Annotated in this window: 62 protein-coding genes and 5 pseudogenes (2 of these 67 cut by a window edge); 55 read left to right on the top strand and 12 right to left on the bottom strand. The window is 44.9% G+C overall.

What is annotated here, in order from left to right:
- The 9 genes and pseudogenes from E0496_RS18585 to E0496_RS18545 all read left to right on the top strand — a co-directional run.
- Window positions 1-1,544 carry the 3' portion of a coiled-coil domain-containing protein gene (locus tag E0496_RS18585; protein ID WP_141503242.1) on the top strand. It extends 2,890 nt beyond the left edge of the window, so the window shows 1,544 of its 4,434 coding nt (coding positions 2,891-4,434); its start codon lies off the left edge, out of view; it ends in the stop codon at window positions 1,542-1,544.
- A 104-nt stretch (window positions 1,545-1,648) separates the two neighbouring features.
- A pseudogene (locus tag E0496_RS18580) lies at window positions 1,649-2,043 on the top strand (sigma factor); the annotation flags it as partial.
- Between the two features lie 269 nt (window positions 2,044-2,312).
- Window positions 2,313-2,951: a glycoside hydrolase family 11 protein gene (locus tag E0496_RS18575; RefSeq protein ID WP_141503240.1), complete on the top strand. Its 639-nt coding sequence runs from the start codon at window positions 2,313-2,315 to the stop codon at window positions 2,949-2,951.
- Between the two features lie 195 nt (window positions 2,952-3,146).
- Complete coding sequence (locus E0496_RS18570; protein ID WP_141503238.1) at window positions 3,147-3,995, top strand: formylglycine-generating enzyme family protein; 849 nt, start codon at window positions 3,147-3,149, stop codon at window positions 3,993-3,995.
- A gap of 354 nt (window positions 3,996-4,349) precedes the next feature.
- Entirely contained in the window at window positions 4,350-5,249 is a 900-nt protein-coding gene (locus E0496_RS18565; protein WP_141503237.1) for an ABC transporter permease, read from the top strand.
- 15 nt (window positions 5,250-5,264) lie between these two features.
- Window positions 5,265-6,170 (top strand): carbohydrate ABC transporter permease, encoded by a 906-nt coding sequence (locus tag E0496_RS18560; RefSeq protein ID WP_141503370.1) that lies wholly within the window; start codon window positions 5,265-5,267, stop codon window positions 6,168-6,170.
- Window positions 6,171-6,261: 91 nt separating this feature from the next.
- Complete coding sequence (locus E0496_RS18555; protein WP_241674878.1) at window positions 6,262-7,812, top strand: extracellular solute-binding protein; 1,551 nt, start codon at window positions 6,262-6,264, stop codon at window positions 7,810-7,812.
- A gap of 127 nt (window positions 7,813-7,939) precedes the next feature.
- Window positions 7,940-15,751, top strand: coding sequence for an Ig-like domain-containing protein (locus E0496_RS18550; RefSeq protein WP_141503235.1), 7,812 nt, complete (start codon window positions 7,940-7,942; stop codon window positions 15,749-15,751).
- A gap of 105 nt (window positions 15,752-15,856) precedes the next feature.
- A complete protein-coding gene (locus E0496_RS18545) occupies window positions 15,857-16,909 on the top strand; it encodes a zinc-dependent alcohol dehydrogenase (RefSeq protein ID WP_141503234.1) in 1,053 nt (350 codons plus the stop codon).
- A gap of 164 nt (window positions 16,910-17,073) precedes the next feature.
- Here the strand turns inward: E0496_RS18545 and E0496_RS18540 are convergent, their stop codons facing one another.
- Window positions 17,074-18,660 carry a glycoside hydrolase family 3 protein gene (locus E0496_RS18540; RefSeq protein WP_141503233.1) on the bottom strand — a complete coding sequence of 529 codons (1,587 nt, stop codon included), beginning with the start codon at window positions 18,658-18,660 and terminating at the stop codon, window positions 17,074-17,076.
- 61 nt (window positions 18,661-18,721) lie between these two features.
- Entirely contained in the window at window positions 18,722-21,094 is a 2,373-nt protein-coding gene (locus E0496_RS18535) for a helix-turn-helix domain-containing protein (protein ID WP_161601475.1), read from the bottom strand.
- A gap of 289 nt (window positions 21,095-21,383) precedes the next feature.
- Here E0496_RS18535 and E0496_RS18530 point away from each other — a divergent pair, with 289 nt between their 5' ends.
- The 11 genes from E0496_RS18530 (at window position 21,384) to E0496_RS18480 (ending at window position 35,653) form a co-directional block, all read left to right on the top strand.
- Window positions 21,384-22,481 carry an SGNH/GDSL hydrolase family protein gene (locus E0496_RS18530; RefSeq protein ID WP_141503231.1) on the top strand — a complete coding sequence of 366 codons (1,098 nt, stop codon included), beginning with the start codon at window positions 21,384-21,386 and terminating at the stop codon, window positions 22,479-22,481.
- Window positions 22,482-22,542: 61 nt separating this feature from the next.
- Window positions 22,543-23,985, top strand: a complete 1,443-nt coding sequence (locus E0496_RS18525) for an L-fucose/L-arabinose isomerase family protein (RefSeq protein WP_141503230.1) — start codon at window positions 22,543-22,545, stop codon at window positions 23,983-23,985.
- Window positions 23,982-26,462, top strand: a complete 2,481-nt coding sequence (locus E0496_RS18520; RefSeq protein WP_141503229.1) for a hypothetical protein — start codon at window positions 23,982-23,984, stop codon at window positions 26,460-26,462. Before E0496_RS18525 ends, E0496_RS18520 begins: the two co-directional genes overlap by 4 nt.
- Window positions 26,463-26,513: 51 nt before the next feature.
- The gene (locus tag E0496_RS18515; RefSeq protein WP_141503228.1) at window positions 26,514-27,620 is read left to right on the top strand and encodes an SGNH/GDSL hydrolase family protein; all 1,107 of its coding nucleotides are present in this window, start codon (window positions 26,514-26,516) and stop codon (window positions 27,618-27,620) included.
- A 271-nt stretch (window positions 27,621-27,891) separates the two neighbouring features.
- The gene (locus E0496_RS18510; RefSeq protein WP_206669806.1) at window positions 27,892-28,113 is read left to right on the top strand and encodes a hypothetical protein; all 222 of its coding nucleotides are present in this window, start codon (window positions 27,892-27,894) and stop codon (window positions 28,111-28,113) included.
- A gap of 295 nt (window positions 28,114-28,408) precedes the next feature.
- Window positions 28,409-29,149: an S-layer homology domain-containing protein gene (locus E0496_RS18505; protein ID WP_141503226.1), complete on the top strand. Its 741-nt coding sequence runs from the start codon at window positions 28,409-28,411 to the stop codon at window positions 29,147-29,149.
- Window positions 29,150-29,575: 426 nt separating this feature from the next.
- Window positions 29,576-30,499, top strand: a complete 924-nt coding sequence (locus E0496_RS18500) for an ABC transporter permease (RefSeq protein ID WP_241674863.1) — start codon at window positions 29,576-29,578, stop codon at window positions 30,497-30,499.
- Between the two features lie 31 nt (window positions 30,500-30,530).
- Entirely contained in the window at window positions 30,531-31,412 is an 882-nt protein-coding gene (locus E0496_RS18495) for a carbohydrate ABC transporter permease (RefSeq protein ID WP_141503225.1), read from the top strand.
- Between the two features lie 76 nt (window positions 31,413-31,488).
- Window positions 31,489-33,060: an extracellular solute-binding protein gene (locus tag E0496_RS18490; protein ID WP_161601474.1), complete on the top strand. Its 1,572-nt coding sequence runs from the start codon at window positions 31,489-31,491 to the stop codon at window positions 33,058-33,060.
- Window positions 33,061-33,162: 102 nt separating this feature from the next.
- Window positions 33,163-34,926 carry a sensor histidine kinase gene (locus tag E0496_RS18485; RefSeq protein ID WP_141503223.1) on the top strand — a complete coding sequence of 588 codons (1,764 nt, stop codon included), beginning with the start codon at window positions 33,163-33,165 and terminating at the stop codon, window positions 34,924-34,926.
- Window positions 34,901-35,653, top strand: a complete 753-nt coding sequence (locus E0496_RS18480) for a response regulator transcription factor (protein WP_141503222.1) — start codon at window positions 34,901-34,903, stop codon at window positions 35,651-35,653. The genes E0496_RS18485 and E0496_RS18480 overlap by 26 nt, the downstream gene beginning before the upstream one ends.
- Here E0496_RS18480 and E0496_RS18475 read toward each other — a convergent pair.
- Window positions 35,647-36,459 (bottom strand): helix-turn-helix transcriptional regulator, encoded by an 813-nt coding sequence (locus E0496_RS18475; RefSeq protein ID WP_141503221.1) that lies wholly within the window; start codon window positions 36,457-36,459, stop codon window positions 35,647-35,649. The two genes, E0496_RS18480 and E0496_RS18475, sit on opposite strands and share 7 nt — an antisense overlap.
- Before the next feature lie 169 nt (window positions 36,460-36,628).
- Here E0496_RS18475 and E0496_RS18470 point away from each other — a divergent pair, with 169 nt between their 5' ends.
- Window positions 36,629-40,318: a glycosyl hydrolase gene (locus E0496_RS18470; protein WP_161601473.1), complete on the top strand. Its 3,690-nt coding sequence runs from the start codon at window positions 36,629-36,631 to the stop codon at window positions 40,316-40,318.
- A gap of 29 nt (window positions 40,319-40,347) precedes the next feature.
- On the opposite strand, the gene E0496_RS18465 is transcribed toward E0496_RS18470, so the two are convergent.
- Window positions 40,348-41,235 carry an AraC family transcriptional regulator gene (locus E0496_RS18465; RefSeq protein WP_141503219.1) on the bottom strand — a complete coding sequence of 296 codons (888 nt, stop codon included), beginning with the start codon at window positions 41,233-41,235 and terminating at the stop codon, window positions 40,348-40,350.
- 133 nt (window positions 41,236-41,368) lie between these two features.
- Between E0496_RS18465 and E0496_RS18460 the strand changes: the two genes are divergently transcribed.
- Window positions 41,369-44,071: a glycosyl hydrolase family 95 catalytic domain-containing protein gene (locus tag E0496_RS18460; RefSeq protein WP_141503218.1), complete on the top strand. Its 2,703-nt coding sequence runs from the start codon at window positions 41,369-41,371 to the stop codon at window positions 44,069-44,071.
- A 129-nt stretch (window positions 44,072-44,200) separates the two neighbouring features.
- On the opposite strand, the gene E0496_RS18455 is transcribed toward E0496_RS18460, so the two are convergent.
- On the bottom strand, window positions 44,201-45,025 hold the full coding sequence (locus tag E0496_RS18455; RefSeq protein WP_241674862.1) for a helix-turn-helix domain-containing protein: 825 nt from the start codon (window positions 45,023-45,025) through the stop codon (window positions 44,201-44,203).
- 227 nt (window positions 45,026-45,252) lie between these two features.
- Between E0496_RS18455 and E0496_RS18450 the strand changes: the two genes are divergently transcribed.
- From E0496_RS18450 to E0496_RS18405, 10 genes are all read left to right on the top strand, one after another.
- Window positions 45,253-48,309: a glycoside hydrolase family 2 TIM barrel-domain containing protein gene (locus tag E0496_RS18450; protein ID WP_141503216.1), complete on the top strand. Its 3,057-nt coding sequence runs from the start codon at window positions 45,253-45,255 to the stop codon at window positions 48,307-48,309.
- 43 nt (window positions 48,310-48,352) lie between these two features.
- Entirely contained in the window at window positions 48,353-50,242 is a 1,890-nt protein-coding gene (locus tag E0496_RS18445) for a glycoside hydrolase family 43 protein (protein ID WP_161601472.1), read from the top strand.
- 588 nt (window positions 50,243-50,830) lie between these two features.
- A complete protein-coding gene (locus E0496_RS18440) occupies window positions 50,831-51,841 on the top strand; it encodes an S-layer homology domain-containing protein (protein WP_141503214.1) in 1,011 nt (336 codons plus the stop codon).
- Between the two features lie 72 nt (window positions 51,842-51,913).
- Window positions 51,914-57,667, top strand: coding sequence for a DNRLRE domain-containing protein (locus E0496_RS18435; RefSeq protein WP_141503213.1), 5,754 nt, complete (start codon window positions 51,914-51,916; stop codon window positions 57,665-57,667).
- A gap of 202 nt (window positions 57,668-57,869) precedes the next feature.
- Window positions 57,870-58,862, top strand: a complete 993-nt coding sequence (locus E0496_RS18430; RefSeq protein WP_241674861.1) for an ABC transporter permease subunit — start codon at window positions 57,870-57,872, stop codon at window positions 58,860-58,862.
- An 18-nt stretch (window positions 58,863-58,880) separates the two neighbouring features.
- Window positions 58,881-59,783 carry a carbohydrate ABC transporter permease gene (locus tag E0496_RS18425; RefSeq protein ID WP_141503364.1) on the top strand — a complete coding sequence of 301 codons (903 nt, stop codon included), beginning with the start codon at window positions 58,881-58,883 and terminating at the stop codon, window positions 59,781-59,783.
- Window positions 59,784-59,853: 70 nt separating this feature from the next.
- Window positions 59,854-61,494 carry an extracellular solute-binding protein gene (locus tag E0496_RS18420; RefSeq protein WP_141503212.1) on the top strand — a complete coding sequence of 547 codons (1,641 nt, stop codon included), beginning with the start codon at window positions 59,854-59,856 and terminating at the stop codon, window positions 61,492-61,494.
- Between the two features lie 87 nt (window positions 61,495-61,581).
- Entirely contained in the window at window positions 61,582-63,357 is a 1,776-nt protein-coding gene (locus tag E0496_RS18415) for a cache domain-containing sensor histidine kinase (protein ID WP_141503211.1), read from the top strand.
- A gap of 2 nt (window positions 63,358-63,359) precedes the next feature.
- Entirely contained in the window at window positions 63,360-64,937 is a 1,578-nt protein-coding gene (locus tag E0496_RS18410; protein WP_141503210.1) for a response regulator, read from the top strand.
- A 22-nt stretch (window positions 64,938-64,959) separates the two neighbouring features.
- Window positions 64,960-66,300: an ABC transporter substrate-binding protein gene (locus E0496_RS18405; protein WP_141503209.1), complete on the top strand. Its 1,341-nt coding sequence runs from the start codon at window positions 64,960-64,962 to the stop codon at window positions 66,298-66,300.
- Between the two features lie 179 nt (window positions 66,301-66,479).
- Here E0496_RS18405 and E0496_RS18400 read toward each other — a convergent pair whose 3' ends face one another.
- Together E0496_RS18400 and E0496_RS18395 are read right to left on the bottom strand one after the other, a co-directional pair.
- Complete coding sequence (locus E0496_RS18400; RefSeq protein WP_161601471.1) at window positions 66,480-67,376, bottom strand: helix-turn-helix transcriptional regulator; 897 nt, start codon at window positions 67,374-67,376, stop codon at window positions 66,480-66,482.
- Between the two features lie 27 nt (window positions 67,377-67,403).
- Complete coding sequence (locus tag E0496_RS18395) at window positions 67,404-68,264, bottom strand: helix-turn-helix domain-containing protein (protein WP_141503207.1); 861 nt, start codon at window positions 68,262-68,264, stop codon at window positions 67,404-67,406.
- A 142-nt stretch (window positions 68,265-68,406) separates the two neighbouring features.
- Here E0496_RS18395 and E0496_RS18390 point away from each other — a divergent pair, with 142 nt between their 5' ends.
- From E0496_RS18390 to E0496_RS18355, 8 genes are all read left to right on the top strand, one after another.
- On the top strand, window positions 68,407-70,158 hold the full coding sequence (locus E0496_RS18390; RefSeq protein WP_141503206.1) for a DUF4091 domain-containing protein: 1,752 nt from the start codon (window positions 68,407-68,409) through the stop codon (window positions 70,156-70,158).
- A 166-nt stretch (window positions 70,159-70,324) separates the two neighbouring features.
- On the top strand, window positions 70,325-71,170 hold the full coding sequence (locus tag E0496_RS18385) for a sugar phosphate isomerase/epimerase family protein (protein WP_161601470.1): 846 nt from the start codon (window positions 70,325-70,327) through the stop codon (window positions 71,168-71,170).
- Window positions 71,171-71,180: 10 nt separating this feature from the next.
- Window positions 71,181-72,182 carry a hydroxyacid dehydrogenase gene (locus tag E0496_RS18380; RefSeq protein ID WP_141503204.1) on the top strand — a complete coding sequence of 334 codons (1,002 nt, stop codon included), beginning with the start codon at window positions 71,181-71,183 and terminating at the stop codon, window positions 72,180-72,182.
- 416 nt (window positions 72,183-72,598) lie between these two features.
- Window positions 72,599-73,570, top strand: coding sequence for an ABC transporter permease (locus E0496_RS18375; protein WP_141503203.1), 972 nt, complete (start codon window positions 72,599-72,601; stop codon window positions 73,568-73,570).
- Window positions 73,571-73,616: 46 nt separating this feature from the next.
- Entirely contained in the window at window positions 73,617-74,504 is an 888-nt protein-coding gene (locus E0496_RS18370; protein ID WP_141503202.1) for a carbohydrate ABC transporter permease, read from the top strand.
- Between the two features lie 69 nt (window positions 74,505-74,573).
- Window positions 74,574-76,151, top strand: a complete 1,578-nt coding sequence (locus E0496_RS18365) for an extracellular solute-binding protein (RefSeq protein WP_141503201.1) — start codon at window positions 74,574-74,576, stop codon at window positions 76,149-76,151.
- Window positions 76,152-76,415: 264 nt separating this feature from the next.
- Window positions 76,416-81,128, top strand: coding sequence for a heparin/heparin-sulfate lyase HepB (gene hepB / locus E0496_RS18360; protein ID WP_141503200.1), 4,713 nt, complete (start codon window positions 76,416-76,418; stop codon window positions 81,126-81,128).
- Between the two features lie 102 nt (window positions 81,129-81,230).
- Window positions 81,231-82,541 (top strand): carbon-nitrogen hydrolase family protein, encoded by a 1,311-nt coding sequence (locus E0496_RS18355; protein ID WP_141503199.1) that lies wholly within the window; start codon window positions 81,231-81,233, stop codon window positions 82,539-82,541.
- Window positions 82,542-82,650: 109 nt separating this feature from the next.
- Here E0496_RS18355 and E0496_RS18350 read toward each other — a convergent pair whose 3' ends face one another.
- The 4 genes and pseudogenes from E0496_RS18350 to E0496_RS18335 form a co-directional block, all read right to left on the bottom strand.
- Window positions 82,651-84,654 carry a helix-turn-helix domain-containing protein gene (locus E0496_RS18350; RefSeq protein ID WP_206669805.1) on the bottom strand — a complete coding sequence of 668 codons (2,004 nt, stop codon included), beginning with the start codon at window positions 84,652-84,654 and terminating at the stop codon, window positions 82,651-82,653.
- Between the two features lie 1,541 nt (window positions 84,655-86,195).
- A pseudogene (locus E0496_RS37215) lies at window positions 86,196-86,408 on the bottom strand (transposase); the annotation flags it as partial.
- Between the two features lie 18 nt (window positions 86,409-86,426).
- Window positions 86,427-86,642 (bottom strand): hypothetical protein, encoded by a 216-nt coding sequence (locus tag E0496_RS18340; RefSeq protein WP_141503196.1) that lies wholly within the window; start codon window positions 86,640-86,642, stop codon window positions 86,427-86,429.
- Window positions 86,643-87,342: 700 nt separating this feature from the next.
- The gene (locus E0496_RS18335) at window positions 87,343-88,686 is read right to left on the bottom strand and encodes an ADP-ribosylglycohydrolase family protein (RefSeq protein ID WP_241674860.1); all 1,344 of its coding nucleotides are present in this window, start codon (window positions 88,684-88,686) and stop codon (window positions 87,343-87,345) included.
- Between the two features lie 414 nt (window positions 88,687-89,100).
- On the opposite strand from E0496_RS18335, the pseudogene E0496_RS36560 reads away from it, so the two are divergent.
- The 6 genes and pseudogenes from E0496_RS36560 to E0496_RS18300 all read left to right on the top strand — a co-directional run bounded on the left by E0496_RS36560 (window position 89,101) and on the right by E0496_RS18300 (window position 94,408).
- Window positions 89,101-89,874, top strand: a pseudogene (locus E0496_RS36560) (spore germination protein).
- A 22-nt stretch (window positions 89,875-89,896) separates the two neighbouring features.
- A pseudogene (locus E0496_RS37210) lies at window positions 89,897-90,052 on the top strand (spore germination protein); the annotation flags it as partial.
- Window positions 90,036-90,383: a spore germination protein gene (locus E0496_RS37205; RefSeq protein WP_141503192.1), complete on the top strand. Its 348-nt coding sequence runs from the start codon at window positions 90,036-90,038 to the stop codon at window positions 90,381-90,383. The pseudogene E0496_RS37210 and the gene E0496_RS37205, both read left to right, overlap by 17 nt.
- Window positions 90,384-90,511: 128 nt before the next feature.
- A complete protein-coding gene (locus E0496_RS18310; RefSeq protein ID WP_141503191.1) occupies window positions 90,512-90,724 on the top strand; it encodes a hypothetical protein in 213 nt (70 codons plus the stop codon).
- A gap of 312 nt (window positions 90,725-91,036) precedes the next feature.
- Window positions 91,037-91,625, top strand: a pseudogene (locus E0496_RS18305) (alpha/beta fold hydrolase); the annotation flags it as partial.
- Between the two features lie 308 nt (window positions 91,626-91,933).
- Window positions 91,934-94,408 (top strand): hypothetical protein, encoded by a 2,475-nt coding sequence (locus E0496_RS18300; RefSeq protein WP_241674859.1) that lies wholly within the window; start codon window positions 91,934-91,936, stop codon window positions 94,406-94,408.
- Window positions 94,409-94,580: 172 nt separating this feature from the next.
- On the opposite strand, the gene E0496_RS18295 is transcribed toward E0496_RS18300, so the two are convergent.
- Window positions 94,581-95,471 (bottom strand): AraC family transcriptional regulator, encoded by an 891-nt coding sequence (locus E0496_RS18295; RefSeq protein ID WP_141503189.1) that lies wholly within the window; start codon window positions 95,469-95,471, stop codon window positions 94,581-94,583.
- A gap of 620 nt (window positions 95,472-96,091) precedes the next feature.
- Between E0496_RS18295 and E0496_RS18290 the strand changes: the two genes are divergently transcribed.
- From E0496_RS18290 to E0496_RS18250, 9 genes are all read left to right on the top strand, one after another.
- A complete protein-coding gene (locus tag E0496_RS18290) occupies window positions 96,092-97,495 on the top strand; it encodes an ABC transporter substrate-binding protein (RefSeq protein WP_141503188.1) in 1,404 nt (467 codons plus the stop codon).
- Window positions 97,496-97,567: 72 nt separating this feature from the next.
- Window positions 97,568-98,491, top strand: coding sequence for a carbohydrate ABC transporter permease (locus E0496_RS18285; RefSeq protein ID WP_141503187.1), 924 nt, complete (start codon window positions 97,568-97,570; stop codon window positions 98,489-98,491).
- Window positions 98,488-99,357 carry a carbohydrate ABC transporter permease gene (locus E0496_RS18280; RefSeq protein ID WP_141503186.1) on the top strand — a complete coding sequence of 290 codons (870 nt, stop codon included), beginning with the start codon at window positions 98,488-98,490 and terminating at the stop codon, window positions 99,355-99,357. The genes E0496_RS18285 and E0496_RS18280 overlap by 4 nt, the downstream gene beginning before the upstream one ends.
- A 36-nt stretch (window positions 99,358-99,393) precedes the next feature.
- The gene (locus E0496_RS18275; protein ID WP_141503185.1) at window positions 99,394-106,680 is read left to right on the top strand and encodes a DUF5695 domain-containing protein; all 7,287 of its coding nucleotides are present in this window, start codon (window positions 99,394-99,396) and stop codon (window positions 106,678-106,680) included.
- A 1,049-nt stretch (window positions 106,681-107,729) separates the two neighbouring features.
- Window positions 107,730-109,814, top strand: coding sequence for a helix-turn-helix domain-containing protein (locus tag E0496_RS18270; protein WP_241674858.1), 2,085 nt, complete (start codon window positions 107,730-107,732; stop codon window positions 109,812-109,814).
- A 238-nt stretch (window positions 109,815-110,052) separates the two neighbouring features.
- Entirely contained in the window at window positions 110,053-110,994 is a 942-nt protein-coding gene (locus E0496_RS18265; protein WP_141503184.1) for an ABC transporter permease, read from the top strand.
- Window positions 110,995-111,006: 12 nt separating this feature from the next.
- Window positions 111,007-111,897, top strand: a complete 891-nt coding sequence (locus tag E0496_RS18260; RefSeq protein WP_141503183.1) for a carbohydrate ABC transporter permease — start codon at window positions 111,007-111,009, stop codon at window positions 111,895-111,897.
- Window positions 111,898-111,937: 40 nt separating this feature from the next.
- Window positions 111,938-113,542, top strand: a complete 1,605-nt coding sequence (locus E0496_RS18255) for an extracellular solute-binding protein (RefSeq protein WP_141503358.1) — start codon at window positions 111,938-111,940, stop codon at window positions 113,540-113,542.
- 186 nt (window positions 113,543-113,728) lie between these two features.
- A protein-coding gene (locus E0496_RS18250) for a fibronectin type III domain-containing protein (protein ID WP_161601468.1) crosses the window boundary here: on the top strand, window positions 113,729-115,343 show its start. The gene runs 4,601 nt beyond the window's last position; 1,615 of the gene's 6,216 nt are visible here — the first part of the coding sequence; it begins with the start codon at window positions 113,729-113,731; its stop codon lies off the right edge, out of view.

The raw sequence follows: 115,343 nt of genomic DNA, 5'->3' as shown, positions 1-115,343 counted from the left end.
CAAAAAGCGGCATGCAGCAGCTGCTTCGAGAGCATCCGGAGCTGGATATTAGGGCGAATCTACCGATTGATTTGGAGACGCATAAGCAGGAAGAGTGGAGCCGAATTGAACAGTATAATGAGCAAGTGCAATTTGTTGCTGAGAGGCTGAACCGGAAGCGAGACAAACTGAAAAAGATAGAAGTGAAAACGGAGTTTCTGATGCAACAATTTAATGAAAGTTTTTCTGGAGAACAGCCCACTCCGTTCGAGACTGCATTACTGGATGTGAAGAGCGGTTTAGAGCAAACGGTAGAGAAGCTTAAACTTGAGAAGAAGGAACTTCAACAGCGAAACGATTATGTAGAGGGTCAACTTCGTGAACTAGATAGCGTCATGCAGCTTTGGGAGAAATATATGTTGTTGCATAGGCTGGATGATGACCGCCTGCAACCAATTCAAATGGAAGAGAATAAAATGATAGATTTTCTTTATAAACGAATGAGTATCAGTGAGCGCTCCATTAAGATGCTACAATCTAATTATGAAGCGGTAGAAAAAGAGAGCAGTCGGGTTCGCAAAGGCATGTATCATTTTAAGGATTATTGTATTTCACATGTTAGAGATATTAAACTGCGACAAATGGCGATTCAGGGAGTTGAAGTGAAGGAAACGTATTCAGAGGTGACCGAATTTCATCGGACGATGGAGACGAGAATTCGTAAAGCAATTCAATTTATGATGGAAACGATTCAAACGCATGATCGTGATTTGCAAGAATTCATTCAACGCATCCATATGCATCTGAAGCAAATTGTACAAGAGCTTAGGGAATTGCCTAAGAAGACTCGCATTCGGACAGCGGATGGCTGGCGTGAGATATATAGCTTTACGATACCAGAATGGGATGACAGAGAAGGGAAAGACCGGGTTCGCGAGCATATTGAATGGATTCTTAATCAACTGGAGAGAGGTCAATTTTTTGACGAGCAGGGGAAAGAGCTGCAGAATGATGTCCGTAAAAGTCTGGAAAAATGGCTTGATTCGAAACAATTACTGCAGGTTGTCCTAAATAGTGAGACGATGAAGGTTATGTGCCGCAAGGTAACGAATGATCATCAAGTGACGAAGGCAGCCTATTCATGGGAGCAATCCAATCGTTGGTCTGGTGGCGAGAAATGGAGTAAAAATATGACGCTGTTCCTTGGGCTACTCAATTATGTAGCTGAAAGAAAGCAGTACATTAAAGCCAGTATGAAGCTCCATAGGACCGTCATACTAGACAATCCATTTGGTAAAGCATCAAGCGACCATGTTCTTAGTCCGGTATTCTTTATTGCGGAACAACTTGGTTTTCAGATTATTGCACTGACTGCTCATGCGGAAGGAAAGTTTCTGCAGGATTATTTCCCAATCGTTTATAGTTGTCGTCTCCGCATAGCTTCGGATGCCTCTAAGCAAATTGTAGAGTCATCGAAACGAGTTCAACATGCATATTTAAGGGACAATTCCCCTGATACATTGGAGAGAATTGATGCGAGAATGGGGCAAATTACACTATTTTAACAACATCGTTAATGGCAAAAACTTGCTGCATTATCCGTGTTGTGAATAGATCATGCTGAATGATCCAATCTTTGTGACAGTACAAAGATTGGATTATTTTAATTATGATTGAAAAGACATCGTTTTGTGTTCACAACGTCAAAAAATTCGACAATACCGGGACGGATCTCGAGGACTTGATCTCGATCATGACGATTGGACTGATCATAGCCATCGAGAGCTTCTAAACGGGGAAAGGCACGAAGCTCGCGGCTCGTTGTATCGAGAACGAAATATTTATGCTTCTGCGGTCTTTGAAGAAGACGCGCAATGACGTTACTTTGCATGACCCGATTGGCTCGGATAAGGAAGGAAATGAGATTACGTTGATCGATATCCTTGGTACTGAGGTGGACGATATTGTAGAGCGGGATCAGATTAAGATTGAGCTAAGAATCTGAATATATTCGATGACCGCGAGAAGGAAGCAATGATTGCTTGGTTTGGTTTAGAGCATGGCAGAAGTATTTTTCATATTATCATTAGAAATATTAGTTAATATGTGGGGGTAAAACTATAATTTGTTAAGTTGTTTTGTATGCGCTTACATTCTATAATTTAGCTATTCAAGACCTTAGTGGTCTTGGAATGATACTTGAAAGAAAAAAATTTGAAGATAGGAGGGACGGATTTCACGTTATAAAACAGGGCAAGTTACGTAATCAAAGGCAATATTCAAGTCGCATGTAGGCAAGCAGTAACCACTACAAAAATTTTAGGAGGTAATTTATGTTTAAGCTAAAAAAGAAAGTCGTTACGCTAGTGATTGCAGCCTCAATGGGTATTTCCAGCTTGTTTGCAGTATCCGCAAGTGCAGCTACAGACTACTGGCAAAATTGGACCGATGGTGGCGGGACAGTAAATGCTACGAATGGATCTGGCGGGAATTACAGTGTTAGCTGGTCAAACACCGGAAATTTTGTTGTGGGTAAAGGCTGGAATACCGGATCGCCAACTAGAACAATTAACTATAATGCCGGCGTCTGGGCGCCGTCTGGCAATGGGTATTTGACTCTTTATGGATGGACAAGAAACTCACTCATAGAATATTACGTTGTTGATAGCTGGGGCACTTATAGACCTACAGGAACATTTAAAGGAACGGTCTCCAGTGACGGAGGAACCTATGATATTTATACGACTCAACGAGTCAACGCGCCGTCCATTGACGGAACAAAAACGTTCACCCAGTTCTGGAGTGTCCGCCAATCTAAGAGAGCGACAGGCAGTAACGTCGCTATTACTTTTAGCAACCACGTAAGTGCATGGCAGAGTAAAGGCATGAACCTGGGAAGCAGTTGGTCCTACCAGGTGTTAGCGACAGAAGGATATCAAAGCAGTGGCAGCTCTAATGTTACAGTGTGGTAGCAGGTCATCTGCAAGCAGGGCAACGGATGGGCGCCCGATGAATCTAGTGTGTGGAGAAAGTGTTTAACCGTTTGACATCGTTGGGCACATGGAGGACCGTTTCCCGAAAGGTGAACGGTTCTCCATGTTGCCAGAGGCGAATTGTAGTCCATCATGGCCTATCGTTTTGCCTTAAAGTTTAAAGGAGATATCACAATGAGAAAACTCATCGTTTTTTTTATCCTAGCAATCATGGTTGTTGTCAGCGCTTGTTCGGAGGAAAAGGACAATAAAACTTTGGATGATAAGCCTGATAACTTTGTCTTGGTCAAGGGCGGACCGTTTATGAACAAGAAGTCCAACTACTATGGGGAGAAAGTAGCCTTATCGAACTTCTATATTAGCAAATATGAAGTAACTCAAAAAGAGTGGATGGAGATCATGGGGAGTAACCCTTCACAATTTAAAGGCGACCATTTGCCAGTAGAAATGGTGAGTTGGTATGACGTTGTGGAGTACTGTAACCATAGAAGTATAAAAGAAGGCTTAACACCGTATTACACTATAGACAAGAATAAAAAGGATCCGAAAAATACAAGTGAAAACGATCATTTAAAATGGACGGTGACGATCAATACAGGAGCTAATGGTTATCGATTGCCGACAGAAGCAGAGTGGCAATATGCAGCAGGTGGAGGTCAGAAGAGCAAGAGTTACATTTACAGCGGAAGCAATCATGCAGATGATGTAGCATGGTATTGGAAAAACGCTGGAGATAAAATGTTATCAGGAGAATGGAACTGGCCTTTGGTAGAAAACAACCATAACCAAACAAAATCTATCGGTGCCAAGAAGCCCAACGAGTTAGGGCTTTACGACATGTCAGGAAATGTAAGGGAATGGTGCTGGAATGGTTATGGAGACTCGGAAAGCAATAGTAACTCTACCCGAGTTGTGAAGGGCGGAGGCTGGTTAGGCGATGTTGGCGAGTTATCTTATCTGAGCAATTTTGAGGCGAATGGCATGGGACCCGATCAAGGCTTTCGTGTGAGTCGCGACGAATAAAGGATAACATCCCGAAATTAGTTTTGAGTCTACGTTGCTTAACAGAGCAATATAGATGAAGAATTCCAACGAATAAACTCATAAATGGATTCGAGAATCCATGCATGTCTAAAGAGTTCAGATGACTGCTATGCAGCCATTTGAGCTCTTTTTGTCTTCACTAACTCCAATCAGACCAGCGATTGTGCAATTTTCGAATACAACGGCAGGAATCGCAGCCCATTCCCCCGGCAAGAAAGTCATTTTTCCAAGGTAAAGACAGTTTTCATAATATACATTCAGGGCTCGATTATCTACAGTAAGGGTATCGCAAACGCAATCATCACAGTCACTCCAACAAGAAGGGGCAGGTACATGAGAACATTTAAAAAGAATTTCAGTTTAACCTTATTAGCTTTACCGGGTATCGCGCTTTTGTTTATTTTTGACTATGTACCACTTTACGGGTTATTGCTTCCCTTCAAAGATTATAAATATGATCTTGGGATTTGGAATAGCCCGTGGGTAGGATTTGACAATTTTCAGTTTCTATTTAAGGGCGATGTCATACAACGCGTGCTGAGAAACACACTGCTCTATAACTTGGCGTTCATTGCGTTAGGTACGATGATTTCAGTCACATTTGCACTGATGCTTCGGGAGATCAGCAAGCGATTTGTGAAGGTTTACCAGACCGTGTTGTTCATTCCTTATTTTATTTCATGGGTAGTAGCAGGGTTTGCCTTCCGCGCACTCCTCGATATGGAATATGGCGTTCTGAATAAGGGATTGGAGATGTTTGGAATTGCGCCGGTTATGTGGTATAACGAGCCGAAATATTGGCCTTTTATTCTCATCATCGGAGCGGTATGGAAAGGACTTGGGTACGGAGCAGTCATCTATTATGCGGCGCTGATGGGCGTGGACTCGGAGTATTATGAAGCGGCCAGAATAGACGGGGCAGGCAAGCTGCGGCAGGCGATTTCCATCTCGATTCCGATCATTAAACCGATTATTATTATGATGGTTATTTTACAGATCGGTAAAATTTTCTATAGCGATTTCGGATTATTTTATAATGTAACCCTGAATTCGTCTTCTCTGTATTCAACGACGGATGTAATTGACACCTTCGTTTATCGATCTTTAGTCGATATGGGCGATATTGGCATGGCTGGAGCAGCTGGCTTCTTCCAATCTACGGTCGGTTTCACCTTGGTCATATTGACGAATTATATCGTGAGAAAAATTAATCGTGAAAATTCATTATTTTAAGGAGAATGTCTCATGATGACACCTCGGTTATCTAACACCCGCTCACCCTCTAAGCTCAGTACATGGATTATTCATGGTATTTTTATCGTTGTATGTATCGCTTGTTTGTATCCCTTTCTAGTTATTATAGGAACCTCCTTTCAGAATGAAACGGATATCCTCTTGTCAGGGTATTCGATTCTGCCGAAGCAGTTCGATTTGACGGCATATCAAGTTATTCTTCATAATCCTGGTGTCTTGCTCAATGCGTATGTGGTGACGATATTCACAACGCTAGTGGGGACTGTGGCAGGGCTGTGGATTACAACAAGCTTCGCCTTCACCATTTCGAGGAAAGATTATGCCTACCGCAAACAGCTTTCATTTTTTGTGTTCTTTACGATGCTGTTTCAAGGCGGTTTGGTTCCTTCCTATATTTTGATGGTCAGCTGGCTTGATTTGAAAAATAACCTCTTGGCCCTCATTCTGCCTTTCCTTATCACAGGCTGGCATGTGTTGTTAATGAGGGGCTTCTTGCAAACGCTTCCTGATGCTCTATTTGAATCAGCCAAAATAGATGGAGCAACCGAGTTTACCATTTTCACACGCATTGTGCTTCCCCTTAGTAAACCAGCATTGGCGACACTCGGCTTATTCCTGGTTTTGCAGTATTGGAATGACTGGTGGCTGACTCTGTTGTACATTGATCATGAGGATAAGATGAAGCTGCAATATTTACTCATTCGTGTGCTGCGCAACATGGAGTTCTTGAATAGTGCGGAAGCGATACAATACGGTCTGGTTAAGCCAGGACAGCAAGTGCCGAGTTTAAGCGCGCGGATGGCGATGTGTATTCTTGCCGCAGGACCGATGCTGGTCATCTTTCCTTTCTTTCAGCGTTATTTCGTGCAAGGCCTGACGGTCGGATCGGTAAAAGGATAGTGAAAAAAGGGTTTTCCAGCGCATGGATCTTCCTCATGTGTCTGTTATATATAAAAAAACATCATATTTTAAGGGAGGCATGTTTGTGAGTATGGGAAATAAAAAGACAAAGAAACTGGTAAGCAGCATGATTATGATGGGGATGGTGGGTACAGTGGTTCTTAGCGGGTGCAGCTCGGGTAACAATGATGCGCCTAATGCCACGAATGCAGCTACTGCAGAACCGAAGACGACTGAAACAGCCGAGAAAGCGAAAGAGCTAGTCAATGTTAGTTGGTATATGCGGAAACCGATTGATACGATGAAGGATCAAGAAGCGATTGAAGCGGAAGCGAATAAAACGATTAATAAAGCTGTAAACGCAAATCTGAACTTTACCTTTATTGATGCAGCAAGCTGGGAAGACAAAATGAAATTGATGTCTGCCTCTGGTGAAGTATACGATCTTGTATTTACTGCAAACTGGACGAATCCAATCGATTCGAACGTGCAGAAAGGTGCATTCCTGCCACTGGATGATCTCTTGAAGCAATATGGACAGGATATCCTCGCTAAAGTGGATGAGCGTGCTTGGAAAGCCGTCACGTATAATGGCAAGATTATGGCGGTTCCATCGCAGTCACCTTTTACCACGCCGCAGGGCATTGTATTTAAGAAAGATTTGGTAGAGAAGTACAATGTGGATTATAAGCAAATCAAAAATTTGCAGGATCTTGAGCCGTATTTAGAAACGATCAAGAAGAATGAGCCTACGATAACGCCATTGCTTGTCACGAAAACCGTTTCAGCAGCGGGTGACTTTATTAGTGATCATACCATTGTAACCAAAGGGATTCGGTATGATGAACTAGCAAACAAGCTCGTATTTGAAATTGATATTCCCCAATACGTCAACAATTATCGGACTATGCATGACTATTATCAGAAAGGGTATGTAGCCAAGGATGCCGGAGTTAAAACGGACTTCACGGCTGAAGCTAAGTCTGGGAAATATGCGGTCATGCGTGATTCAGGCGGTTATTCGGAGGATGGTTCGAAATCGACAGCCCTTTTTGGTTTCCCGACGGTGGAATCGCTTGTCTATTATCCAATCATATCCACAAGTAATATGGTGGGAGCTGCAACGGCCATCAGCAAGACGTCAAAAAATCCAGAAAAAGCAATGGAGCTGCTCAATCTCGTCTGGAAAGATAAAGAGCTATCCAACACGCTTGCTTTTGGGCTAGAAGGAAAGAACTATACGGTTAAATCTGGTGCCGGCACGGATGATATCTCCGTAGATGCGAAGAGCGGAGCGGAACAAACTTGGGCGATTTGGCATAACTGGCTCGGACCTCTCTGGGATCAGTGGGATTCCAGCTGGAATTCCAAGGCATCTCTTGAGTTAATGCAAAAAAATAATAATGAAGCAAAAACGTCGTCAATCCTCGGGTTTCTGTTCAATGGGGAAGCCGTCAAATCGGAAACAGTTCAAGTAAATGCGGTATATACGGAATTGCTTCCTATTCTAATCACAGGCTCAATGTCTGATTATGATAAATTTTTGGGAGAAATGAAGCAACGTTTGAATGAAGCTGGCTTGGACAAAATTAAAGCCGAAGCTCAGAAGCAGCTCGACGCGTGGAAAGCACAAAATCAGTAATAAAAACTTGGAACCGGGCTACTCGTAACTCGGTTCCAAGTTTTATGTAAAGCAAGTGAAAGGGGGAGCTTGGGTTTGAGATTTGCCGAATGGATGCAATAAAAATCGAGTAGGAGCGTGATCATTTATGATCAAGAGGAAATGGGCCGTTGGGGAGATTGTTTTTGCCTGTATGCTAATGCTTCTTTTTTATGTTGTACAATCGACTATCGCGAAAGCGGAGGATGTCCCCGTACAGAGCGGTTATCTGGTTGACGAGAGTTTTTCCTTTACCCATAACGAGACGATGGATGTCCTGCCTTCTGGTTGGGATGTCCGCAAAGCGGGGGGGAGTCTTTCCTCTTCCTACCTGAACTGGTTCAAAATGAGCGATACCAATACCACGTTGCCAGTATCTATGCGCAGAGCGTTCATCGAGCAAAATGAAGGCGCTATCACGATGGAATATCGATTCAAGCTATCCTCGATCATGGATGGCGTCAAATGGCAGCTGAGCAGTAACGATACAGAGGCTGTAAGTATCGTGACACACAATGGGGAGCTTAGTCTAGAAACCTCCAACGGGGATATACAGACTTTGCAATCCTATACTGCAGGTACGGAGTATGGTGTGAAAGTCATTGCGAATATTGACACAAATTCGGTGGATGTGTACATCAACGGTGTTCTTAAAGCCGCAAATGCAAGCTTCAAGCATGCAGTAACCAGTCTCGATCATGTGATGATCCAAACAGGCGCGTCTTCGAAAGGCGATATGTTCATCGCTCCTATTAAAATCTACAAGGGTTATGCAGTCAATGAGAGGTTCATTTCCCTCATGCCGGGTAACCTGCCTGAAGACTGGCAGACCGTTGCAGCTGGCGGAACGATTGCGGTAGAGGAAATGAGAAGCTCTGTGCGACCAGATGTGTTCAGTCTCAAACTGAACTCAACTGGGGTGACTGGTGAGATGAGCCTTAAGAAAAGCGTGCCGCCTACTTCGGCGAATACGGTTTTTGAATACAAGCTTTTAATTCCGCAAAAGCAAGACGGATATTCGGCAGAGCTTGTAAGCGGCAGCACGACCGTTATGAAGCTAGTAACCGAAAGCGGCAAGCTCTCCTACATTAATGATGTAGGTCAGCCTGTACCCTTTTATGATTATATGGCTAATCTTTGGTATGCAGTGAAGGTGAAGGTGAATTTGGATGATGCCACGGCTGATATTTACGTAAATGGGAAACTGCAAGCGCAGGGAGTTCCGCTTACAGCCAGTTCGGCAAGCTTGGACGGGATCGCATTTAAGACAGCTGCCGCAGCACAAGGTGTGATGTGGCTGGATGATATTCTGCTATACGAAGATGTACCGCTTCCTGTCGATTATGTGCCTGCTCCGAATCCTGTAATCTCATCTGATCAGGCGGTCGGTATTCAGGGCTGTCCGATCTGGAGGGAAGGAAATCATCTCGGTTGGGATACGATTACGCCTTACCCGGAGCGAGAGCCTTACTTGGGCTATTATGACGAGGGAAATCCAGAGACGGCGGATTGGGAAATTAAATGGATGGTTGAGCACGGCATTGATTACCAAGTCTCTTGCTGGTTTAGACCGACTTTCGGAGATGGCGTACCGATTAAAGAGCCTTATTTGCATAACTCGCTTCATGATGGGTTTTTCAATGCCAAATATAGCAATCAAACGAAGTTCGCCATTATGTGGGAAAATGGTGCATCCAAAGCGAAGGATAGCGAAGACTTCCGTACGAATATCGTGCCATACTGGATCGAATATTATTTCAAGGATCCGCGTTATATGGTGATGGATAATAAACCAGTCTTATCGATCTATAGCCTTAACGCTCTCAAACGGGATTTCGGAGGCAGCACGCAAAGCTTGGAACTTGTAAAAGCCGAGATGGATTACTTAAGAAACGCTGTTAAAGCGCTAGGGTTCGACGACCTTATACTCTTGATCACCACTTCAGCGTCGGACCCCATATCCTTGAGCGATAGAAAGCAGGCAGGATTCGATGCTGTCTATGCTTATTCTTGGGACAGTATGGGCGGGCATGCGGAGGTACAGAAATCTTATATGACTGCCCAGCGTGATACAGGCATCATCGATGCGCTCCCGATGATCAGTATGGGAAGAAATGATTTGGCATGGGGAGGCCAAGAAGGCTATTACGCGACTCCATCGGAGTTCCAAGCTGTTGCACAGTGGGCAAAGGATAGCTTGCAGCCATCGCTGCCAGCGGGCAGCTTGGGCAAGAAGATGGTTATGCTCGATAATTGGAACGAGCTTGGAGAGGGACATTTTATTATGCCTGCAGGTCTAACGGGCTTTGGCTATCTTGATGCTATCCGGAACGTATTCACAAGTGGTACAGCGCATTTGGATTTACAGCCAACGCAAGCGCAGAAGGACAGAATTAACATCTTGCACCCGCGAGGTAGAGTATTGACATTAAAGTCCCCAGTACCACCAGCTGTGACGGACGAGTACGGGTTGTTCTGGGGTTTCGACACGGATGGCGATTCAGAGGGCTGGAGTTTGGAGAAGCAGGTCATCAATGATGAGGTTAGCGAAGGTGCCTACTCAGGAACAGCGATTGACATTGATCCTGGCATTAGGTCAGCGGACTACTTGAATATTCAGGCCTCTGATCATCCCTATCTGAAAATTAGAATGAAGAGCAATAAAAACTCCTCAGGTCAGGTGTTCTTTATTACCAATGAGGATGGTAACTGGAATGAACGCAAATCCGTAAGCTTTTTTGTGGAAAAGAACGAAACGGGCTATACCGATTATGTGGTCGATATGTGGAAGAATGCCAACTGGGACGGAGTTATTCGAAAGATTCGGTTTGATCCAATGAAGGTTATTGGAGACTTTAGCATCGATTCCATTGGAATTGTATACTCGCCTGATACAGGTATTCATGTGAAAGTTGACGGTGTGAAAGCCCAGTTCTATGAGGAACCAGCTCTGGTTAATCAAGCGGTCATGGTTCCAGCAGGGGAAATGCTGAAGCTGATCGGTGCCAGTACGGAATGGGAGCAATCGACACAAACCCTAATTGGCGTGAAAGACGATCACATCTATAGATTTAAGGTTGGTCAACTAACAGCCTATAAAGATAATCAAAGTATCGTACTGGAGCGTACTCCTGTATTGCAGCCATCGGGTGAGCTTTTGATCCCGGCCGCTTTCTTTAATCAAGCGTTCGGGTATGTTGTGAATTGGGACCCCGTTGCTGAAATGATTGAAATGTATACCGCCTCAAAGGTTTGGGAGTTTAACACTCTGGAGGGCTGGACGACTAACAATCAAGTGACGGGAGGCCAGGCAACAAGCGGAATCTATCAAGCAACCTCGACGGGCAGTGAGCCTGAGCTGATCTCGCCAGATAACATTAACTTTCCTGCTTCCGCAATTAAGAGGGTTAAAATAAAGCTTAGGAATGACACAAGCGGTAATGAAGCGAGCGTGTATTTCAAAACTTCCGAATCCTCGGAATGGAATCTGCTAAATAAGCTGACGACATATGTGATGCCTAATGATGCGAACTTCAGGGAGTATGTGTGGGACCCGAGTCATCATTCGGCATGGAGCGGAACGATCAAACAAATCAAAGTGATTCCAACGAATGCAGTAGGGCACTTTGGTATTGATGCCATCACGCTGGACACAGCGGCAAGCGTAGCCGTAAAAGGGAATAACATGGTTTCGAATGCAAGTATGGAAGCGGATGTAGTTCCAATCGGATGGGAGACGATAAGAGAGCGGAGCACGGAGCAGCAACATAGCGGAGAATACTCTTTACAAGTCACGAAGACCAACCAACACGGAAGCGTTCAGTTTCCAGTGAGTGTCGAGAAAGGGAAGGAATATGAGTATTCCGCATGGGTTAAGCTGCAAGCTAATCTGAATCCTGGGAAAATAATCAGGCTATGTCTTGCTTATAGCGTAGATGGTGTAGGTAAGCAGCTCTGTCCTTTCTCGAGCCCAGCACTAAGCAGTACGGAATGGAAACAGGTTAGCGGCACCTATACCATTAATGAAATAGGGAACGTCACGAATGTCAGAATGTATTTATTTACTGACACGCCAGCTGAGAATGATATGTACTATTTGGATGATGTAGAAGTTAGGCCAGTTACCTATAAAGAAACGCCTGCTTGGATATATGTGACGGATATGAGCCTGAACAAGAGCTCGGTGTCGATTATGGAAGGTAAAACGGAAACGTTGCTGCCTGTCATCCAGCCAGTCGATGCGTTTAACAAAGCGGTAGTCTGGCATTCCGATGATCCCGAAGTGGCTTCTGTAGATGCATATGGAAACGTGTATGGACGAAGCTTAGGCGTCACTCAAATTACGGCAATAAGCGTGGATAGCGGTAAAACGGCCACCAGTACGGTAACCGTCATCGAAAGAACAAACGAAACGGTAACGTTAACGGTGAAGCCCGATGGAACAGGTGATTTTCTCTCGCCGAAGCTGGCGAACGAGAGCATTATGGATAGCAGCTCTGAGAAGCAGTATGTGATTCTGATTTATCCTGGCGTGTATACCGATAAGAATTGGGTGGTTAAGCCTTATGTAACTCTCCGTGGCACAGACCGAGATCTTGTTTGGCTAAAGGGAGAGAACAGCGCATCGGCTAGCAATAGTGAAATCACTGAACAATCGACCTTGTGGTTGAAGGGTACAGCCAATCTAGAGAACCTGACGATTACGGCCAAAAACATGAGATATCCGCTTCACAGCGAGGATAGCGGCAAAAATAAAGATGCTGTCCACATTGTACGAAATGTTCATATTGAGCATTATGGAAATCTGGAAGCGGTCGACTACCGGAAGAGCTGGGTGGCTGCGAATCCTGGGGTAACACCTCTAGCGGATCTTGATCCAGCACAGGTGTGGGGAGGCATTAGCGGTAACGGTTCTCATGCGTGGGGTTATGGTTCAGGAAGTGGTGTATCTGAAACTTTCTATGACAGCACCTTTGTTTCCAAGGCTACAGGCTGGTACGTGCACAATCGAGAGGATTTCACGGAACCACAGATCAATGTCATCAATAACAGCAAAATTGTGTCAACGGTAACGTCAAACCCGATTACGATCCAGTCCTTAGGAAGCGGAACCCAGGATGAAGTTATCTTCAATAACAGTGAATTTGTGGGAACATACATGTTACAGAATGACGCCCCTTGGATTTCACAAAAGCCTGAGAACCAGTATGCCAATCATGCGGACTATAACGTGACTTTCAATAACAGCACGCCGATCGGTTATGCAGATGGTCACAGAGGAAGGGCACTGGCGTTGTTCAGCAGCTCCACGGGCAGCAGCTCCAATGTTAAGGTTAGCGGGAATGCAGTGGAGGATATTTTGGGCACTTATATCACCCGTGATGGGGGAGGAGGCCTGAAGGGTTACTTATACGGCTATTGGGATATCTCGGGCATTAAAGTGGGCATCAGTTCCAACATCCAAGTGAATAATACGCTTGGAAGAAGGCTCGGGGATCTTACAGTCAATCCGAAAACGTTGCAGGTGCTCTTTGAGAACGGCACGACCAAAACGATCCTGTTTAATGAAAATTATACGGAAAAAACCAATGCATATATTATCGATATCATAAATGGCGCATTGGGCACTTCAGGCTATGCGGCAGAATATAACGTAACTGCAAACGAGTACTATCCGCAGGTGCCGGATAAACAAATGACGCTGCTGAATCAAACACAAGTTGGCATTCCTAGATTTGCAGCTGTTGCATTTGACGCCGATAATACGACATTGCGCTTAATGACACCAGCTGATTCTGCTGAGAGCTTCATAGGCATTACACTAGAGCCGATTGCGCCAGGACAGTCTGGTAGAGTATTGACGGAAGGAATTATGAGAAAGGACCAACTCTATGGATTTGCCGGAAGCGTCGGTGTGGGAACGAAAATATCGATTGGAACCCAAGCTGGCAGCTTGCTTGGGAATGCGAACAAACCTGCGCTACTAACGGGTGTTCTGACGGATTGGGCTTATTTCAAAGGAAGTACGAGTTGGATTGAAGTTACTGGGGTTAGCCTGAACAAAACCTCACTAAGCCTGACCTTGGGTCAATCCGAAGCGCTTGCCGTGACGGTATTGCCCGCGGATGCGAGCAAAGCAGTAACTTGGAGCTCTGATCATCCTAATGTGGCTTCGGTTGATGCGACAGGGACTGTGCGTGCCCACAGTGCCGGTACAGCTACAATTACAGTTACGTCAGCAAAAGGCGGAAAATCAGCATCGGCTGTCGTTACGGTACTTGCTCCTTTAGTTGGCAACAACTTGATCAACGATTCGAGCATGGAGGGGACATCACCGCTATATTCTGGATGGGAAATTTTAAGAACGCTCAGTTCGCTTGAGGCTCACAGCGGAAGCCAGTCTTTAAAGATCACCAAGACAAACCCTTTTGGAAGCATCAACTTTCCTGCTAATATTCAGAAAGAAAAGGAGTACTATTATTCGGCATGGGTGAAATTGGCTCCAGAATCCACAGCAGGCGCGGTGCTGCGGATCGGATTGACTTACAGGTTAGATGGTGTAACGAAGCAAAAAATAATTTTTACAACTCAACCATTAAGTTCCTCGTCTTGGACGCGATTAGAAGGCCTTTATACTCTTCAAGAGACAGGTACGGTTACGAATATGGCAATGTACATGTTCACAGATTTACCTTCAGCACTCGATACCTATTATCTGGACGATGTAGAAGTTCGGCCGGTCCTCACGGATACGATGCCTCCACAAACAACAGCGTCGTTATCGCCTGCTGCGCCGGATGGACCTAACGGCTCCTATGTGAACCCGGTCATCGTCACACTGGCAAGCGCGGACAGTTTGTCGGGTGTAGCGAAGACGGAGTACAGTCTGGATAACGGAACAACATGGCAGCTGTACACGTCACCCGTAACGTTCGATGAACAAGGTGCTGTTGATTTTATTTATAGATCAACGGATCGATCAGGAAACGTTGAGCCTTCCCAGCAAATTGCTTTTACGCTGGCTACGTCATCCGTGAGCGTTCAGCTTCAAGACAGCAATGGCAATCCGCTTAGCGGGGGCAGCGTGACCTATTATGATGGGGGCTGGAAAAGCTTTGGTGTGACGGGCGCTGATGGCAGAGCAAGTAAGAGCCTTCCTGCAAAAAGCTATACGTTTAGTATGAGTTATGAAGGGACTTCTAAGGAGCTAGTTCAACATACAGGAACTAACCGTACGGTTAGCTTTCAGACGGTCAAAGTTAAGGCCCAGTTGAAGGATAGCCAAGGCAATCCGTTGGACAGCGGAAGTGTAAGTTATTATGCAGGAAGCTGGCGGACGATGGGCAGTACAGCTGGCGGTGAAGTCAGCAAGGAGCTGCTGCCTGGTTCCTATACCTTCGGCATGACCTATGAAGGGACGTATAGGGAGAAAGTACAGCATGTAGGCATTAACCCTGTGGTTGTCTTTCAGACTGTCAAGGTTAAGGCGCAACTGAAGGATAGCCAAGGCAATCTAATGGATAGTGGAATTGCAAGCTACTATGCAGGAAGCTGGCGGACGATGGGCAGTACGGCTGGCGGTGAAGTCAGCAAAGAACTGCTTCCTGGTTCTTATACCTTCGGCATGACCTATGAAGGGACGTATAGGGAGCAAGTACAGCATGTAGGCAATGACCCCGTGGTTGCCTACCAGACGGTTAAGGTCAAGGTGCAGCTAAAGGATAGCCAGGGCAATCTAATAGACGGCGGCAGCGCGAGCTACTATGCGGGAAGCTGGCAGACGGTGGGAACTACAGCCGGAGGCGAGATCAGCAAGGAGTTATTGCCGGGTACGTATACGTTTGGCATGACCTATGGAGGTGTATACAAAGAAATCGTAGCTGCGATTAGCACAAATCCAACAGTCGTATTTGAGATTTAACCTGATGCGGGACAACAAAACGAAGGTCTGCGGATCTTCGTTTTGTTTCATTCATTTATCCATTTCATTGGCCAATTGTTTCTTATTAAAGGGAGGAAAGCAGCTATGACGATTATCCATGCCATCGTATTTGAAGATACAAACAAGGTGAGCTTTGGTACATTTACATTACCTGAGATGAATGACAATCAAATGCTTGTAAAGACACGCTATACGTTTGTTTCAAGTGGAACGGAAACACGCGTCCTGGGTGGCCATTATGGCGCTTCTGACAAATTCCCATTAATCCCTGGGTATGCGGCTGTCGGTGAGGTAGTCCAGATAGGCGTGAATGTTAAGGGTTATCGTGTCGGTGACCTTCTGAGCTACAACCCGCAAACGGGTCCGAAGGACATTTATTCGCAATGGGGAGGGCAGGCTAGTATGCATCTGGTTGGTGTGGATGATAAGCCTATTCTATTGCCGAAAGGGGCTGATCCCTTGGACTATGTCGTTAGCCAAGTGGCGGCTATCAGCTTGCGAGGCGTTATGGCAGCGGAGCCACAGCGGGATGAATGTGCGGTGGTCATCGGGCAGGGCGTCATTGGAGCTTTCTCCGCGGGTCTTCTAGTTAGCCAAGGATGCCGGGTCATTGCTGTTGATTTATCGGAATCTAGACTTAACCGTTCCTTGAGTTATGGGGTTCACGCTTGTGTTCAGGCTTCTGACCCAGATGCCTTGGAGCGTATACTTGCCTATTGTGATGGCGGTGCAAACCTTGTTATTGAAGCTTCAGGCTCCTCGCAGGGCGTCACGCTTGCTCATAAGCTGATTCGTAAAACGCCAAATGTGTTTCGGGATCCGAAAACGTATTATGTGAACCCGATTTCAGGTATTGTCGGGCATTGGCCGCGTATTGTATATCAAGGCACGTACATCGAGAAGCTAAGCCTTGATCCAAGGGCTGATTTGAATTCGGAAGGCGTTCTCCTTCTCATGCCTGGAGATCGGGGAAATGAGGATCGATTGAATGCTGTGGAGGCCATTCGGAGTAAAGTGATTGATCCTAGGGTTTATATCGATCGTGTTGTCCCTTATACAGAAGCAGCATCAGCATACGAACAATTACGTCTACACCCAAATGATGTCTTCTCTGTCGTATTTGATTGGACTCTATAACTTTTAATGGAAAAGGCCGAGCATCTAACAGGTTGATCTGTTAAGATGTTCGGCCTTTTATTCAAATATAGGAAAGGATATGATTTCGCCATCCTTTCTCTATATTTCTGGGAATGAAACGCGCCGCGCCGCCAAAGGACGGCGACAGCCGTTTCACCTTGATATTAATCGTGGGCAATCAGCTCTCTATTAATTGGTAATTTGCCTGTTATCGCCTGCAAAAGGTATTCAACTGTACAGTCAATATCTCCATAGGTGTTCACGATGGTGTCGATCGAAGCTTCGTATTCCTTATGAACGAAAGAATGGAAGTGGGAAACAAAGATTATCGGTGTATCAAACTTTGTCCAGCCGCCCATCATGTTCCTTGCTACTTCGTCATGCAGCCGAACGACATTCAGCCCGTAGCTAAGGCGGCTGCCGATGGAGCAAAGGATTACATCGTACGATTTGTCGGCAACGGCCTTAAACAGGGCGTCGGGACCCGGATCGATCCATTGATCCACCGAATCGGAGTAGCGGCCAATCTCCTGTTTCATCTTTTCAAATAATTCCCCATAACGCTCGTGATTGTTCATAATGACAACATGCAGAACTTTTGTCTCCGATAGAAGAGGATAGGGGATCAAACTTGCACGATCTCTAACGAGCGTAATGCTTTGTTTCATGACGTTTTCTGCCAATGCCGCGTGAGCCGCTTTATCGGGTGACCGCTTTGTGGAGGCAGATTGCGAGTCTTGGAAAAGGCCGAATTGCTCCTTGAGCGACACAATTCTGCAAGCCCGATCTCGGAGAGTCTCAAGGGTTAAGCTGCCGCTATGGAATCGGTTCTCCATCTCGATATAGAAACGCTCGTCCATTCTGGGAAACAGCAGCATGTCGCAGCCATTGGTCAGTGCCGCCGCACAAGCATCATAGTAGTTCATAAAGCCGACAACTCCGCCCATTTCAATCGCGTCCGACACGACCAGCCCCTCGAACCCCAGCTCATTTCTAAGCAAATCAATCAGCAGCTTTTTTGATACAGTCGCAGGGGGATACAGTCCACGATCATCCGGTTCGTCAAAGGCGGGGAACCCAATATGCCCTGGCATGATCGCCATAGCCCCTTGATTGATCAGCGTTTGGAAAACGCGTCCTGGCCCTTTTCTCCACGCCTCTGCATCCAGTGGAAGGACCGGTGTCGTCAGATGCTGATCCCAGGAGGAATAGCCGTCACCAGGGAAGTGCTTAATCGTAGCCATCATGCCGTGATCCTGCAGTCCTGTCATATAAGCCCCGGCTATTTTAATTGCTTGCTCGGGATTCTTCCCTGCGCTTCGTATGCTGACAACCGGACTGTCAGGATCTACAGCAAGGTCTGCCACCGGCGAGAATGTCCAGTTGTAGCCAAGCTCTCCGGCTTCTATCGCAGTACTTGTGCCAACCTCATAAGCTAGCTCTGCCGAATTTGTCTGGCTAAGTCCCATCATATAAGGAAACTTTGTCGCGCCTAGTATCATATTGCCGGGACCGCATTCGAGATCGCTAACAATAAAAGGAGGGATGCTGCAAGCGCTTTTAAAACGTCCGATAATTTGCTGTAATTCTGTCCTTTCCATGGGATGAAAGAACATCGCTCCGAACTCTTCCAGTCGCTCCTTGCCAACCATGCCATAGGTTGGGCAGCATACTTGGTTCAATAATTGTCTGAATGAAAGGGTTCCAACTAAGCTTTTGGCCGTTTCCGTTTGGGTTATTCTGTATTTCATCGACACGTCTCCTTCGTTTGTTGTAGGCTTTTAGCATTCATAGTCAGATAAACTAGGAATCTCATTCGTTTTTTGGGATTTTCAACTGTTTGACATTGTGTTTTAACGCATATTCTTTAGGGGTTATGCCAAAATGCTTTTTAAATAAGCTAAAGAAATAGGTTTCGTTTAGCACGCCTACTTTCTCTACAATTTCACGCACGCTATTTTCATTTTCGGATAGGTATTCTGCTGCTTTGGCCAGCCTTGTTTCATTTATATAGTCGGCAACGGATACATGCATAGCATCTTTAAATAGATTAGCTAGACGTCTTTGGGATATTTTCATAATAGATGCTATGGATGCCAAACAGAGAGAAGGATCTTGGAAATGGGTTTCTATATACTCGGCTACCGTTTCTACAACGTAATGATTTACTTTATTGGTTGTACCTTCTGACTTCGTGTGCAAGGATTCTTTAATCGCGCCAAAGATCGTTTCGTGGATACTGTTTAATGTCTCTTTCTCCATGAGCTGAAGCGAAAAGCTCGACAGGTCAATAAGAAGAGAAGGCGTTGCCGCATCTGGGCTGGATTCTAACGTCTTCTTGGTCGTTTCCAAAAGCCGGAAAGTTGAAGCAAGCGCATTATAATAGTTGAGCTGGCCAATATCGGCGAACAGCCGTCTCATAGCGTCCTCAATGTCATCTAAGCTGCGTTTACGAAGAGCTTCCTGTAAGCGAGTTTCCAGATTTTTGGCATATCCTGTTTTTTGATTGTTTTCATTGAGCAGCAATCTCTCGGTATCCAGAATAGAATGATGGCCATAGATAAAGCGGTATACGGTTTGATCCAGTGCTTTGTTATAGAGGGTATGCAACGAGTCAATCGTATTGGATATCGGACTGATTGACGCAGTAAACGTAATTTTATAAAACTGGTGAACAAATTGTTGTGCTTCTTGAATGAATGTTGTTAAGTCGGTCTCAAAGTGCTCATGCCCTTGAGGAATGCTAAGGATGAGAACAACGTGATCATCCTTTAAATCAAGGCCTTCATTGATATAGGCCCTTGAAATCCATTCCGATGTGACGTTAATCATGGCGTAGCGAATCGTTTCCTTATCCTTGGAAGAAAAGCTTCGCTGAAAATCTTTATAGTTGTCTATTTTGAGCAGTAAAACCGCATAGGACTGATCTAAGGGTAAGCTTATTTTCATTTCAAGAAAGATGCTTTCCAACTCGGCGGTATCCATTTTTAGATTTTCTGTCAGTATGCGGTTTAACCAATAGTGCTTCATCACATCTCCGTATTGGTAAATCTGTTTGTCATAAAGGTTTAATTTTTCCATGGATTGCTTATAGACATAATCCAAGTAGGAGATTTCGTCGCCTTTTCCTCTTTGCTCGAAGGTATGCAGGCGTCCAGAAGAAATGGTTTGCACTAAATTGCCAATAGGGCCATAGATTTTACGTGAAATGCTGACGGAAATGACAATCGCCATCACAAGAAAAATGAGTGTAATAAAGATGATACTTGTCTTAAAGCCTTGAATATATCCATATACTTCCAAGGTCGGTTGAATCTTCAACAACGTCATGTTAATGCTATCGAGATAGAGGTAGGTTATTAAATACTGCGTGTCCATGTATTTGCTTTTAAACGAACTGTCAGCTTCTAAAGATGAAGCCTTTTTGGTGTGATTTAAAACTTCGTTCTTCAACCACTTTAATTTATCCGCGTTTTCTTGGTTTTCATCCACATCGGTATAGTCACCGTGCTGATCCAGGAGATAGATGTTATTTCCTTGCTGCCGATCAACACTATTAATTTGCTTAATGTTGCCAAGCAGCCATTCGGGTTTGACATTGATAACGACAGCACCGTCCGGTTTTTCGCTGTTCATTGCGGTTTCATACATAAAATAGGAAAGAACACGTTCACTTTTGTTCGTTTCATTTACTACTTTTTGGATATCGCGAAAGATGGGTTTCAATTTCGGCAGCAGTTGATCGGAATTGTACAACGCTAACAATTGTGGATCATCGAAGAAAATGGGAGAGCCTGCATTGTAAAATTGATCAAGGTTGCGATTATACACACTGATGGAGTGTATGTAGGGGTAAGAGGACGTTAACGAGTTAACGACATTGTTCAGGCGTGTGATGACGTCAACGATATTTTCCTGCTCCGCGTACATGATGGAAGTAATGTCGTTATTTATATAGAGGGACTGCGTGAGCCGGCTCATCGTTTCATTCATGATGTTCGTATTGTATTTGACCTGAAGCAGTATTTTTTTGCTATTGTCCGATTCCTTCTTAATCATTAAGTTTTGCGCATTTAAATAAATGATGACAGACAGAATGCCAACGATGCAAAGAACGGATGCGCTGATCCACAAGACGATTTTAAAAAGAAAGCTTTTGGATGCGAATAAAGATGTTAGTTTCATTAATGGTCTTGCTCCTCCCATGCCTTGTAGAAGTGAGAATAGCTCATCTAAAAGCAAAAGTAAATCTAATTTGCGTATCTCATAGTTACGAACATAAATCGTATAGTTCTCAGACGGAAAATATTTGGATCACAGGGGGACCTGCACGATCGCCTCCCTACATTTATTAGAGGTTTCGACGCAATTTAAAGTATACATTCTAGCAGGTGTTAGTTACTTTTAAACTAACGGTTTGGCTGCTGCCCAGAGGGCTCGCCATACTCGAAATTCACGTGGAGATGAATGCAAAATGGAAACAATACAGTTTCGAGGACGTTTGACTCAAGTTAAAAGCAAGCTGCAAACGGGACAATTAACGTTGGGTTTCATTGGTGGATCTATTACGGAAGATGGCAGCTTAATGCCGAATTGGCCGGAGCCAGTCGCGCGTTGGTTTGTAGAATCGTTTCCTCAAGCACGCATCAAAGTGGAGAATGCTGCGATAGGTGCAACAGGCAGCGATTTGGCTGTTTTCCGTGCTGAGCGAGACTTGATCAATCATCAATGTGATCTGATATTTGTTGAATTTGCCGTCAATGACTACATGACACCTTCTGAACATCGGATGAGAGCGAGAGAGGGATTAATCCGCAAGCTGCTGGCTGACGGACGAAGTGAGCTCGTATTCGTCTATACCTACTGTCAGAAAATGTACGAGGACATGTCCGAAGGGGAGGTTCCCGCCAGTATCGCTGAATTCGAAGAGTTAGCGGAGCATTATGGCATCAGCACGGTTTGGGCTGGACTGCATGCCTGGCAGGAAGTGAAGATGGGCCGTATGACTTGGGATGAGTGGCTGCCAGATGGGCTGCATCCTAAACATCGAGGCAGTCTGAGTTATGGGCAGTGCGTCATTGCTTATTTGGAAAAGGAATTGCTAACGGATTTTAATACGGTAAGTGCCAAAATCGATAAACCGCTCGCAACGCCGCTTAATGTTAATCATTGGGGGCAAGCGGATACGCTCTCATTGGATGAGGTTCAGTTGGAAGGACCATGGTTGACTAGACGCGCTAGGGCACACATGCCTTGGGTGGATCACATGCTGTGTACTTCTGCGGTCGGCTCGAAGCTATCCTTCTCGTTTACGGGAAAGGGACTTGCGCTAGCCTTCGATTTTGGCAAGAAGTCAGCGGAATTCATCTACAAGCTGGACGGAGGCCCTGCGATTACTTCTTGTCGCGAACGGCCTAATTGGTGCGCAGACGGGGGCTGGTTCCATATTTATTGGATCGCGAATGACCTGGAGGCAGGGCAGCATCATATTGAACTGGAGGTCGTGCACGGCAATAGAGCGGACTGCACAGGAACGAATTTTCATTTGGCTTTAATCGGAATAGTGAGATAGGACTGCTCGCAGAACCCGAGAAAATAAAATGTAAGTAAAAATATAAGGGAGTTGAAGGGGAATGAGTCATTTATTTCAAAAGGCAAAAGCGCGTGTAGGCGTGATCACAGTGGGCCACGAGCCGTATTGGGCACAATTTCCGGGATTAAAAGAGGAGCTTGAGGGCTATGGTCGTGAATTTGAGGAAATGCTTCGGGGGCAAGATGTCGAGGTGGTATCGGGGGGCTTTGTTGATGGTGTAGATAAGTCTTTTGCAGCATCATCTTATTTGAAGACCCAAGACATTGATTTCCTATTTTGCTTCCTGAGCACCTATGTGACGTCATCGACGGCGGCTACTCCGATCTTGAATTTGTCTGTTCCAACGGTACTTGTCGCATTGCAGCCAAGAAAGCGCCTGGACTATCGCAATACGACGACCTATATGCAATTAGCTAACGATAATATTTGTTCCCTTCCCGAAATAGGCGGTGTACTCGTGCGAGCGGGAAAACCTGCGGCGGGAATGATTGTAGGAACGCTTTATGACGATGAACGTGCGATGAACGAATTAAAAGACTGGTGCCTGGTCGCTAATGCGCGAAGAGCATTCAAATATGCCAGAATCGGCTATATGGGACATACCTACGAGGGAATGTATGATATGAACTCCGATCCGACAGCTTTTACGGCTTCCTTTGGTTCGCATGTGCAAATGCTCGAAATGTGTGATTTGGCGAAGCTTGTGAACGGTGTAACGGCTAAGGAAATGGCTGATAAATTGGACGAAATTAATAGCGTTTTCAAAATATCCGATCCCTTTATCGATCCGGTGACCAGACCGATCAAGCAAGAGGATCTCGATTGGTCAGCCAAAGTCGCGGTTGGGCTGGATAAGTTGATTGTAGAAAATGGGTTAACAGGTCTTGCCTACTATTACCGGGGTCTTGACAACAATGAATATGAACGGATTGGATCGAATATGGTGCTCGGCAACTCGCTGTTGACAGGCAAAGGAGTTCCGCTTGCAGGAGAAGCCGACTTAAAGACATGTGCAGCGATGCTAATTATGGATCGTCTGGATGCAGGAGGTTCATTCGCGGAGCTGCATCCTTGTGACTTCGTTGACGACATTGTCCTCGTCGGGCATGATGGCCCTCATAATATTAAGATTAGCGACGGCCAGCCGATCATTCGCGGATTGGATCTGTTTCACGGTAAAAGCGGATCTGGCATCGGCGTTGAGTTTAGCATCAAATCAGGGCCTGTTACGTTGCTCAGCATTTCACAAACGGCTAACGGCAAATACAAAATGATCGCCACGGAAGGCGAATCCATCAAAGGGGAAATTCCGCAGACTGGCAATACAAATACTCGCTGTAAATTTAATTACAGTGTTTCAGAATTCGTGGAAAAATGGTGCTCAGCAGGTCCAACGCATCACTTTGCGCTTGGTGTGGGGCATGTAGGATCCAAGATCCGTAATGTTGCCAAGGTGCTGGGCATTGAGGTGGAAATCATATGACAAAAAATGTAAAAGCAAAGCACTCCTTGCAAAGAGTCACACTGGAAATGAGCCTGAAGCCTTTCAAGAGTATGGCACCAGAGGCCATCGAGGCTGTATGTGCGGAGGCCATCCGCCAGTGGCTTCCACTGATCGGCATGGCGGACAGCTGTTCCATGCTGCTGTGGGTCGCCGATGGAAGCGAGATTCTTGTCTGGGATGGCGATTTGCAGCGTGAGATTGAATGGGCCCGCTATATCGGATACGCCAATGAGCAATTCTTCAGCCACCTTACGGAGGGCACTGATCCGCGAATCGCCCAGCCTTACCTCAGCGAAACAGCAAAAATCACCTACGGTGATTTGCAATTCATAATCGCTTCCTTCAAAAGAATTGCAGCGGATCGTTACGGCATTCGCATGGAGGTAGGAGCGACTTTTGACGCTGGACCAGAATTTTCCTACTCCGATTTCAAATATAAGCATCACCCGGAAATCAACCTTGCTGAAGTGAACGGGCAATTCATCTCGTTGAAAGCGGATTATACGGTCGTATGTGGTTGGTCGAAACTGAAAGAAGATAACGTGGATTATGCAGCTTATCCTGGCGGCATTCCCGAAGGTACGCCATTTGGCGAGTTTCTGGGGCGGCAGTGTGCAAGTTTTTTGCCGGCACTAGGCTTTGATTATATTTGGTTTTCCAATGGATTTGCGATGTCGTACTTTCCATGGACGTATCTAGGTGCTAATTACGATGGTAAGCAGCTTGGCATGGTTCAATACGAAGAGCTATCGACTAAGACGCTGTCGTTCTGGGAAATATTCAAGCAAGAATGCCCGGATTATCGAACAGAAGTCAGAGGGACCAACTACGGTACAGGCATGGACCTAGCCAAAGACTGTATTCCCTTACTGGATATGTATGAGAGAAGCTATGTTGAATTCCCGCCGCCAAACTCGCCTTGGGGAGCCCTTAACTATGATTTCGGCTTGGAGCTCACAGGCTATATGTCACGTATAGCCATGCTCCCGAGTCAGACTTACTTATTCCGCTTTTATGCCAATGATCCATGGTTCTGGCAAAATCCCTGGTGGGATTTGTACGATCGGGAGCCGCATGATATTTATTGCCCGCTTACCGTTGCTCGAGTTAACACAGAGGGGGAGTTAGAGAGCCCAGGGATCGTACAAATTTTGACCATCGATTCGGAAAAGGGTGAGCTGGATGAAGATATCCCGATGGAGGTTATTCCTCATATTAAGAAGGCTTTCAAAGATGCGCCCGACCAGCCGGGAATCTTAACGTGGTTGTACCCATTTCGAGAGCTGCATGAAGCAATGGCTGAATCAGACGAGCATTCGAGCGACGCTTTCTTCCATGATTGGTTTGTGCGCAATGCCATTAACCAAGGCTTGCCGCTGAATACGGTTGTTAGCACGGATGACTTTTTCGCAATGAATGATGATGCCATCCATAAGCTTCAAGATACGATTTTATTTACAGCGGCTTTTTGGATCAAAGGGGAGAAAGCGCTGAGAATCATCGAGTATGTCCGAAACGGAGGCAAAATCATTTTCTATGGTAGGGTCGAAGATCCGGATTTGCGCAAACTGTTGAATCTTGCGTGCGAGGATGAGCTTGAAGGTGACTTTTCCGTTAACCTTACTTTGCCAAGAGATACGATCAAGAACGGGGAGCACGTAAGCGGAGACGGAAATCATAAATTGTACCATCACTCGAACATTTCAGGCGGTGGGTTAAGCGATGTTGTGGACGACCTGACTGATAACAATACACTCGTGCATGCAAGCGTGAATCAGTTAGGGCTGGAACGCGTATTTACGCTAACTAGAGCTTTACCTGAATGGAATGGAGGCCAAGCGGGGTGGGTACGCGGCTCGCTGCCTTTCCAGCCTGCAGGCGTAACGCATTTGCCGGTTCGGCAGGAGAAGGAATTTGTGGATTCCTCCCTATTTGTGCGCTATCTCCTGCAACCATTTGGTTATTCTTTGTACCAGTCAAAGGAAGATGCAGCCTCCGAATCGGCATTGCTGTTCATCACAAGGAATGATAACGCATTTATCCTTACCGGCTGCAAGCAGGATACATCAGTGGGGCTTCAGCTTCAATTCCCTGATGGTGCCCCACTGATTGTTGGACAGACTGCTATGATTGGGGAAGGAACGGCTGCTTATGCACTTGACCGAACGTTTCATGATGAATGCCGCTTGTTTGTTAAGCAAAAGCAAATATCTCGGATAATATGCAGGGAAAATCAGCCTGTTCCCACACCCAAGAAACGCAGCAACACGCTCCGTACGATAAGCGTTTACAATCTGGTTGAGGCCGATGTGACTATTTATCCTCCTCTTGCCGAGCTGCAAGCGGGCAACGTGGAAGTGAAGCTCGGCGAACAAGCTTTGGATTTAACCGGTAAGGCAATCGGAAATCGTATACGACTAACTCAAATTAGCGGAAACATTGATATTTCATGGTAAATCGTCTCGTTGCTACAAAAAATCCGTCATGTGAGAGGCTGGTGAGAATGGATGAATACATCAAGGAAAAATGAGGAAGAGGTACTGGATCACAATATGAAAATAGATGTGAATACGAGCAGCGATTGGACATGGCATTCGCCTCTAAGTGAGCCCTTTCGAATAACGGGGCTGCCTTGGCTTGAACAAGACGGGGTATATCGAAGATTGCCACTTGAGCCAAGTCATCCCATTCGATCAGAGGTAGATCGGCTTGCGAATTATACGACGGGCGTGCAAATTCGTTTCCAGACAGACTCACCGAAGCTTTATGTAAGAGTCGTTTTGGCTGATCGAGCGACCATGTACCAAATGCCTGCCACTGGTCAATGTGGCGTTGATTGCTATTTCGGTACAACAGGAAATCAACTTTATGTCAATACCACTCGCTTTGACCAATCGAAAGAGGAATACGAATCTGTCCTCTATGAATCCCTGCCTAGGGAAATGCGGGATATTACACTTAATCTGCCGTTATATCAAGGGGTGAAGGAGGTTTGGATCGGTCTTGATCCTTCTTCATCGGTAGCTGCATTTCCTGGTTTTGTAAGTAGCAAGAAGGTTCTTATTTATGGAACCTCCATCACTCATGGGGCTTGTGCCTCTAGGCCTGGTATGGCCTATTCGAACATACTAAGTCGGAAATTTCCGATTGAAATGGTGAATCTGGGGTTCTCAGGCAATGCGCAAGGGGAGCCGGAGCTTGCCCAGTTGATCAGTCAAATCGAAGAGCCGGCTTTGCTTGTTCTGGATTATGAAGCGAATACGCCTAGTACAGAACGACTGAAGGAATCATTGCCTGAATTTATCCGAATTTATCGTTCCCGCCATCCCGAAGTTCCCATTCTCGTCATCACACAGATCCGATTGCCGATGGAAGCTTTTGACGAATCCAAGCTTCGCCTGCGGGAAGAACGCAAACAGCTTCAATTGGCAACCGTTGAACGATTGCAGCAGGAAGGGGATGCTAATCTCCACTTCTTTGATGGTGCAGAGCTGTTAGGCTCCGATTATCAGGAATGCACCACAGATGGCGTTCACCCTTCTGATTTAGGTTATTCCCGTATCGCGGAAACACTTAGCCCGATTATTGATAAATTGATTTTCGAACAGCGTTAGCTGCGAGCTATGAGCTGAACAGGATACGGCCCGGCCAACATGTGGCGGTTTGCATGTAGTAAAGTCCACACCCCTTGATCAGGGATGTGGACTTTTTTGCGGCTGCGATCCTGATCGATATGCAGTTGGGGTAACGCCTACGTGTTTTTCGAACTTGATGGAGGTACTCATTGAAGTGAATCTCCTTCTTTCGCCGGAAGAGCTGCCCCAAATAGGCATGATTCATATAAAATTTAGCGGCAATATCCTTTAAGGTCATGTTTTCGTGGAAATGGCTGTTTACGTATTGCTCAATCTGATCAATGACCCCAAAATTCTGTTGTACCCGGAGGAACGCTATTTCCAAGCCAATCTGCTGGCAGGTATCCAGAAACGTCTCCCTCTGAATCCGGATCGGAGTGGTTGTGCAGGTGAGATCAATAAGATTGGCGGCTTTGATAATGGCATGATTGATATTTTTGACCTTACTTTTGTTGCAAGAAGAGTAATCTAAGAAGATATAAGAAGCGATTTGAATCGATGATCTTTTAGGTACGTTGTTTATCTTAAAAAAAGCAATCCCAGCTCATGCAGCTGGGATTGCTTTTCTTTGGTTTAAACATGAGAAGAGAAGACACCAGCCGATTTCGATCGTCAAAAAAAATATTCTTTCAGTGTGAAAAATAATAGGCTCTTCAATTGTATTACTAATGTAAGGGCGACATCAGGAAACCATGAGATAGCCTGGTTAATCCGAACAACCAATAAAAGGCTAGAATCGTAACCAATAACTCTATGAGGTGATAGAAATGAAAAGAAAATTTAAACTGATTACTCTTTCCGCTGCTACCGCATTATCATTAACCTTTGTCGGTCAAAGCTATGCAGCTACCAACCCTTTCACGGATATAACGAATATCGCAGCAAAGGATAAAATTATTTCCTTACAAGAACAAGGCTTAGTCCATGGTATTTCGGACGACTTATTTGCCCCGAATAACACCATCACAGCGGCACAAGGTATTCAGCTTATTGTGAATGCCGCGAATCTGAATCTAGATCTAGTCAGATTCCTTGTCGAACCTAAAGCTACGGATTATTTCAAAAATGCTAACAATGATGCTTGGTATGCCAATGCTTTAATTACGGCAAGCGTTAATGGGGTCATACTGCCAGCCGATCTGGATCTTAACAAGAAATGGACGCGTGAAGAGTTCACTCATCAGCTTATTAGCACGATTGAAACGCACAGCAATCTACCGCAGATTAAGCTTGTTCCCGTTCAGATTAATGATAGCACTGAACTAACCGTCGATTATGATGGAGCCATTCAGCGTGCGCTTGCTTATAACGTAGTGAAATTAGATGAACAAGGGAACTTCCATCCTAAAGCTGAAATCACTCGTGCGGAAGCAGCAGAACAAATCTACAATGTGCTTGAATACATTAAGGCACATCCTGCACCATCGCCACAACCGGATCTTGATTCAGAAACAAACGCAAAAAGATCACCTTGGTCAACAAGCCCGCAAATACCAGGAACTAAATAGGATAGGGGAAGAATTTCGTCCCCAAACTTCGGTTGCCATCTGATTAAAGCTTTAAGCGAGCTGTGAGAACCCAGACAGGACGATGCTTTAACTGAATTTATCGGAGTGATCCCAATCGAGACGATCAAAAAGTAAGGAGTGCGACTTTTAGAAAAGGAGTCTTAATAATATAATTGGAAATGGTTTTAATTGCTTTCTTTATACCTATCAACCTAAAAAAGAACCAATCATTGTTTTCCGACAATGATTGGTTCTTTTTTCTTTTGCCATATGGACCACCTTGAAAAAGGACATCAATTTATGCGAAATGAACCGTTTTCATAAAATGTATGCGCTTTTATAATGAGAAACAAGAGGTCGCATCGCAGCTAGCTAGCCCGATATAGACCGAAAGGAGAGGCGAATCCCATTCAGAAAACCGTATTTTTGAAACAGTTTAAAAGACAGTTGCCCTTCCAGGTATTTGTATGGATTGGATTGTTGTTCCTGCTCGTGTTCAGTTATATTCCGATGTTCGGAATCATCATTGCCTTCAAAAATTATAAAATATCAACCGGCATCGATGGCATCTTCAGCAGTTCCTGGGCAGGCTTGTCACACTTTAAGGAGCTCATAAATGACTATAATTTCCCGATGCTTGTGCGCAATACGTTAGTGCTCAGCCTGTTGAAAATTGTTTTTTCGTATCCAATTCCTATCCTGTTCGCCATTCTTCTTAGCGAAGTTAGGCATGTATTTGTGAAACGATTCGTACAAACGGTCAGTTATTTGCCGCATTTCATTTCATGGGTAGTCGTTACTGGCATATCCTATGCGTTCTTCTCGTCAAGCTTTGGCATCGTCAACGATTTTCTGCAATCGATTCATATGATTAAGGAGCCGTTGTCCATTTTAACCGATCCGGATGCCTTCTGGGGACTAGCTGTATCAACGGCTATATGGAAAGAAGCGGGCTGGTGGACGATTATTTTTCTTGCTGCGCTTGCCGGAATTGATCCTTCATTATACGAAGCTGCTGAGATGGATGGTGCAAGCCGTCTCAAACGAATTATCCACATTACACTGCCGGGTCTGAAGGGCGCAAGCATCGTTGTCCTAATATTGACGATTGGGAGCATGCTGGGCGGTGGGTTAGTTGGATCGAACTTTGAGCAATCGATGCTGCTAGGCAATACGATTAATAGCGAGAAATCTCAGATCATTCAGACCTATGCCTTCACGATCGGCCTTGCCCAAGGAAGATTCTCATTTGCTACGGCTATTGATCTTATGCAATCACTTATATCCGTTTTCCTGATATTCACTAGCAACGCTATTGCCAAACGAGTATCGGGCACTGGATTATTCTGACGAACAAGAAACTTGAGAGTGGTGATTCATCATGCGCAGAAGAAAAACGATGGAGGATCGGGTATTGGATACGATCATTTCGATCATCCTGATCATCGTCGTCTTCGTTACTCTATATCCTTTCTACTATATTTTGTTGATTACCTTTAATGCAGGTACAGATACAGCGTCAGGAGGCATGTACCTGTGGCCAAGGCAATTCACGTTCGGCAACTATCTCTATTTTCTCGAGGATCCAAAGTGGATCAGCGCATTCGGCATTTCGCTATTAAGGACCATTGTCGGAACGTTTCTAGGCGTCTTGTTTACCGGGCTTGTTGCATATGGTCTTGCTAAACGGGATCTCATCTTCCGTAAGAGCTACTTCACAATCGTCGTAATAGCGATGAATTTCTCCGGCGGTATTATCGCTTTTTATATCGTGCTGAAGAGCCTTGGGCTTATTAACACATTCGGTGTTTATGTCATTCCGGGCATGCTTAATTTATTTTTCCTATTGATTGCGATCTCGTTTTTTACGGATATTCCTGAAGAACTGGGTGAGTCGGCTAGAATTGACGGAGCATCGGAGGTGCGGATCTTTGCCAAAATCATTCTTCCGGTCTCGATGCCGCTTCTTGCTACGATGAGCTTGTTCATCGGCTCCGGTCAATGGAATGCATGGCTGGATTCAGCTTACTTCGTACAGGATGAAGGGCTTCGTACGCTGACCTACCGGATGATGCAGGTTATTAACCAATCCATGGTGCCGTCGGGAGATGCACAAGCGGCAGCGATGTCGCGTTCCAGCGTTACGCCTTTCTCGGTCCAAGCGACAGCGATGGTTGTATCGATCGTTCCTATTCTTGGTGTCTATCCGTTTTTGCAAAAGTATTTTGTATCCGGCATGATGTTAGGTTCAGTCAAAGGCTGATGCGGTTTTTCGGCCGTCTCTTTCATAATCGGACTGGCGGCCTTAAAATAAGACTATTATAGACGGGGGTATGGGAATGAATAAGAGCTATAAACTGATTATTGTCATGTTCGCAGTAGTATTACTGGTAGGAGGAGCACTTTCGGCTTGCAGCAACAACAGCAGCAATAACGGAACGGTGAGCACGAACAACGGTAAAGCGGAAGGAGAAACTGCTGGCAATAACGGGACAGAGGAACCGGTCGAGCTGACAATGTTCGTCGATGCCACATGGTATCCGTTCCAGGACTGGAAAGGTGAAATACCAGAAGCGATTACGAAAGCAACAGGCGTTAAGCCGAAAATTACAGTGGCTACGGATGATAAGCAGCTTGCCCTGATGGTCGCTTCGGGAGATTTGCCCGATATCGTCGTTTCGTTCAACTTCAAGCTCATGTCGGATGGCAACATCAGTCTTCCTTATAATGAGATTTTTCCGAAATATGCCCCTGGCGTGAAGTTCGATCCGGTCAAGGAGCTCGTCAATACGGTAAGCGACGGCAACTATTACGCGATTCGGAACGATTTCTCAACCGAAGCGGAATGGAAAGCCAGTCCATATGCCCATATGATGGTTCCAGGGATAACGCTTCGCAAAGATATTTTGGAGGAAATCGGCAATCCGGCTATTAAGACGCTTGAAGATTTAGATAAAGCATTCGCTGCTGTTAAGGAGAAACATCCGGACATGACGCCGCTTATTCTTAATCCGAACTGGCAGCGTCCTTACTTTGACACACAATATGGAGCAGTAGGTGGATTTGCTGATAAAGACGGGAAAATTGAATATTATCTCAGACAAGATGCCACTCGTAAATCAATGCTGTATGTGAACAGCTTGTATCGCAATGGATATGTTACATCGGAAAACTTTGCCTACAAGAATGAATCGGAGACGGAGCAAATGATGGTTTCCGGCAAAGGCTTTGCTTACACGTGGACCTATTCTGGCGCGGATCGTCTCAATGCTTCCAGTAAAGACTCAGGCTTAGAATTTATCCAGCTTGCCGAGCCTCTCGGAGCTGAAGCCTCGGTTGTTAGTACCGGAACCGGCGGACTTGGCATGTATGTGTCGAAGAACAACAAAAATGTAGAAGCGACTGTAAAATTCCTTGAATATTTGTATTCGGAAGAGGGATGGCGTACAGCGGAATGGGGAATTGAAGGACAGGACTGGACATGGAACGAGGCTGGATATCCGGAGTTCAACTATAATGTTCAGGATTTGGAGACGCTTAAAGGAAAAGGCGTTTATTGGTGGGGTGTTCCAACAGAGACGGGTGTTGGTATGGCACTGGGAACATACAAGAGCGATTCGGAAACGACTCGTCAAGGCGAAGCGTACTCGAAGATTACAACTTTCAACCCAGCAATCGGAATGATTAATCCGGATACGGATTCTCCCGAACAGATCATTCGTACCAACATTGACAACATGGTGAAAACGGAGGTTACAAAGGTGTATTTGGCACCAACGGAAGCTGAAGCTGAACAAGCTTACGAAGAGATATTGAAAAAAGCCGAGAAGATCGGAATGTCGAAGCTAGAAGCTTGGGCAACCGAGCAATACGGGCCTTTAAAGGAAAAGTATGATAGCTTGACGAAATAAGGGGTTGCTTATAAGCTCATATGGAAGGTCAGCCCGCAAGGGCGGCTTTCCGTATGAGCTCGCTTGCTTCCATTTTCTATTTCATCGGGGAGATTAGTTATTATGCGCATAAGTACTAAAATGGTCGTGGGATATATTTTTCTTATTGTTCTTCCGTTCCTTATTTTTTCGGCGTTTGTCTATAATCAGCTCTATGGACGATTGATCACGCAGTATCAATTGACTAATCAGCAAAATATCGAACAGCAGGGGGCAAATTTGGAAGCCAGACTGTCTAAGATCGAATCTTTGTATTCCATCTACCAAAATAATACCGCCTTGCTAGACTTTTTGCGGGGGGATTACGTGTATGATAGGGATCTTATTTACTCATATTTAAAGGAGATCAGTCCCGCCTTTGCATTCGCATCTCTTGGCGAGCCGATGGTCGAGCAGCTTGTCGTGTACCCTAAAACGCAGAACAGGCTGTTATCTTTCCCTGAATTCGCGGACTATTCGGAGATAGAGAGCAAGCTGAGCAACGAGGAGAAGAAAAAGCTGCTTCCGGTAAAAGGGCTGTGGAAGAAATCAAACGTTGCCGGGTCAGAAGCTTCCTTGGTATACTACCACAAGCTTTATAGTGAAACCTATACAAGCGAGCTTGGCATTGTTGAAATTTCGGTAAAATCAGCACTCATAGAGGAGTTTATGAAAGCGCTTAGCGCTATTCATCCGCAAAATACGATTTTACTGATGGATTCGGAGGGCACTGTCTTCAGCTCGAAGAGGGAAACGCTCATCCGCGCCGGACTGCTTGCGGGGATCAAATCATCCGTTTTGACCAGAGAGGACAGTACATTCCTTGTTGACGGAAAGAGGCTGATGGTCAATTCCGTACAAGTGCCGCGCTTCGGCTTAACCGTTGTTGAAATCAATAAACAAGACGCCCTGTTCCAATTTTTGTGGACGAAGCTTTGGCTTGCAGGCGCTGGGATCGTACTTCTTGGCCTGCTATCAGTATTTTATTACGTTCTATTGTCATCGCTTACAAAGCGGATTTTGCTGCTTTCCCGCCATATGCGCAAAGTCGGCTTGGATGATATAGGAACCCCCTATTCGGGAAAACAGGGCAAGGATGAGATCGGCTTCCTCTTATCTAATTACAACGCCATGATCGGGCGCATCGATGAACTCGTCAATCGCGTGCAAAAGGTGGAGCTGCTGAAGAAGGATGCAGATTTCAAAATGCTGCAAGCGCAAATCCAGCCTCATTTTTTATACAACACGCTGGAGACGATGCGAATGCTTGCTAGGTCAAACAAGGATTATACGGTAGCTGAGATGGCATATTCCTTAGGCAATCTCCTTCGCTATAGCTTATCGCAAACGAATGATACGACGCTTGAGGAGGAGTTGGAGCATGTCAAGGCCTATTTCGCTATTCATCAGATTCGGATGAGGGATCTTCTGTTCGAGCTTGAATCGGATGAAGAGCTGCTCAAGGTTCGTTGTCCGAGATTTATATTGCAGCCGCTCGTAGAAAATAGCATGATTCACGGACTGTCGAACATCCGGGGGACGAAGACGATAGCCATTCATTTCAAAAGAGCTCAAGATGCTATTGAAATCCATGTTATGGATAATGGAACGGGTATTCCAGAACCGAAGCTATCGAATCTGCGGCTAAGACTTCACGGCGGTATAGCCGACCTCGCATTATCGACTGGAACGGGCATTGGTCTCGGCAATGTAACAGAGCGCGTAAAGGCATATTTCGGCAAGGAATCGAAAATGCTTGTCAAAAGTGGGGAAGGACAGGGAACGACGTTTACTCTTATTCTGCAAACGGAGGAGATCAAGCATGCTGAAGCTGATGATCGTGGATGACGAACCCATAATACTAGAGGGCATTCGGGATATGATTGAGGAAGAAAATACACCGTTTGGCAAAATTATATTGGCTAGCGACGGGATCGACGCATTGGAGAAAATTGACTATTTTCAGCCGGACCTTATCATTACGGATATCCATATGCCGGGAATTGATGGTCTTGAGTTCATTAAACAAGCGCAGCAGAAAAAGGTGAAACGGTTCATTATTCTAACCGGACATGATGTATTCGAGTATGCACGCAAAGCGGTTCAACTGCAGGTCGTGGATTATATGCTAAAGCCCGTCAATCAGCACGAGCTCGCCGAGCTGCTGAAGCGAATCGCCTTGGTGCTGCTGGAAGAAAAACAGCACCTTCCAGATCCGTTATCATTGAATGACCTAACGGCGTCCCCACAGAACGAGAATATTTCGCTCATGAAGGCTTTTATTGAAATGAATTATATGAAGGATATTTCCTTGCCTGATGTAGCGGCAACCCTAAACCTTCATCCAAGCTATGTCGGACAAATATTCAAAAGAGAGACGGGCGACACCTTTGTCAAATATATGAATCAGGTACGCATTGAAAAAGCGAAGCAATTGCTCGTGGGTACCAAAGATCTCCCCTTGGATAAAATCGCCAAATGCGTCGGATATGACAACAGCCGCACGTTCTATAAGGTTTTTCGGAAAACGGTAGGTGTCACTCCCGGAGAGTATAGGAAATCAGGTTGTTATTGATGAAGGCTCCTGAACTGCCGCGGCGTCATATCCGTAGAGGCGAGGAACAACCGGGAGAAATGGGAACGCTCCATGCCAAGCTCGTTTGCAATGCGAGTTGTTGTCCAATCGGTATTCAGCAGAAGCTGCTTGGCCATTTCCATGCGTGTTTTGATGATATATTGGTGTGGGCTGATGCCAAACGCTGATTTGAAATAACGGAAAAAATAATTTGGACTGTAATTGAAGGCGCCTGCAATCTGGTCAATGGTCAGCGGGCCGACGGCGTGTTTGTCGATATAACTCAAGATATTATTCCAACGCTCGGCGGCTGGTGAGACAACTGCTGACGGCTTTCGCGGTTCCTGTTCCCAGATAAATTGAAGCAGCTCGTACAGGGCAGATTTGATAGCAAGCGCGGCGAATACGTCGCTGCTATGAAAATGTTCGATGAGCTTGCCAAACAACGTTTCTGCTTGCAATCCATCGCTTACAGAGATGCGTAGTGGCGTGTCTATGAGTTGAAATAGCGGGATTTGCCCTACGGTCGCGTCGAAGTGACAAAACATTTGGCGATAAGGGTTGTCTGGAGAAGTGGAATAAGAAATAAGAGCGCCCGCAGGCAGCACGAACAAATCGCCAGTCTGGGGACTGAAGGACGAATCACGAATTTGAAGCATCCCCTCCCCTTCCATAAAATAATAAAGGCAGTTATTCGCCGTGATGTGATTGTGATGCTTCCAGTCGGAGGGCACACGGACATGTCCGGCCATTGTCACATTCACCTGAAGACCCTCGAAATACTTCCTAAGCCGCAAATGATTCATGCCATACACCTCCTTTTTCTTTAGATCTTAGCACATTACGGGTACAAAAGCAGGTTAGTTTTATATACATATTAGTTATCTCTTCCTCTCTTCGAAAAGGCTGATTTCCGATATGATCGAATCGATGGTTCTTATCCTCACTTATTTCAATAAAGAAGGGGTGTATTTCATGCATGACGAAAAGGTAGTTGCGGCAGCAGGTGTTCCTAGCCGAAGCTTTGAGCTTGATGTGTGTCCGGGCTTCGTTGCCCCGCCGGCAGGTTACGGCGAGGTTGCTTTCTATTGGTGGGTCGGAGAGACGTTAACCAAGGAAAGGTTGACTTGGCAGCTGGAGCAGTTAAAGGATCACCATATAACGGGATTGCAAATCAACTATGCGCATAGCGACGAAGGAGGAGACGCCTGGGGATTGACGTATGCGAGCGATCCGCCATTGTTTTCTGAAGCATGGTGGGAGCTATTTATCTGGTTTGCGGCGAAGGCTGGTTCATATGGCATCGCTGTTAGCCTGAGCGACTATACGCTGTGTGCGCCTGGACAAGGGTGGTATACGGATGAGATTCGGGCGCAAAGACCGGATATTGCCGGATCGAACCTTGCGCATCTGGACTGGATAGTAGAGGGGCAGAGCGAATGGATCGAGAGGGGGCTCCCCACTGGCGTGATCTCAGCATCTGCATTGTTGGAGGATGAGAACGGCGAACTGCCGAAGAGAATGATAGATCTAATGTCCTTTATCAAGGATGGAAAACTGCAGTGGGAGAAGCCGGAGGGTAAATGGCATCTATCCATCGTTTATGAAGAGCACAAGCCACGATCTATCGATCCGATGCATCCGGACAGCGGGGCTATGGTCATTCAACATTTTTTCGGACGGTTCGAGGAACGGCTGTCCGGGATAAGCGGCGCCAAGCTGGGTTTCTTTTTCTCGGACGAGCTGGATTTCGGCATCCGGGGGCGGCTTTGGAACGAGCGCTTCAGGGAAGCCTTTATTCATCGCAAAGGCTACGACATCGTGCAGGAGCTATCGGCGCTGTTCATCGATATCGGCCCGCGAACGGCTAAGATCCGACTCGATTACGGGGATGTCATGGTGGCATTATCCGAGGAGCATTACTTCATTCCGGTATTCGAATGGCATCAGGAACGCGGCATGATTTACGGCTGCGATCACGGCGGAAGAGGGAAGGACATCACTGAATTCGGAGATTACTTCCGCACGCAACGTTGGAATCAAGGACCGGGATGCGACCAGCCCGACTTCCAAAGCGACCTGATCAAAAATAAAGTAGCCAGTTCAATTGCCCATCTGTATGAGCGTCCACGGACTTGGTTGGAAGGATTCTATGGCACCGGCTGGGGCACGACGACGGCGGATGTAGCGGATGCGGTGTTTCGCAATTTCGTTACCGGACACAATCTGCTGACGCTGCACGGTTTGTATTACACGACTTTCGGCGGCTGGTGGGAATGGGCGCCGCCTTGTAATCATTTCCGCATGCCATATTGGAAGCATATGAAGTCGTTCATGGCATGCACGGAGCGGCTCAGCTATTTGCTCAGCCAAGGGGTCCATGCCTGCGATGTTGCTATTGTGTATCCCGTTGCGGCTATGGAGGCGGGACTTGACGGGGAAGCGTCGGTGAGGTCAGCCTTCGAAATGGGAGAGCATTTGTATAAAGGTGGCATCGATTTTGATTTTATCGATTTTCAGTCGCTTGAACGGGCGACAATGGAGGATCACAAGTTCCACGTGGCAGGTGAAGCGTATCGCGTTTTGATTATACCGTCCATGCGCGCTGTGCGTTATTCAACGCTAGAAATGGCGCAGTTGTTCCATGAAGCAGGAGGCATTGTCATTGCGCTCGATTGGTTGCCGGAGGCAAGTGATCGCATTGGCGCGGCTGACTTGGAGCTTAATCGTCTTGTCCGTTCCCTATTCGGCTGGTCGGCTTCAGAATCCGCTAATCATGGGGGGAGCCGTACGCAGAGGAGCCAGGCGGGAGGAATAGCTTTCACGGTGCATTCATGCGAGGAAGCGGAGGAGGCTATCAATCGGGCTTTCCCGCGAGACTTCGCTTGTCTCAGTGAAGCAGAGGAGTCGTCAATGCCATATGTGATGCATCGCAGAATAGGCTTTCGGGATGTATATGCCATATACGGAGGAGTGAGGGGGTCGGAATGCTTTTTCCGTTGTCATGGCGCAATCGAGCTCTGGAACCCGTGGGATGGATCGGCTTTAATCCTGCAAGCGGAACGGGTTACGGCTGAGGGCACGTATATCAAGCTGCCGCTAGACATATCGGAAATTCAGTTGATTGTGTTCGTTGAAGAGAAGCGGGTTCAAGCTTCAGGGAGCAAGCTTTCGGATCAGATGCATATGCGGTCCCGTGCCTCGCTGCAACGGATGAACTTGGACGGAGATTGGGCATTCGAGCTTCTGCCGACGATGGACAATCGGTTCGGGGATTTCCGACAGCCGCCTGAGGAAGCGCTTATCGGAGCGGAAGCACGCCAGTTCCGGTTCACTTATGAGATCGATAATAGATCGCCACATGAAGAAGAGAGGCATAATTCTGATTATGATGATTCCTCTTGGGAGAAGGCGACCTGCGGGTACGGACCTTATTTACGTAAATTGGGGCCGCTTCCTGAAGCTGAATGCAGTGATGAATTGGAGAGCAGACTAGTTCAAATGACGTCAGCGCCCGAGGGGCATTTCATAGAGGAGAGCGGCGAGGTTTACGAATGGGATACGTACGCGTATTCGACTCGGTACGGTATAGAAGGAGACCCGGGCCATCAAGGGTACCATGGACTGAAAGGCGAGATAACGGATCATTTTATTGCCATTGGCCGTCCAAGCTTCGACTTAACGGGTACACAATATGAAATAGAGAAAGAAGGCAGCGTTACTTATTTGTGGACATCGTTCGATCTGGAGGGAGAAACGAGCGTACGAATGAGAGCAGGAGGTATCACTCCAGAGAAGATATGGCTAAACGGCGAGCTGATCAAAGGAGAGACGGAGCAGCTTAAGGTTAAAGTAGGCGTGAATATGGTGCTGCTTCGTTACGAGCGCGCTGGTCGGGGGCATGTTGTATTCGAGCGTACGGATACTCCGGGCGATTGGAGCCAGTCAATGCCGCTTGCTATGTCTTGGCATAACAATCCGGCTGTCTTAGCCTATGACGTATATCCTGGCGCAAGCAAGCCAGCTGCAGGCTGGTATCGCTTCACGGCTCCTCCCGGGCTTGAAGCGATGCAGATTACCGCCAAGCATAGGAATATTCGTGTGTGGGTGAATGGGAATGAATGGCCGGTCGACCGTGATCCTGCCCCTGCCCAAGAGGGAGGCTTAGTCTCATTCCGAGCGTCATCCACAGTGAAAGAGAACAGGGTTAGTCTTGTGGCCGTTCGTATCGCGTACGATAATCCCTCGTATGGAGGGGCAGCGCTGCCGGAGCCAATACGATTGCAATGCGGAGCGGGATTCATGCAGCTTGGCGATTGGTCTATAATCGACGGACTAACTTGCTATTCTGGAGGAGCTGTATACCGTCGGCAGTTAGAATGGACATTGGCGGCAGGACCGCAAGCATATGCTGCAATGCTCGATCTAGGGGCCGTGTCAGCTACCGCCGAGATCCGTGTGAATGGACAGCATGTACGAACAATTGTACAAGCACCTTGGACCGCAGATATCGCACCATGGCTGAAGGAGGGGCTCAATGTGCTGGAAGTGCTTGTGTATAACACGCTCGCCAATCATTATGTGACGATTCCGACTCGCTATCGGGGAGAGTTGACTTCGGGACTGCTTGGTCCGGTCAGATTGGACATCCTTGGCAATGCATAATGTCGAATCCGACTTGAGTTAAATTATAGTCATTTTTTTCGAGACCTATATTGAGTAGCGGTCATTCCGTAATATTGTTTGAACGAATGACTGAATTGTTCCAGTGTTGCAAATCCAATCACCTCAGCAATAGCGCTAATAGACATATCCGTTGTTGTTAAAAGCTGGGCTGCGGCGCTCATTCGGGATTGCTGTTTTTTATTCTTGAAGGATACGCCGTATTGCTTCTGAACGCTCCTCTCTGTCTGCCGGGTGCTCAGACCCAGCTTGTTCGCAAGTTGTCCTAACGTAATGGAAGGGTACTCGTATAAGAAACTGTTTTCAATCGTAAGCAGCCTGTTGTCATCCAACGTTTTAACCGGAACGTCCAGCAGAGAGGAACTGTGCTCCGTATACTGCCGAACCATACGGGTAACGATCATTTCCAGTATATTCGTTGCCATATGGTGAAAGCCGAGGCGTTTCGATGACAGCTCGTCTGCAAGCATTCCGAACAAAGACATCATATTTTCATTGTCAGGACCGATCCAGAACGGCGTATTCACCAGTAATTCCGACAGGAGAGTATCCTTATGGGCGTTATATTTACTGACAATAAGTTGAGAATCCTCTTGAAGCACTTCGAAGAAGATGCAGTATTCAGCCATAGGATCGCTGAGATTCGGAATCTGCTCATGTGCGACATCAGGTCCTGTCATAAACAACGTTCCGGGCGTGAGAGGATAACGTTTTCCTTCCGCTACTAGAATGCCGTGACCGCTAGGAATGTAATGAAGCTCGTAGCTTCCGTGGCTATGGCTATGTTCTCGCATCGAGCTGTGAAAAAAACCGAACTTCACGTACAAGACATTCAATACAAATCCGCCTAGCACGAGCTTAATATCCATATTACCGATGTTAATCGGGGGGAGTTTCATTTCAATATTCTCCTCTGTCAAAATGCGACACCTCAAGGGTACCTTTGGTCGTCTCAATTGATAACGTCTTCAAACTTGTATCGATATAATTATAGCGAAAAGCATAGAGCATGGGAAAGAGGGGGAAAAGTCTATGACAACGTCAGCAGCACGCATGTTTGAAAAAGGAAATTATACGTACGCCTATACGGAGATACCGGGGTCGAACCCCGGATACGCTTGGCGGGACGGCATGGTCAGTGGCAACGGTGAGAACGGTTATATTACGTCAGGCTCACCATATTCGGATAGCTTCATCTTTCAATACATGTGGTTCAACTATCCGTCCAAAGATCCGAGATTTATTCCTAATGAATTAACGGAGCAGCTTGGTGATGCGAGATGGAACGTTTTTAATCAGAACGACCAATGGAAGATTAAGGACGAGAAAGAGTCGACACGAATCAGAACGTTCTACTACAGTTATCATCCCGGACATCAGCTTCGATTAAGCGCGGCAAATAGAGGAAGTGTATCCGGCTATGAGCGATGGACGAATTATGAGACGGCGGAGACGGGCGTGCGTTACACCGATGAGTTTGGCAGGTGGATGAGAACCACCTTCACTTCTAGAGCAGACAATGTTTCGATTACGAAAATTGAACAATCTATCACCGGTACCAAGATTAATATGACGATTTCCATCGACGATATTTTAAGTATGAGTCGTGCCCAAAACGGCACTTCTGAGGTATCAGCGCTTCAATACAAGAAGCTGGTAGATTCACAGGCAGAATATATCGCACAAGTTGCGCATTACCCATCCTACCCGGGCAGCGAGCTTCGTAATGCAGGATATGCGGGGTTAACGCAGGTACTCGTGGTGAACGGTACCAAGAAAAGAGTGCTGCTCGCTGAAACGAATGAAACAATGAACGTTGGCAGTGAGCAGAACCCAGCAATTCAAATTATAGACGCCGATGCCGTTTATCTCATTACACAATCCAATCGAACTTATGAGATGGGCAGAATTGAAGATTTTGCCGGACAGGCCGAATACGCTCTCGTAGAGCAGTTGTTCCGCCATACGGATGCTGTCGCTCAGAAGTATATTGATCCTCAAGGCGGTTTTGATTATGACGCAGCCCTTGCTCCCCATGCCGAGCAGCATGCTGCTGAATTTAATGCCATCGGCTTCTCGTTAGCCGGTGATGACACTGATAAGCATACGGATAATCTTACGCTGATTCATACCCAACAAGCGACGGTATCGAGAATTAATCATGCCTTTATGGAGCAGGTTTACAACCAGGGCAGATATGCGATGATATGCTGCAGCGGCTCAAGCGCGCCTCGCTTATATGGCATGTGGACCGGCGAATGGAATCCGGGCTGGCGCGGCATTTACACCCTTGACGCAAATGTGAACTTGCAGGTTGCGGCCATGAATACGGGGCATCTGACGCAGGCGCAGCTTGGATACATCGCGTTTTTTCTGCGGAATACGCCGGACTTCGCCTACAATGCTCGCATGGCTTACGGGATGCATGATGCTATTCAGGTGTCCGTCAACTCTGACGGTGACCGCGGCATGCATGTGGAATATGACAACGATTACCCGTTTGAGTATTGGAATGCCGGCGCAAGCTGGTGCCTTCTTCCGATTTATGAATACTGGCAATGTTACGGGAATAAGCAAATCCCGATTGTAGATGCGATGAGAATTCATGAGTTGCAATCACTGCTCAGCGTCCATGACGGGGGACTTTCCGATGAGGATTTCGCTGATTTATTGCGAAGGGGACATTTGGAATTAGAGAAAGATATTTTGCTCCCACTCCTGACGAAGCAGGCTAATTTCTGGGAACAAATATGTACGCCTGAATACTACACAGACAAGAACGGCAACGCTTGTCATCAAAGCGGTAAAACAACGTTAGATCCTGGCGAGAAATATATGATTATACCAACCTATTCGCCGGAAAATAATCCGATTGGTTATAACAGCACAATAACGGCTAATGCGACCATGGATATTTCGGCTGCTCGGGATGGGTTATTAATGGTAATGACAATGGAGAAAGCCGTAAAACGCGAAGGATATGAAGCCGCCATTGCCAAATGGGAGGCTCTCTTAGATCTGCTGCCTGATTATAAATATGACGCGGATGGCGCTTTGCGCGAATGGGCTATGAACGAATATACGGAAAATAATAACCACCGCCATTTGAGTCACCTATATGTGGCATGGCCTGCTTATGAAACGCAGAACAATAAAGCGCTTGCGATAGCAGCGAAGATTGCGCTCGAGAATAGAGATAAATACAATACGGGGGATGCTACGGCGGGACATGGCTGGATGCATAAGGCGCTGGTTAGCGCAAGGCTTAAAGGGGGCAACGACGTGATCGCTTCGCTGCTGCCCATGATGACGGCTGCTGGTTATTACCCGTCTTTAATGACTGACCATGATACAAATCGAAGAAGTCATTGCTATTGTACGGATACATCATTTGGCGTCGTAGCTTCAATTAATGAGGCGCTTCTATTTTCGAATACAGGCGAAATCGAGCTGCTTCCGGCATTGCCCTCCGATTGGCAATCGGGATCAATGGATGGCCTTATGGCAAGAACACAAGTGGAGGTTAAACACTTATCTTGGAATCTGTTAAGCGGGACCGCCAAAGCTACATTGAAATCAAGAATTGAGGACAATACTATCCGATTAAGTGCTGGCATTCCTTGGATGAGAGTCATCGTTAACGGCGAGGAAGTTCAAGCGCATGAAGGTGAAATGGGCAAGTATGTTACGTTAACGCTAAGTGATGGAATAGACGTTACGGTCGAATTTATTTAGAGTAATTCCTTATATAGAACAAACCGACTGCAGAAACGCAGTCGGTTATGAGGAACGATCGTACTTTAGCGATGTATTTAAGAAAAAGTCAGTTTACCCCCACATAATTTAGAAAATTTCCAAAACTAATTATAAACGTCTGGACTCCGTAGGCGTACATCCAAATGTACGCCTATATAATCGATTGAAATACACACACTCCATACCTGCTGCAGCAGCTGCATGACGGACCGTCATTCCCGGATTGTCAATCAGCATGAGATGCGCGGTTTGCAGACGGAGTGCCTGCAAATATTGCAGCGGAGTTTGACCGGTTTGTTGTTTGAACAGACGGGTCAGCTGTTTAGGAGAATAACCTGCCCGAGAAGCCAGTTCGGTGACGCTAATGTTGCGATTCAAATGGTCATGGATAAAACGAAGGGCATTGTCTACAATATTGTCCTGCAAGGTGCCAGATGAAATCGGAACAGGCAAAGGGTTAGGATTATTACTGTGCATTTGTTTAAGAATTTCGATACATAACGAAATTAACCCCTCTATTGCTGCCCAAGGATCGTACGCAGGACCGGAGTGACGCCAGATCCTATCTATTAAAGAATAAAAAGGAGTTAAATCGTTCAGCTTGCCGACAAATGGTTGTTCTTTGAATCCCCAGCTTGATAGGACTCCGCCTTCATTCTCCAAGTAAGTGGCATATCCGACATGCCAGTTCTCCTCACCAATTGGCATATATTCATTTGGCAGGTTGGCCGGAATAAAGAGGAGTGAGCCTGGCTCAAGAATCTTCCAAGACTGGCCAAGCTGGCGGAACTTGCCTGTTCCACTGAATGTGATAAGAACTTGTGGAGCTGAGAAGCCTTCTAGACGTGTTATGGAGATTTGCCGATCCATTCCAACCGTGTAGACTCGAATGGGCAAGCCGCCTGCAAGGCTGAGAGAAACGTTGCTCCTCAAAGGTAAGCACTGCATTGAACCCATCACCTAATGTCTGTTTTGTATTATATTAGACTCAATCGTAAGAGTCTTATATGTCTTATATAAAATAATAATTTATACAATCGAGAGATGCAAGTGGAAATAGAGATGTCCATTTTGTACTAACACATGTCTCTATTGGAATCTATCTGCTGAGGTCTTGTACCGATATAATCGGATTAAACCATGAGCAGAGGAGACTACATATGCTGTCAATCAAGAAATACTGGGAAGATCCATCTATTCTTCAAATTAATCGTGAGCCTGCAAGATCTTATTATATTCCCTATTCAAGCGTGGAAGAGGCAGCAAGCGGTCGACGGGGGCAATCACCTATCTATCAGACTCTTAACGGTAACTGGAAATTTCAGTATCACTCTAGTGTCAAGGAAGTTAGGGAGCCTTTCTATATGGACAAATGGGATACGAGCAGTTGGAATGATTTGCTTGTTCCCTCCTGTTGGCAGACCAGCGGGTACGACCAAATGCATTATCTGAACTATCATTATCCAATCCCTAACGATCCTCCCTATGTACCGAACGCTAATCCAGCCGGACTATATGTCCGTGATTTTGCATTGTCTGCAAATGGCGAGGGCAAGGAAAACTTTGTCGTATTTGAAGGCGTTAGTTCTTGTTTTTACTTATGGGTGAATGGTCATTTTGCTGGCTATAGTCAAGGCAGCCGGATGCCGGCTGAATTTAATATCCAATCCTACTTGCGTCCAGGGATTAACCGTATGGCGTTAATGGTACTTAAGTGGTGTGACGGAACATACCTTGAGGATCAGGATATGTGGCGTTTTAATGGTATTTTCCGTGATGTGTATATGATTGCACGGGACAAGCAGCATATTCGCGATGTGTTTAACAAGCAGGACCATCAAGCAGATTTCTCCAAAGCTATTTTACAGTCAGAGATTGAAACAACCGGAGTACTTGAGGTAACCGCGGAATTGAAGGATTCGAAAGGAATCTCCATTGCCAAGGGCAAGTCTGTTATCGAAGGCTCTGGAACGATAGAGCTTGAGGTGGAACAGCCTGACCTTTGGAGTGCTGAAATGCCTAACCTGTATAAGTTGTTCGTTTCGGCAGGCAATGAAACATTAGTTTTCCAAGTCGGTTTTCGCCAGGTAGAGGTTAAAGACAGTGTATTCCTCCTAAATGGAAAAGCGGTAAAGCTTAAAGGTGTCAATCGCCATGATTCGCATCCAGAATTGGGGCACACGGTCCCTATGAAAGCCATGATTGAGGACCTGCTTGTTATGAAGCAGCACAATATCAATACGATTCGCACCTCCCATTACCCGAATGATCCTCGCTTTCTGGAGCTGTGTAATGAGTATGGTTTTTATATTATGGATGAAGCAGATCTTGAATGCCATGGTACCGGGCAATCCGGTGAATTCAAGAACGGTTCCTTTCATTTTCTATCCGCAGATCCAGATTGGCTTGAAGCGTTTAAAGAGCGGGCTGTTCGAATGGTTGAAAGAGATAAGAATCAGCCTTCAGTCATCATCTGGTCCATGGGAAATGAATCGGGTTACAGCTTGAACCATATCGCAATGGCCAAATGGACAAGAGAGAGAGATACGTCACGCCCGGTTCATTATGAATGCACGGCACCTGAAATGAAGGGACATTCGGATATTTCTTGTCTGGACATGGAAAGTAAGATGTATGCGTCCGTAAAGGATTTGGAAGTTTACGCTCAAAATGAGAATAACAAGATGCCAATGTTTCTATGCGAATACAGTCATGCGATGGGGAATAGCTCAGGGGATTTGAAGGATTATTGGGATGTCATTTATAAATATCCCAAGCTGATGGGCGGCTGTGTATGGGAATGGAGCGACCATGGGATGCTGGCTAAGACAGCGGATGGAAGGACTTATTATGCCTACGGTGGTGACCTTGGAGATCATGACCGCCCTCATGACGGTAATTTCTGTATCGATGGACTTGTCTATCCCGATCGTAGACCTCATACAGGATTGCTTGAGCTGAAGCAAGTCATTGCTCCGATTCGGGTGATAGCGGAGGAACTATCGAAGGGAAACCTACAAATCGTTAATCTTTATGATTTTATCGATTTGTCTCATGTTTCTCTCTTTTGGAAAGTGGAGCTTGATGGTATCTTACAGGAACAAGGACAAGTTTGGCAGCTAGAAGCACAAGCAGGCCAACAACAGGCAATCGTGCTGCCTTACTGCTTACCGAATTCGCATGGTAGCAGTTATCTCACCTTATCATTTCGGCTTAATCAGGATACAGCTTGGGGAGGAGTTGGATATGAGATCGCCTTTGCGCAATTCGCGCTTCAAGAAAAGACAGAAGAGAACGACCTCTCAAATCTGATTTGCAATAGAAAGGGTAATTCTTCTCTGACCGTTGTTGAAGAGAATGGCGTGTTAAGGGTAGAAGGCCATGATTTCCGCTATGTCTTCTGTTTAGACCAAGGAACGCTCATAAGCATTCAGCGAAATGAGCTTGAAATGCTGGATCGTCCCATTTCCTATTCCATTTGGCGAGCTCCGCTGGATAATGATATGCATGCCGTTCGGAAATGGCGGGCAGAAGGTTATGACCGTGCGCAGACCAAAGTTTATGAATGCCATTGGGAGCAAACCAGCCCATCTTCTGTTGAGGTAAAGGTATGTTTCTCCTTGGCAGCTTCGAACCGATATACGATTATGCGTGGTGCAACGGTATGGCGTGTAGAGGCAGGAGGTTCCATTACATTGTCCACGGATACTAAGATAAGAGACAAAGAGAGCTTTGTTTATTTACCTCGTTTTGGTTTCGAGATCGTCATGCCCCAAGGGAATAATGAAGTAGAATATTTGGGCTTTGGTCCCCATGAGAGTTATATAGATAAGAGGCACAGTGTCCGAAGGGGGCGTTTTGTAAAAACGGTCCAGGAGCTCCATGAAAACTATATTATGCCGCAAGAAAATGGGTCCCGTTACGGGACGGAATGGGCTGTCGTATCCAACCGCTTAGGCATGGGGCTTCTATTCTGTTCGAAGCAAACGTTCTCATTTAATGCTTCCAAATACAGTGTCAGTGACTTGGAGCAAGCGGCTCATGATCATGAGCTTCAAGAGCGGGAGCAAACGTTTGTTCATGTCGATTACAACATGAGCGGTGTCGGTTCGGCCTCATGTGGCCCTGAGTTGCTTGAGACGTACCAGCTTAAGGAGAAGAACATTCAATTCTCTATGACGATCTTACCCGTCTTTAAAGAAGATGAATTAATCTAAGCACGATTTTTTTATGGAGTATTTCATTGGGAGTTGGTGGATCATGAGAGACAAGCATCGGTTCATAAATGCAGGATTCCCATTGAAGTGGGGAGACCAGGGGGACGGCACGTATTGTAATCCGGTTCTACCGGCCGATTATAGTGATCCGGATGTCGTTCGGGTTGGGGAGGATTATTATCTGGCGGTATCAACGTTTCAGCAATCCGGAGGGGTTGATATTCTACACTCCAAGGATCTGGTGAATTGGCGTACAGTCAGCCATGCAATTCCAGATGTGGGAGTACTAGGACCTCGATTTCGATGGAATCAATTGAATAATTATGGAGCAGGTGTATTTGCCCCATCGATTCATTATGTTAACGGGAAATTCTTGGTTTATGTCAATTGTTACAAAGGGGAGGGTTTCTTTGTGGCAACTGCTGATGAAGCTGTTGGGCCTTGGAATGTCAAGCAGATGGAAGATAAGAACGGGAAGCCGATGCGTACGGAGCCTTGGACAGATCCGGACGTTTTCTGGGATGATAGTGGAGAAGCCTATATGGCATCGGCTTATTTAGGAACACATTCCCTCTATTTGTTTCGGATGAGCCCAGATGGAACCAGGCTTCTAGATGCTGATGTAGATGATTTGCCTAACAGCGGAACAATTTTCTACCAGATTGAAGGCACGGAAGGGAATAAAATTTTTAAACGGAACGGCTATTACTATTTGTTTAATGTCGACTTTCAGGGCAGAAGTCCGGCAGGACGTGGAGGGTATGTAAAAAGGGCTCGACATCTATATGGTACCAAGCTGGATGGTTCAGCCGGTGGTCCGGGCGAGCCGGGCGTTTATGAGGTGCGGTTTCTCGGGCATCAGTTTCCTTCCCAAGGAGGTTTTATTGATACTCCCCAGGGTGAATGGTACTTCATTGGACAATATGACGATGGCGGTGCGGCAGGAAGAAAGGTTCATCTTGTGCCGGTCGTTTGGCTGGAGGATTGGCCATATATGGGGAGCGCTGAGAAAAGCATTCCAACAGGAGAAATGGTATGGCAGCATCAAAAACCGCATCAAGGTTATCCTGTAATGCTGCCACAGCACAGTGACGACTTTAATGAACCGACGTTATCCCCTATATGGTATTGGAACCATGCGCCACGAAATGATTACTGGTCGTTAAGCGAGAGACCAGGGTATCTTCGATTACGAGCATTCGGACGTCTTAGACGAGGGAGCTTCTTCCATGCAGGCAATACGATTGCACAGCGTTACTTGCTCGCTTCTGTTGTACAGGCGGATATCAAGCTTGAACTGAAGGGGATGTTCGCAGGACAAGAGGCCGGCCTTTCGCACTTTAATGGCGGAACCGACTATTGCAATATCGGGGTTGCACAATGTGATGCGAGAAGAAGGTTGAAGTATGAATCGAACGGTAAAATCGTTGAGGGGCCCTGGCTGCCGGACGGTCAACATACCATTTGGCTTCGGACGATTGTAAACGCTTCTTGCGTCAGTCAATTTTACTATAGCTTTGATGGTTGCCAGTTCACTTCATTCGGGGATGAATATTCGCTTAGATGGGGTGGTTACCGAGGAGATAACATAGGGATATACACCTTTAATGACGATAGGGATGAAGGCTTTATAGATGTTGAGTGGTTCCATTATTCGCATTCAGGCCCGGCAATTGCAGAAGAAATCTGCGTGGAGTCAAATGATTTGACGATACGAAAAGGTGAATACGATGCCATCGAGGTATATCGCTCAGATGGCTTCGGTTGCAAAGAGTACATCTCCTCTAAAGTGCAGTATGTGTGCTCTTCTGAGATCATATCCGTGAGTTCGGGACGAGTATACGCCATAAATGAGGGAATAACAGAGGTTACAGCTATCATCGGAGACCGTTCGTGGACAATAAGGATTCGTGTTATTAAGGAAGTTATGTGAAACAAGAAAAACAAGAATAGCCATCTCGCAATAGAGGGCTGGTCTTGTTTTTTTTGTGTTAGGAATAAAGTTGATGTCAGATTAAAATAGTAGATTTTCAAGTACTATCCAATTGGATTTTGCCTTCCAATACCTGATCCATGAGCGCATCCGAAGGTCTGAATGGAGGAAAAAGACAATTGGGATGAGCAATTCAGCCGCCTGCCGATCACGGTCAAGATGAAGGTTAATATTGATAAATTTGAAATGCGAGTTACCAAACGCGGATAGTGTTAAGGGGAGCATATGGGCTTGAAATACTATGTGATTTTCACATGATGTACTATGGCCAGCAGCGCTAGAACGTCACGTTCTGTATATCGTTTCTATTTTATCCTCAAATTAGGAAGTTATAGGAGAAGAACTTTTGTGATTGTATGCAAATCAGAAATAATGGCACTATTTCACAAAATTATATCACTCAATAAAAAAGCTAACTATGCTAGAGTTGCTTTATTGTATGGGTGCATCCAATAAACAACCAAGGGGGCTGTGATGGTACGAAGTTGTAAGCGTATTCTAATATTAGCTTGAAAGGATGGTAGGGATTTGAAGCAAGTAAATTTATCTTGGTTAATGATTGTTTGTCTATGCATATTACTGCTTATGCCAGCAACGGCAGCGGCAGCGCCGACTTCCCCTGAATTGCAGTTATCGGCGAATGAAGTGAAAGGTGAGGTTCAAATCAACATTTCAGGGACCAATTTCAATGATCTATATGCATTTGACCTGACACTGACCTTCGATTCGCTTCGAATGAAGCTGAAGAAATCCTCAAGTGCGATGACGGGTTTCACCATTCCAGCTGTTATTAAAGGCAATTCAATTGCATTCGCCCATACCAAAACAGGTCCAGTCGCGGGCAATACAGGCAGTTTTTCTATTGCCGAATTAGTATTTGAACGAATTGGGGGCGGTGAAGCAAAATTCACACTAAACAAGGCTACACTTGTAGATTCTAAACTGCAATCAACCTTTTCGGAAATGAACCAAAATGTCAAAGTAGATGGTGGAGCGGGAGCGATTATGTTTACTGACATATCCGGACATTGGGCCGAGAAGAATATTAAAGCTGCTGTGGATCTTGGTTTTGTAAGCGGATACAAAAATAACCAATTCATGCCGAATCAACAAGTGACGAGAGCTGAGTTTGCTGCCATGCTCACCCGAGCGCTTAAACTTCCTGAAGGTTCAGAGCTAGTCTTCGCGGACACTGCACAAATACCCGAATGGGCCAAGCCTTATATTTCTTCTGCTGTTGCAGCCAAAGCGGTCAGTGGATACAACGACAATACGTTTCGTGCCAATCGTACCATCAGCCGAGCAGAAATGGCGGCAATGGTCGTACGGGCAGCAGCTCTGAATTCGAGTGAAGAGGGAGAGACGGGCTTCGCTGATGAAAGCGAGATAGCTGCATGGGCTAAGCTTTATGTCAAGAGCGCTGTAGAAGCAGGAATTATTAAAGGGAAAGGGGGCAATCGTTTTGCACCAAATGATCAGCTAACGAGAGCCGAAGCTGTCACGGTACTAATGAATGTGCTTAGCAAAAAGGCGCAATAGCAACGTGTTTCAAATTGAAGCATTGAAATGAGCAATTATAGTAAGATCCATGACTAATAGGGAGGTTCAAGCATGTTGTTAACAAAAGTTAAGTTTACTAGATTTGTAGCGGTTGCAACGGCAACAGTCATGCTCATCACATCATTGACGCTGCCGGCTGCGGCAGCAGAAGATCAGTTACAAGCGACAGCATTAGTTATCAAGACACAACCAGATATTATCAGAACGACGAGTTCAAGTGGAATCGTTCATCCATCTGCAGGCTTGAACGCTGATTCGCTTGAGCTGATGCAAGAGAAGATTGCGATCGGCGCAGAACCGTGGTCGAGCGCTTTTGAACATTTCCGGAGAACGCCTAGTGCCTCGCTTGATTTTGATGTGCGCAACAAGAGTAAAATTGATCCTACACAACCTGCCTATACAAAAATTGATAATGATGCCAAAGCGAAGGAAGCCAAAGTTGATGCTGCCGCGGCATTTAGCCATGCGGTCATGTGGACGGCAACAGGCGACGAAAGATACAGAGCTAAAGCGATGGAGGTTATTCGTCTATGGTCGCAAATCGACCCTACCAACCCGGTCGGGTTCTATGATTCACATATCAGTATGGGCGATGCGATGCAGAATATGGTGCGGGCAGCTGAACTGCTCCGTTATACGAATTCGGATGAAGAAAGTGTCTGGAATTGGACGGATCAGGATACCACCCGTTTCATCGATAATTTCTTGATGGCTTTTAATGAAGGCTCTTTCTACCGGAGTAACAGCCGCTGGATGAATCAGCATGGCATTAACACGTCGGCATTCATGATGGCTGCTATTTTCTCTGACAATATGGATTGGTACAAGGAAGCGGTAGAATGGGCAACCACGAACAAAACCGCTGAATTCAGAGGCAAGTCAGGGGATATTTTTAAGCAAATCAGATTTATGACCGTGGATGAGAAAACAGGAGAGCCTGTCGAGCCCCATGTTCAGCTTATTGAAATAGGCAGGGATATCGGTCATGCTTCCATTAACGTTGATTTATTGGCCCAGATCGCGTTCATGACGAAGGTGCAGGGTACAAAGGTTGATTCAGATCCCGCATCGGCGACATTTGGCGAAGTAACGGACCAAGCTGGCGGTAAAGATTTATTTGAATTTCTTGATGACCGCATTTTGGCTGGGGCCAACTATTTAGCCGAATATGACTTGGGATACGAGGTTCCGTTTACGAGGGCGAATACGAATACGGGTGTGATAGGCGAAGCCTTAGACACAAATTATTTTACTACAGTAAGCGATAATGGCCGTGGCCTGAATACGGCTGGTGAATATGTTTATGGCTACTACCTTCATCACAGAGAGACGAAGCTAAACGGAACGGAAGATAAAATTAAATTTTTGAATGAGCTGATCACCAAATCAGGCGGTTTGGGAGCATCAACGGGGTATGTGTTGATGTACGGTACAGCAGATCTTGCTACCGGTGTAGTGAAGGGCGCTCCACAACCGCTTGAGCAGCCAACCTACGCCGAAACGAAAGCTGCTTATGACAGACAACAAGCGTATGATTTCCTTGGTAGAAGCTCCAGTATCAGCACGAATACATACCAGGATGTGGATGGCATGCGTTCGGTACTGTACGATGTTCGTTATGCGGATAATTTCACATGGTACGATCTGGATGTGGAAGAAAGCTTCAATACAATCACGATGCGTACGGCCAGCAATTCGAGCGTCGGCACCAAGATTGATGTCGTATTGCTTGATAACGTTGCAGGAATAGACCGTACTCATGTGACGCTTGACAATGTAAAGGCAGGTAAATTGCTGGCTACTTTACAGGCACCGAATACTGGCTGGTGGACGAATTACGCAACCATATCCGGTAAGCTAAGCGAGCCGCTGTCGCAAGGCAAGCACTTGATTGCCTTCAAATACTACGGTAGTGCCAATGCGCTTAGCTATCAAATTGCGTACGACTGGTTCGCTCTGTCCAACCATTTCGCAGGTGCTGAGAACGAGGCTGCCAAAGCAGATGTATTGGATGGTGGGGCAAGTGTAACGCAAGAAGGCGTTGAGATGAGCAACAGCGCATCGATTTCATTTAATCGGATGAATTTTGATAGCGGCAACAACAAAGCTGAGTTCAACGTGAAGACAACGGATGCGACTGGGAAAATCAGCTTGTACAGCGGTGTAAATAAAATCGCTACGTACAGCTTGCTAAACACACAGGACGCTTTCCTGAAAGTGACGGCGGAAATCCCAACTGACGATGTTGGCAAAATCACCGGAATTCAAGATATTACCTTGAAATACGAAGGTACGTCGCCAATTGTATTAAAAACGTACAAAAACGTAGAGCGTGACCGCCTCGTAGCAATTGAAACGGGAAACAAAGCGATCCAAATTGAAGATCAAGCGATCCCTATGAAAGGTGATTTCACGCTTGGTACTGAAGGCGAACGCGAGTATGTCAAGGTTTCCGATGGCTCCGTGCTGTATTTGAGCAAGGGAGCGCTGCAGACCGACAGAACGAAGGACAGCTATGTGACCTTTATGGTTAAATCCGATGCTGTCTCGAAGCTTCATTTGCAAAGAACCTCTGTATCAGAGCCGTTTGCAACCATTACGGTTCCGAATACGCATGGAGAATGGGCGAAGGTCAGCTTTAATATTGCTCAGCAATATGTCAATGTACTCGATTATCCAACTAATCTGAGAAGTGTTTTCTTAGCGATTGAATCGCCAACGGCGGATGCTGAAGTGCTGCTTGATAGCTATGAGCTGGATCCCGGGAATCTGCCTCCGGCCATTAGCTTAACCTCCGAAGCCAATCTGACGCTTAATGCCGTGACCCTTATGGCTAATGGAGAAGCTGTAAATGTCCATGTTACAGTTCAGGACGGAGATTCGGTCAATGTTGATCTCTTGCAAGACGGCATCGATTTTGTAGAAACCAACTTTGATGGTAAAAATGGCGGGGTAGCGACCATTAATCCATCAGGAGTGACACCAGGCCTCTATACGCTGGTCATTACGGCTAAGGATGACAGCGGTAATTATACGGTCAAATCGCTTAAGGTTGAAGTGCTTGACAGCAGCAGCTATATTGACAATATGATCAAGCAATCAGGTACCGAAGAAAGACTTGTTGATTTATATTTGGAACACAAAGAAGTATATGATCAGCTGGTTACAGCGCAAGCTTTAGCGAAGAGCGCACCAACAGCAGCAAGCATTGGTCAGTTGGAGGAAGCCATCAGCCTAGTCATAAATACACTTCCGTCCTATACGAAAATCAGAGTGAACTACAGCACGAATGGTACAACCAATGTCACGGCTAACTCGGATATGCTTTCTTTCTATCTGGATGGAACGGCGACGAATGCAGGTGCAAAAATTGGTGGAACAGGAGCAATAAGTTCGACTAATTGGACTACGTACACGAATAGTGACTGGGTAACCTTGAATCAGCCTGTTTCTGGAAAACATAATTTAAAGCTGGTATGGGCATACCCTGCCAATGTGCGTTCCATTGAATTGTCGAATGCGGATGAGAACCATAAAATTAAATATGACGCTCTGTCTGCATCTGATCTAAGCAGTACGCTTAAGTATCAGCCGGCGATTACAAACGGTGTGGAAGGTTATACGATTTCTGATACTGCAGCATTAAGCTGGGCTATATACTCCGGCTTGCAGCTTGATCCGCAGCTTGTATACACAGCCTATCCATACAAAGGTGTATTCGGGGATGGCGTTGATTTCTCTATTCGCCCAGAGATGATTAAGGCTCTGGAAGTAGTAAAACCGTATGTGGATCAGAAAGAGAAATATGCGGGTAAGAAGCTGGATCATCTGATCGAGCTGTATACAGAAGCGCTGGAAATGACTAAGGCACCAAATTACAGCAGTGGAGGTGTTGTGCTCACTAGCGAAGTTGCTGCAAGCTTTACAACTTCACTGTTGAACGCTCTTGCTGAGGTTAAAGCTGGAGCAGAGCCTGCAAGAAAGGGCTATAGCCTATCGCCAGTAAATGACTTTTATGTCCGCGCAGGCGGAAGCAACGGCAATATGACCTTCAAGGAGACCGAGCTTGTTGTCGGAGGCGGTCGTGAAGGAATGGTGAAGTTCGATTTGTCCCACCTCGACGCCAACAGCAGAATTGTAGGTGCAACCTTAAGGCTGTATAAAACATACGGCCCGAACTCGGTCATCCTATTCTCCAGCATTGCTGATCATTGGGGAGATACGACAACATACAATAACAAACCGGAAACCGGCGCTGAATTTGCAAGATTTAATTCCAATGGATTAGGCTTCTATTACGTGGATATGACCAAAGCGGCCAGCGACGCGAAGGAGAGTGACGGAATCTTTTCCTTCCATATGAACCGTTCTGCTGCTCAGAATGCCAATCAATATGGAGCGAGCAGATATGATAACCCGAATTATCGCATCGCTTTAATTGTAACGACTGAAACGCTAGCTGTTCTGGATAAAGAGTCTTTAACATCTTTAGTAGAAACAGCAAAGGCGTTGAGCAGCGAGTCATACACGGCAGCGTCTGTTGCTGCGTTGCAAACAGCGATTGCAGCGGCAGAGTCTGCACTAGCAAACAGCTTGACGCAGCAGCAATTGGAAGCTGCGCAAGCTTCGCTGCAAGCAGCCATGGAAGGCCTGCAAGTGAAAAACACAGTGGCACTAAACGGTCCTACTTCGGCCCTTGCGGGACATTCGATCGAATGGTCAGTTAGCTTGGAGGCGGTGGAGCTTCCTGCTGATTACAAGACGATTAAAGCCGTTGTGAAGTATGACCCAGCCAAGATTGAATTTGCTTCAGTTGTCGATGACAATAGCACGCCTGAGAATACGGAGGATGATATTGTTATGCTCGATGAACAGGCCTATGCGCTAAATAGTACTAAGCTGTCATTGATTGGCAGCGCCATGAAGTCGGAAACAGGAGAAATTCTTCTCTTGCTTACAAATAATGAAGAATGGTCAGATGGTGAGCTACTCAAGCTGAAAGGCCGAATACTGGCGAATGCAGAACCGGGCGCGGCGACTGTATCGATAACTGAATTTACATCTGCGGGTACGGATAATGAGGCAGCTTTCCATATCGAGCAAGCGGTCCATGGTATCGCAGTTGGCGTAGATAAAACAGCTTTGGGTGCTCTCATTGCAACCGCAGCCCAGTTGCATGCACAAGTAGTGGCAGGCTCGCAGCCTGGCCAATATCCGCAAAGTGCGAAAAATGCGCTGCAAGCGGCGATTGAAGCTGCACAAGCAGTCAATGAGAATGCAGCAGCAAATCAAGATGCTATTACTGCAGCCATAAGCGTATTGCAGTCAGCTGTTCAAACGTTCCAGAATGCGGTCACTCCGTACCCGCCAATTGAACCTGTGAATAAAGCAGCGTTGCAAAACGCTATTACATCAGCAGAGAATCGTTATAGCAAGACGGTTGAAGGTAACAAGGTAGGCCAATATCCACAGGCTGCCAGAGGGGCATTTAACAGTGTCATTACAGCAGCGAAGAATGTGCTGAGTAGCGGCAGTGCGACTCAGGCTCAGGTTAATCAGGCTGTTACTGATCTCAACCATGCGCTACAAACCTTTAACACTACAATTGTGTCGCTTGTGAACGGGGCAACAAGTATTTCGATACGCGATCTCTCCATTATTTCCAAATACTTTGGCGTGAAGCAAGGGGATGCAGGCTGGGCTGATATTGAGAAAGCGGATCTTACTGGAGAAAATGAAATTAACATCGTGACCCTTGCAGCAGTCGCACGGTTGATTATTGCCGATTGGTTGGCAGTAGAGTAGCATAAATCAGTTGAGGAGTTGTCAGGCGGGCAATTATAGCTGCTGCCTGACAGCTCCCTTTTTGCGTTCAAGCAGAGGTGTCCAGGGGCATCATAAACATCCAAAAAAACAGCAATAGCACCTAGAGAAATGGCATTCAACCCAAATAAGCCCTATGATACCATAGGTCTATAGAAACATAAGGACAAAGGAGCAAGGGAAGGTGGCACAACTGGAAACCATAACACATCAAGTAACGCTGCAGAAGAAAACACAAAAAAAGAAAGGTATTATTCATTCACTAGTTCATCAACGGACCTATTGGATTATGCTGATCCCGTCTTTTATTTTTTTCATTCTATTCGCATATCTTCCGATGATTGGCGTATACATCGCCTTTACGCGCTATGATTATGGCGCAGGCATCTTCGGAAGCAAGTTTATCGGATTTCAAAATTTCGAGTATTTGTTTGGGGTAGGTACGGAAGGCGGTTTCTGGAGCTCGCCGATTTGGATGTTGACGCGCAACACGCTCCTGTATAACCTAGCTATCCTACTGCTCGGTACGGCCTTACAGGTAGTGGTAGCGATCACATTGAAGGAATTGCCTAGCAAGAAGTTTAGGAAATCGGTTCAAACCGCGATGTTTCTGCCTTACTTTATTTCATTCGCAGTCGTTGGCGTCATAGCCTACAACTTGCTTAGTACGCATGGTTTCATCAATACCTTCCTGACAAGCATTGGTGTGGATACGGTCAACTTCTATCAGGAGCCTCAATATTGGCCATATATTATCGTCTTGTTCGCGATTTGGAAAGGACTTGGCTACGGTACAGTCGTCTACTTCGCAGCTCTTTCGGGATTTGATGAAAGCGTCTACGAGGCAGCCTATATCGATGGAGCTACGTTGATGCAGAGAATTATGCACATTACGCTGCCATTGCTCCGCCCAACCATTATTATTCTGACGCTGTTCTCGCTAGGAGGCATTCTCAAGGGACAGTTCGACTTGTTCTATAATCTCGTACGCGACAACAGTCTGCTCTTGCCAACGACGAATATTATCGATTTGTTCGTGTATCGAGCAGTCGCGATTAGCCCAAATATCGGACTTGGAAGCGCAGCAGGCTTCTACCAGTCGCTCTTCGGTCTTGTCCTGGTCGTTCTCGTCAACTGGGTTGTTAAAAAAATTGAACCTGACAACGCATTGTTCTAAAGGTAGGAGGAAATGATGATGTCTCAAGCCGTAGCTTCAAAAACAAAAATCAAAACCGAAAAAACCGCGATTTTATTTTATACGATTGGTTTCGTCGTGATCGGCCTGCTTGCTCTGGCGTGCCTGCTTCCGTTCATCCTCGTCATTTCAGGCTCACTGAGCAATAACGCAATTATATCAGCAGAAGGCTATTCGCTATGGCCGAAAGGCTTTACGACTTACGCGTATCAGACCATATTCGAGAATGCCAAAACTATCATTAATGCCTATACGATTACCGTACTGGTTACAGTGGTCGGTACAGTTATCGGTGTCGTTACGATTGCCATGACCGGTTTTGTTTTGTCGAGACCTGACTTTCAGTATCGTTATGGATATTCATTCTTCCTATATTTCACCACACTGTTCAGCGGAGGACTGATCCCTTGGTACATTATCAATACGCAAGTGCTTCATTTGAAAAACAGCATTTGGGCACTGATTCTGCCAAGCGTAATGAATGCCTTTTTTATCTTCCTGTTCAAAAACTTTATGCGCGCCATTCCACATGATTTAGTTGAATCAGCAAGAATTGACGGAGCAAGCGACTTTCGAATCTTTAGTCAGATTATGATGCCGCTCGCGAAACCGGCGATTGCTACAATTGCGTTGTTTACAGCACTTCATTACTGGAATGACTGGTTTACCGCTTCCTTGCTCATTACAGAGGAGGACAAGCATCCACTTCAATTCCTGTTGTTCCGTATTTTGTCCAGCGCTTCTGTTGTTGTTGATACAAGCGTTATTCGTGAAGAGGCGCTTCCAAGCGAAACGATGAAGCTGGCGATGGCTGTTATTACGACAGGACCGGTGCTGTTGTTCTATCCTTTTGCACAGAAATACTTTGTAACAGGCCTAACGATTGGCGGAGTGAAAGGCTAATGTAGTATGTTATTTGTACCCTTGTGCAAATTGACATAAATAAACACAATTATTTTTAGGGGGAACGTACATGCAATCTTTGAAACGCATCACGATCATGTGCTTGATGGCTGCCTTGTTTGTAACCGTATTCGCGGCATGCAGCAGCAATGGCAACAATAAGTCTACTAACGCGCCTGCTAACGCAGGTGGCACTGAAGCTTCAGCAGAGCCAACAGATGCGCCGGTTAAGGATCTAGGCATCGTTAAGGTCGTTAACATGGGAGACAAACCGGTTATTGATCTGGACACAGAATACTACCCTATTCTTGATGAGCTGACTGCACAATGGGGCATCAAGCTGCGGGTTGAATATGTGCCTTGGGGTCAAGAAATGACGACGCTGCAAACTCGTATTGCAGCTGGCGACATCGACCTGATTACGATTGGTCCTTGGTCAAACTACGCAACACTGGCAGCATCCAACGCTTTCTATGATTTGAACAAAGTGATCGATCAAGCACCGAAGCTGGCCGAGAAATTTGGTGGAGCTGATGGCTTGAAAAAGCTTGAGATTGCTGGCAAGCTTAACTACATTCCGCAATTTAGCGGCAAAACGAACGTTACTACAAATGGATTCCTATACCGTGTTGATCTGGCTGAGCAGTGGGGTGTGAAACCTGTTACGGATCTGGAATCACTGAACGCTTACCTTTACAAAGCAAAGGAAGAGCTTAAGAAGCCAATCATTCAAGGCACACCGGACAGCAGCGGTATCGCTGGGAGAGCGCTTGGTATGTATATGGATGTAACGGGTGACGCTACTGCAGGTATCAGCGCGATTGCGTCCAAACAAAGTGATCCATTCAACTCCGTGTTCTTGTTCGAGCAGCCTGAATATTTGGAAGCACTGAAACAAGCAAAACAATGGTATGATGACGGTATTTCCGACCCAGATATTTTGAACTCTAAAGCTGACCCTGGTATTATGATGCAAGATGGCTTGCTGCCTGCACATTTCTTGAATCACTTCTCGGCAGCCAAAGTTAATATTATCCCTCCTGCCATGAACAAGCTGAATGGTGGAGAAGCGGATGCGGATGCGGCGAATCCGAAAGGAATTAAATTTGGCTTCCTCCCTTACGTAACAAGTACTGGTAAACTACTTACTGCGAACATGGGCAATACGACTGGCGTAGCAATCGGTGTTAACACAAGCGACGAGAAAGCAGCAGCTATTATCAAGTTTATCGAAGCTGTACACACAGACAAAGAGTTCTTCGATAAGTTTCAATATGGCAAGGAAGGCGTAAGCTATGTTTCCTTCCCTACTGATGCTACAGTTGACTTCGGTACAATTCCTGCAGAGAAGAAAATGTATCGCAAAATGAGCACGGGCTTCACAAACAATGATATGGCGCGTACCGAACAAATTCGTTACAAGGATCTGGCAGCTGATTTGACAACCATGCAAAATAATCTGGATGCTCTTGCTATAGATAATCCGCTTAACGGTTTTATCTTCAATCCTGAGAAAATCCAAAACCAATTGCTTGCAGTAAATGACGTTCTTGCGGCAACTAGCGCGACTCGTTCCGGTATTACTGGCGGCAAATCGATTGAAGATGCTTTGGCTGATATGAACAAAAAGCTGAAAGCTGCTGGCCTTGATGCGATCATTGACGAAATGAACGCCCAATTGCAAGTTTTTAAAGAAAAAGTAGGAGCTTAATATCTGTATACTCTCAGAAGCAGCGCTTCCCTTGCGGGGCGCTGCTCTTTGGGGGTTTTCTCGCATAAACAGAAGGAGGAGGCTGTAATGAAGGGCCTTATTACTATTTTTCGTCGCAGCTTGTTTGTGAAATTCACCTTTTCCTTCATTCTAGTCGGGCTTGTACCGATAGCGGTTATGGGCTATTTGGCCATGAATATGATTACATCCCAAGCTCAGCAGTATACCATGAATAATTTGAACCAGATGATTATTAATCTATCCGACAATGCAGAGAAGAAGTTTACGGAATTCAATAATATTTCCAAGCTTATGTATACGAATAACGATTTGTACGAGCAGCTTTATCAATCGCTCACGATGGATTCCGATTATCAGGGCTACGATCATAGCGTAGCTGTCAATGACTATCTCAAAACGTTAATGAGTACCAATCCATATATCCAAAATGCTTTTTTTGTGAATCGTTATACGAATGAACTGTACACTCAGAGCCGAAATACGCTTCGGTTCGAATCGAATCAATTTTTGTGGCGCAAATGGAGTAGGGCTTTTGATGAAAGTCCGAAGCATATACATTTTATTCCGACACATCCTGAAACGTATTACGCCGGCTCTAATAGCAGCGTTTTTACATTTGGCAGACAATTTATGAACAAAGCAACTTCCTTTAACCAAAATCCGGTCGCGATGGGGACACTGTTTTTTGACGTTGATCTGAAAGCGTTTGAGAACCTTTTCTCGGAAATACAGCTTAATGATGGAGAAACGGTTAATATCGTCGATGCTGAGGGCTTCATTATTTATTCCAGCAATCACGAACATAACGGCAAGCAGGTTAACGAAAAGATTGCTTATTCGAATGACTCTGATGTTCTCGTTCTGGAGCAGGAGATAGGCGGAACGGATTTCATGCTAATGGGAGCTTTCCAGAAGCATGAGCTGTATTCCAGTCTGATTGTGATTCAGCAATGGACAGGCTTTATTGTTGCAGGCTGCATTCTTTTTCTGATTATGCTTGCCGTTATATTCTCGAAACGATTGTCGCGGCCGATTCGTGAGGTCATACGACAAATGGCTAAGGCAGAATCAGGAAATCTGGATTTGCAGGTCCCGGTGCAATCCATTGATGAGGTTGGTCAGCTTGCTCGCAGCTTTAATCGAATGGCTGATCGGCTAAGCCAATTTATTAATGTTGCCTATTTGGCGGAAATCAAGCAGAAGCAGGCAGAACTTAACGCACTTAAGAGCCAGATAAGGCCACATTATCTCTATAACACGCTGGAAGTTATTCGCATGAGCGCCATTACGAATGATGATCGTCCGGTTGCCGATATGATTCATTCGTTGTCTCAACAGATGGAGTACGTGCTGGATTATGGTGAGAATTTGGTGTCCATCGGGGAGGAGCTTGAGCATGTTCATCATTATTTCAAGTTGATTCGCATCCGCACCGATGATATGATCCAGCTTGAGGTTGAAGGTCTTGATCAAATTGAGTCTTATTGGCAAATACTCAAAATGTCAATCCAACCGTTAGTGGAGAATGCTGTACAGCATGGGATTTGGCCGTTGTCCGGCAAGGGTAGAATCTGCGTTGAGTTTCAGCTTCTAGATGGGCGCCATCTCTCTATTCGCATCATAGATGATGGGATTGGGATGAACGAGGACAAGCTGTTTGAAGTTCTGAGCAGCTTGAAGGAAGATACGGCACCGCATCTGCGCAAGCATGTAGGCTTGAAAAATGTACATGATAGGCTAAAGTCGCTGTTCGGTGAGGAGAGCGGGCTGGTCATTGAGAGTCGACTTAATATTGGAACGTCTGTACAGTTTACGATTCCCCTATCGGAAGGAGGAAATTAGCCATGCTTAAGGTGCTGCTGGCAGATGATGAACGGATTATTTTACGCGGACTGCATAAGTTGATTGATTGGCAAGCCTTTGGTATGGAAATTATCGGAGAGGTGTACAGCGGAACGGAATTGCTGCAGTCAATCCAAACCCTTCGTCCTGACCTTGTTGTATCGGATATTGTAATGCCAGGGATGACAGGAATTGATGTACTAAAGCTTATAAAAAAAGAGGGGATTAGCACTTATGTTATTTTTCTGAGCGCTTTCCGTGAATTTACATACGCACAAGAAGCGCTTGCTTTTGGAGCTGTCGATTATTTGGTAAAGCCGGTTGATCAAACGAAGCTGGAGAACGCGATTATGAAGGCGCTTGCGATGATTAAAGAGGTGTCTCATTCGGAACACAGGCTTAGTCGACTTGCCGAATTGGAGCAGCAGCAAAGTAAAACACAGGAGAAAGAGCTGCTTGAGCGGCTGATTGAAGGCGAGCGGGTTGAAATGACGACGAGGGCTCTGAAAGAGTACATTGGCGAACAGGCTGATGTGTTGTATTCAGTGCTGTTGATCGAGCAAGAGGATATATTGAACAATCAGGGCAATTGGGAAGAAAGTGGCTGGAAGCTGCTCCAATTTGCGATACAGAATGTAATTAAGGATACGATCAATGAAAGCGGTTTAGGCTGGGTGCTCGTTAGACAGAAACAGATATGCGCCATATTCTCCTTGAATGAGGGGAGTGATCCCGTTAGCGCTATTTCACGTATTCATGATCGGCTTTCTGCTTATTTGAAAATAAGCGTTACGCTCGGATTGAGCACCGGCTCTCGTCTTGAGCACTTGTATGATAGCTATACGGAGGCAGAGACGGCAATTGGCTTTCGGTTCTTTCTCGGCTCGCGTTCCTACATTAGCTACGAGCAAATACCACAGCCGCCAGTGAACAGTGGGCGTCCACGGGATGCCATTGAGAAGGATATGGTGCAGGCCATTGCCAATTCGACGCCTTCCCAAGCTGCGAGGCTATGCGAGGAATGGGTTAAAGCAGTAAGTGGAGAAGCATGGGGGAACAGGGAAATGGTGGTCCATTGCGCGTATGCACTGCTTCATGTACTTGCGCATCAGGTTTCTGAGCTAGGCTGTGAGACAGAGCTGAGAGATGAGCAAGAGCTGACACAGCGTTTATGGAGCTTTCATACATGCGAAGAACTAGGGGAATTTGTTCATGAAGAGATCGTATCTCTAATGCTGCTTGTTGGTCCTAAGGGAGATCATAAGGAAGTTACACAGCTTGATGGAGTCAAGAAATATATTGCAGAGCATTACAAAGAAGAAATTAAGCTGGAATCGATGGCTGCACTGGTGTATATGAATCCTTCCTACTTCAGTACATTTTTCAAGAAACAGACGGGCAAAAACTTCAAGCAATATTTAACTGAATTAAGAATGAAGGAAGGACATCGGCTGCTGATGCAAACGGATTTGATGGTCTATGAGGTAGCAGAGGCGGTAGGCTATAATAACACCCGGCACTTTAGCGATATGTTCAGGAAGCATTATGGTAAGCTTCCTAATGACTACAGGCAGAGTTAAATGGCAAATGAGGTGAAAAGCAATGCTGACAGGGTGTTATAAAGTGATGGTCTTCCTTGTGGCGAGTTTGCTGCTGCTAGGCGGATGCAGCTTCGGGTTTCAGAATAACGTTACGCCTCCGAATAAGGAGCAACTTCCCAGCATCAACCAGGTACAGCTTTCCTTTGTGTATGCAGGAGGCGATCCTACCAGCAAAGCGGCGATTGCGAATGCAGTGGAAGGCTTTATGCTTGAGAACCCAGGAATTACGATCATACAGGATTCTTCCGGTTCAGGCTCCTACACGGACTATCTGCAAATGAAAGATGTTGTGGGAGAGTTTCCGGATATGATGGAGATGCGTGATACGCAGTGGTACGTAGATGCGGGAAGGCTTGCCGAACTGCCGGAGGAGCTGACGGCTCTCATAGATACGCCAGCTGAAGTAGGGGGCAAGCATTATACGCTACCAATGACTGGACCAGCCCCTTCCGGTTTTTTATATAATAAAGATATTTTCGAGCAGGCAAACATTACTTCCCCACCAAGAACGTGGGAGGAGTTTCTGGAGGCCTGCGAGAAAATTAAGCAGTTGGGCTTTACTCCGCTCGTCATTGGCGGTAAAGACCTCGGACACTTTAACCAACTGTTGAACAAGCTGCTTATGGATAATGTATATGCCGATGACCAGAACTGGAACAGCAAGCGGACGGCTGGCACGGCAAGCTTTACAGATGCCGGAGTTATGCAGGCCATGAATGATTTCGCTGAGCTGTTCAAAAAAGGTTATGTGAATACGGACTGGTCGGCAACTTCGGAGAACCAGACTATTACCGTTCTGCTGTCGCGTAAAGCGGCGATCCTATATGGCGGTTCTCATATGATTAATCCGATCATAGCCGCAGATACTTATTTCAAGATTGGATATTTTGTTCCAAGGGATCGTAAGGGTAGGCTAGTGCTAAATACGCTGCCTGGTCAGGCTGGGCTAGCTCTTTCGGCTGAAGCGGCTAAGGACCCGAACAAGCTGGAGGCTTTCTCTCATTTTATTCAGTATTTTTATAAAACGGAGAATTATGCCGAGTTTCTGGGAGGCAGCGCTCTGCCTGCTACCAAATACCAGGTGGAGCAGCAATATACAAAGCCTATGGAGTTGGTATTGGAAACTGCTGCGGAGAAACATTTTCCAAGCAGGCAGCTGAACGACTTTTGGGGGATGAATACGATGCCCCCGACATTTGGCGATTGGTTCTACGGCTTGGTCAAGGAGTCTTTGTTGACGGGAAAGCCTACTATATATGAAGCCATGCAAAAGGCGGATAAAGAGTGGGATCGACTGATAGCGGAACGAAATGAGTCCGGTACCCTCGTAGAGTTTCCATAATCTATATTAAACATAAAAGGAGAATGAATCATAACCATATTAACTCTTGAAATCCAGAATGTCGCAATCGATAAAGTGGCTCTGACACTGCGAGCTGATTTTCCACATGATAATTTTTGGGAAAAGGCGACGCTTTAATAAGAGATAGCACATTGCAAGCTGGCGGAAGTGACAACCAGCTAGAAATGATGCTTTCGAAAATCCCCGGGCGTTACTCCGGTTTGCTTTTTAAAGGTACGATTGAAATGACTAATATGATTATAACCGACTCGGGCAGCGATCTGGGTTACATTGAGGTCCGTCCCTCTGAGCAGCTCCATAGAGGCTTGGATCCGAATGGCCGACAGGAGCTCAATATAGGATTTGCCTTTCACCAGCTTGAGCATATTGCTGAAATAAGAGGGGGCCATCAAAGCCATGGTGGCCAACTCCTCCAAATGAAGATCCTCATGATAATGAGTTTCCATATAAGTGATGGTTGTATAGAAGGCTTCCCGATAAAGCGCCAGCCTTTGCGTCTCGTGCTGGCCTTGTGTTTGGGAATAACGCTTGTATTGTCTGCCAATTATAACGAGAAGCTTTAACAGCTCAGCCTTGATGGCCAACGAATAGCCTTCCTCTTGTTCCTTCCATTCGGTGAGTATAACGCTTAGCAAGCTTTCAATTACAGACTGCATATGTGGAGGGAAGGCAAGCTTAGGCATAAGGTCGCTCTCGGATATAAGTGGTCTAATGTAGGCAAAATCAACAAAAGTCTGCATTTTTGCCAGATCACGAAAGCTCTCATTAATCGCATGGGGCATAAAATCAACCTGAATCATAATGAAATCGATCGCTTCTCGGGTGCTAAGGCGATGCTCTTGAAAGGGCGGAATGGAGAAAAGATCTCCCTTTGTTAAAATATATTGCTGACCCGCGGCCCAATGGAGACAGCTGCCGGACATCATATAACAGAGCTGCAGGTGCTCATGAGCGTGTGAAACTTGATTCATATTGGTTGGAGTCCTAATCTCTATTTTGAAAGGGAATTGATCATCGAGCATCTCTTTATAGGCATAGATTGGGTAATCTGACATCATGTCCTCCGTTGTTTTGTGAGTCGATTAGTCCTCATGATTAAACCTCGCTAAATATTCTGTAGGTGTTTGATGATAATATTTCTTGAAAATCCTGCTGAAATAAAGCTGGTCTTGAAAGCCCACGAGGCTTGAAATTTGCTGAATGTTTAAGCTGGTTTGCCTCATGAGCTCACAGGCCTTCTGTAATCTGAATTTAAGGATGTATTGCAGTGGAGTTTCAGCTGTGATGAGCTTGAATAGAGTGGTAAAGCGGTCACTACTGAGGTGAGACATTTCGGCAAGATCCTTCACATAAATCTCTTGCGCATAATGATTATGGATATATTTAATGGATTGATAGATCTCATCCCTGATCCTGGTGGATTTGATGGTATCTCCGCAGTTAAGATGTCGTGAAATCATTGAAAACAGGTAGGAAAGCTGCGAAGAGGAGGCTAGCTCATAGCCGGCTTTTTTGTCACGCAATTCGTCCATCATTTCTCCGAATAGAGCAACAATCTTGTCATCTTGCCCTATAAAACCACTGTATTGTTCAGAAAGCCCCGCTTGATCAAGCAGTTCCTCTACTCCGTAGCCAGTAAAATGCACCCAATAAGCTAAAAACTCTTTTTCAATACTATGACCGTAGTGCTGCTCTTCAAAAGGACGATACAAGAAAAAACTCCCAGGCTGCAGGGTGACCTCTTGTCCCTTTACAACTATTTTCATTGGCCCGACAGGATTATAAGACAGGTAAAAGTCCTTGCGACCTGCTTTTCTGTGGGTCATGCGAGTAAACGATTCAAAGGCATAATAACCCACTGAATTTATAATCAAATGATGGTTTACATCGCTGCAGCCTTGATCATCATCATCCGGTACTCGATATAAATTTGTAAACCTCATGCCCGCACCACTTTTCTAATTGCTTGATCCTATTTTAACATGAATACGTGAAAAATCCATATTGTTACGGAAAAATACTATATGGTTCCATCCCCTTCCAAAGGTACACTTACTAGTGAGAATAACGGAGGAGGACATCGAAATGAATATTTTTTTGGGCTTAGAGTATGAAAGCTATAAATATGTATTTGGGATCTTGAATAATTTCAAATTGCCTTTTGAAGAGAATAAAACGATTTCTCTGATGTGTGGCAGGAATGATCGGGCAGCTGTACAGCTTCTTGTTTATTCAGAGCAAGAAATGCTGGTTAATGTGAATGAGGACGCTTGCTTCTATGAGCGGGGGCCAATTGAGATTGTACGAGTAGATGTTGAGGTTCCTGGTTTAGAGCGGGGGCGAGTGAAAGCCAATCTGATTGGACTTGTAGAGGATGACGATCGGCAATTGAAAGCAGATATGATTATGCAGCAATCCTCTATTTATGTTGAGAAAAGAAGAGTGCAGCCGGTATGGGTTGAGGTTGAGTTCGATCAGGATGTCGCGCCTGGTGTTTATACCCCGCAAATCAGTGTATATCAACATAGCATGTTTGAGGATGAGAGGCTGATACGCACATTAACCTTTGAGGTGAAGGTGATGGATGTCGAGTTGCGCAAGCCAGCAGATTATGAGTTTTATCTGGATTTGTGGCAGCATAATTCCAATATCGCTCGCAAATACGATGTGGAGCTTTGGAGTGATCCGCATTTTGCTATTATGGAAAGCTATATTTCCTCCTTAGCTGATCTTGGGCAGAAGGCAATTACCGTCATTGTCTCTGAAATCCCTTGGTCTGGACAATCCTCCTGCTACGATCGGATAGATCCTGCGAATATGTTTGAATACAATATTGTAAAAGTGACCCAGTTGAAGAATCACGAGTGGATTTTCGATTTCAGTGCATTAAACCGATATGTTGATTTGTGCATGAAATATGGGATTAAACAAGAAATTGAAGTATTCGGTTTATTGAATATTTGGGTGCTTGAGGATGCCGGCTATGGTGGCGTTATGAAAGACCATGGAGATGACGTGCGAATCCGATATTACGAAGAGAGCAGTCGTACTTACAAATATATGAAGGAGAAGCAGCAGTTTGAGCTTTACGTTGCCGCGCTTGAGAACAACTTTATTGAAAAAGGCTGGATAAATATTGTAAGAGTGCTCGCAGATGAACCGGCGGATATCGCAGTTTTCACCGAGCGGCTAAATGCACTTAAAGCCATGGCGCCATCCTTCCAATATAAGGCGGCTGTTGGGCATGCTGATTTTATCGAGCAGGGCATAGAAGGAATGGTGGATTATGTACCTGTAATTGATTGTATGGCCCATGACTACGAGCAAATTATGAAGCTAAAGCAAGGGATAAAAGGTAGACTGCTTTACTATGTCGCCTGTATGCCTCAATATCCCAATACGTTCATAACTTCTCATTTATTAGAGAGTAGACTGATTCCTTGGCTGGCTTGGTATTGGAATGTAGATGGCTTCTTGCGTTGGAATTATACGGTATGGCCGAATGATCCCTTGAATCGAATCACTTATCATGGCCCGTTTTTTCCTGCTGGGGATACAAATTTTGTTTACCCAGGTCGCGAGGGCAAGCCGATGCTGACGCTCCGTTATAAGCTGCTGCAAAAGGGAATTCGCGATTTTGAGATTATCAAAGGTTATATCGATCAAGGTGGAGATAGAGAAAAGCTGATGCAAAAAATGCAGAAGGTATTCTTATGGAGTGATTTTAAGGAAGTACATCCGAATGCAAGGAGGAAAAGAGAAGAGCTGTTCTCGTTGGATAACCAGGAATACGATCTTATTATTGGAGAAATTCTTGAAGAAATGGCTGGCGAATAATAGTTGATTAATGAGAAGGGGGGTCCTGACGTCATCTATGATGACCTTGGTGCCCCCTTTTCGCGGATTTGTGCAAAAGAAACGTGGAAAAGGGAAAGCATTAGCTAAAGAGACATGCCACAATAAAAAGGTAGCAAGTGATGGGAGAAACAAGGAGGTAAGCAGTATGAAGCGTTTGGCATTCAGCACATTGCCTTGTGAGGGCTGGTCTTTGGACGAAATGATTGCTTTGGCACAGACATGTGGCTTTAGCGGAATGGAACTCAGGGAAGGAGAGATGTGGGGGATTTCTACCGAGATGACTCTTAATGAGCGAATTGTGACTCTGCAAAAATTTGAGCAGGCTGATATTTGTATAACCAATATCGGTTCGGGTGTCTGTTTTACAGGTAAAGCTGGGGATAAGGAGCAATTTAATAACTTTCAAAAGATCATTCAGCTTGCTCATGATTTGAAGGCTGGTGGAGTGCGAATATTTCTTGGTTATTTCAATAACCGCAGTGATAATCTCGTTCCGGTGATTCCATATCCTGAGCTTGTAGCTCAGATCAAGATGGCATGTGACTACGCAGCTGATTATGGTGTTGAGGTCTGGATTGAAACCCATAATGAATTTGCCACGGGACGTTTGCTGCGCAAGCTGCTAGATGATGTGGATAGGCCGAATTGTGCGGTTATTTATGATATTATCCATCCATTAGAGGAAGCTGAGCTGCCTTCAGAGACAATTGCTTTACTCGGATCGCAGTGTGTTCATGTACACATAAAGGATGGCATTCCGTTTGATGATCCGGTGGAGCTTAGCTGGAGGTACACAAAGGTTGCTGATGGCGAGGTGCCGATTGCTTCAATAGTAGATCAGCTTGAGCAGGCAGGCTACAACGGCTATTACTCGCTCGAATGGGAAACCACATGGCGGACGGAGCTGCAGGTTCCTGGTATGGAACCTTCAGTCATTTTCCCTGCCTATGTTGCATTTATGCGTGAGATTTTTCATAACCGAATGAAATGAGGAATACGCTATGAAAACATTAATTGCAATTTCTGATGCTTCATTACGTGAATTATTTTGGCAGGAGGCTATTGTAAACAAGCTTTCCATCTTCTCCGAGGTTGATTTTATTAAATTAGGTGAGGAATTCACGAGTGATGACTTGGTTGAGCGAATCGGCGATTACGATGCTTGTATCACGACATGGGGTTCGCCTCTCTTTACTCCAGAGGTGCTTAAGCGTGCTCAGAAGCTGAGGTTTATCGGCCATGGAGCAGGCAGTGTTGCATCAATTGTCACAGAAGATGTATTTAATACTTCGATTGCCGTGACATCGGCCAATACCGTGCTTGGGCTTTCGACTGCGGAGTGTGCAGTCTCCCTTATATTAGCTGGAGCGTGGAATCATATGGGGTATAGTGACATGCTCAAGCGGGGGCAGTGGAGCAACAACAGCCGTGATACAACGCTTGGTGTAACGCGAAGAGTCGTTGGTTTGGTTGGCTACGGCGAAATATCCAAACATGTAATTCGAATGCTGAAGCCCTTTCATGCAACAATCCTCCTAAACTCCAGCTATTGTTCACCAGAGGAAGCGGCCGCTCAGGGCGTCGAGCTTTGCGAGCTGAACGAGCTGTTCGAGCGCAGCGACATCGTTTCGATGCATAATACGTGGACACCTCGCACGCAAGGGATGATTGGCGCGGAGCAGCTGATGAGGCTGCGCGACGGAGCACTCTTCGTCAATACGGCGCGTGGTCCTATCGTCAAAGAGCAGGCACTGATGGAAGAGCTGCGTACGGGACGTATTTATGCAGCCCTTGATGTGTACGATCATGAGCCGCTGGCTGGGGATCATGAGCTGCTGGCGATGCCAAATGTCCTCTGTTTACCGCACATTGGCGGATTCCACGGACTACTGAAGCGTGAGCTTTGCGATTTCATTGTCGATGAGCTGCACCGTTTTGTGCAGGGCGAAGCCTTAGTCGGTCAAGTCACGCTTGATCAATACCGCAGGCTGACTCCTTGGTGAGGTCATAAGGTGAAGGATAAGGTTTAATATAAACATAAAAGTAAGAAGTGAAAAACAGATGATGATAAAAAATCGTCTGTTTTTTTCTGCTGCAACCTGCCTGATTTCATTCATGGCGACTAAACATTTGCTATTCTAACACATCAAATTTATCACACTTTCATTATTTTTATGGTTTTCATTAAAAGGGTGAAGGACTAAGAATAACAGCGATATTCATGAAGTAATAAATCAAATATTGTGAGGGAAAGGGGTGAGATTTCACATATGAACACAGTCAAAGGGCCTATACATCGGTTACATCAGAGATTTAATGTTGAAATTGAACAGGTTGTATTATCAGAAATAGTCATTTATTATCATCCGGTTCACATGAAAGTTCAACTTAGACTGGAAAAAAGGAGTATGGAGCTAATATGAATCAATCCAGTGTAAATCCTCCACCAGTAACCGCACTTCCTAAGTTCCCAGTGCCTAGTAGAACAAAGAAGCTGAAGGACAGATTGTGGAGAGAGCGTTATTTATTTCTTCTACTAATGCCGGGTCTGCTTTATTTTATCGTTTACCGATACATTCCAATGCTTGGCAATATCATTGCCTTTCAGGACTTTAGCCCGTTTCGTGGTTTCCTGAACAGTGAGTGGGTAGGGCTTCACCATTTCAAGACCATATTCAGTGATCCAGAAGTTGTTCGCGTATTGTGGAATACGCTTTGGTTATCCTTCTTGCAAATTGGTTTTGCTTTTCCCGTTCCCATCATTCTGGCAATCATGCTAAATGAGGTTAAGAATGAGCGGTATAAGCGTATTGTGCAGTCCATCGTGTATTTACCACATTTCTTATCTTGGGTTGTTGTCATCGGTATTGTGACCATATTCCTCAAGAATGAGGGCATCATTAACCGAATACTTAGCCCAATGCTAGGCATAGAACCGATCTCATTTCTCCAGCAGCCGGGATGGTTCATGCCCTTGGTTATATTAGAAGTTATTTGGAAAGAGGCGGGATGGGGAACGATTATATTCTTGGCTGCCCTGTCTGGCATTAATCCGAGCTTATATGAAGCAGCGGTTGTAGATGGAGCGAACAGATGGCGGCAGATCTGGCATATTACATTACCAGCATTACGCAGCACCATCGTCATTTTGTTTATCCTTCGACTAGGTACTGTGCTCGATTCAGGCTTCGAGCAGATCTTCCTGATGCTAAATCCCTTTACGATGGATGTTGGGAATGTGCTCGATACGTATGTCTATTTCAAAGGGATTCAAAATGCGGACTTTAGCTTTGGAACCGCAGTAGGGTTGTTCAAGAGTCTAATCGGATTAATTCTAATCCTCGCTGCGAATCGGTTAGCTAAAAAATATGGAGAAGAAGGCGTCTTCTAATCGATTTGAATGTATGTACCGAAGATCAAAAGGTAGGTGTCGATCTATGATTAATCAGAAATCTATGTCAGAGCGATTGATTGACATAATAAATATCATTTTGCTTGGCTTGCTAGCATTAATGATGCTTTTTCCATTCTACTATATCCTTACAATCTCTTTCACTTCCTATGAGGAGTATAAGCTGAGCGAACTCATTCTATGGCCGGATAGATGGGTTACCGATGCGTACGCCTACATTCTAAATTCCAAAGAGTTTATTCATTCAATTGGTGTAACCATTTATGTGACTGTAGTCGGAAGCCTTGCCAATATCATTTTGACTGCAACGATGGCCTATGCTATAACTCGTAATATATGGGGCCAGAAGGTGTTTTTGTTCTTAGTGCTCTTTACTTTTATATTCAATGCAGGAATGATTCCAACCTATTTGATCGTCAAAGCTACAGGACTAATTAATAGCTATTGGGCCTTAATTATTCCTGGTGCGATTAATTCGTTTAACCTTATTGTCATTCGGCAGTTCATACTCAGCATTCCGAATGAATTAAACGAGGCCGCTTTAATTGATGGTGCGAATGATCTGCAGATTTTTACACGAATCGTATTGCCTTTATCCAAGCCAGCGCTTGCTGCTTTCGGATTGTTCTACGCAGTAGGGCATTGGAACACCTATTTTAATGCCATACTGTATTTGAATGAGCCTTCCAAATGGACTGTACAGGTTATCTTGAGGCAAATTGTAATCCTTAACGACACCACCAATTCCCTTGCTTCAGCTGCACGAGATGCAGCGAAATCAGGCATTCTGCCTCCTGGGGAAACGATTGGAATGGCGGCTATTCTATTAGCCACCCTGCCTATCTTGATCGTATATCCCTTTCTGCAAAAGCATTTTGCGAAAGGGGTGATGCTCGGTTCCGTTAAAGGCTGATCGTTTCAAAATGGACAGAACCAGCAGGGCGTCGAATGGGTAACAACTATACTAGGAGGGTTAATACAAATGAAAAAGACACTCAAAATGGGTCTTGTTGTATGTTTGGCTGCAAGCTTGGCCGCATGCTCAACGGGAAACAATGCGCCAGAATCAAGCACTACAACGACGGATTCACCCGCACCAAATAGTGAAGCATCAAAGCGGATCACCATTTCCTCTATCGAAGGGACATGGCAGATTCCTCTGAGTGCAGCGGGTGAGGGTCTGAAGAAGCTCAATGAGAAATTTAATGTGGATTACAAGCCTCAATTTGTCCCCTACGATGAATATGGATCCAAATTGCCAGTTGTTATGGCTGCTGGGGACTTGACGGATATCATCGGAATGGAGAGCGCGGATGCCAATTTCTTCAAATGGGTGAAGCAAGGCGCGTTCCTTCCGCTGAATGACTATATTGACAAATATCCGTCGCTAAAGCTTGTTCCGAAAAATGTATGGGATGCTGTTACCGTTGACGGCAAAATTTATGCGATTCCGCAATACTTCCCTGCGAAATATAGCAAGAAACCTGTGATTCGCCAAGACTGGCTGGATAATCTCAATCTTAAGATGCCGACAACCTATGATGAGTTGAAGAAAGTGGCGATTGCATTTACAAAAGATGACCCGGACAAGAATGGGAAAAACGATACTTATGGAATCGCCTTATCCAAGCAAATCGTATATGGCGCTCATATGGGTGCTCAGTGGGATTCAGGCTGGTATAACAAGAACGAGCAAGGGCAATTAATTCCAGGTATCATTTCTGAAGGGTTCAAGGAGCAAACTCAACTGCTTGCGGACTTGTATAAAGAAGGAGCAATTCACAAGGATTGGGCAGTTTCTAAGAATACGGATATCCGTGCAGACTTCTATTCGGGTAAATATGGTATTTGGTATGAACAGCCTATGGGCGTTGATCAAGTTCTGTTCGAGGGCATGAAGGAACAGATGCCTTCAGCGGAGATTGCCGTTATTCCAGCATTTAAACAAGCGGATGGCGAGCAGGGGTTCACATCGCTTCCCGGCTATTATACGCTGACGATGTTGAACGCCAAGATCAAGAGCGATCCGGATAAAATTGATCGGATTCTGCAAATGCAAGATTACTTCCGTACATTCATACCTGTTGATAATCGTAATCCGCAAAATCCGGACTTCGACTGGTCAAACGGCGGTGAAGGCGTAGGTTATGAGATGGTAGATGGCGTAATGGCTTATGACGCAGCATTATTCGATAAACGGCCTAGCAGTTACTTTAGCGGTGTATCTGGCTGGGCACCTACCGATGAAGCAAACGAGCCTGGCAAATTAGTGACGAATCCATATACCCAGAGCTTCGTGAATGCAACTGTAGAATTGTTGAAGAACACTAAGTTTTATATTAATCCTGTAGACCGCATTCATTCAGAGGTTCTCTCGGCAAAAGAATCGGAATTGAATCTGATTGCCCAAGAATGGCAAACAAAGATGATCGTAGGCCAGGAGCCAGTTTCAAACTGGAGCAAAATGGTCGACGAATATCTGAAAAAGGGCGGTAAAGATATGATTGACGATGTAAATAAGATTTTAGATTCATCAGGTATTAAGGGAGAATGGAAATAAGCAGTTCATTCATTGTGTGGAAAAAAAGGCCCGTACACGTCAAGATAGCATGTATGGGCCTTTGTAATCGTTTTGTGAAAGCTTATGTAATATTCGGGTAGCCTATGAAAAATACAACATGCATCCACGATTATTTGTATGCGCTTTCATGTATGTATTATTACCTTTATTAATGGTTTTTGTTCTAGGCAAATATACACCTTTGTTGCAAGCAAGGAGTTATGCTGAACAGCTTATATTACTTTTTGAAAAGGGGTTACTGAAATGATCAAATTGAAGTGGCGGTCAAACTTGCAACTGCTCTTATCCTTTCTTATGGTCTTCTCTGTATTCAACGGTTTAATGGGCATGCAGGAAGCTCGAGCGGTTGAGGCTTCAATAGCGACCGAAACCAGTAGTGTCAAACATGATGATAACTCATCGACACCGGTAAATTTAGTAGTGAATCCTGGATTTGAATCGGGAGATACAGGCTGGGAATTTTGGGATGATGCCACCTCCGTTGTCAGTAACAGTGCCAATAGTGGTATATACAGCGTTAAGGTAAGTGCCGGAGATACAGGATTTGCCCAAATTATTACCACGGGTGTTGAAGAGAATGAAAGCTATTATTTTGAAGTCTATGGAAAGGTAGAAGGGGGTCAAGAAGGTCTCATTTTTGTTACTTGCCGTGATAGCAATAATCAGGAACTCCAGACAACCTCATTTCCAAAATTCACAACTGCATCTTCAGACTATAAGCAGCGTTCTAAAACTTTCACTGCACCGCCCGGTACAGAGAGGATAGTCGTCTGGACATGGACAAATAATGCAACTGGCCAATATTATTTGGATGATTTTTTGCTAAAAAAACTTAGCGGTCCATTACCGATTGATAATCCATACCCGGCTCCCCCTGTGCTGCCGCCAGCCGAGCATCCACGCCTTTTCGTGAGGGCAAGTGATCTAGATGAGATCCGCAGCAACCTAGCGGAAGCTGAAGTAAAGGAAGCTTGGGATCGGATGCTGGATGCTGCGGAACAAAGCTATACAGGAATGCTTCCAGCTCCAATTTCAGGAAAGAATAATATGAACGAAGCGATTATGAAGACCATTCAAGCCAAGGCTTTGTTGTATTTACTGCAAGAAGACGAAACAAGTGGCGAGCAGGCCGTCAGCATGATGAGCAATTATTTGGATACCGCGGTCTTCCCTTTATACAATTATCGTCCGATTGGTGAAACCCTCACATTAGGTTCCATTGTTTATGACTGGTGTTACCCGCTGATGACCCCGGAACAGCGATCGCATTTCATTCAGCGCTTTGTGGCTATAGCTGAAGGAATGGAGATTGGTTTTCCTCCGATTGAACAAGGAGCTGTTGTCGGACATGGTAGCGAAGCGCAATTGATGCGTGATCAGTTAAGTGTCGGTATTGCGGTTTATGACGAGAATCCAGCTATATATAACATAGTAGCTGGGCGGTTCTTCGCTGAGTATGTGGAGCCTCGTAACTATGTTTACCCTTCTAATGCTCAGCATCAAGGTGATTCCTACGGACCTTATCGTTATCAATGGGATGTGTTTGCCTCGTGGATATTCAAGCGGATGGGTGCGGGAAATGTATTTAATTCGAATCAGCAGATGACTCCTTACGAATGGATCTATGCACGTCGTCCCGATGGGCAGCTCATGCGTAATGGGGACACGTTTCAATCAGGAAGGCCATTTGGTGAATATTGGTCTGAGCCAATGCCTAATATGCTGCCTGCCAGCTATTATAGCGATTCTTATTTGAAGAATGAATTTCTGAGGCAAGATCGTTACAACAAATCATCCAAGGAGGATCTTTGGCTTATTCTATTTGATAACCCGCAACTGGTGACTATGAATGAACAAACACTTCCGCTGACTAAATATTTTTCTGAGCCTTCTGGCCAGATGACTGCTCGCACGGGCTGGGCAGGCGGTATACAATCCTCAACTGTCGTTGCGACAATGAAGGTAGGAACCACTTGGTTCGCTAACCATCAGCATTTAGATGCGGGACAATTCCAGCTGTATTACAAGGGTGGCCTGGCTATCGATTCGGGAATCTATGAAGGAATTAATGGAGGATATTATGGCGCCCACGATCTTAATTACAATAAACGCACGATTGCCCATAATACGATGTTAGTCTATGATCCTAACGAAACCTTCCCGGCTGATTCGAATGATGGCGGACAACGTTTTGTAGGTGATGGTAATGAACCTGCTACGATAAATGACTTGGATAATTATAAAGTTGCTGACGTCGTCAAACATCAGTTCGGTCCGGATGCAGTTACACCGGATTACAGCTATATAAAGGGAGACCTTACGGATGCGTATTCGTCCAAAATGGAGGATTTCAAACGTTCATTTGTGTTTCTTAACCTGAAAAATGATGAACATCCCGCTGCACTAATTGTATTTGATAAGGTGACTTCTGCGGATGCCAACTTCAAGAAAACGTGGTTGCTGCATAGCGAGAACGAACCGGATATTTCAGGCGACACCGTTACCCTTGAGCGAACAGAGAATGGCTACAATGGCAAATTGGTCAATCGTACTTTACTGCCGTCTAGCGAAAATGCGGAAATTACTAAGATTGGCGGAGCAGGAAACGAGTTTTTCGTCGATGGCGTTAACTATCCTCAAGAACCTTGGTCTGAGGACAGCACGGAAGCGGGAGCTTGGCGTGTGGAGGTTTCTCCTAAAAACAAAGCCGAAACCGATGTATTCTTAAATGTGATGCAGGTCATGGATGCGGTTGGCGGACCTGTTCCACTAGCTACGGAATCAATTATATCTAACGAGATGGTCGGTGTGAAGATCGAAGATCGGGCTGTGCTTTTTTCCAAAACCGGTGTTGATATAACGAGCACAGCAAGCTTTGAACTGCCAGCATCAAACCAAGATGTCCGTGTATTAGTGACGGACTTAAGCACGGGCTATTGGACAGTAACGAAAGCTGGGGATCCATCATCAGTTGAATATGAAGTAACGCCAGATGAGGGGACGTTATATTTTGCTGCTAATACCGGAGGCACGTATACCTTACAGCATTCACCAACAAGGTCTTTGCCCGTCCCAGCAGCGCTTGCAACCCTACCGTTACAAGCTGAGAAGGATGCTTTAGTTATGCAAGTGAATGGCGCTGACTTCGCTTATAATTCAGAGCTGGGTTTAAGTGACGGTCAGGTAATCATCCCTTATGAACGACTAGCTGATGAGCTTGCTCTTACAACTGATCTGCAAGGATCGACCTTGACAATGAGCCGCAGAGGAACGACGGTTGCGATGTCCATCTCTAGCCATGCGATAACGATTAATGGTCAACCCGCAACCCTACAAACACCGGTAACCCTAAGAAATGGAGAGGTTTACATTCCTCTTGAGGTCGCCTCTATAGCTAAATGGGCAACGATTAATTGGGATGAGTTTTCCCGAAAAGTTAAATTATCTTCAATTCAACCGCTGACCGAATATAAAGTTGTCGAGATTGAGTCCAGTACGACTGCAAATGTTGCCTTACAAGCAGCTGATGGCGATATGAATACAGTATGGACGACTAGTGTACCGGGCGCCTACTTGGTCTATGATCTCGGTGAAACTCGGAAGTTCGATCATATCGATCTCGCCTGGCACAACGGACAGGATCGTAATTATCAATACCAGTTATTAACATCAACAGATGGAAGTAATTGGACATCCATATATACAGGAGAAAGTTTCGGGAGTGATGCTAGCTATGAAGCGACATATTTTGCCCCTGTATCCGCCAGATTCGTTAAGCTAATTGGAAACGGATATCATTCAGATATGGGAGATAGTAGTGAAATATCGCTCAAAGAGATGCGCATTGCTACTCCGTATTACAAGATTGAAGCTGTTCGGTCCTCCAGAGGCAAGGGAGAAGAAGCCATTGACGGCAATTTGGGAACGATGTGGACTTCCCAAGGTAAGGGGTCATGGATAGAATTTGATCTAGGCGTATCCTCCACGGTAGCCGGACTGAGCAGTTCCTGGTATTCAGGAGAAACGCAGCTATTTGATGTGATGGTTTCGGATGACCAAAAGCTATGGACGACTGTATTCCAAGGCAGCAACAGCGGAGCGAGTGGTATGGAGGATCATTTCTTTACACCAATCGAAGCAAGATATGTTCGGCTCGTAGGGAACCGGGAATGGAATACGATATGGGAAGCAGTCTTGTACAAACCGGCAGCAACACCAACACCGACAGCAACGTCCACGGCAACGCCGACAGCAGCGCCAATAGCAACGGCGACACCAACGGCAACGCCATTAGTAACGCCGACAGCAACGCCATCAGTAACACCGACACCAACGGCTTTACCCTTCTACAACGAAAAGGTAAGCCTTGACGTTGTTAAGGCTTTAGCGGAAAAGGCGAAATCTGTACAGTCCGTTACATTCAAGGATGTACCTAAAGGTGCTTCATTTGAAAAAACAATCGAGCTGGCAACTAAGCTTGGGATCGTAAAGGGAAATGCAGATGGTTTGTTCCGTGCTGATGCTTCTGTAACTAGAGCAGAATTTGCTGTTATGTTAGTAAGGGCACTTGGTTTAGAAGGCACAGGTAGCTCAAACTATAAAGATGCCAAGGGGCATTGGGCAGAAAATGAAATCATGACATTAAAATCAAGCGGTATTATTAGCGGTTATTTGGATGGGACATTCCAGCCGAATCAAAGCATCACTAGAGCGGAAATGGTATCCATGCTCTCCAAAGTATTAAATACGACTTCAATTCCAAAGCCATCTAAGTTCAATGATGTTTCGGGTAGCTGGGCGGAGCGTGCAATTGATGCATTATTCGATATGGGTATCGTCAATGGTAATAGTGATGGCTCATTCAAGCCTCAAGCTAATGCTACCCGATTAGAGTCCCTGCTAGTGATCATGCGTATGCTTAATATTAGCCTTGGTTTATCGCTTGATATAGAATAGTAATCTTTTAATTATGCTACAGATGCGGTAGGTACTGATAAAACAGTGGCTACCGCATCGTTCCACAAGAATCTGTCGTACTTCATATAGAGGGAGCTGCAAATGAAAACAAATAAGCAAGATAACAACCTATTGCCGCCATTTTCTTCTGATAAATGGAAATCGTGGACACCCAGACCGGAAATAGCGCCGATATTTGATAGAAAAACAGACCATAACGAGACAATGCTTATCATATCTTCTATAGATTCCTTTCATACTTACGGTGCTTGGTATTGTGAGATTAGTGAAGTACTTGAGAGTACTTCTTATGAAATCATGGCTGAATATGAAACAAAGCAGATTGATTATGAAGCTGTATCCGTGAATATGATTGTGACTTGGATGGATAAAGCAGGCAAATGGTTGGGAAGAGAGTATGTGGATACTTATGAGGCTACAGAGGACGGTCCTGCAAGACTGAAGAAGAGATTGGATTCCCCAGCAGGCTCAGGAGCGGTGAAGATTGAGCTTGAATTTCGTTGGTCCAAAGGCGGTTCGGTTGCTTTCAAGCAAGTATCACTTTGTCCGGTTGAGTCAGCTAGGTCACGGAAGGTTAAGCTGGTGACCACCTATGTGAATCCATATGGCGAGCATAGATCGGATCTTTCCGCTAATTTACAGGAGATCCTGGATACGCTTGAGCTTTCAGGACACGAACAACCAGATCTGGTTTGTCTAGCTGAGACCTTGTATGATCGATCCTCTGGTTATAGCGTCCAGGAGGTCGCACAAGCTCTGAATGGTGAATTAGTGAAATCCATCTGCCAAAAAGCGAAAGAGATTCGTTCCTATGTTGTGTTTAATTTTTATGAAAAGGATGAGCTTTGCTTTTATAATACAAGCCTATTAATTAATAGGAGCGGAGAAGTTGCTGGTATTTATCGCAAGGTTCATCTTCCGTTGTTTGAGGCTCAAGACGGAGTAACACCGGGAAGTGATTATCCCGTTTTTGAAACGGATTTCGGCACAGTTGGTCTATTGATTTGTTGGGATCAGAGCTTTGTAGAGTCTGCTCGGTGTCTGAGGATGAAAGGTGCGGAAATTCTCTGTATTTCTACAGCAGGTGAATCGAAGATCCAACAGATTGCTCGTGCGGTTGATAATGGCATGTATGTTATTGTTGCTGGAATTAATGGTGATATCGTAGATGGAGGATCAGGTAAATGGATCGGTGACCCAAGGAGTAAGCCCAGTCGAATTATTAACCCTAACGGAGAAATTTTAGGTGAAATTGGTCCAGAAGGTCCAAACGTGCTAGGCATAGAAATCGATTTAAATACTAAGTTCCTGGAGTATTGGATGTCGGTAGGGCCAACTTTCGGTGAAAAACGCAACTTGTTTGCTCGGGAAAGGAGACCGGATACTTACTAGAATCGTCAGTTATTGAGGGTAAGTAGAAACAAATGTTAATAGCGTATAACAATAGCCCGTACACGAGAGCATGGACGTGTACGGGCTTTTGCACAGCTTTTTTGAACGCTTAATGAAGCTTGCTTTTACGGAATTCGCTTGGTGTGGAACCTGTAAGCTTTTTAAACATACGATTGAAGGAATTAATGTTCTGGTAGCCTGCGGATTGCGCAGCATCCTGGATACGAATGTCAGGCCTAAGCAATAGTTCCTTTGCTTTATTGATTCGAACTGAATTAACATAATCTACAAAGTAATCGCCTGTCTTTTCTTTGAAATACGTAGATAAGTAACTGCGAGAGATATTAAGCTTTTCTGCCACAGCATCCAAAGTAATTTCCTTGTCATAGTTATTTTCAAGATATTCATAAACAAATTGAATAATATGGTCTCGCTTATCCTTGAGCTCCTTAACAAGAAGAGCGGAGCTCTGAATCATCGAGGACAATATGGTGTCAAGCTGCTCATAGGTATAACAAACCTGCAATGCATTGAAAGCATGGCGCACGGAAGTAGGCTCGATGTTACGCTGCTGAAGAATCTTCTGTGTTCGATGCATGATAGATTCAGCGAATTGAACGACACTCTGTGCACTCTCATTGCGCTTTCTCATTCTCCCCAGCACGCGTCTTACCAGTTGAAGCACATCTGCGTCATTTCCGCTGTAAAGATTCGCATCGAGTTCGTCTTCTTGAGCTTGTGACAATTGAATATCCTCGACTTGCCGCTCTATATCTACAATAATTTGGGTCTCATCATCGAATTTCCGCCTTGTTAGCTTCTCTAGGCCGATTCGATAAGCCTCATTCCAATCCTCTATACCGCCTGAAGCTGTAATCGTCAGGAAGCAATATTTCTTCTCGGCTTCTAGTACATGATTGATTTGTTCGAGTGTAAGCCTGATATTCGGATCGGTCATCTCTGTAAATACAATCGATAGGATTTGATCTTTCTCCATCTGGAAAGTTAGGGCGTCAGAGTAGGTTTCCATAATAATTCGATTAACATATTCTCTGATGAAAGAAGTTGCTCGCTCCTCATCTACCTCTATTTGATGCAGCATAGACTTGTAACTTACTTTGAACAATAACAGAACGAATGGACGATCCGATGGAATCCATGGGGAGCTATCTCCATGCTGATGACGAATCTTCTTTAGTATGTTGGAATAAGCGTAATATTGGAGCAGCGACTCCTTCTCCGACATATCCTGATGAATATCTTGGCTTGTTTTCAAGACATCGCTTATTTTGTTATGAATGATATTAAATTCCTTGATTCCACTTATCCATGGCTGAGAGGTGTTCCACTTCTGCATAGCATCAATAATCTGTTTAACGGGTGTATTGATGCGCACGCTTAGCAGGAAGGAGGCAATTACGCTAATGGCAATGGTAAGGATAAGCAATAACAAGAATGAGAAATTCCAGCGAATCTGACTGAAAATCGTTGTATCCGGAACTACATGAATATAAGTTAAGCCACTTGCACCTTTCATATAGAAGTAGTAGATGCTATCTTGAATGACATAGCCTGACTGTTCGGTGAACTTAGGTAAAGAGATTTGCTCAGACTTTGAAGAAGTATATAATTGCTGATTACGGTCATTCAAAATATAAAATTTGTCATTAATCGTTTGTCCCATTTCAGAGTAAATCATGTCTGCATCGGCCATAGCGATTAAATAGAAGTTAGGAAGCTGGTCATTCTTGACGATGATTGGAAGCAATATTCGCTCTCCCGTCCGTTGATTAGAAACGATCTCAGCAAACGAAGACGCAGGGAGTACTTGGAATTTGTAAGGCTGTGCAAATTGATCGTTCCAAAATGATGCGTTGTAATCTTGACTGTTGTAATAGCGCTCAAACATGACATCGACATCAGCTCCGCGGCCTTTTTCGAGAACAAACCCGGAGTCCTTATACATCATGATCATATTTTCCAGGTATAAGAATCGATTGGATAAAAAGAAGTTGAGCTTCTGCATAGTGGAAGCCGCATTTACGTAATCAATGGATTTCTCTTGCGTCCCACGCAAATCGAGAGAGAAAGTTAGAACTGAGCTATGAATCATTGCAATAAGGTTTTCATAATTTTCGGTTGTTTTTTGCATGCTGAGCGTATTGTATTTAATAATTTCATCTTTAATACTTTCCCTATAGAAGACAACGGAAAATAAAATGAACGATACCAATAGAGCAATAACGATTAAAAAGCTGACTAGTAATCTAATGAATAATGAGGATGTCTTATCTTTGAGCTTGAATCGGGACAACCTTCCCTTAGGGGACTTAACTTCTGACAAATTTCCTCACCTACCCTAGGGATTCTTCTAATAAAGCTACATTATTTAAAACGTGGAGACTAAGCCATGGAGTGAATGCGATTGTTATCTATATTAAAGCATTAATAGAAGAAATTTAATATCATCATATTTTTAACTGCTTAACACATTGTTAAGATCTAGTGAAATAACGCCACAAAAAAACATTAAAAACCGATTTTTTCGAAGGTGCCCATATCACAGACACTGCATATCAGAGTCACGAGAAGGGAATGGTGTTAGACGCTTGGGGCTGAAGTCTGGCGGGGCAGTGTGTTGCAGATAGAAGGGGAAGCTGATTAATTAGGCTGCCCCATATCTTAGATTTCAGTGAGTTCTTCTTTTATTGAAATACCAACCGCTGGCCAAGAAAACGAAGAAAAGCACAAGATTAAATCCGACGCCCGCGAACAATGAACCATTGAATAACAAGGCTTTTCGTCTTGGTTAAGATCTATTCTGGTCTTATTCAGTGTATTTATGAGGAGACGAAGATCGCCGAACATAATCGACTGGTTGAATGCCATGAATGGCGATTGGATCTAGTTCATTACCTTTAAACGCTAAAGAAAAAGCCTGGCGCATTAGCGGGTAGCACGGCACTTGCGCAGGCTCAATCCCACATCAAACACATATTTGATTCCCATTACACCAGACAAAAAAACATTTTGTAGAGCTACTGAATATTTAAGCGATGAAGCCAAACTGGAAGGAATCCAGTATAGCATTCAGCAATTGTACAAGATATAGCCGAGTCATGTAACGATAGATAAAGCGAAAGCCCCTACATCGTCAATATAAACGGGAATTCATATCGCATGAAAGAAACGAAGGAAGGGCTATCTCAGCAATAATCAGAGTAATTGAACGACGGCTTCAACCATCTACGAACAGTTGTGACGGTAAGGATACGACCCTCAGATAAAATATGTACTATTTTTCACAGGTGGGGGGGGGGGCAGTGGACAATTTCAGAGTGAAATCTCTAATCAATATATTACCCTGCGTGAGAGCAATTGTGGAGATTGTTAACAAGAATTCGCTATTCCTTCTAATCACTAGCGTTGCATAAAATCTCCGGATCTCTGAAAAGTGAATATTCAGAAAATTATTATTAGGCGTAAATTGAAAAAGGTCGAGCAGATCTCAAAGGTAGCTCGTCCATTTGGTTTAATTATACATTTATGTACGTATTTGTTCATCTTTGCATTCGGCCTGATGGTTCAAGCTTTGGAGTAATTTCGCTGTCGTCCACGCGATGTTCGACTCGGTTTCTTCTTGAGTTGCCTGATCTACCTACCACACGGTTGCCATAATAGCATTGTCAGCCAGCGCGTGAGTTGTAGCAAGCTGTGTTTCACCTTCATTTCCAGCTTCACCAGCACGAGCAAACAGAATACGATGAGTGCGATCCAAACTTGGTTGGTAATAGCCTGTTCGCTCGTCCCATAAAGATGCTTAATCTGCAAGTGCCGCTTCATCCACTTAAAAAAGGTCTCGATGGCCCAGCGACCCCGCTACATCTAGCTAATTTCATCACACGTCAAGTCGAAGCGGTTGGTCACCTGAAAGAGCAGGTTCCCTTGCGAGTCTTCGGTCTGAACCATTCGCAGGGCATGCTTTATCTTTTTCTGCTGGGAGCCGATTCGGACGAGGCAATCGGCCGATACCAAACTGCCTGCAGGCACATCCATCTCCTCCAGAGGCTCGATGTGCGTATTGCTATTTAAGCGGGTCACGAAAAATATCCCGTCCCGGCAGTAGCGGTCAAATACGAACACTTGTCGTAGAAGCGCGGGATCGACTTGTTTGTGCTTGCTTCTAAGCTGTGCGGCCGAGATGGAAGTCAGCCCTAGCTAGTAAAGAAGCAAAGCTTTATTTGTTAAAGCATATCCAGTCAAAGATGAACTGTACAAAATCAAAATGTATTGCTGGGCATAAATCATTTCTCCGAATTTCTCAAAGCTATGTTCGATCAGCCCAGGCGCGGATACAAGTTGTCCAGTTTATTTAACTATTTGTTACTATATTACTAAATCTGTTTGCGGCATTCTTTCCATTTCTCAAGATATTTTAGAATATCTTCCGTTATTTCGTTTCCTTCGAAGGTTCCAATTTATAAGCTTTTACGTCCCCAATCACTGACTTGATGCAATAACCTATTTTTACAAAAAGGCCTTAAGCTCTTCCCGAATAACTTCATTGTCTTCTATAATAGCAAGTTTCAAAATCGATCACTTCCATTTTTAGAATCATTATTCATTTGTCCCTATCATACAACTGATTTACAAAGTTATGCAAAATAGGGAAGTCCGTTATCAGGATGGATGCTTGCAGCATGTAAGAACCCGATTTCTTTAAGGACTTTAGCGTATAGCTAATATCAGGGGCAGTTCCATTCTCCGGTCTCGTGTCTTTCAACATTTTATAATCTTTCCGCTAAACTTCACTATACGATTGCTTTGCAAGCAAGGCAAATCGCTCAACCAAGTCGCTGATGCGAAACCTCTCCGCATTGTTCATATAGGTAATGACTGTATCCTCGAACGGTTCATACCAATGGGTGGGAACACCCGACTTGCCTACGATTGCACCGACGATACTGCCCGCTGTCGCTGCCGTGCAGTCATTGTCGAGCCCCATGGCGACAGTCTCCGAGATAACCTTCGAAACGTCTGTCCCTCCGATCATTAGACCGAATATGGTCAAACAAGCATTGTTGTTCGTATGCGCGCCAGACATCCCCTTGAAGCGTTCGTCCACGGCAGCTCTTGCTGCCTTATAGTCCCGTACTTCCTTGCTGACAGACAGCGCCCATTCCACGTCTTTATAGAGTGTGCATGCCTTTGGGATTTCGCTCAAGCCAATCCGCAGGGCTTGTTCCGGGTGATCGACTGCGAATGCCGCGGATTGCGCCGCGCTGAAGAACATTTCACCATAGATCCCGTTTCTGCGATGGCTTAAATATGCATCGCGGTAAGCGTACTCCGCCGCTTTGGCCGGAAAAGCCGGTGCCAGGTAAGCCCACGCGTCAGAGCGAATATCCGCGCCAATCCACTGATAATAGGGGTTGTTCTTCTCGGCCGCTTCTAGAGCCGGAATGCTGGCCTTTAAATTATTAAGCGCAACTTCCTCCGCAGTGCATGCGATCGGCAAATATTTTAGCCAGCTCTTCCCTACATCTTCTGTCCTGAAATCCAACCCATGCTCCTCCGCGATCAGCAACCCAAGAATCGTATAGGTAATGTCGTCATCCACCGGAACGCCTTTCATACCAGCTAAAGTATACTCATAGAACTTGCTCTTCCCATAACGGATATCGTTCGGATTTTTGATACTTGACCAGTATGCCAGCGGAGGGAAGGAATCGCCGATGTAAGCGGCCCACTGCTCCATCTCATGCACCTCCCAGAACTCGACTGGCGCGCCTAACGTACAGCCTGCGAAACGGGCCAGTATGGCGCCTTCCAACTTATCCTTATAGACTGTCATATCAAGCGAATCCCACAGTCTTCTTGGACCCTCCTTACGAAGCGATTGAATGGCCGAAAGTTCATTTGGCTCCCGATCTGCCAGATCCTGATCGATGGACATCTCATTTAATTTAATAATCGCTTCTTGCATTTTCTCCTCGATACCTGACCATACACTTGCCACCTCTTGACTGCCGATTTCGTGGGCTAATTGCCCGTACTCGATGATTTCTCTTGCAAGCTTGGAAAGCTTCGGTTCTACCGGATATTTCATTCCACTTTTCTCCCCTTTATATGATCTTTGTCTCATCTAGTGTTTAACTGCCGATTAATGAAATCAAAAGCTGATGTTATTCCCCATACCCGATAACAAAGAACATCATTGTACTAACCCAAGAAGCAGAAAAAATTTTAACACTTCAGAATTTGTCCGTAAACGAACCACTTTTCATTTTGAAATAATAAAACTCCTAACCAAGCTTACGCTGACGTCTCGCGTATAATTCACTATAGGCAAGGCCGCGCCTCTTTGAAAAGAAGCTGATTTCGTCTTTATCCCTTGAATTAACAATAATGCAACAATGCGTGAACAAGTTAAAAATACGGTGATAATTAGCGGATATTTTAACCAATTTAAGCCATATTATTGTTTAGTGACAATGAAATATCAAAGGAGTACACCATGAGAAACTTCAGTGGCCAATAGAAACAAACATTCGAATACGTGGAGCAAGAACTCGGAAATAGTTCAGATCTTTCAGTTAGAGAGTGTCAAATTGGAACAGAAAAAATACCCACATTGATCTTATGGATAGATGGACTAATTAATAAACAAAACTTAAATGAGAATATCATTTCGCCGCTATTGAACGGAAGCAGATAGATATATATTCTTGACCAGGATGAGGAAACAGTACAGTTTATTAGTAATTATTAAATAACAACGACCGAAATCTTACATATACCATCGGATGAAAAATTAATTCCATTACTCATGAATGGATGGTCTATTGTAATAATCGACGTAATCGATATCATATTTGCTGCAAACACACAAGGTTTCGAAACTCGAAATATTGATGAGCCTGCTTCAGCAAGTGTTATTCGTGGACCACGAGATGGCTTTGTGGAATCAATTGATGTAAATATCTCTCTTGTCCGTCGTCGTGTAAGAAATAAGAAGGTTAGAGTTGAGAATCATTGGATTGGGACTATTTCCAACACAAAAATTGCAATGATGTATTTACAAGATCGAGCACATAACGATACAGTTTTAGAAATACAAGAGAGGCTTGGGCACATTGACATCGATGCCATATTAGAATCTCAGTATATTGAAAACTTAATTAAAGATAGTCCCTATTCCTTCTTCCCAACCGTCTATAGCACTGAGCGACCAGATGATGTGGCAGGTGCAATTCTTGAAGGGAGAGTAGCGATTATTGTAGATGGCACTCCATTTTCACTTGTCCTTCCCTGCACACTTTTAAAACACTGAAGATTTATATTTAGCTTATCCAATAGCAACGTTCATTCGTTGGATTCGATTTTCAGGTTTTTTTATGTTGTTATTGCCTGCATCTTATTTAGGTATCCTTACCTATCATCCTGAAATGGTACCTCCCTAACTTTTAAGCAGTATTCGAATGCGAAAATCTATTGGTTCCGCAATTAGTATTGTTGGCGCCTTGGTTATTGGAGAATCAGCAGTTAAAGCAGGGATTATATCATCACCCATCAGTCATTGTAGTAGCAGGAACCGCAATAGCCTCATTTACAATCCCGTCCATTTCTTTATCAGCGACTATTCGTTTACTCCGTTTTGTTATGATTATATTGGCTTCCTTTCTAGGATTGTATGGCATTATGATCGGGCTATTCTTATTAGGGATTCACCTTTCATCTATTAAATCAGTAGGAATGCCTTACCTTGTTCCTTTTGCACCATATAAGCCTACGGAAAAACTTACAACTATGGAAAGATCGCTGTACAAGAGGGAGATTTAACGTTATCGAACGTTGGCTATGCAGTTAATAATGATGGTCTCATTGAGCTTGCAGCGAGCGCTAGATTAACAATACCAGGAACTACAATAATAAATAATAAAACCATTTCGGGTTCTGGTAAAATTACATTGAGAGAAGATGTTAATGCGGCTGCAAATTATAATAATGGCATTGAATATGTAATCGTAAATGGCATGCAATCTCCTAGTAACTATAGTCGCTATCAGTTTGTGAACGATCCAGATGTAACGGTAACAGGAATTATTTATGAAAGTAAAATTTCTGGAACAGGCATTGTAGCTCAGCAAATAAATGTTGTTGAAATTAAAATTCCTGAATAGTACTTAAATATAAAGTGATTGAAGTAACTTGTGAGGCATGAGTTCTGTATGTTACAGAACTCATGCCTCATGTTATATGGGGTTGTAAATGAAGCGAATTGTTTATAGATTAAAAATCATTCTATTGAATACTAATTAAGGAGAGGACAATTGAAGAGAAAATACATAAAGATAACAAAAATAAGTATTTTTATTATTGTTTTGTTTTTTGCAATCGGATTGGTTTTTCCAACATGGACACCTCGAATTGAAGGAGATAATAGCATAAGTTTTTTAACGCAGATCAAGATTAATGGCACTGATCATGAAGTGATGATTAGGGGAGTGGACCGACGCAATCCGATCGTAATCTTTGTGCATGGCGGTCCTCGTACACTATGATCAACGCGGAAGCGGGAAGTCGTATCACTTTTTTGAGGATTACTCTACACTATCGGCAGATTTGCTCGTAGATGATTTGTTGCTATTAACGGATTATGTTAAAAAGGAATTTGGACAAGAAAAAGTGCTGCTGATCGGCCATTCTTTTGGCACATATATTGGGATGAAAGCTGCCGCAAAAGCACCTGAGAAATATGCTGCTTATGTTGGAATTGGGCAGGTTGCCGATCATGGGAAAAGCGAATTGGATAGCTTGAATTATTCTATTGACCAAGCAAAATTAGCCGGTAATTCAAAGGATGCAGAACGATTAGAACAGCTTCGAGGCCCGATAGAAAAAGGGGAGCAACTTACTCCAAGAGACATGGTTAGAAAATATGGCGGAGCAGCTAGATTAATTGATGATAATAGTGATTATTACACAGGGTTTCTCTTTAATCCAGAGTATAATTTGCTCGACGTCATTCGTTATTTAAAAGGAGTTTCATTATCGCAAGAAATTTTATTGGAGGAAGAGTTATTTGCTGAATGGTTGAAAAAAATTTGGGGCAGTGGCTAAAATTACAGTGACCGACACATAAGTCATGGTGAAAGTCACAGATCGTATAAGACGTCATATAAGCGAAAAGAGACCGTGTTCACTAACAAAACGGTCTTTTTTTGTGCAAATAAGAAAAACGATTAACTTTTTCGCCATATTTTTGACGGAATATCACTATTCTTAATAGTGATTGTATTTTGAGGAAAGAGAAAAGAAATATCTTTATTTTACTGAGTTTTTGAATGAATCTATAAAGTGCTTGAAGGGAGATATGGCACTGTGATAATATGATTTTATTATCTAAACGTTTAAATCATGGTGATAGGAGTGAGAACTTGATACGGCTTTATAATGATACTTTTGAAATAAATTTGTCTCCACACGGAACGGTGGAATCCCTCCTATTGACAGATGATCCGGAAAGGATGAACTGGGTAATCGATGCGCAATATGTAAAGGATGCCGGATACTCGGATCAGGATAAACGGTTTGGACAGTGGAGCGCTACAATCGATGATGAATGGATTGAAAGCATTAACTTGCAGCCGCATATGGAAGTGATGGACGATCAATCGGCTATAGTTACTTTTTTACACGATAAATTTAAAGTTCGTTATGAGTACCTGCTTCATAATAACGGTGAATGGAAATGGACGATTCGTTGTTCAAATCCGACTAATGATCCTATAGTCGTAAAGGGTTTCCATAGCTGGTTTTCACTTGCGTATATTATGTTCCGCGATCATGATGTTTTGAGGAATATGCAACATTCTTGCGCGGTATTCCCACATGTAGGAGGGGATTTCTCTAAATTTGCAGCTATGCGCAGAAGCAACGAGTCTCCTCATCTAGCCATATACAGTACGGGCGAACGAGTCAGCGCGTTTGGTACGTATTGCAGTTATGTCAACCGTTTTTTAGAACAGGTCTCGCCGTCATTGGACGGAATGCTGTACCACCGATTGTCGTTTGTTGAGGATGGAAGCTCGATGGAGCAGTCTGCAGACAGCGATTGGATTTATGGTGGAGATTACTCCCCTGTTACGCTTGAGCCTGGCGACGAAAGAACATGGTCATTTGTTTTTACTCCATTTAAACAACAAGAGGATTTTTATAACCAGGCGATAAAGTACGGGCATCCGCGTTGGACTTATTCACCCGTGACGACTACGGAAGGAAAGTTTTTTGCCGAAGTAATATTTCCAGAAAATGATGCTTTGCATTCGGTTAAGCTTTTAAGTGTAACAGATGAAGACGGTACGGTTAAGGAAATTGACATCTCAAATGAGTTTAATGTGATTTTTGATGAAAAATCTAAACGTTTACGTACGGTGTTGCCACTTAAGTCAGCTGGCGAGATTAAAATAGTAGCTAAACTAGCTAGTGGAAAATGTGATGTTTTGGTAGGAAATGTCCTTGAACCGATCCATAAGATACTCGAGGAGAGGGCAGCATGGTTATGTAATCATAGTTTTAATACGGCCCAAGAAACTCGGCCCTATGCATGTTTGCCTTTATCGAATCAAGGAGAATCGCTTGGCAAATTATCTTTTATCCTGATGAAAAATCTTCTATCCGCTCCCGTGCCGGAACAAGTGAGAAAAGTTGAAAAGGCTGCGTTCCATGATCTAAAACATCATTGGTTTGAGGATGGAGATTTTACGATCCCTAAACCGCTATATGGTTCTTTTTACCGTATGTATGATTTTGATTATATCGGTCACGTATATTACTTATTGTCTCAATTTGATAAATCGCTTTTGTATCATGAAAATCCAGATACCTATTTAGGTTGGGCTGCTGAGGTCATGTGTATGCGGCTCGACCCCGATTGTCACCAGAATAAACGCGAAAAAGAAGAAGCACGGCTTGTAGGCGTATTTATTTTATATATTGGCGACTTGTTAGAGAAGTTGAAAAAGAGTAAGTTCATTTATTGGTATGAGAAGCTTGAATTGCTATGGTTAGCATTCGTAAAAGGGCTAAAACAAGGTTCGCAAGGGTACCAAGGAGCCGTGACGGAGCATTTCTATGATAATGCAGGATTTGGACTTACTTGCGAAGCGTTGTGCCTAGCCAAGTTAACGGATGAAGCGGAACTGTATGCCCCGTTAATTATTGCAAATATCGGATTTAGTAACGATTATAGAGCGAATGCTCCGGATCGCTGGTGGGAGGCCTTATCTTTTATGACTCACTCGTTATGGGGGGGATTAGTAGCAGGCGCTGCCCGATCTACTTATGAAACCATTGGAGACACGCGATTGCTGGAAGCTGGTTATCGAGCGACGATGGCTGTTTTTAATTGTTATGATTGGAATGTTTATTCGACAACTCGCAAACTAAAGCCAGGGGAGGCAGCTTCTACGTACAGCATTGCAGCGCCTAATTTAAACATGCCTGAAATTTCCAGAAATCGTTTTGGGCAATCCATATTTAAGAAATCGAGCGATCCCTTATTCAGCAGTCTATTTTCTACGATCGAAGGTGACGATTGGGATATGGGCGAAGAACTCGTTGCCTATATGCTTGGTTTTGGTTCGACGACGTATCTTTATACAGATGAAGAAGGCGGGCTAAGATGTGTAAATGGTTTTATTGAGCCGAGAGAAATGGGATGGGAAATTACAAGTTATGCCGCATATCCAACTAGATATGTCATGTTGGAGAAAGGGCTTGCGTTCGTTTCAAATGCTGGAGAAACCGTTAGGAGCGTATTATTTATGAATGGTGCATTTGAAAGTGCAGAAGTTAAAAGATAACAGGAGCTATTCTGGACGAAAAAACGACAGCCGGCAATACAGTGCCTGCTGTCGTTTTTAAAAATATAAAACTTTATAGGTTTCACGCGATAAAGTAGTCTACTGTTTCTCGGAATGAAACGCGCTGCGCCTTCAGAGGATGACGAAAGCCATTTCACTTCGTCCCATTCAATTAGAAATCTGAAAATCTTTTTTTTCGAAAGTTTGCTGGAGAACTGCCTTGTTTATTGGTAAAAACGGAGGAGAAATAGGCAGGCGTGCTAAATCCTAATTCGTCGGCTATTCGGGCAATCGACCAGTCGGTTTGGAGGAGAAGTTTTTTGGCATGTTCGAACCGATATTGCAGCAAGTAATCCATTGGGGTGACTCCATATACTTTTAACATGCATTTGGCCAAGTAGTTGGGATGATAATTAAATTCGGCCTTAAGTACGGAATTCGTGATTTTTGAGGTATAGTTTTGACGAATGAATAATTCAATTTTTTCAGCGAGATGTATGGCAGTTGAATGTATTGAATTCGCTGAATCGTGGTTTATATTTTGCATGAAGGTCTGGAAGGCCGTTTGTTTCCTCCAATTTCGAAGCGAACGCGGATCCTTATCCAAGGAATAAAATTGGGTAAGATCGTTCATGGATTGGCTCGACAGCTTTAATTTCTTGGGTATAAAAATCGAGTTAACTTCACAATGGTTGAGGTATGCTTGCTGTTTATGTTTTTCAAATAAAGCAATTTGATTGTCATAGCAATCGCTGATGGTTTTCATTTCATCCCAAGCTCCGAATGTTTGGAAATGAATCCATGTAATTTCCGTCTCTTCTTCACAGGGAGCCGTACCAAAGTGATGCGCATCGGGCCTTAAAATGATGGCTTCATCTTTGCTTATTACCCACTCATTATCATTTTCTCCGATGAACAACTTGCCCCTCGTGACGATAATAATATCGAATACGCTAATGGAATAACGGCTGACATGCCTCTCTCGCGGCAAGAAAGTATGTTTCCCACTATCGATAAAATAAGGAATAGGTGGAGTTACAAAATGCATGATGATATCAGACATAACGATCCCCTCACTTTACGCAGGAATAGTGGTATTTTCAATTTGTTTATAAATTGATTTCGTTAGCGCGATATTCATGTTTTTACAATGGTGAAATAACATAAGATAGCAAAAAGATTTAAACGTTTCACAATATTATATTCTATGTAGGTGAAATTGTCCGATCGTGGAGCATATCAAAGACTTTTATATCAAAATAACACATTACTCGATACTTTTCAAACAGAAAAATAGAGGTTGGAATTTCATAAATAGAGGTTGGAAAAATCGTTTTTCAATGGAAAAGATGGATGATACAATGAAGTAAGCGTTTTCTATTCACTTGAAGAGAATGCGGTTTATCCTAATACAGTAAATCAATATAGTTAAACGATTAATCAAATGCCATGATTATCTTCAAAGGGAGGTGCCAAAACGAATATTGGTTATGAAGCAGTTGGTGGCTGGTTGTAATATCAAAAAAACAGGTTGAAATATCTTATTGCGTTTCATGATTGCTTATGGCACAATCTGGTTGTAAATACTGCTAAACGTTTAACTTGCCACTTGAATGCTCTAGTGATCAAGTTGAATGATTAGACATACAAACGAAAGCTAATTTTGAAGGGAGTGCGGGGGCAATGAAAACAGGCAAGAAAATTGGGGTAGGTCTTATCTTAGCTGCATTGGCAATGAGTGCAATTGGATGTGCGAACAACGGAGGCAACGGAGGGAACACAGCGTCACCGGGATCAGATGCTACGAATACACCGACGGGTTCCAAGACAGAAAAGGTCAAGATCGTTTACTCGATGTGGGGGAGCGCGGAAGAAGGAAGCACGACACAGGCCGTGGCAGACAAGTTTAACGCTTCGCAGGAGCGAATCGAAGTGGAAGTGCAAGCGATTCCTTGGGAGAACTACATGACAAAATTGAATACGCTTGCAACGGCAGGTCAATTGCCGGATACAGGGATGCTGCAGGAAGGCGGAGTCATTCAATGGTCCGGCGAAGGGATGCTGAATGATGTAAGCGCGATGTATGAGGGAAGCGATAGCAAGCCGCTGGACAGTCTGGCCTACAAACATGAGGGGAATACCGTTGCTTATGCGGCTGCCAATGAAATTCTACTGCTCTATTACAACAAAGATATGTTCGATAAAGCGAACGTGCCCTACCCTCCAGCTGCACTTGATCAAGCTTGGACATGGGATGAATTCGTAGCGACGGCCAAAAAACTGACGATTGATAAGAACGGCAAACATTCTGGCGAGGAAGGTTTTGATTCGCAGAGCATCGTTCAGTACGGCACTTCAGTAGAGAATCTTTCGTGGCAGCTCGAAACCTGGGCGCTCAGCAATGGCGGAGGTTTCTACTCCGAGGACGGTACGGAGGTTAGAATCGGAGAAGATGCTAGCGTCGAAGCGATTCAGAAAGTTGCCGATTTGTACTTAAAGGATCATGTCGCCCCGTTGTCCGTCGGACAGACCGATGATGGTATTCAGCGAACGATTATTGCCGGGACTGTCGCTATGGCAACGAATGGTCAATGGAACATCGGAACAAGCTTGAATACGGCCAAAGAGGAAGGGCTTAAATATGGTGTAGCCGTACTGCCTTATTTGAAGGATAAGGTAACCCTCAATACAGGCGGCGCCAATGTTGTATTCTCCCAGACCAAACATCCGGAAGAAGCGATGGAATGGCTGAAATGGTACAACTCCGAAGAAAACAACTGGGCACTTATTTCATCGGGTATTTGGATGCCGACGCTAGACAAGTGGTACAAGGATGAAACGTTTACTCGCAAATGGGTAGAAAATCCTAACTTCCCACCATACGAGGAATACAAGTCGGCAGTAGTTGACTATGCGCAATCTGATGCTGCAAGGCCAGCTGCGTGGTTCTATACGAACTATACAACAGACTTTAACACGTTGCTCGGGTCGGTTCTAGGCGATGTCTGGACCGGCAAGACTACCGCTAAGGAAGCGATTACCAAAAATCTCGATGCTTTGAAAGCAGCCCATGCAGGCAGTAAATAAAAGATAGAAGGGATGACCGCTAGCGCTGCAACGGTGGCGGTCATCCTTTATTCATAAGGAGTGGGGCAAGATATGGAAACCATTAATAAACTGCCGAAGCGCCGTTCCCGTGTTTATTCAAGCGAGGCGCGCGTTGCTTATATCTGTTTGATTCCTGCTTTTTTGGGATTATTCTTTCTGACGTATTTACCTCTTCTCGGTGTGCTCGGAATCAGTCTCACGAATTGGACGGGGCTGAAACCTCCGGAGTTCATTGGCTTCGAGAATTATATCAAACTATTTACTTCTGATCCTTATATCAAGGACTCTATTATTACGACAATCTATTTTGCAGTATTATCCGTAATCGGAAGCATGATCTATTCCCTTTTTATTGCAATGATGCTGAACCGTAAAATTCCAGCCAGAAGTTTTTTTAGAGCGGTTTTTTATATCCCATATGTTTTGCCGGCTGTAGCGATTTACGTAGGATGGTCGTGGCTTTACGAGGGGAATTTTGGTTTTTTCAACTATCTTCTCTCTGAGGTTGGTTTGAATAAAATTCACTTTATCGCTGATTCCAGCTATGTCGTTCCATCTCTCTCGTTGATTTCGGTTTGGCTTTCGGGCAACTTGATCGTTATCTTTTTGGCCGGGCTTCAGAATGTTCCGAGTGTATACCATGAAGCAGCCGAAATGGATGGCGCAAACGGTTGGCAACGATTCCGGCATATCACCTTGCCATGCATGACGCCGATTATTTTCTATAACTTGTTGATGAGCTTAATCGCCAACCTTCAGGTCGTGACGCCGGCGCTTGCCTTAACGAATGGCGGCCCAGGGAATTCTACAAGGTTCTTGACTTATCTGATGTACGACCAAGCATTCGTGAATTACAAGATCGGCTATGCATGCGCCACTACCTTGATTATATTTGCTATACTTGCCGTTTTTACAATTGTTTTGTTTAAGACATCCAACCGGTGGATCTACAATGAAGGAGGAGATGATAAATGAGCGAAGTAGCCTATGGCCGACTAAGAAGCAAGAAACGAAGAAACAGAACGATGAACCTGATCACGATAGTCGCTGTTGTTTTTTTTGCCATTTTAGCGATCTTCCCGATTTGGTGGATTTTTCGCACGTCTCTTATGACGAATGCCGAGATCTACAGATATCCGCCAGCTCTATTGCCGAACAATTGGTTGTTTTCCAATTATGAAAAAACGTTAGAGATCTTCAAATTTTGGAAGTACTTGTGGAACACGATGGTCATTATTGTTCCTTCCTGTTTGGCCGGAACATTTACGGCAACTTTGTGCGGGTACGCTTTTGCAAGGCTACGGTTTCGAGGCAAAAACTTGATCTGGGCACTTTGCATCGGTTCCATGCTGCTGCCTGCCATGGTTACGCTTATTCCGCTGTATATCGGCTGGACGCGAGGCCTCGGAGTGAGTGACAGCTATTGGCCGTTAATTCTGCCTTATTTTTGCGGCGGCGGCGCATTTAATATTTTTTTAATCCGCCAGTTCATCATGTCCATACCGAGAGAACTTGATCAAGCTGCAACGATTGACGGTGCCGGGTACTTCCGCATCTTGTTCAGTATCATCATGCCAGCCATCCGACCGGCAATGATCGTCGTCGCGTTGTTTATCTTCATCGGGCTATGGAATGATCTGCTCCAGCAGATGATTTATATTAATTCAAGCGATAAATATACGATTGCACTGGGACTAACCAACTTTAGAGGCCAACTGAAAAGCGACTGGTCGATGACGATGGCCGCAACATGCTTGTCCTTTGCTCCAGGCGTCATTTTCTACCTCATTGGTCAAAGGTATTTTGTAGAGGGCATCACGCTTACCGGATTAAAAAATTAATTCGGCCTTGGATAACTAAGCCATCAGGAGGTTACTATGAAAACGATTACAAAAAGGCTTATGTCGATGACGATCGCGTTTATGTTGATAATTCAAATTTTGCAGCTTAATTCAAGCTCGTTAACCAAGCTGGCTGCAGCTGCGGATGGTATTTCCAATGCCAGCCTATCTGCCAAAATTGGTGATCTGGGACAGATTGAAGAGCTGTTTATTCAAAATAACCCTGTTAATCGAAACGGGTCTCCTATCAATTTTGTTTTGCCTAATAACACGTCTCCACAGAACAACGTTCAGCATCAATGGATGGGCGAGATGCTTTTTTCTTACCGGACCGGCGATAATGAACAATTTCCTGTGACTAGGGATGGTTTCGTAGAGGTAGATACCAACAAAACGCTTGCAGCCGGCGGTTCAACAACCTATTCCAATATCAATCCTGATAATCAATATTTCGAGAAAACGGTATCCACGGAGGGCAAGAAAGTAGAGGTTAACTTTATCGGCCAGGAACTGGACTCCGCAACGAATCGGGCGATGAAGGGTTTTGACGTGAAGTCTGTGTTCGACATGGAGACGAATGACGGTTCCATGCTATGGGAAATAACTTTGAAAAACAAAAGCGGAAAATACATGGAATTCGGCGATATCGGCTTGCCGATGCCTTGGAATACTAAATACCGATCGGTATCGGATACGTATGACAATCGTTTAACAATGCATAACTTTGCCGGGGCAGACAGCGGGTATTCCTATGCTATCCGGACAAGCGGAGAAGGAAATTATATGCTGTTTACCCCGGTGACGGAAAGCGGCGCGCGCATTGAATATGTGGATTACTGGATGCAGGAGGCGGGCGAACTGCGTGCTGGACAGACCTTCACCAACTGGACAGGCGACAGCGGCGGCTGGTTTCCTGGGCTGAACGTGCTCTATATCCACTCTAAGGATATACAGAAAACCGGCCGCGGATATTTTACCGATGCCTCCAGTCTAGTACTCGGTCCGAATGAGGAGAAAACCTATCAGTTTAAATTTTCGGCGATACGCGCAGGCGACAATACGCCGCAGGAAAGTGCCCAAAGTCCTAATAACGCTTCCACTTCCGTGGAAGAGCGCGAGAAAAACCTGCGCTCCATTTTGTACCAATCTGGCATGATTGACGCCGTAGCGGTGCCCGGCTTTCAAACTGCCATTAATATGCCGACGAAGCTGGCTCTGCACTACGATGACAGCAAAATTAAAGTAACGTCGATTGGTATTCAATCCGTTCACGAGAATGATCCTTATGATGAAGCGCATATCCCGAATATCAAGCCTGGCAGTCAGAGAAGCGAGATGGTTAATAACACTCGCACTGGGCGCGGACTTGCTGGCGGCAACCCGGGCTACACCGAGGCTTATCAATTTTTGGAAACTAAGATTGTCAACGGCGAACAGCACCACATCTATTCACTCCAATTTGATGATCTAGGCAATAACAGCGTCCGTGTGGAGTATGAGCTGAAGGTTGGCGATGAATGGGTCAATAAATTTACGCAATACGAATTCAATGTAATGGCCGAGCTTGACGAAACGATGAGAACCCATACCGAATTCATGGTGGAGAAGACGCAGGACAAGGACCCGCAAAGTCCGACCTACGGTAACTACTTTGACTGGTATCTCAAGGATGGTCTCGACCGAAACATAAGCCATTGGGGCGATGACTGGGGCCATGATAATATCAACTCCATAACGATGAAGAACTATTTGGACCCAAATCCGGATGAAATTCAATCGATAGAAAATTATCTCATTGATTTTATGTGGGAACGCTTTATGAAGCATACGCAGGACAGCTTTATTGTTGCGAACTGGCTAAGAGATTCTGGCTCGTATACGGATAAAGATAAGCCTTATACACGAGAGTTCTCCGAAGTCATGGCAGCCACGGGCTATTTCAACATGTATCGGATCCAGAAGGCGTATCCTCATCTGATCGAGTACCGCGAATCGCCGCAGTATTATCTGGAAAAGGCTTATGGCATCTACTACAACCGAATTTCCAGCGGTGCAACCGGATTCTATGGCGAACAGCAGATCCCGGATATGATCGAGGCGTTGAAAGAAGAGGGCATGCAGACGGAGTTTGAAAATTTGAAGAAAAAGTTCGCTCTAGACAAAGGACGGAGCATGACATTCGCCGCTTATCCTTATGGCTCAGAATTTGAGTATGACAATACCGGCGAAGAAGGAGCCTATGCAGCAGCCAAGGCGATGCGAACGTACTATCCTCAGGACGGACAGGCAGCAGCGGCTAAGAAAAGCATGGAAATGGCGGACTGGAAGACTCGTGCCATGCGCGGGATCCAGCCCACTTGGTACCACTATTCCGTACCGGTATTCCGCGGCGGCGAGGGCTGGTGGAACTTCCAATATACGACGTCTCTGGCGGGATATATTATGGATGACTGGATTCGTTATCAGGATGACGGCAGAACAGCCGCTCAGACCGCCACTGCGCAGCAGCGCAACTATGCGGCGAAGATTTCGAACTTTAACGCCATTAACATGGGCCAGATTTCTGCACAATCTGTGGGCAGCACCTCTTGGAGATATTCCATGTATAAGGGCGGAACCGGTACCAAAGACGTGTACGATGGCGGTTCCCGCGTAATGAACAACGGCTGGAACGATTTTTCCGGCGAAGCCGACGAGGGCATTTATGGCTCTCTGTTAAGTATTAGTTCGGATATTGTTACTGATCCGGTGTTTGGGCTGTTCGGGTATGGGGCACTGGTTACCGACAATGGCAGCAGCTACGACATCACTCCGAAGGATGGTTTCGGCAAGCGAATTAATTTAATCGACGAAAAAATTTATATCGTCTCTCAAAATGAAAAAATCGATAGCGCTGAAATTCAAAAAGACGGCAGGCTATTTCAATTGACGCTCTCGAATCTGGATAAAAAAGAGCATGCTTCGAGAATTGCTATCGACGGAGCGGGTTTGGAAAATGGCTATTATGCCATTAAGCTGAATAACGAAGCAGCAGGGCAGTTCTTTGTAAGAAACAATAAGGGCCTTGCTCGGTTCCAAATGAATAGCGACCCTACAGCGCAGTTGACCATCGAAAAGCTAGACTCGGGCGAGAATGAAGCTCCGCAGGTTACTGCAGAGACGGCGACGCAAAACCCGCAGGCACTGATTCCATTTATACTGAACGGTATTGTGAGCGACGATGGCGCACCGGACGGAACGCTGACTTACCAGTGGGAAGTGATCGGCACACCGCAAGGCGGGAAGCTTAGCTTTGCTTATCCGAAGGCAAGCATTACACAGGCTGTCGGTTCAAAAGAAGGCTCTTATACAGTAAGACTGAGCGCTAATGACGGGCAGCTCATCGGTTCTGATGAACTAACCTTCCAGTTGGCTGCTCCGCCTGAGAAACAGCCTCCTCAGATTAACGAAATAACAGCCGTTCAGGACGGAACGAATGAAAGCATTGTGGTCTTATCCGGTACGGCAATTCCGGATCCGATCCACAGCGCGGAATTTGAGCCCGACATGACATACGATTGGGCTGTCAAGGAGAAGCCGAATGGCGCAGGCGAGATTACGATTGTCGCAGGAGACAAAGCAACCGCATATGCGCGTATAAGCAAGGCAGGTACCTATGTATTCACGCTGACTGCTGCCGACGAAGGCAAGACGGCAAGCAAGGATGTAACGATTGTAATTGAAGCAGACCCCGAGGATGCTTACCGGGCAATTAATACCGTAACACGCAAGGGAACGGCTCCGTCTCTTCCGCCAATCATGAAGATTTTGTTCGATGACGGGTATAGAGAGAGCTCGATTGTATGGAATGATATCGATCCAGTCGACTATGAAGCCATTGGCAGTTTCGAAGCAAGCGGTAAAGTGACAGACAGCGATCTAGAGGTTCTCGCCACTGTGTATGTCGTGAGCGTACCGCCTCAAAACGCTGCGCTGACAGCAAAAGCCTCTGCCAGTTTCTCCGGCGGTGACGGATATCCCGAGGCGATGAATAACGGTGTTGAGCCGAAAAATTCAAGAGATTTCTCGCCTTCTCGCACAGCTCCGAACAGCGCATGGCACAACTGGGGAAGAGAAGGAGATCCGGCATGGGTCACGTATGAATGGCTTCAACCATTCCTTGCTTCTTCGATGGATGTATACGTCTTCCAAGACGCTGGCGGAAACTTCCGACCGAAGGATATGCAGCTCAAGCTTCGCGACGAGAATGGAATATGGTATACGCCAAGAGCGATTAACGGACTTGGAAATGAACTGGACAAGTACAACACAACCACTTTCGAGCCTGCCTATATTACAGGCGTGCGTATAGACATGAGGCCGACTGCAAACGGAAGCGGCATTCTGGAATGGAAGGTAAACGGCTATACGGGAACGGTAGATAAGTCGGAGTTAATTAGCGTTAATAACTATGTTAATGCCTTAAACGCTTCAAACTTTATCGATCAAGGCCTTGCGCCAATCGATGCGGCAAAGGCAAACGCATCAGCGGTCATTCAAAAAATGGATGCCACAGAAGAGGAAGTTGCCCAGGCACTCGGTAAGCTGCTGACAGACCTGAAGCTGCTCCATCCGCGCGATAACAATATGGCATTCTTGGCTCGCGTATCCGCTAGCTATACCTCTCCTTGGGAGAGCGTTGCAGCTGTCAATGACGGTAGAAAAGCAGAAGCGAACATCCCGCATTGGGGAACCTGGGGGAATGCAGGAGCAGCGGAATGGGTGCAATATGAATGGCCGCAAGGCGTTACAATCAATAGCTCGAACTTGGTGCTATGGTCAGATGCAGGCGGCATACTAGCACCTACAAAGTACGAGTATTCCTACATTCCATTGAATAGTACGACTAATGAATGGTTGACGGCGAAAACCATTACCGAAGGTATCACCTTGGTGAATAATACGCCGGTGGGCTCTTCCAATCTGGTTGATTTCGATTCAGGGCTGCAAGTGAAAGCGCTGCGAGTTACGATGACAAAGCAATCAGCTGGAAGCGGTGTTGGCGTTGGCTTATGGGAATGGGAAGTGCTTAAGTCGGATGCCATTCAGGAGCAGGAAGCACCAACAACACCGACTGCGGTGGCGCCGACATCTGTCCATAGCAACGACGGTAAGATTATAGGCGTGACATCGGCAATGGAGTACCGGAAGGAAGGAGTGGAAGAGTATACCGCGATTACTGGCGTTGAAATTACAGGCCTAAGCGCCGGCAACTATTTTGTTCGGTATATGAAAACCGCTTCTCTGAATGCCAGCCCGGATAAGGAAGTTGTCATTCCGGAAGGGCAGAAGCAGGATCAGTCAGCGCCGGAACCAAGCGAATGGACGATCACAAATGCGAATTCCGATAATCAAACAAACGGGAAGATAGAAGGCGTCCAGGACACGATGGAATACCGGAAGCTGGGCGATGAGAGCTATGTGCCTGTCAATGGCACAAGTATTGAAAATCTGGAGCCTGGCAGCTATCAAATCCGATACGCAGCGACAGATGAATTACATGCAAGCCAGCCGGTAACCGTGGAGATTCGTAATGAAGCGAAGGCAGATCGGGATGCGCCTAACGCGGATGAACTGGTCGTTACACCGGCTGCAACGGCAGGCGGAAACGATGGGAAAATCGAAAACGTGACTGCCGATATGGAATATCGGAAGGCAGATGGCGGCGCATACACTGCCGTTAGCGGAAGCAGCATCGACAACCTCGAAGCAGGCCGTTATGAAATTCGGTACGCGGAGACAGATACCGACAATCCAAGCCCTGCGATTATCGTAATTGTTCCTGACGGAAGCAAGCAGGAACAGAATCCACCATCCGGTACAGTGGTCAAAGGTGTCGATATCAGCGTGAGCGGCGCTCGGGATGGGAAGATCACAGGCGTGGAGTCCACGATGGAATACCAGAAACAAGGGGCTAATTCGAGCGACTGGACTGCCATCACAGGCATAGAGATTACAGGTCTTGACGCAGGAACCTATTATGTCAGATATAAGGGAACCTCAGCTTACCATGCAAGCGATGCTCTTATGGTCATCTTAAGCACTCCTTACACGCCTTCACCGACGTCAACGCCTACGCAGCCTTCAGTAACTAATAAGGTTGTAGGAGATACGATCAAGGTTGTGACGCCAAAGGTGGATAAAGCGACTGGCATAGCTAAATCGGAATCCATTAGTCAGGATGACATCCGTAGAGCATTGGAAAACGCGAAAGCAGACACCAACGGAGTAAAGACTGTACGGGTGGAAATTCCGAAAATGGAGGGAGCAAGCGCATATGCCGTCGAGCTTCCCAAAACCGCATTAACTTCGGATAAAGCCAATGTACAGGTAGAGATTGAGACGGAATTCGGAACACTTATTGTGCCTGCAAACGGGTTGAATCTTGCTGCAACGGATGCGAAGAGCGTAGAGGTGACGATTGGGAATGCTGACACATCCCTGTTTGATTCTGAAACGCAAGGAGACATAGGCAGCAGACCCGTCATTAAATGGGGCGTCAACATCGGGGGAGCGGCAGGAGAAGCAAATCGCTTGCAAGCACCAGTAGAAATTAGAATACCCTATACAGCTACTGCTGATGAACTGGATGATTTAGATTACCTTGTTGTTTGGCATATCGATGCAAATGGAAAGCCTGTGCAAATAAAAAATGTTAAATTCGATGCTGCTGGGAAAGCCATGGTATTCACAACGAGTGAAGCTGGCCACTATGCAGTTGCCTACAGCAAGAAAAGCTTCGAAGACGTCACAAAGGATTCATGGTACACCAAAGCGGTCGAAATGATGGCGTCCAAGCGATTGATTGACGGCACATCGCCTACTGACTTTAGTCCTAGCAACAAAGTGATAAGAGCTGAATATTTGGCGTGGCTGGTAAGAACGATGGAGCTTACAGCGGAATTCGACACGAACTTTAGTGATGTGGAGGAATCAAGCAAGTACTATGACGAAATCGGAATAGCCAAAGCTCTCGGCATAACCGTAGGCTACAAAGGCAAGTTCAATTCCGAAGCCGAATTGACAAGGCAGGATATGGCTATATTGACGATTAGTGCATTGCAAGCAGCAAACAAAACCTTGCTGAATGGTACAATTGAAGAACTCGGCAAGTTTGCGGATGCAAAAGATTTAGCAGCTTATGCAGCAGAGGATGTGGCTGCAATGGTTAAGATGGGCTTCGTTAACGGACGAGGCAATAATGTCCTGAGTCCTAAAGGTTCGACGACCAGGGCCGAGGCTGCACAAATTTTGTTTAATATTTATTCGCATCAATGGTCATAATTGCAATATGCTCCTAAAATGAAAATGGTACGGAAAAACGTGACGTTTTTCCGTACCGTTTTTTTTATGGCTACAGCGTTAGAAACTAAATTAAATCCATTCACTAGACATGCTCTCCTGCATAGAAACGAAACAGCTTCACATTCATCAACTCTTGTAGTTGCTTCTTTAATTAAAAGAGATCGCCAGCCACTTCCCCGCAATAGAATTAGGTGAAGCAATAGGTTTATCGATCTAGACTGTTCTTTATAGCAGTCTATTTTGTGTTTGTACGCTATTGCGGGTTATGGCTTTTTAGGGCACGATCTGTGATATACTTCAACTATAAGATTGATTGATTATAAATTTTGAATGACTGGAGGGACATTTTATGAGTGACTTACAGAATTGTATTTGCTGGTAGTACGGCTCTATGGTTTAATTGATTCGCATGTTCAGCAGATTATTCCTCCCAAATGTTCCAACCCACGATTTTTGGCTAAATAATTCGATTGCAAGATAGAACTATAAGCCTTTAACAGGGCTTGAGAGCAAGGTAATATCCCACATCCAGACTTGATTTGGCTCTGTTGCGCCATGTCTCGTCGGTCTTCTTCCACTTCTATATCATTCCTTCGGACAGTCCACTATCCCTTGCGATTTGACATACAGTATCATTGTTCGGAGGCATCATTTGCTGGGATTTGCCATGGCTTGAGGCATAGAGCGTGCTCAGCTTTTTGTACTTTGAGGAGCTCCAAGCTGGAGCTTCATACTTGAAAGGAATATACGGGCAATCATTCAACTGCCCTACATTCTTTTTTTTATTGCGGAATCATAAAGTTTGGGCTCTTGTAATGTAACCGTTATCATGAATGGGTTTGAATTTTAATAGGATGGACGGGAGGCGGATTACACTGAAATTAAACTGGTATTATCGCATGATGTTATCGTATACGCCGATATTTTTCGTGGTAATCTCGACAGTAATCATTGTATTCTTCACGACATTAAACCATCAATCTGAGAATAGGTACATCGAGACAAATAGGTCAATCGTTGCGCAGATGATGAAGAATACAGAGGTTAACCTGAAGTTGATTGAAAGAAATTCGGTTAGCGCATTACTAACGGACCCGCATATTAATGATTATTTTTCTGAGCGCAGTAAAGTTATTTATGATTATTTTGTTATTCAAAAGAAATTGATCGATCTCAAATCGTCATTCCCCTTCGTAAGCTCCATTTATTTGTATGACGAGTCCACCAAGAAGATTTTGTCAGACTCCAATACCTACACATTTGACTCATTCGCCGATCGCCAGTTTTTAGAGAAATCTATTATGCAGACGGAACAAACCAGATGGACCGAATCGCGAGATTATACTTTATCTACCATTGATCGCAACGGGCAAAAAGTCGTATCCCTTATGAAGAAATATATCTATCCGACCCAGCAGACGGGGATCATTGTTATCAATATCTATGTCAATTCCATGATGGAATATCTGAATCAATTTAGTGAACACAAACAGACGAAAGTCCACATCCTAGATTCTAGTGGTCACCAATTTCAGAACACATCCGCTGATCGAGTTTCGATGTCTAACTTTCAAACAGTGTCGGATTATACGGGGTGGGCTTATTCAGTAGAAAGTGTTAATGCTGCAGGTTATTCCGCACTTTCGCTGCTATCCAACATTTGGATTGTTTTTGTGCTTATCATCATTGTTCTAGCACTTGTCTGGTTTACAATCATAACGCATATCCATTACAAACCGATACATAATCTCGTGGAGAAAATAAATTCTTCATTCGGGATTCGAAAGGCCATGAGCAATAGTATTAAATCGCGAATGCATGAATTTAATATTATTGAATCCGCTATCGATAACTTACTTCAGAAGACGTTGGATTACAACTCGTTGCAGGAAGCAGAAGCCACTCACCGTAAAAGAATCCTAATACAGGAATTGATTGCTGGCCAGCGCATGATTAACAGATCAGAATGGCAAAAAGAGGCTGCTGCGCTGGGGCTCCCTGTAGACTTTGATCGTTTATGCGCGGTTTCCATTGAAATAGACAGCTATCATACTTTCTCCGGAAACTATAAACCTAGTGATCAACTTTTGCTCAAATACATTCTAGAGAGTGCCATTCGGGAATTCGCAAGTGAACGGGATATTGCGCTTTACTATGTATGGACGGAGCAGCATCAGGCAGCTGTTGTCCTTTTTCTGAAAGAAGTTCATCTTCCTTATGACAAGACGATTACGGAGATGTGCAACGACTACCGAAATTGGATACATGATAATCTAGAGTTGACCGCATCCATGGGCATTGGTACGAACATAGAAGGCATTAGCGACATATCTTCCTCCTACCGGCATGCCGTCTCGAACGTTTTGCTTAAAGCCGTATTCGGTACCAATTGTGTAATTGATCAGCGAATGGCTCAAGAAAAGTCCGATATGAACACGTATGCGATTCTAGGAGCGATACCAGAGATGGTTCACCTATGGCAGAAAGGTGAAGGTCAATGGCGAGACAAATTTATACATATGGTCAGTTCGCTGCAGAAGAAAAAACTTGGGAAGTCGGATTTATCAACTTTTGCAACAAGCCTAATGCAGCATCTGGAAAGAGAATTAACATCGAGTTCAGAAGAGATGGCAGAAATATGGAGGACAAGTTTCCAGAATCGTATCGAAACGATAGCCAATCAAACGGAAACGTTGTCAGAATTGCATCAAGCGATAGAGGGGATTTTAGATGAATTAACGCCACACCTGGATTTACAGCGAGAAAGCAATAGCAGTAAATCAATCGCTATGCGTATGAAGTCTTACATCGATAGTCATTTTGCCGATCCGAACTTGTCCCTTATGGGCATTAGCGATAAATTCAACATGCCTACAACCAATGCGAGCATTTTGTTCAAGAAAGAGACTAACGAGAAGTTTATCAATTACGTAACGAAAGTTCGGCTTGACCATGCACGCAAAATGCTTATGGATTCGGATAATGCCATACAATCTATCGCAGAGATGGTGGGGTACACACATGTTCTTTCCTTCCATCGGGCTTTTAAGAAAACCTACGGGTTTCCACCCGGCGAATATCGAGAAATCTATCGCGCACAAAGAAATGTATAGAAGTCTGCTGATTTACAGCAGGCTTTTTGTTTGGGATTAAAACAGGTTAGCTTCTTAAATAAAGTTAAGTAAAGCGATAACATACAAATTCGAGTCGTTTTGGGTTTCAAAACATCAAGTTAGGGGATTAATTATTGTTAATTTTCAAGCTGACGGTGCAGATGATACATTTGTGCCTGTAAGAAATGCCTAACCATGCATGGGCCAACAGGCAAAAATTAATGTAAAGAGGAGGTATATGGCCATATCAACCAAGCCGATGCGCAGGACGGCACCACGTTTGTCGTTCCGATCCTTGCTCCGAGAATGGCAGCTCTACATTTTGATTCTGGTACCCTTGATGTTTTTCGTAACATTCAAGTATGTACCCATGTTTGGAGCAGTCATTGCGTTCAAGGAATATAACATTTTCAAAGGGATTTGGGAGAGTCCGTGGGTTGGCTTTGAGACCTTTAGAGAAGTCTTCCAAATGCAAGGTTTTTATTTGGCATTACGAAATACTTTTATGTTGAATCTGCTCGACTTGCTCGTTAGCTTCCCGCTGCCAATTATTTTAGCCATCGTTCTAAACGAGTTGCGTGTTCAATGGTTTAAGAAAGGTGTGCAAATGGTGCTGTATCTGCCGCATTTCATCTCTTGGGTGATTATTGGCGGCATAGCGATTCAATTGTTGTCTACCAATACTGGTATCGTGAACAATGTGTTGAAATCGTTTAATATCCAGGCTATACCTTTCCTGACAGAACCAATTTTATGGGTGTTTACCTATCTTGGTATCGGAATATGGCAAAGTGCGGGCTGGGGTACGATCATATATCTTGCGGCACTGACGGGTATTAATAAGGATTTATATGAAGCGGCAGATGTTGACGGGGCAAGTCGAGTGCGGAAGATATGGCATATTACGATGCCAGGCATTAAGCCGACCATCATTATATTGTTGATTATCAATATCGGACATATGGCTAGTATCGGCTTCGATCGTCCGTTCGTCTTAAGCAATCCGCTTGTCACGGACGTCTCGGAGGTAATCAGCACGTATGTGTACAAGACAGGTATCCAATCAGCGAGATATACGATCGCTACGGCTATTGGATTGTTCCAGGCGGTCATCGGTTTGATCTTCCTATTGTCTGCCGACTTCATTTCTCGCAAAGTCAACGATCAGGGCATATGGTAGGAGGAGATAATCATGACAAGCCCAAATCACCCGAGCATTCGAACGAACCGTACAGGCAAGTTATTGGATATTGTCTTGATTCTTGTTGTTACAATTGCAAGTCTTCTTTGCTTGGCACCTATGATTCATATCTTGGCATTATCACTCAGTGGTAATAGTGCTATTATGAGCGGTAAAGTTACGCTCATTCCTATCGACATGGATTGGACGGCTTATAAAGCTGTATTTGGAAATGATCAGATGATTCGCTCACTCGTATTTACAATAGGTATGGTCTCGCTATTTACCATGATAGCTATGACCATGACAGTGATGGCTGCATATCCATTAACCAAGAAACAACTTAAAGGACGCGATTTGTTTCTGTTTGTAATCGTAGTCACTATGTTCTTCAGCGGTGGGATGATTCCGGAATATTTGCTTGTGAAAAACTTGAATCTACTTGATTCTATCTGGTCGCTGATTTTACCAGGAGCCATTAACGCGTTTTATTTGCTCATCATCAAAACCTTCTTTAGTTCCATTCCATTGGAACTTGAAGAATCGGCAAGAATGGATGGAGCAAGCCATTTTAGAATCTTGCTCGGAATCATCTTGCCTCTTTCGCTCCCTGTATTGGCAACCATTAGTTTATTTTATGCCGTAGGACGATGGAACGGATTTATGGACGCGCTACTTTACATTACGAACTCTAATCTTTATCCCTTGCAGCTCAGACTTTATGAAATGGTTATGAATAGTCAGGTCAATAGTATGCTGGAAGGAATAGGAACGGCAGCTCCAGTACCCGAGAGTCTCAAAGCGGCTTCAATTATGTTTGCTACCCTTCCAATTCTATTAGTTTACCCATGGCTGCAGCGATATTTTGTATCTGGGATGATGATTGGTGCAGTCAAAGGATAATGTTGAAAGTGAATTCCAACAGTTCAAAGGAGCGGGTCAAATGATTTCAAAATCCAAAAAATGGTCAGCCAGTCTAATGGCAGTGGCGGTCACAACAACGATTCTTGCAGGTTGTTCCAACACTAATTCTGGCAGTAGCGAGGCTACAAACAAACCTGCAAACGAAACCTCGAATCCAACTACAGAAGCGCCGAAAAGTGATCCAATCACTTTGCGTATCGAGCTTTTCGACCGCAATAATACTCCAACCGGTGCTCCGCCTATCACAGACAACTTCACAACGAAATATATTCAAGAGAATTTTGGAGATCCAAACAACATTAAAGTCGAATTCGTAACCGTTCCGCGGACACAAGAAGTTGAGAAACTGAATGTTTTGATGGCAGCTAATCAAGCTCCAGATCTAGTTTATACGTATGATACGCCTACCGTACAGAAATACGTAAAAGACGGAGGTTTGACTGATCTCGGACCGTTACTGGAGAAGTTCGGCACAAACTTAAAAACTGTCCTGGGCGAAACTGTGCTTAACTACGGTAAATTCGATGGTATTCAATACGCGATTCCGGCACGTCGGGTACTGCTCCCGGAAAGTACGACATTTTTACGCCAGGACTGGTTGGATGAACTGGGATTACCAATTCCGACAACGACCGATGAATTCTATCAAACACTGAAAGCATTTAAAGAGAAAAAACCAGGAAAGTCTGGCGACAAAGTGATTCCTTTCAGCAATATTGATCCATTCCATAGTAAGCCTCTTCAATATTCCTTCTGGGAGTGGGACAAGATTTCGGATGCTGATCTATACTCCATGCCTGACTGGTTGCTGCCGGGCAACAAAGAAGCGCATCGCTTCTTAAATAAGCTATATAACGAAGGGTTGATTGATCCGGACTTCCCATTATCGATGAACAAAGATCCACAGAAGTTCCAGAAAGATCTGATTAATGGAATCGTTGGTGTTGGTACGGCAAATACGAACGAGCCGGTCTATCAGGGTTACTTGGCTGAAGTTTATAAAGCAGATCCCAATGCGAAACTTGTCCCGATTAACCCATTTACGACTGCTGACGGAAAGACGCCAAAAGCACTTTATCCGCCGAACGGACTGTATTTATTCGTTCCAAAATCCAGCATAAACGCCGAAGCTGTAGTCAAGTACCTTGACTGGATGGCAGTGCCTGAAAACTTTCTTGCTTTGCAAAACGGAACAGAAGGCAAAACCTACGAAATGGTAGATGGCGTGCCGCAAGTTCTGGACAATGATGAAGCAAAGCAAACCCTTTATAACTATTCTGATTACGCCATAATTTTGAACGGAAAGTTAGCTAGCACAACGGATGAAGATTTGAACATTGCTGCAAATGCTTCTGATCCACAGTATAAAGATTTCACAATCTCTAGCATCGAGCTTGGTAGCAAAGACGGTGTTATAAAACCTAGCGTTACGACGCCGATCCAAGCGGAAATAAAATATGCTACAACGCTTAAAGCGAAGAGCGATGAAATTTTTGTGAAAGTTGTGACGGCAAAGCCTGGCGATTTCGATAAAGTTTATGATAACGAAGTGAACGATTATATGAAAATTGGTGGGCAAGAAGTTATGGACGAGAAACGCCAGGCGTTTGATGCGGCGAAGTAACCTAAAGTTAGGATAAAGCCTGATTCTCCGCTCATGTGGCGGAGAATCGGGTATAACTTCATGATTGAAGCAGGAATGAACAAGAATCAATATAAGGAAAAAGCAAAGGAAAAGTTTAACAAAATCCCTAAAAATGAAAGCGCGTACAATGCGAAGGAAGATTCAGAACGAGGAGGAAAACATAATATGATTAAGAAATTTCGGAAAAAGGTATTTGCATATTTAATGGTGAACGCTCTGGCGGTATCCATCATTGCTCCTGCTTCCTTTTCCAATACGGTACATGCAACGGTTGATGCAGCTCCAGTAACAGCCAATTGGTATACAACCTACCAAGAAATGGATGGTGTTGGCGCTGCTTATGCCTATACGCCTTCCATTCATATGATGCAGCTCGCAACTTCTGGACACCAAGATACCGTAAGACGTTTGCTCGAAATGACCTTTGATGAAAAGAATGGGACCGGCCACGATATCGCGCGCGTAATTATTGGGGATAATGGAGGTCTTACCGCTAGTGGAACGGCAGCAAGCCCGGGTTTCAACCCTATAAATTCTTTGCTTGCGGATGTCAAGAATCCGGGCTTCGATATCGAAGGAAACGCGATACCAATGCGGGGAACAGCCGGTCAGTTCGGCTATAAGATCGAAGCTGAGAACCGTTACAATGATGGCAATACCGATAGTTTCTGGCCGAACGAGCCTGCACATGAACCTGGTACATTGGTACCTTTGAAAGATTTCATCTGGGAAAATCCTTCATGGAATCAACCCATTCCCAATGACATTGGTGGTCCTACAAACCTTCTCAGCGCACCAGGAGAAGATCCCGTTATAATCAAAAACACAGCACGAACTCGCAAGGAATTGTTTGATTTCGATCAGGTGTGGACGATGCTCCAAGCGAAGCAGTATGGCGTCGATCAGTTCTACGGTTGCGTATGGACAGTGCCCTATTGGATGAGCAACTCTGCTTCTAATGCACCAAGCAAAATAATTCGTAATGACGTGGCCATTATTGATGGTAAGCAAGTGAAGATATACTACCAAGCTTTTGCCGATTATCTAGTGTACTATGTGAAAGGCATGTGGGAGCAGTGGGGCATTCCTATTACCCATGTTGGTCCTTTTAATGAAGTGGATCTGGCTGGTGGAAGCGCCGCTTATGTCACCGAATTGGTTAATGATTATATCGGCCCGACCTTGAAAGCATCTATCGAACCGGGCGGAGCACTCTACGACATCGTGAATCCTGAAGGGGATGCCATTGATTTTATTCCTCAACTGGTTGCCGTCGATGGAACTAACCTTAACGCCTCCATAAGCAGAGGCGGTCAGATGTTCTCCCAAGTGGATGAAGCAACTGCTACCATGAAAAATCCGTACCTTGACGTATTTTCTACACACTTATACGGGACGGTAGGAATCGGTACGGATGAGAACAAGCTGTATCATACTGGAGGGTTCTCCCAAACTCCGATGGATTATACGACTGCGGGCAATACGTATCCTCAATATTTGACCAAATATAAGCTCTGGCAGACGGAGTTCATGAACCAAGACACCGGCGACGGTTCAGCAGGCGCCTATACCAATCGATACGGTAATCAGAACATCAACGATGCTGTGCGCTGGTCTAACCTGATGACGAATATGTTCACCAGCAATCCAGGGTTCAACGGCTTTATTTGGTGGAGCATGTGGGACAACAACGGCGTCGACGGGTCTGATTTAATCCGTTTCGCTACGACGAACTCCCAACAGGAGCCTGGGCGCATTAGTACATTAACAGGCGAGTATC

Source organism: Paenibacillus luteus, assembly GCF_006542765.1.
GTDB lineage: Bacteria > Bacillota > Bacilli > Paenibacillales > Paenibacillaceae > Pristimantibacillus > Pristimantibacillus luteus.
The sequence above is the reverse complement of the archived record's forward strand: the minus strand, read 5'-3'. Positions and strand labels throughout refer to the sequence as shown.

Excerpts from the sequence above, each read along its gene's own strand:
- E0496_RS18575 (WP_141503240.1), top strand. The coding sequence starts at position 2,313 with ATGTTTAAGCTAAAAAAGAAAGTCGTTACGCTAGTGATTGCAGCCTCA.
- E0496_RS18570 (WP_141503238.1), top strand. The coding sequence starts at position 3,147 with ATGAGAAAACTCATCGTTTTTTTTATCCTAGCAATCATGGTTGTTGTC.
- E0496_RS18565 (WP_141503237.1), top strand. The coding sequence starts at position 4,350 with ATGAGAACATTTAAAAAGAATTTCAGTTTAACCTTATTAGCTTTACCG.
- E0496_RS18560 (WP_141503370.1), top strand. The coding sequence starts at position 5,265 with ATGACACCTCGGTTATCTAACACCCGCTCACCCTCTAAGCTCAGTACA.
- E0496_RS18555 (WP_241674878.1), top strand. The coding sequence starts at position 6,262 with ATGGGAAATAAAAAGACAAAGAAACTGGTAAGCAGCATGATTATGATG.
- E0496_RS18550 (WP_141503235.1), top strand. The coding sequence starts at position 7,940 with ATGATCAAGAGGAAATGGGCCGTTGGGGAGATTGTTTTTGCCTGTATG.
- E0496_RS18545 (WP_141503234.1), top strand. The coding sequence starts at position 15,857 with ATGACGATTATCCATGCCATCGTATTTGAAGATACAAACAAGGTGAGC.
- E0496_RS18540 (WP_141503233.1), bottom strand. The coding sequence starts at position 18,660 with ATGAAATACAGAATAACCCAAACGGAAACGGCCAAAAGCTTAGTTGGA.
- E0496_RS18535 (WP_161601475.1), bottom strand. The coding sequence starts at position 21,094 with ATGAAACTAACATCTTTATTCGCATCCAAAAGCTTTCTTTTTAAAATC.
- E0496_RS18530 (WP_141503231.1), top strand. The coding sequence starts at position 21,384 with ATGGAAACAATACAGTTTCGAGGACGTTTGACTCAAGTTAAAAGCAAG.
- E0496_RS18525 (WP_141503230.1), top strand. The coding sequence starts at position 22,543 with ATGAGTCATTTATTTCAAAAGGCAAAAGCGCGTGTAGGCGTGATCACA.
- E0496_RS18520 (WP_141503229.1), top strand. The coding sequence starts at position 23,982 with ATGACAAAAAATGTAAAAGCAAAGCACTCCTTGCAAAGAGTCACACTG.
- E0496_RS18515 (WP_141503228.1), top strand. The coding sequence starts at position 26,514 with ATGAATACATCAAGGAAAAATGAGGAAGAGGTACTGGATCACAATATG.
- E0496_RS18510 (WP_206669806.1), top strand. The coding sequence starts at position 27,892 with ATGGCTGTTTACGTATTGCTCAATCTGATCAATGACCCCAAAATTCTG.
- E0496_RS18505 (WP_141503226.1), top strand. The coding sequence starts at position 28,409 with ATGAAAAGAAAATTTAAACTGATTACTCTTTCCGCTGCTACCGCATTA.
- E0496_RS18495 (WP_141503225.1), top strand. The coding sequence starts at position 30,531 with ATGCGCAGAAGAAAAACGATGGAGGATCGGGTATTGGATACGATCATT.
- E0496_RS18490 (WP_161601474.1), top strand. The coding sequence starts at position 31,489 with ATGAATAAGAGCTATAAACTGATTATTGTCATGTTCGCAGTAGTATTA.
- E0496_RS18485 (WP_141503223.1), top strand. The coding sequence starts at position 33,163 with ATGCGCATAAGTACTAAAATGGTCGTGGGATATATTTTTCTTATTGTT.
- E0496_RS18480 (WP_141503222.1), top strand. The coding sequence starts at position 34,901 with ATGCTGAAGCTGATGATCGTGGATGACGAACCCATAATACTAGAGGGC.
- E0496_RS18475 (WP_141503221.1), bottom strand. The coding sequence starts at position 36,459 with ATGAATCATTTGCGGCTTAGGAAGTATTTCGAGGGTCTTCAGGTGAAT.
- E0496_RS18470 (WP_161601473.1), top strand. The coding sequence starts at position 36,629 with ATGCATGACGAAAAGGTAGTTGCGGCAGCAGGTGTTCCTAGCCGAAGC.
- E0496_RS18465 (WP_141503219.1), bottom strand. The coding sequence starts at position 41,235 with ATGAAACTCCCCCCGATTAACATCGGTAATATGGATATTAAGCTCGTG.
- E0496_RS18460 (WP_141503218.1), top strand. The coding sequence starts at position 41,369 with ATGACAACGTCAGCAGCACGCATGTTTGAAAAAGGAAATTATACGTAC.
- E0496_RS18450 (WP_141503216.1), top strand. The coding sequence starts at position 45,253 with ATGCTGTCAATCAAGAAATACTGGGAAGATCCATCTATTCTTCAAATT.
- E0496_RS18445 (WP_161601472.1), top strand. The coding sequence starts at position 48,353 with ATGAGAGACAAGCATCGGTTCATAAATGCAGGATTCCCATTGAAGTGG.
- E0496_RS18435 (WP_141503213.1), top strand. The coding sequence starts at position 51,914 with ATGTTGTTAACAAAAGTTAAGTTTACTAGATTTGTAGCGGTTGCAACG.
- E0496_RS18425 (WP_141503364.1), top strand. The coding sequence starts at position 58,881 with ATGTCTCAAGCCGTAGCTTCAAAAACAAAAATCAAAACCGAAAAAACC.
- E0496_RS18420 (WP_141503212.1), top strand. The coding sequence starts at position 59,854 with ATGCAATCTTTGAAACGCATCACGATCATGTGCTTGATGGCTGCCTTG.
- E0496_RS18415 (WP_141503211.1), top strand. The coding sequence starts at position 61,582 with ATGAAGGGCCTTATTACTATTTTTCGTCGCAGCTTGTTTGTGAAATTC.
- E0496_RS18410 (WP_141503210.1), top strand. The coding sequence starts at position 63,360 with ATGCTTAAGGTGCTGCTGGCAGATGATGAACGGATTATTTTACGCGGA.
- E0496_RS18405 (WP_141503209.1), top strand. The coding sequence starts at position 64,960 with ATGCTGACAGGGTGTTATAAAGTGATGGTCTTCCTTGTGGCGAGTTTG.
- E0496_RS18400 (WP_161601471.1), bottom strand. The coding sequence starts at position 67,376 with ATGTCAGATTACCCAATCTATGCCTATAAAGAGATGCTCGATGATCAA.
- E0496_RS18395 (WP_141503207.1), bottom strand. The coding sequence starts at position 68,264 with ATGAGGTTTACAAATTTATATCGAGTACCGGATGATGATGATCAAGGC.
- E0496_RS18390 (WP_141503206.1), top strand. The coding sequence starts at position 68,407 with ATGAATATTTTTTTGGGCTTAGAGTATGAAAGCTATAAATATGTATTT.
- E0496_RS18385 (WP_161601470.1), top strand. The coding sequence starts at position 70,325 with ATGAAGCGTTTGGCATTCAGCACATTGCCTTGTGAGGGCTGGTCTTTG.
- E0496_RS18380 (WP_141503204.1), top strand. The coding sequence starts at position 71,181 with ATGAAAACATTAATTGCAATTTCTGATGCTTCATTACGTGAATTATTT.
- E0496_RS18375 (WP_141503203.1), top strand. The coding sequence starts at position 72,599 with ATGAATCAATCCAGTGTAAATCCTCCACCAGTAACCGCACTTCCTAAG.
- E0496_RS18370 (WP_141503202.1), top strand. The coding sequence starts at position 73,617 with ATGATTAATCAGAAATCTATGTCAGAGCGATTGATTGACATAATAAAT.
- E0496_RS18365 (WP_141503201.1), top strand. The coding sequence starts at position 74,574 with ATGAAAAAGACACTCAAAATGGGTCTTGTTGTATGTTTGGCTGCAAGC.
- hepB (WP_141503200.1), top strand. The coding sequence starts at position 76,416 with ATGATCAAATTGAAGTGGCGGTCAAACTTGCAACTGCTCTTATCCTTT.
- E0496_RS18355 (WP_141503199.1), top strand. The coding sequence starts at position 81,231 with ATGAAAACAAATAAGCAAGATAACAACCTATTGCCGCCATTTTCTTCT.
- E0496_RS18350 (WP_206669805.1), bottom strand. The coding sequence starts at position 84,654 with ATGATTCATAGCTCAGTTCTAACTTTCTCTCTCGATTTGCGTGGGACG.
- E0496_RS18335 (WP_241674860.1), bottom strand. The coding sequence starts at position 88,686 with ATGAGACAAAGATCATATAAAGGGGAGAAAAGTGGAATGAAATATCCG.
- E0496_RS18300 (WP_241674859.1), top strand. The coding sequence starts at position 91,934 with ATGATTTTATTATCTAAACGTTTAAATCATGGTGATAGGAGTGAGAAC.
- E0496_RS18295 (WP_141503189.1), bottom strand. The coding sequence starts at position 95,471 with ATGTCTGATATCATCATGCATTTTGTAACTCCACCTATTCCTTATTTT.
- E0496_RS18290 (WP_141503188.1), top strand. The coding sequence starts at position 96,092 with ATGAAAACAGGCAAGAAAATTGGGGTAGGTCTTATCTTAGCTGCATTG.
- E0496_RS18285 (WP_141503187.1), top strand. The coding sequence starts at position 97,568 with ATGGAAACCATTAATAAACTGCCGAAGCGCCGTTCCCGTGTTTATTCA.
- E0496_RS18280 (WP_141503186.1), top strand. The coding sequence starts at position 98,488 with ATGAGCGAAGTAGCCTATGGCCGACTAAGAAGCAAGAAACGAAGAAAC.
- E0496_RS18275 (WP_141503185.1), top strand. The coding sequence starts at position 99,394 with ATGAAAACGATTACAAAAAGGCTTATGTCGATGACGATCGCGTTTATG.
- E0496_RS18270 (WP_241674858.1), top strand. The coding sequence starts at position 107,730 with ATGAAGAATACAGAGGTTAACCTGAAGTTGATTGAAAGAAATTCGGTT.
- E0496_RS18265 (WP_141503184.1), top strand. The coding sequence starts at position 110,053 with ATGGCCATATCAACCAAGCCGATGCGCAGGACGGCACCACGTTTGTCG.
- E0496_RS18260 (WP_141503183.1), top strand. The coding sequence starts at position 111,007 with ATGACAAGCCCAAATCACCCGAGCATTCGAACGAACCGTACAGGCAAG.
- E0496_RS18255 (WP_141503358.1), top strand. The coding sequence starts at position 111,938 with ATGATTTCAAAATCCAAAAAATGGTCAGCCAGTCTAATGGCAGTGGCG.